Annotated in this window: 106 protein-coding genes and 1 pseudogene (2 of these 107 cut by a window edge); 53 read left to right on the top strand and 54 right to left on the bottom strand. The window is 57.3% G+C overall.

Translation table 11 applies throughout. The features are described from left to right. Window positions 1–74 carry the start of an ATP-dependent nuclease gene (locus EDC26_RS01365; protein ID WP_132579457.1) on the bottom strand. 1,603 nt of this gene lie to the left of the window's left edge, so the window shows 74 of its 1,677 coding nt (coding positions 1–74); the start codon lies at window positions 72–74; its stop codon lies off the left edge, out of view. 201 nt (window positions 75–275) lie between these two features. Between EDC26_RS01365 and EDC26_RS01370 the strand changes: the two genes are divergently transcribed. The 5 genes from EDC26_RS01370 to EDC26_RS01390 all read left to right on the top strand — a co-directional run bounded on the left by EDC26_RS01370 (window position 276) and on the right by EDC26_RS01390 (window position 11,639). Further along, complete coding sequence (locus EDC26_RS01370) at window positions 276–3,551, top strand: helicase-related protein (RefSeq protein WP_132579458.1); 3,276 nt, start codon at window positions 276–278, stop codon at window positions 3,549–3,551. Then, the gene (locus tag EDC26_RS01375) at window positions 3,548–4,249 is read left to right on the top strand and encodes a DUF4391 domain-containing protein (RefSeq protein WP_132579459.1); all 702 of its coding nucleotides are present in this window, start codon (window positions 3,548–3,550) and stop codon (window positions 4,247–4,249) included. Before EDC26_RS01370 ends, EDC26_RS01375 begins: the two co-directional genes overlap by 4 nt. Continuing rightward, a complete protein-coding gene (locus EDC26_RS01380; protein ID WP_132579654.1) occupies window positions 4,249–6,120 on the top strand; it encodes a site-specific DNA-methyltransferase in 1,872 nt (623 codons plus the stop codon). The genes EDC26_RS01375 and EDC26_RS01380 overlap by 1 nt, the downstream gene beginning before the upstream one ends. 10 nt (window positions 6,121–6,130) lie before the next feature. Next, window positions 6,131–9,307 carry a type III restriction-modification system endonuclease gene (locus EDC26_RS01385; protein ID WP_132579460.1) on the top strand — a complete coding sequence of 1,059 codons (3,177 nt, stop codon included), beginning with the start codon at window positions 6,131–6,133 and terminating at the stop codon, window positions 9,305–9,307. A 712-nt stretch (window positions 9,308–10,019) separates the two neighbouring features. Continuing rightward, a complete protein-coding gene (locus EDC26_RS01390) occupies window positions 10,020–11,639 on the top strand; it encodes a Fic family protein (protein WP_132579461.1) in 1,620 nt (539 codons plus the stop codon). Between the two features lie 223 nt (window positions 11,640–11,862). Here the strand turns inward: EDC26_RS01390 and EDC26_RS01395 are convergent, their stop codons facing one another. Next, a complete protein-coding gene (locus tag EDC26_RS01395; RefSeq protein WP_207915034.1) occupies window positions 11,863–12,870 on the bottom strand; it encodes an MBL fold metallo-hydrolase in 1,008 nt (335 codons plus the stop codon). A 181-nt stretch (window positions 12,871–13,051) separates the two neighbouring features. Then, a complete protein-coding gene (locus EDC26_RS01400; RefSeq protein WP_132579462.1) occupies window positions 13,052–13,675 on the bottom strand; it encodes a nitroreductase family protein in 624 nt (207 codons plus the stop codon). A 318-nt stretch (window positions 13,676–13,993) separates the two neighbouring features. Between EDC26_RS01400 and EDC26_RS01405 the strand changes: the two genes are divergently transcribed. Continuing rightward, entirely contained in the window at window positions 13,994–14,881 is an 888-nt protein-coding gene (locus EDC26_RS01405) for a sigma-70 family RNA polymerase sigma factor (protein WP_132579463.1), read from the top strand. Window positions 14,882–15,222: 341 nt separating this feature from the next. On the opposite strand, the gene EDC26_RS01415 is transcribed toward EDC26_RS01405, so the two are convergent. From EDC26_RS01415 to EDC26_RS01440, 6 genes and pseudogenes are all read right to left on the bottom strand, one after another. After that, window positions 15,223–16,602 (bottom strand): MmgE/PrpD family protein, encoded by a 1,380-nt coding sequence (locus EDC26_RS01415; protein ID WP_165930869.1) that lies wholly within the window; start codon window positions 16,600–16,602, stop codon window positions 15,223–15,225. Then, window positions 16,599–17,469, bottom strand: a pseudogene (locus EDC26_RS01420) (ABC transporter permease). Before EDC26_RS01420 ends, EDC26_RS01415 begins: the two are co-directional and overlap by 4 nt. Next, window positions 17,462–18,250 (bottom strand): ABC transporter ATP-binding protein, encoded by a 789-nt coding sequence (locus EDC26_RS01425; RefSeq protein WP_132579465.1) that lies wholly within the window; start codon window positions 18,248–18,250, stop codon window positions 17,462–17,464. The pseudogene EDC26_RS01420 and the gene EDC26_RS01425 overlap by 8 nt, the downstream one beginning before the upstream one ends. A gap of 70 nt (window positions 18,251–18,320) precedes the next feature. After that, window positions 18,321–19,322 carry an ABC transporter substrate-binding protein gene (locus tag EDC26_RS01430; protein ID WP_132579466.1) on the bottom strand — a complete coding sequence of 334 codons (1,002 nt, stop codon included), beginning with the start codon at window positions 19,320–19,322 and terminating at the stop codon, window positions 18,321–18,323. Between the two features lie 74 nt (window positions 19,323–19,396). Further along, window positions 19,397–20,311: an NAD(P)-dependent oxidoreductase gene (locus tag EDC26_RS01435; RefSeq protein ID WP_207915035.1), complete on the bottom strand. Its 915-nt coding sequence runs from the start codon at window positions 20,309–20,311 to the stop codon at window positions 19,397–19,399. Further along, on the bottom strand, window positions 20,311–20,724 hold the full coding sequence (locus tag EDC26_RS01440; protein WP_132579467.1) for a carboxymuconolactone decarboxylase family protein: 414 nt from the start codon (window positions 20,722–20,724) through the stop codon (window positions 20,311–20,313). The genes EDC26_RS01435 and EDC26_RS01440 overlap by 1 nt, the downstream gene beginning before the upstream one ends. A 147-nt stretch (window positions 20,725–20,871) precedes the next feature. On the opposite strand from EDC26_RS01440, the gene EDC26_RS01445 reads away from it, so the two are divergent. The 3 genes from EDC26_RS01445 (at window position 20,872) to EDC26_RS01455 (ending at window position 24,241) form a co-directional block, all read left to right on the top strand. Then, entirely contained in the window at window positions 20,872–22,245 is a 1,374-nt protein-coding gene (locus EDC26_RS01445) for an MmgE/PrpD family protein (protein ID WP_132579468.1), read from the top strand. A gap of 383 nt (window positions 22,246–22,628) precedes the next feature. After that, window positions 22,629–23,309, top strand: a complete 681-nt coding sequence (locus EDC26_RS01450; RefSeq protein ID WP_132579469.1) for a GntR family transcriptional regulator — start codon at window positions 22,629–22,631, stop codon at window positions 23,307–23,309. A gap of 110 nt (window positions 23,310–23,419) precedes the next feature. After that, window positions 23,420–24,241: an N-acyl homoserine lactonase family protein gene (locus tag EDC26_RS01455; protein WP_132579470.1), complete on the top strand. Its 822-nt coding sequence runs from the start codon at window positions 23,420–23,422 to the stop codon at window positions 24,239–24,241. A gap of 72 nt (window positions 24,242–24,313) precedes the next feature. On the opposite strand, the gene EDC26_RS01460 is transcribed toward EDC26_RS01455, so the two are convergent. Together EDC26_RS01460 and EDC26_RS01465 are read right to left on the bottom strand one after the other, a co-directional pair. Next, a complete protein-coding gene (locus EDC26_RS01460; protein WP_132579471.1) occupies window positions 24,314–25,228 on the bottom strand; it encodes an aldose epimerase family protein in 915 nt (304 codons plus the stop codon). Window positions 25,229–25,650: 422 nt separating this feature from the next. Further along, window positions 25,651–26,280: a hypothetical protein gene (locus EDC26_RS01465; protein ID WP_132579472.1), complete on the bottom strand. Its 630-nt coding sequence runs from the start codon at window positions 26,278–26,280 to the stop codon at window positions 25,651–25,653. A gap of 154 nt (window positions 26,281–26,434) precedes the next feature. Between EDC26_RS01465 and EDC26_RS01470 the strand changes: the two genes are divergently transcribed. The 3 genes from EDC26_RS01470 (at window position 26,435) to EDC26_RS20435 (ending at window position 28,401) form a co-directional block, all read left to right on the top strand. Continuing rightward, window positions 26,435–27,067, top strand: a complete 633-nt coding sequence (locus tag EDC26_RS01470) for a nucleotidyltransferase domain-containing protein (protein WP_132579473.1) — start codon at window positions 26,435–26,437, stop codon at window positions 27,065–27,067. Next, complete coding sequence (locus EDC26_RS01475; RefSeq protein WP_132579474.1) at window positions 27,051–27,473, top strand: hypothetical protein; 423 nt, start codon at window positions 27,051–27,053, stop codon at window positions 27,471–27,473. The genes EDC26_RS01470 and EDC26_RS01475 overlap by 17 nt, the downstream gene beginning before the upstream one ends. A gap of 805 nt (window positions 27,474–28,278) precedes the next feature. After that, window positions 28,279–28,401: a hypothetical protein gene (locus EDC26_RS20435; RefSeq protein WP_279432670.1), complete on the top strand. Its 123-nt coding sequence runs from the start codon at window positions 28,279–28,281 to the stop codon at window positions 28,399–28,401. 43 nt (window positions 28,402–28,444) lie between these two features. Here EDC26_RS20435 and EDC26_RS01490 read toward each other — a convergent pair whose 3' ends face one another. Continuing rightward, complete coding sequence (locus EDC26_RS01490; protein ID WP_132579476.1) at window positions 28,445–29,329, bottom strand: LysR family transcriptional regulator; 885 nt, start codon at window positions 29,327–29,329, stop codon at window positions 28,445–28,447. 119 nt (window positions 29,330–29,448) lie between these two features. Between EDC26_RS01490 and leuC the strand changes: the two genes are divergently transcribed. The 4 genes from leuC to EDC26_RS01510 all read left to right on the top strand — a co-directional run bounded on the left by leuC (window position 29,449) and on the right by EDC26_RS01510 (window position 34,780). Next, window positions 29,449–30,852, top strand: coding sequence for a 3-isopropylmalate dehydratase large subunit (gene leuC, locus EDC26_RS01495; protein WP_132579477.1), 1,404 nt, complete (start codon window positions 29,449–29,451; stop codon window positions 30,850–30,852). After that, window positions 30,853–31,497 carry a 3-isopropylmalate dehydratase small subunit gene (leuD, locus tag EDC26_RS01500; RefSeq protein WP_132579478.1) on the top strand — a complete coding sequence of 215 codons (645 nt, stop codon included), beginning with the start codon at window positions 30,853–30,855 and terminating at the stop codon, window positions 31,495–31,497. Between the two features lie 58 nt (window positions 31,498–31,555). Further along, window positions 31,556–32,875 (top strand): MFS transporter, encoded by a 1,320-nt coding sequence (locus EDC26_RS01505; RefSeq protein ID WP_132579479.1) that lies wholly within the window; start codon window positions 31,556–31,558, stop codon window positions 32,873–32,875. A gap of 339 nt (window positions 32,876–33,214) precedes the next feature. Then, on the top strand, window positions 33,215–34,780 hold the full coding sequence (locus EDC26_RS01510) for an ABC transporter substrate-binding protein (protein WP_132579480.1): 1,566 nt from the start codon (window positions 33,215–33,217) through the stop codon (window positions 34,778–34,780). 11 nt (window positions 34,781–34,791) lie between these two features. Here the strand turns inward: EDC26_RS01510 and EDC26_RS01515 are convergent, their stop codons facing one another. After that, entirely contained in the window at window positions 34,792–35,709 is a 918-nt protein-coding gene (locus EDC26_RS01515; protein WP_132579481.1) for a LysR substrate-binding domain-containing protein, read from the bottom strand. 22 nt (window positions 35,710–35,731) lie between these two features. Here EDC26_RS01515 and EDC26_RS01520 point away from each other — a divergent pair, with 22 nt between their 5' ends. From EDC26_RS01520 to EDC26_RS01570, 11 genes are all read left to right on the top strand, one after another. Then, window positions 35,732–36,865 (top strand): NAD(P)/FAD-dependent oxidoreductase, encoded by a 1,134-nt coding sequence (locus EDC26_RS01520; RefSeq protein WP_207915036.1) that lies wholly within the window; start codon window positions 35,732–35,734, stop codon window positions 36,863–36,865. After that, window positions 36,834–37,139, top strand: coding sequence for a (2Fe-2S)-binding protein (locus EDC26_RS01525; protein ID WP_243700739.1), 306 nt, complete (start codon window positions 36,834–36,836; stop codon window positions 37,137–37,139). Before EDC26_RS01520 ends, EDC26_RS01525 begins: the two co-directional genes overlap by 32 nt. Next, window positions 37,136–38,536 carry an NAD(P)/FAD-dependent oxidoreductase gene (locus EDC26_RS01530; RefSeq protein ID WP_132579482.1) on the top strand — a complete coding sequence of 467 codons (1,401 nt, stop codon included), beginning with the start codon at window positions 37,136–37,138 and terminating at the stop codon, window positions 38,534–38,536. Before EDC26_RS01525 ends, EDC26_RS01530 begins: the two co-directional genes overlap by 4 nt. Continuing rightward, the gene (locus tag EDC26_RS01535) at window positions 38,533–39,675 is read left to right on the top strand and encodes an NAD(P)/FAD-dependent oxidoreductase (RefSeq protein WP_132579483.1); all 1,143 of its coding nucleotides are present in this window, start codon (window positions 38,533–38,535) and stop codon (window positions 39,673–39,675) included. Before EDC26_RS01530 ends, EDC26_RS01535 begins: the two co-directional genes overlap by 4 nt. After that, a complete protein-coding gene (locus EDC26_RS01540) occupies window positions 39,672–40,613 on the top strand; it encodes an ABC transporter permease (protein ID WP_132579484.1) in 942 nt (313 codons plus the stop codon). The genes EDC26_RS01535 and EDC26_RS01540 overlap by 4 nt, the downstream gene beginning before the upstream one ends. Beyond that, window positions 40,610–41,485, top strand: a complete 876-nt coding sequence (locus EDC26_RS01545; RefSeq protein ID WP_132579485.1) for an ABC transporter permease — start codon at window positions 40,610–40,612, stop codon at window positions 41,483–41,485. Before EDC26_RS01540 ends, EDC26_RS01545 begins: the two co-directional genes overlap by 4 nt. 2 nt (window positions 41,486–41,487) lie before the next feature. Continuing rightward, complete coding sequence (locus EDC26_RS01550) at window positions 41,488–42,486, top strand: ABC transporter ATP-binding protein (protein WP_132579486.1); 999 nt, start codon at window positions 41,488–41,490, stop codon at window positions 42,484–42,486. Next, complete coding sequence (locus EDC26_RS01555) at window positions 42,483–43,472, top strand: ABC transporter ATP-binding protein (RefSeq protein WP_132579487.1); 990 nt, start codon at window positions 42,483–42,485, stop codon at window positions 43,470–43,472. Before EDC26_RS01550 ends, EDC26_RS01555 begins: the two co-directional genes overlap by 4 nt. Next, the gene (locus EDC26_RS01560) at window positions 43,430–44,851 is read left to right on the top strand and encodes an MmgE/PrpD family protein (RefSeq protein WP_132579488.1); all 1,422 of its coding nucleotides are present in this window, start codon (window positions 43,430–43,432) and stop codon (window positions 44,849–44,851) included. The genes EDC26_RS01555 and EDC26_RS01560 overlap by 43 nt, the downstream gene beginning before the upstream one ends. Window positions 44,852–44,961: 110 nt before the next feature. Continuing rightward, the gene (locus EDC26_RS01565; protein ID WP_132579489.1) at window positions 44,962–45,411 is read left to right on the top strand and encodes an antitoxin Xre/MbcA/ParS toxin-binding domain-containing protein; all 450 of its coding nucleotides are present in this window, start codon (window positions 44,962–44,964) and stop codon (window positions 45,409–45,411) included. After that, window positions 45,408–45,854, top strand: a complete 447-nt coding sequence (locus tag EDC26_RS01570; protein ID WP_132579490.1) for an RES family NAD+ phosphorylase — start codon at window positions 45,408–45,410, stop codon at window positions 45,852–45,854. The genes EDC26_RS01565 and EDC26_RS01570 overlap by 4 nt, the downstream gene beginning before the upstream one ends. Here EDC26_RS01570 and EDC26_RS01575 read toward each other — a convergent pair. Beyond that, window positions 45,841–46,263, bottom strand: coding sequence for a winged helix-turn-helix transcriptional regulator (locus tag EDC26_RS01575; RefSeq protein WP_132579491.1), 423 nt, complete (start codon window positions 46,261–46,263; stop codon window positions 45,841–45,843). The genes EDC26_RS01570 and EDC26_RS01575 overlap by 14 nt on opposite strands. A 115-nt stretch (window positions 46,264–46,378) precedes the next feature. On the opposite strand from EDC26_RS01575, the gene EDC26_RS01580 reads away from it, so the two are divergent. The 3 genes from EDC26_RS01580 (at window position 46,379) to EDC26_RS01590 (ending at window position 48,640) form a co-directional block, all read left to right on the top strand. Continuing rightward, the gene (locus EDC26_RS01580; RefSeq protein ID WP_132579492.1) at window positions 46,379–47,155 is read left to right on the top strand and encodes an SDR family oxidoreductase; all 777 of its coding nucleotides are present in this window, start codon (window positions 46,379–46,381) and stop codon (window positions 47,153–47,155) included. Window positions 47,156–47,394: 239 nt separating this feature from the next. Then, window positions 47,395–48,021 carry an isochorismatase family protein gene (locus tag EDC26_RS01585; RefSeq protein WP_132579493.1) on the top strand — a complete coding sequence of 209 codons (627 nt, stop codon included), beginning with the start codon at window positions 47,395–47,397 and terminating at the stop codon, window positions 48,019–48,021. Between the two features lie 10 nt (window positions 48,022–48,031). Next, window positions 48,032–48,640 (top strand): LuxR C-terminal-related transcriptional regulator, encoded by a 609-nt coding sequence (locus EDC26_RS01590; protein ID WP_165930870.1) that lies wholly within the window; start codon window positions 48,032–48,034, stop codon window positions 48,638–48,640. A gap of 42 nt (window positions 48,641–48,682) precedes the next feature. Here the strand turns inward: EDC26_RS01590 and EDC26_RS01595 are convergent, their stop codons facing one another. From EDC26_RS01595 to EDC26_RS01620, 6 genes are all read right to left on the bottom strand, one after another. Beyond that, window positions 48,683–49,396, bottom strand: coding sequence for an ABC transporter ATP-binding protein (locus tag EDC26_RS01595; protein ID WP_132579495.1), 714 nt, complete (start codon window positions 49,394–49,396; stop codon window positions 48,683–48,685). Next, window positions 49,389–50,153 (bottom strand): ABC transporter ATP-binding protein, encoded by a 765-nt coding sequence (locus EDC26_RS01600; protein ID WP_132579496.1) that lies wholly within the window; start codon window positions 50,151–50,153, stop codon window positions 49,389–49,391. Before EDC26_RS01600 ends, EDC26_RS01595 begins: the two co-directional genes overlap by 8 nt. A 2-nt stretch (window positions 50,154–50,155) precedes the next feature. Beyond that, window positions 50,156–51,178, bottom strand: a complete 1,023-nt coding sequence (locus tag EDC26_RS01605; RefSeq protein ID WP_165930871.1) for a branched-chain amino acid ABC transporter permease — start codon at window positions 51,176–51,178, stop codon at window positions 50,156–50,158. Then, the gene (locus EDC26_RS01610) at window positions 51,171–52,040 is read right to left on the bottom strand and encodes a branched-chain amino acid ABC transporter permease (protein ID WP_132579498.1); all 870 of its coding nucleotides are present in this window, start codon (window positions 52,038–52,040) and stop codon (window positions 51,171–51,173) included. Before EDC26_RS01610 ends, EDC26_RS01605 begins: the two co-directional genes overlap by 8 nt. An 83-nt stretch (window positions 52,041–52,123) precedes the next feature. Beyond that, window positions 52,124–53,317, bottom strand: a complete 1,194-nt coding sequence (locus EDC26_RS01615; protein ID WP_132579499.1) for an ABC transporter substrate-binding protein — start codon at window positions 53,315–53,317, stop codon at window positions 52,124–52,126. Between the two features lie 189 nt (window positions 53,318–53,506). After that, on the bottom strand, window positions 53,507–54,223 hold the full coding sequence (locus tag EDC26_RS01620; RefSeq protein ID WP_132579500.1) for an isochorismatase family protein: 717 nt from the start codon (window positions 54,221–54,223) through the stop codon (window positions 53,507–53,509). 104 nt (window positions 54,224–54,327) lie between these two features. On the opposite strand from EDC26_RS01620, the gene EDC26_RS01625 reads away from it, so the two are divergent. Further along, on the top strand, window positions 54,328–55,323 hold the full coding sequence (locus EDC26_RS01625; RefSeq protein WP_165930872.1) for a LysR family transcriptional regulator: 996 nt from the start codon (window positions 54,328–54,330) through the stop codon (window positions 55,321–55,323). Window positions 55,324–55,466: 143 nt separating this feature from the next. Here EDC26_RS01625 and EDC26_RS01630 read toward each other — a convergent pair whose 3' ends face one another. Further along, complete coding sequence (locus EDC26_RS01630; protein ID WP_132579502.1) at window positions 55,467–56,279, bottom strand: HpcH/HpaI aldolase/citrate lyase family protein; 813 nt, start codon at window positions 56,277–56,279, stop codon at window positions 55,467–55,469. A gap of 409 nt (window positions 56,280–56,688) precedes the next feature. Here EDC26_RS01630 and alkB point away from each other — a divergent pair, with 409 nt between their 5' ends. The 3 genes from alkB to EDC26_RS01645 all read left to right on the top strand — a co-directional run bounded on the left by alkB (window position 56,689) and on the right by EDC26_RS01645 (window position 59,015). Beyond that, window positions 56,689–57,336, top strand: coding sequence for a DNA oxidative demethylase AlkB (gene alkB / locus EDC26_RS01635; protein WP_132579503.1), 648 nt, complete (start codon window positions 56,689–56,691; stop codon window positions 57,334–57,336). Between the two features lie 174 nt (window positions 57,337–57,510). Beyond that, complete coding sequence (locus tag EDC26_RS01640; protein ID WP_132579504.1) at window positions 57,511–57,960, top strand: ester cyclase; 450 nt, start codon at window positions 57,511–57,513, stop codon at window positions 57,958–57,960. A gap of 101 nt (window positions 57,961–58,061) precedes the next feature. Continuing rightward, window positions 58,062–59,015 carry an aldo/keto reductase gene (locus tag EDC26_RS01645; RefSeq protein ID WP_132579505.1) on the top strand — a complete coding sequence of 318 codons (954 nt, stop codon included), beginning with the start codon at window positions 58,062–58,064 and terminating at the stop codon, window positions 59,013–59,015. Window positions 59,016–59,053: 38 nt separating this feature from the next. On the opposite strand, the gene EDC26_RS01650 is transcribed toward EDC26_RS01645, so the two are convergent. Continuing rightward, window positions 59,054–60,025 carry a LysR substrate-binding domain-containing protein gene (locus EDC26_RS01650; protein ID WP_132579506.1) on the bottom strand — a complete coding sequence of 324 codons (972 nt, stop codon included), beginning with the start codon at window positions 60,023–60,025 and terminating at the stop codon, window positions 59,054–59,056. 103 nt (window positions 60,026–60,128) lie between these two features. Here EDC26_RS01650 and EDC26_RS01655 point away from each other — a divergent pair, with 103 nt between their 5' ends. The 7 genes from EDC26_RS01655 (at window position 60,129) to EDC26_RS01685 (ending at window position 67,805) form a co-directional block, all read left to right on the top strand. Further along, complete coding sequence (locus EDC26_RS01655) at window positions 60,129–61,205, top strand: ABC transporter ATP-binding protein (protein ID WP_132579507.1); 1,077 nt, start codon at window positions 60,129–60,131, stop codon at window positions 61,203–61,205. Between the two features lie 66 nt (window positions 61,206–61,271). Further along, complete coding sequence (locus EDC26_RS01660; RefSeq protein ID WP_132579508.1) at window positions 61,272–61,994, top strand: HAD-IA family hydrolase; 723 nt, start codon at window positions 61,272–61,274, stop codon at window positions 61,992–61,994. A gap of 17 nt (window positions 61,995–62,011) precedes the next feature. Continuing rightward, window positions 62,012–63,325, top strand: coding sequence for an NAD(P)/FAD-dependent oxidoreductase (locus tag EDC26_RS01665; protein WP_132579509.1), 1,314 nt, complete (start codon window positions 62,012–62,014; stop codon window positions 63,323–63,325). A gap of 32 nt (window positions 63,326–63,357) precedes the next feature. Continuing rightward, on the top strand, window positions 63,358–64,410 hold the full coding sequence (locus EDC26_RS01670; protein WP_132579510.1) for an ABC transporter substrate-binding protein: 1,053 nt from the start codon (window positions 63,358–63,360) through the stop codon (window positions 64,408–64,410). 97 nt (window positions 64,411–64,507) lie between these two features. Then, entirely contained in the window at window positions 64,508–65,374 is an 867-nt protein-coding gene (locus EDC26_RS01675; protein ID WP_165930873.1) for an ABC transporter permease, read from the top strand. After that, window positions 65,371–66,171: an ABC transporter permease gene (locus tag EDC26_RS01680; RefSeq protein ID WP_132579661.1), complete on the top strand. Its 801-nt coding sequence runs from the start codon at window positions 65,371–65,373 to the stop codon at window positions 66,169–66,171. Before EDC26_RS01675 ends, EDC26_RS01680 begins: the two co-directional genes overlap by 4 nt. A gap of 20 nt (window positions 66,172–66,191) precedes the next feature. Next, complete coding sequence (locus EDC26_RS01685; protein WP_132579511.1) at window positions 66,192–67,805, top strand: GMC family oxidoreductase; 1,614 nt, start codon at window positions 66,192–66,194, stop codon at window positions 67,803–67,805. Between the two features lie 28 nt (window positions 67,806–67,833). Here EDC26_RS01685 and EDC26_RS01690 read toward each other — a convergent pair whose 3' ends face one another. The 11 genes from EDC26_RS01690 to EDC26_RS01740 form a co-directional block, all read right to left on the bottom strand. Further along, window positions 67,834–68,211 carry a helix-turn-helix domain-containing protein gene (locus tag EDC26_RS01690; protein ID WP_132579512.1) on the bottom strand — a complete coding sequence of 126 codons (378 nt, stop codon included), beginning with the start codon at window positions 68,209–68,211 and terminating at the stop codon, window positions 67,834–67,836. Between the two features lie 11 nt (window positions 68,212–68,222). Next, window positions 68,223–69,353, bottom strand: coding sequence for an NAD(P)/FAD-dependent oxidoreductase (locus EDC26_RS01695; RefSeq protein ID WP_132579513.1), 1,131 nt, complete (start codon window positions 69,351–69,353; stop codon window positions 68,223–68,225). Further along, entirely contained in the window at window positions 69,350–70,726 is a 1,377-nt protein-coding gene (locus EDC26_RS01700) for an FAD/NAD(P)-dependent oxidoreductase (protein ID WP_132579514.1), read from the bottom strand. Before EDC26_RS01700 ends, EDC26_RS01695 begins: the two co-directional genes overlap by 4 nt. Window positions 70,727–70,737: 11 nt before the next feature. Then, complete coding sequence (locus tag EDC26_RS01705; RefSeq protein ID WP_132579515.1) at window positions 70,738–71,040, bottom strand: (2Fe-2S)-binding protein; 303 nt, start codon at window positions 71,038–71,040, stop codon at window positions 70,738–70,740. After that, window positions 71,037–72,893 carry an ABC transporter ATP-binding protein gene (locus EDC26_RS01710; RefSeq protein WP_243700740.1) on the bottom strand — a complete coding sequence of 619 codons (1,857 nt, stop codon included), beginning with the start codon at window positions 72,891–72,893 and terminating at the stop codon, window positions 71,037–71,039. Before EDC26_RS01710 ends, EDC26_RS01705 begins: the two co-directional genes overlap by 4 nt. Before the next feature lie 4 nt (window positions 72,894–72,897). Next, the gene (locus tag EDC26_RS01715) at window positions 72,898–73,857 is read right to left on the bottom strand and encodes an ABC transporter permease (protein WP_425012157.1); all 960 of its coding nucleotides are present in this window, start codon (window positions 73,855–73,857) and stop codon (window positions 72,898–72,900) included. Then, window positions 73,854–74,810 carry an ABC transporter permease gene (locus tag EDC26_RS01720; RefSeq protein ID WP_132579517.1) on the bottom strand — a complete coding sequence of 319 codons (957 nt, stop codon included), beginning with the start codon at window positions 74,808–74,810 and terminating at the stop codon, window positions 73,854–73,856. Before EDC26_RS01720 ends, EDC26_RS01715 begins: the two co-directional genes overlap by 4 nt. 30 nt (window positions 74,811–74,840) lie before the next feature. After that, window positions 74,841–76,394 (bottom strand): ABC transporter substrate-binding protein, encoded by a 1,554-nt coding sequence (locus EDC26_RS01725; RefSeq protein ID WP_243700747.1) that lies wholly within the window; start codon window positions 76,392–76,394, stop codon window positions 74,841–74,843. 116 nt (window positions 76,395–76,510) lie between these two features. Then, window positions 76,511–77,788 (bottom strand): NAD(P)/FAD-dependent oxidoreductase, encoded by a 1,278-nt coding sequence (locus EDC26_RS01730; protein WP_132579519.1) that lies wholly within the window; start codon window positions 77,786–77,788, stop codon window positions 76,511–76,513. Window positions 77,789–77,805: 17 nt separating this feature from the next. Beyond that, on the bottom strand, window positions 77,806–78,474 hold the full coding sequence (locus EDC26_RS01735; protein WP_132579520.1) for a haloacid dehalogenase type II: 669 nt from the start codon (window positions 78,472–78,474) through the stop codon (window positions 77,806–77,808). Window positions 78,475–78,748: 274 nt separating this feature from the next. Beyond that, a complete protein-coding gene (locus EDC26_RS01740; protein WP_132579521.1) occupies window positions 78,749–80,227 on the bottom strand; it encodes an aldehyde dehydrogenase family protein in 1,479 nt (492 codons plus the stop codon). A 319-nt stretch (window positions 80,228–80,546) separates the two neighbouring features. Between EDC26_RS01740 and EDC26_RS01745 the strand changes: the two genes are divergently transcribed. The 5 genes from EDC26_RS01745 (at window position 80,547) to EDC26_RS01765 (ending at window position 85,837) form a co-directional block, all read left to right on the top strand. Further along, on the top strand, window positions 80,547–81,419 hold the full coding sequence (locus tag EDC26_RS01745) for a GNAT family N-acetyltransferase (RefSeq protein WP_243700741.1): 873 nt from the start codon (window positions 80,547–80,549) through the stop codon (window positions 81,417–81,419). 13 nt (window positions 81,420–81,432) lie between these two features. Next, entirely contained in the window at window positions 81,433–82,359 is a 927-nt protein-coding gene (locus tag EDC26_RS01750) for a 2-hydroxyacid dehydrogenase (protein WP_132579522.1), read from the top strand. 252 nt (window positions 82,360–82,611) lie between these two features. Next, the gene (locus tag EDC26_RS01755) at window positions 82,612–83,988 is read left to right on the top strand and encodes an aspartate aminotransferase family protein (RefSeq protein WP_132579523.1); all 1,377 of its coding nucleotides are present in this window, start codon (window positions 82,612–82,614) and stop codon (window positions 83,986–83,988) included. 190 nt (window positions 83,989–84,178) lie between these two features. Then, window positions 84,179–84,679: an Lrp/AsnC family transcriptional regulator gene (locus tag EDC26_RS01760; protein WP_132579524.1), complete on the top strand. Its 501-nt coding sequence runs from the start codon at window positions 84,179–84,181 to the stop codon at window positions 84,677–84,679. A gap of 66 nt (window positions 84,680–84,745) precedes the next feature. Continuing rightward, window positions 84,746–85,837 (top strand): tartrate dehydrogenase, encoded by a 1,092-nt coding sequence (locus EDC26_RS01765; RefSeq protein ID WP_132579525.1) that lies wholly within the window; start codon window positions 84,746–84,748, stop codon window positions 85,835–85,837. 132 nt (window positions 85,838–85,969) lie between these two features. On the opposite strand, the gene EDC26_RS01770 is transcribed toward EDC26_RS01765, so the two are convergent. Then, entirely contained in the window at window positions 85,970–87,265 is a 1,296-nt protein-coding gene (locus EDC26_RS01770) for a TIGR03862 family flavoprotein (protein WP_132579526.1), read from the bottom strand. 53 nt (window positions 87,266–87,318) lie between these two features. Between EDC26_RS01770 and EDC26_RS01775 the strand changes: the two genes are divergently transcribed. Then, a complete protein-coding gene (locus EDC26_RS01775) occupies window positions 87,319–89,073 on the top strand; it encodes an ABC transporter permease (protein WP_132579527.1) in 1,755 nt (584 codons plus the stop codon). A gap of 59 nt (window positions 89,074–89,132) precedes the next feature. After that, window positions 89,133–90,437 carry an ABC transporter ATP-binding protein gene (locus EDC26_RS01780; RefSeq protein ID WP_132579528.1) on the top strand — a complete coding sequence of 435 codons (1,305 nt, stop codon included), beginning with the start codon at window positions 89,133–89,135 and terminating at the stop codon, window positions 90,435–90,437. Between the two features lie 184 nt (window positions 90,438–90,621). Here the strand turns inward: EDC26_RS01780 and EDC26_RS01785 are convergent, their stop codons facing one another. Together EDC26_RS01785 and EDC26_RS01790 are read right to left on the bottom strand one after the other, a co-directional pair. After that, window positions 90,622–90,948 (bottom strand): hypothetical protein, encoded by a 327-nt coding sequence (locus tag EDC26_RS01785; RefSeq protein WP_132579529.1) that lies wholly within the window; start codon window positions 90,946–90,948, stop codon window positions 90,622–90,624. A gap of 67 nt (window positions 90,949–91,015) precedes the next feature. Then, the gene (locus tag EDC26_RS01790) at window positions 91,016–92,260 is read right to left on the bottom strand and encodes an MFS transporter (RefSeq protein ID WP_425012161.1); all 1,245 of its coding nucleotides are present in this window, start codon (window positions 92,258–92,260) and stop codon (window positions 91,016–91,018) included. Window positions 92,261–92,472: 212 nt separating this feature from the next. Here EDC26_RS01790 and ltnD point away from each other — a divergent pair, with 212 nt between their 5' ends. Next, complete coding sequence (gene ltnD, locus EDC26_RS01795) at window positions 92,473–93,363, top strand: L-threonate dehydrogenase (protein WP_132579530.1); 891 nt, start codon at window positions 92,473–92,475, stop codon at window positions 93,361–93,363. Between the two features lie 189 nt (window positions 93,364–93,552). After that, window positions 93,553–93,825, top strand: coding sequence for a hypothetical protein (locus tag EDC26_RS01800; protein ID WP_132579531.1), 273 nt, complete (start codon window positions 93,553–93,555; stop codon window positions 93,823–93,825). A gap of 161 nt (window positions 93,826–93,986) precedes the next feature. Here EDC26_RS01800 and EDC26_RS01805 read toward each other — a convergent pair whose 3' ends face one another. The 10 genes from EDC26_RS01805 to EDC26_RS01850 form a co-directional block, all read right to left on the bottom strand. Beyond that, a complete protein-coding gene (locus tag EDC26_RS01805) occupies window positions 93,987–94,694 on the bottom strand; it encodes an ABC transporter ATP-binding protein (protein ID WP_132579665.1) in 708 nt (235 codons plus the stop codon). Window positions 94,695–94,698: 4 nt separating this feature from the next. Further along, window positions 94,699–95,421 carry an ABC transporter ATP-binding protein gene (locus EDC26_RS01810; RefSeq protein WP_132579532.1) on the bottom strand — a complete coding sequence of 241 codons (723 nt, stop codon included), beginning with the start codon at window positions 95,419–95,421 and terminating at the stop codon, window positions 94,699–94,701. Next, window positions 95,402–96,367 (bottom strand): branched-chain amino acid ABC transporter permease, encoded by a 966-nt coding sequence (locus EDC26_RS01815; RefSeq protein ID WP_132579533.1) that lies wholly within the window; start codon window positions 96,365–96,367, stop codon window positions 95,402–95,404. Before EDC26_RS01815 ends, EDC26_RS01810 begins: the two co-directional genes overlap by 20 nt. Before the next feature lies 1 nt (window position 96,368). Next, entirely contained in the window at window positions 96,369–97,220 is an 852-nt protein-coding gene (locus tag EDC26_RS01820; RefSeq protein WP_132579534.1) for a branched-chain amino acid ABC transporter permease, read from the bottom strand. 48 nt (window positions 97,221–97,268) lie between these two features. Then, entirely contained in the window at window positions 97,269–98,519 is a 1,251-nt protein-coding gene (locus tag EDC26_RS01825) for an ABC transporter substrate-binding protein (RefSeq protein WP_132579535.1), read from the bottom strand. Between the two features lie 102 nt (window positions 98,520–98,621). After that, window positions 98,622–99,431, bottom strand: coding sequence for a putative hydro-lyase (locus tag EDC26_RS01830; RefSeq protein ID WP_132579536.1), 810 nt, complete (start codon window positions 99,429–99,431; stop codon window positions 98,622–98,624). A 254-nt stretch (window positions 99,432–99,685) separates the two neighbouring features. Beyond that, the gene (locus EDC26_RS01835; protein ID WP_132579537.1) at window positions 99,686–100,453 is read right to left on the bottom strand and encodes an ABC transporter ATP-binding protein; all 768 of its coding nucleotides are present in this window, start codon (window positions 100,451–100,453) and stop codon (window positions 99,686–99,688) included. Window positions 100,454–100,466: 13 nt separating this feature from the next. After that, complete coding sequence (gene hisM / locus EDC26_RS01840; protein WP_132579538.1) at window positions 100,467–101,186, bottom strand: histidine ABC transporter permease HisM; 720 nt, start codon at window positions 101,184–101,186, stop codon at window positions 100,467–100,469. Beyond that, a complete protein-coding gene (locus EDC26_RS01845) occupies window positions 101,183–101,869 on the bottom strand; it encodes an ABC transporter permease (RefSeq protein WP_132579539.1) in 687 nt (228 codons plus the stop codon). The genes hisM and EDC26_RS01845 overlap by 4 nt, the downstream gene beginning before the upstream one ends. Before the next feature lie 46 nt (window positions 101,870–101,915). Then, window positions 101,916–102,692: a transporter substrate-binding domain-containing protein gene (locus EDC26_RS01850; protein WP_132579540.1), complete on the bottom strand. Its 777-nt coding sequence runs from the start codon at window positions 102,690–102,692 to the stop codon at window positions 101,916–101,918. Between the two features lie 158 nt (window positions 102,693–102,850). Here EDC26_RS01850 and EDC26_RS01855 point away from each other — a divergent pair, with 158 nt between their 5' ends. Beyond that, window positions 102,851–103,960: a DUF2817 domain-containing protein gene (locus EDC26_RS01855; protein WP_132579541.1), complete on the top strand. Its 1,110-nt coding sequence runs from the start codon at window positions 102,851–102,853 to the stop codon at window positions 103,958–103,960. Window positions 103,961–104,209: 249 nt separating this feature from the next. On the opposite strand, the gene EDC26_RS01860 is transcribed toward EDC26_RS01855, so the two are convergent. Genes EDC26_RS01860 through EDC26_RS01890 form a run of 7 tightly spaced genes read right to left on the bottom strand, consistent with a single transcriptional unit; the run spans window position 104,210 to window position 110,636 of the window. Then, entirely contained in the window at window positions 104,210–104,935 is a 726-nt protein-coding gene (locus tag EDC26_RS01860) for an amino acid ABC transporter ATP-binding protein (protein ID WP_132579542.1), read from the bottom strand. A gap of 21 nt (window positions 104,936–104,956) precedes the next feature. Continuing rightward, complete coding sequence (locus tag EDC26_RS01865) at window positions 104,957–105,649, bottom strand: amino acid ABC transporter permease (RefSeq protein WP_132579543.1); 693 nt, start codon at window positions 105,647–105,649, stop codon at window positions 104,957–104,959. Window positions 105,650–105,651: 2 nt separating this feature from the next. After that, window positions 105,652–106,347, bottom strand: coding sequence for an amino acid ABC transporter permease (locus tag EDC26_RS01870; protein ID WP_132579544.1), 696 nt, complete (start codon window positions 106,345–106,347; stop codon window positions 105,652–105,654). A 39-nt stretch (window positions 106,348–106,386) separates the two neighbouring features. Continuing rightward, the gene (locus EDC26_RS01875) at window positions 106,387–107,223 is read right to left on the bottom strand and encodes a transporter substrate-binding domain-containing protein (protein ID WP_132579545.1); all 837 of its coding nucleotides are present in this window, start codon (window positions 107,221–107,223) and stop codon (window positions 106,387–106,389) included. A 21-nt stretch (window positions 107,224–107,244) separates the two neighbouring features. After that, complete coding sequence (locus EDC26_RS01880) at window positions 107,245–108,852, bottom strand: rhodanese-like domain-containing protein (RefSeq protein ID WP_132579546.1); 1,608 nt, start codon at window positions 108,850–108,852, stop codon at window positions 107,245–107,247. A gap of 20 nt (window positions 108,853–108,872) precedes the next feature. Next, on the bottom strand, window positions 108,873–110,042 hold the full coding sequence (metC, locus tag EDC26_RS01885) for a cystathionine beta-lyase (RefSeq protein ID WP_132579547.1): 1,170 nt from the start codon (window positions 110,040–110,042) through the stop codon (window positions 108,873–108,875). Next, the gene (locus EDC26_RS01890; protein WP_132579548.1) at window positions 110,043–110,636 is read right to left on the bottom strand and encodes a cysteine dioxygenase family protein; all 594 of its coding nucleotides are present in this window, start codon (window positions 110,634–110,636) and stop codon (window positions 110,043–110,045) included. Window positions 110,637–110,777: 141 nt separating this feature from the next. Between EDC26_RS01890 and EDC26_RS01895 the strand changes: the two genes are divergently transcribed. Continuing rightward, window positions 110,778–111,647: a LysR substrate-binding domain-containing protein gene (locus tag EDC26_RS01895; protein ID WP_132579549.1), complete on the top strand. Its 870-nt coding sequence runs from the start codon at window positions 110,778–110,780 to the stop codon at window positions 111,645–111,647. 224 nt (window positions 111,648–111,871) lie between these two features. Here the strand turns inward: EDC26_RS01895 and ilvD are convergent, their stop codons facing one another. Further along, the gene (ilvD, locus tag EDC26_RS01900) at window positions 111,872–113,557 is read right to left on the bottom strand and encodes a dihydroxy-acid dehydratase (RefSeq protein ID WP_132579550.1); all 1,686 of its coding nucleotides are present in this window, start codon (window positions 113,555–113,557) and stop codon (window positions 111,872–111,874) included. Between the two features lie 273 nt (window positions 113,558–113,830). Between ilvD and ppc the strand changes: the two genes are divergently transcribed. Beyond that, on the top strand, window positions 113,831–115,343 hold the 5' portion of the coding sequence (ppc, locus tag EDC26_RS01905; protein WP_165930878.1) for a phosphoenolpyruvate carboxylase. Its footprint extends 1,343 nt past the window's final position; 1,513 of the gene's 2,856 nt are visible here — the first part of the coding sequence; its start codon is at window positions 113,831–113,833; its stop codon lies beyond the right edge, outside the window.

Consider the following 115,343-nt stretch of genomic DNA (forward strand, 5'->3'; position numbering starts at 1 on the left):
GGCGAGAGCAGCAAAGCAATCGCTTCCAGGATCGTCGTCTTTCCAACGTCTCCTCCACCCAGAATCACATTCATGCCACCCGCCGGAAGCCATGTTAGGGACTGGATACCCCTGAAGTGCTGAATCGTTAACTTGCGGATCCATGCTATTGAAGCCACTATTGCCCCCTCCTTGTTACAAGCCGCCTAGCTAGCTAAGCACGCTCCATAGGCCAATTACATCCTACCCATGTATCATATTGCAACGCCCAAGAAAACAATAGGCAACGCATATCCATGCAAATCATCGACAACATCAACCACTTACTGGGCGATGACCTGAAGCAGACGCTGAAACCCGGCGCAAAACTCAAGATCGCCGCGTCCTGCTTCTCGATGTATGCCTACGAGGCCCTGCGCTCCGAACTCGAAAAAATCGACTCCCTACAGTTCATCTTCACGGCACCCACCTTTCTAGCCAGTGAGGTTACCGATAAGGTCCGACGCGAGCGCCGGGAATTCTTCATCCCCAAGCTGGACCGCGAACGCAGCCTGTACGGCAGTGAATTCGAGATCCAGCTACGCAACAAGCTCACGCAAAAGGCCATTGCACGGGAATGTGCCGACTGGCTGCGCCGCAAGGCGACATTCAAAAGCAACCGCAACAAGGCTCCCATGCAGCAATTTGCCTGTATACAGTCCACACAAGCGGATGCGGCCTACCTACCGCTGCAGGGTTTCACGGCTGTGGACCTGGGCTACCAGCAGGGCGATGCAGTGTCGAACCTGGTCAACAAGCTCGACGATGCTCCACTAACCACCACGTATCTGACCCTGTTCGACCAAATCTGGAACGCCCCGGAGAAGCTGGAGGACGTGACAGAGCGCATCTGCGACCACATTGCCTCGGTCTATCAGGAAAATTCCCCCGAAAGCCTCTATTTTTTGATGCTCTATCATATCTTCAACGAGTTTCTGGATGACATCAGCGAAGACGTACTGCCCAACGAGCACACGGGCTATCTGGATACCTTGGTCTGGAACAAGCTCTTCAACTACCAACGTGATGCGGCAACTGGCATCATCAACAAGCTGGAAACCTACAACGGCTGCATCTTGGCCGACAGCGTCGGCCTGGGCAAGACCTTCACGGCGCTGGCCGTCGTCAAATACTACGAGCTGCGCAATAAGTCCGTACTCGTGCTCTGCCCCAAAAAGCTGGCCGACAATTGGCTGACCTACTGCCGCAACCTCACCACCAACATCTTCGCCCGTGACCGCTTCAGCTATGACGTGCTCTGCCACACCGACCTAGGACGCAGCAAGGGCGAATCCTTCGGCATGCCGCTGAACCGCGTGAACTGGGGCAATTACGATCTGGTCGTCATCGACGAGTCACACAATTTCCGCAACAACGACGCATTCAAGGATAGGGAAACCCGCTACCAGCGCCTGATGCGCCAGGTGATTCAGGAAGGCGTGAAAACCAAGGTGCTGATGCTCTCGGCCACGCCGGTCAACAATCGCTTCACTGACCTGCGAAATCAGCTGGCACTGGCCTACGAGGGCCAGTCAGAAAATCTTAGCCAGAAACTGCACACCGAAAAAAGCATCGACGACATTTTTCGCAGTGCTCAGGCCGCCTTCAATACCTGGGCCAAGCTGCCACCGGAACAGCGCACCGCACAGGCGATCCTGGACGCTTTGGATTTCGATTTTTTCGAACTGCTGGACAGTGTCACCATCGCCCGCTCACGCAAGCATATCCAGAACTTTTACGACACTAAGGATATCGGCCCCTTCCCGGACCGACGCAAACCGCTGTCATTTCGCTGCCCCTTGACCCAACTCACAGATGCTCCCGACTTCAACGAAATCTTCAAACAGCTCTCACAACTGACGCTGGCCGTTTATGCCCCCATCAGCTATATCCTGCCCAGCCGTCTGAAACACTACGAAGACCTGTATGACACCAAAGTTGGCCAGGCTGGCACCCTGCGCCAGTCCGACCGGGAAAAGAGCCTGCAACGGCTAATGACCACCAACCTGCTCAAGCGCCTGGAAAGCTCGGTAGCGTCCTTTCGCCTGACGCTGCAATCCCTACAGAACAACCACCTGGATACGCTCACCAAGATTACCGCGCATCAACAAAGCGGCACGGCCCTCACAGTGGGCGACCGCACAGCGGCCCTGGAAGACCTGGACCCCGACGAAGACGAGCTTTCCGATCTGGATGATGAATCCTCGGAGATCGGCAGCAAGGTACGCATCAACTTGGCCGACATGGACCTGCCCTCGTGGGAGTTCGACCTGAAGGCCGACCTGGACGTCATCCAGAACCTGCTGGACGCCATGACCCAGATCACGCCCCAGGACGACGCCAAGCTACAGCACCTTATTGCCCATGTCTTGAACAAGATTACCCAACCGATCAACCCGGCCAACCGCAAGATACTAATCTTCACGGCCTTTGCCGACACGGCTGACTACCTGTTCAAGCAACTGGCCCCTATGCTGCAGGCTGAACATCATCTCCATAGTGCCAAAATCACCGGCAAAAGTGCCCCCAGGTCCACCCTGAAGAAAACCTACGACTTCCAGGAACTGCTGACCCTGTTTTCCCCAAAATCCAAGGAAAAGGCGGCCGTCCTACCGCAGGAGCCTGCCGAGATCGAACTGCTGATCGCCACGGATTGCATTTCTGAAGGCCAAAATCTGCAGGATTGCGACTATCTGATCAATTACGATATCCACTGGAACCCGGTACGTATCATCCAGCGCTTTGGCCGCATCGACCGCATCGGGTCCTTCAACCAGAGCATCCAGTTGGTGAATTACTGGCCGGATATTTCGCTGGATGAGTACATCAATCTGAAGGAACGTGTCGAAAGCCGCATGATGATTGCCGATGTCACAGCCACGGGCGACGACAATGTACTGTCGGCCAAGGCGAACGACATCGCCTATCGCAAGGAACAGCTACAACGCCTGCAGGAAGAGGTGATCGAGCTGGAGGATCTGAAGACCGGGGTGTCCATCACCGACCTGGGTCTGAACGAGTTTCGCATGGATCTGCTGAACTTCATCGACATCTACGGTGAGCCTCACAATACCCCCAACGGCCTGCATGCTGTCGTAGCCGCTCAGCTGGAGCTCGGCCTGGTGCCGGGCGTCATCTTTACCTTGCGCAACCGTAACTCGGGCGTCAATATCCGTCAGCAGAACCGGCTGCATCCGTATTATCTGATTTACATGCGGCAAGACGGCACCGTGGTGCACAACCATACCGAAGTCAAGCGCCTCCTGGACTTGGCCCGCAGCGCCTGCAAAGGCCAGGCAGTACCCGTGGCAGACGTTTGCCGTACGTTCAATGAGGTCACGCAAGATGGGCGCCAAATGCAGGCCTATTCCAGCCTGCTGGGCGAGGCGATCCAATCTATGATCACGGTCAAGGAAGAAAGCGATCTGGACAGCCTCTTTTCCGGCGGCCCCACTACGGCTCTGAAGGACACCATTACCGGCCTGGACGATTTTGAATTGATCAGCTTCCTGGTGATCCAGGAGGCGGCATGAGCGCCCAGGCACTACTCACTCCCCACCCTATCTTCATCCGCTACCCGGAACAGGCCGCCGTCAACCGGTCCTTGCCAAAAAACAAGGTCTATCAGCACAGTGGCGCCGGCGCCCGCATCAAAGACCTGTTCGTGGAGCAGGTAGACCAGATTGTCTGGGCATACAAACTGGCGCCCGACACCATCAACCTGCCCGCCCAGTCTGAGGTGCAGGAAATCCAGATCTTCCACCTAGCCTTGAAAACCCCAGCACTGCATCACGACGTGCTGCACTGCCTGGATGACGCCATTCCGCTGCCCATTATTTTCGAGCTGTATCACCAAGGCCGCACACAAGCCATTGCTGCCTACAAGCGCCCTGCTCTGTCCGGCGGCAAATCGGATCCTGAACACTGGGTACACTCTAGCTACTTCAGCACTGCATGGCTGCCATCTGATACCCCCAGAACAGCACTGCCTAGCACACTCGACCTGAGCGGGCTCTATGAGACCTTGCTACGGCAGTTGATTCCCCTGGCTGCACGATCCAAGGAAACCCTGACGGAACAGGTAGAGCGTGTCGCCCAGGTAACAATCATGCAGCGCGAAATCGACCAAATGGCCAGCCGATTGGCCAAAGAGAAACAATTCAATCGCAAGGTAGACATTAACCATGCCTTGCGAAAACTGAAGAATGAACTGCAAGAGATTATGACGTGATGGATAAACTGAAAATGCATAGCCCCGACCTAACCCAGGAAAATATCGCCCATATCAGGAAGCGATTCCCCGGCTGCGTCACGGAAACCCGGGATACACGCGGTGCTATTCGATTGGCGGTAGATTTCGATCTGCTACGCCAAGAATTGGCTGACGTCATCATCGAAGGCCCGCAAGAACGCTACCAACTCACTTGGCCCGGAAAACGTGAAGCCCTGCTCACGGCCAATGCCCCCATTTCAAAAACCCTGCGGCCCTGCCGGGAAGAAAGCGTGGATTTCGACACGACGAAAAATTTGTTCATCGAGGGCGATAATCTCGATGCGTTGAAGCTGCTTCAGGAAACGTATCTCGGGAAAGTGAAGGTCATCTATATTGATCCGCCCTATAACACCGGGCGCGACTTTATCTATGATGATGATTACAGCGCCGAAACGGATGAATACCTGACCGATTCCGGTCAGAAGGACGATCAAGGCGGCAGACTGGTCGCAAACACAGAGTCCAATGGACGGTTTCACTCGGACTGGCTGAGCATGATGGCCCCAAGGCTCCGTCTAGCCAGAACACTCCTAAAAGAGGATGGCAGTATCTTCATCAGCATAGATGACGGCGAGGTCCAAAACCTCAGATCCCTTTGCGACGAAATATTTGGTGCTGAAAATTTCATCGCCACAATCATATGGCACAAAATGGATAGCCCAAAAAACTCTGCTAAGTATTTGAGTGAAGATCACGATTACATTTTGTTGTATGCGAAGAACTCCAACATTTGGCGACCGAAACTTCTTCCACGCAGCGATAAAATGGTAGAGCGCTACAAAAACCCAGACAATGACTCGAGAGGGCCGTGGCTCCTCGGAGATCTTGCTGCCCGTAATTTTTACAGTAAAGGGACCTATCCAATCACCACACCAGCCGGTAGAACCATTAGCGGACCACCGGCAGGAAGCTATTGGCGTGTATCAAAAGAAAAATTTAATGAACTTTTGACGGACAACAGAATTTGGTGGGGTGAGTCCAGTGATAACAGACCAGGTATTAAGAAATTTCTTTCAGAAGTAAGGGACGGTGTAATCCCGCAGACCTATTGGCCATGGAAAGAGGTTGGCAGCACGCGAAACGCAAAGCAGGAATTAAGCAAGCTTCTTCAAGCATCTAGCGGCGATGACATATTCATTACACCCAAGCCCGTTAAGCTAATTCAGCGAATACTGGAAATATCGACTGACTCATATGAGCAGGAGATTGTGTTGGACTTTTTTGCCGGTTCTGGCACGACAGCACATGCTGCATTCTCAAGCAATTCATTAGATGGCGGCAATAGACGCTGGATCATGATTCAGCTACCAGAAGCCATGTCTTCTGAATCGACCATATCAGAAATGTGTATCACCCGTATCAAGCGAGCAGGCACACAACTGTCCGGGCATACAAAGGGGATGATGCCAAACGTCGATACCGGCTTCCGCGTCCTAAAAGTTGACTCCACCAATATGGATGACGTATTGAGCACTCCAGACGTCCTATCCCAGGCCGACCTGCTTAATAGCCTTGACAACATCAAGCCAGACCGCACAGCCGAAGACCTGCTGTTTCAGGTCATGCTGGACTGGGGTGTGGACCTGGCCCTGTCCATCGAGAAGAGAACAATCCAGGGCAAGGACATCTACTTCGTCGATGGCAACGCGCTGGCCGCCTGCTTCGATGCCCATGGCGGTGTTGACGAGGCCCTCGTCAAGGAACTGGCTACCTATCAACCTTTGCGCGTGGTCTTCCGCGATGCCGGATTCCGTGACAGCGCGGCCAAAATCAACGTAGAGCAGATTTTCAGAACGGCATCCCCAGCCACTGACGTCAAGTGCATTTGAGGCCCCTGTCATGAAGCTTAAATTCAAGACCCAGGCCTACCAGACTGCGGCGGTAGAGGCGGTGGTGGACTGCTTCAACGGCCAGCTAGCGGCTCACGGCGGCATCCGCTACCGCTTGGACCCCGGTATTCAGCCAGTAAAACCTGCGAATCCCCAGGCCGTGTTGGATATGGAAGCTCCCGTCACCGCCGATCTGGATGCGGCTTTTCGCAACGCTGATATCGGTTTGCTGGATGATGATCTTTTGCAAAATATCCAGGCCATTCAGAGACAGCAAAATCTGCCTGTCTCGGCCTCCCTGACTGATTTTCATGCCTTGGATGCCAAAGGCCAGCGCACGGCGGCAAAGAAGGCCTATAAGGATCTGGCCCAACAGATCGCCCCTGTACATCTCGATATCGAGATGGAAACCGGCACCGGCAAGACCTACTGCTATATCAAGACGATCTTCGAGTTGAACCGCCAATATGGCTGGAGCAAGTTCATCATCGTTGTGCCCAGCATAGCCATCCGCGAGGGCGTGGCCAAGTCCATCAGTATCACGGCGGATCACTTTCTGGAAACGTACGAAAAGAAAGCTCGCTTCTTCATCTACGATTCCAGGCAGTTGCATCACCTGGAAAGCTTTTCATCGGATGCCGGCATCAACCTTATGATTATCAATGTCCAGGCCTTCAATGCTACGGGCAAGGACAATCGCCGCATCTACGAAGAACTGGACGATTTTCAGTCGCGCAGGCCGATCGACGTCATCAGCGCCAACCGTCCTATTCTGATTCTGGACGAACCCCAGAAAATGGAAGGCACGAAGACCTTGGAATCGCTCACACACTTCAAAGCCTTGATGGTGTTGCGCTACTCGGCCACACACAAGACCACCCACAACCGGATCCACCGCCTGGATGCGCTGGACGCCTACAATCAGAGGCTGGTGAAGAAGATTGCCGTGCGCGGTATCGCCGTCAAGGGCCTGGATGGCACCAACAGCTATCTGTATCTGCAATCCATCGAAATTTCCACTAAACGGCCACCCGTGGCAACAGTAGAACTGGAGCAGAAACGGGCCAGCGGCGCTATTCGTCGTGTCACCCGCAAACTGTCCAGGGGCGACAACTTGTTTGACCTGTCCAATGGACTGGATCAGTATCGCCAGGGTTATGTCGTCAGCGACATCAATGCCAATACGGATACTTTAAGCTTCACTAACGGGGTCGAACTGGTTGTTGGCGACGCTCTGGGCGATGTCAATGAAACCACCCTACGACGCATCCAGATCCGCGAAGCAATCAAGGCACACTTCGATAAGGAACAGGCTCTCTTTTCCCAGGGGGTAAAGGTGCTGACCCTGTTCTTCATCGACGAGGTCGTCAAATACCGCGATTACAGCGCAGCCGATGAAAAAGGGGAATACGCGCGCATCTTCGAAGAGGAATACGTCCAAGCGCTGAATGAAGTCCTGGACCTGGACGAAACCCCGTACATCCAGTATGTAAAGCACATTAGCGCCGCCGAGACCCACTGCGGCTACTTTGCCATCGACAAGAAAAGCAGCCGGCTCGTCGACCCCAAGGCCGCCGCACGTGGCGAAAACGCGGGCCTTTCAGACGATGTGGACGCCTATGATCTGATCTTGAAAGACAAGGAAACCTTGCTGTCGCTGCCCACGCCTCACGATAATGCGCAGGCACGAGCTAGGAAAAATGTACGCTTCATCTTTTCGCATTCAGCACTGCGAGAAGGTTGGGACAACCCGAATGTGTTCGTGATCTGCGCTCTAAAACACAGCGACAACACGATTTCCCGCCGCCAGGAAGTCGGCCGGGGCCTGCGCCTGGCGGTCAACCAACAGGGCGAACGCATGGACAACCCGGCCACGGTACACGACATTAATGTGCTCACGGTCGTAGCCAGCGAAAGCTACAAGCATTTTGTCGCGGCCCTGCAGCAGGACATCAGCGAATCACTTTCGGAACGCCCACGCATTGCGGATCAAGCCTACTTTACCGGCAAGATGCTGCAAACCGAAGTTGGCCAAATTGCCGTAACCGAGGCCATGGCGGGCGATATCGAGTTCTACCTGATCCAGAACGGGTATGTGGATCGACAACGCCATATCACGGACAAATACTACCAGGAACGCCAGGCAGGTGTCCTGGCCGAGCTGCCAGATGCCTTGCAGATTCACGCCGAACTGGTCTTGCAACTAATCGACAGCGTCTTCAGCCAGGCGCAGGTGCCCGCCATTGAAGACGACCGCCGCCCAAAGAAGAACCCAGTCAACGATAATTTTGAAAAGCAGGAATTCAAGGCCCTGTGGCAACGAATCAACCACAAGGCCGCCTACAGCGTGGCCTTTGACAATAAGGAACTAATCCGCAAGGCAACCGAGACCCTGGATGCCAGCCTGCGGGTTACGCCTCTGACCTACACCATTCAGCATGGCGAGCAAGCCACTCGCGCCACCTTCGACGATATCAAAGGCGGCACTAGCTTTGCCCTGACCATGACGGACACCAAATCTGAGCGGCATTCGGTACATTCCGCAGTGCGCTACGATCTGATCGGCAAACTGGCCGAAGGCACGCAATTGACCCGCCGTACTATTGCTGCCATTTTGCAGGGCGTCAATGTAGCCGTGTTCGCCCAGTTCAAACAGAACCCCGAGCATTTCATCGCAGAGGGCAGGCGGCTTATCAATGAACAAAAGGCCACCTGCGTCATTGAGCACCTGGCTTACGACGCCATCGAAGACCGTTACGACATGACGATCTTCACCGATGGTCAGACCAAGCAGGACTTCAGCAAGGCCGGCAACAGGCTGCAACACCATATCTACGACTATGTGCTGACGGACTCCAAGATTGAACGACAGTTCGTACAAGAACTGGACACGTCCAATGACGTGGTGGTCTATGCCAAGCTGCCCCGAGGCTTTCTGATCCCGACCCCCGTGGGCGACTACAACCCCGACTGGGCTATCGCCTTTCGAGAAGGCAGCGTGAAGCACATCTATTTCGTGGCTGAGACCAAGGGCTCCATGTCATCCCTTGAATTACGAGAGATCGAGCGTACAAAGATCGAGTGCGCCCGCAAGTTCTTTGCCGAAATGAACAAACGCTTCGCCCCGGAAAACGTCCGCTACGATGTCGTGGACAGCTTTGGAAAGCTCATGGAAGTTGTGCAGTAGACGTGCTCATGAGTGGAATTTTGAATGCCCAGAATGGGGGGCTTTGTGCAAGCGAAGGCCTTTCCTAGCCCTCCCCTGAACTCCGGCTAGCTCTGCCACCAGCCATACGGACGCAACTGCCTCCAGGTACATGCGAGCGACGTCGCCGACCTCATCGACACCACGTAGGATTTATTTCAGTTCGCATAACACTGCGTCGTGGTCTTCAACGCATGCGATGATGGAGGTGATAGGGTCAAGGATACGACCCGACAGAATGATTGAATTTCGTTCCATTTTTCAATTATGGATAGAAATTTTCGACTTACTCTAATCGAACGGCCGCAATCCGGTCTTCCGCGCGATGCGCCGTTTAACTCGACTACCTTGGCCACTCTTAGGGGGATTACCGGGGTGCCGCCTACGGTTCGCCTGCTGCTCGCGGCTAGAGTCACGGCTGGAATCAAGAATTTATTGCAACTGTGATAAGCCCATCAAATAATCGAATTTGTGCAGAATTACTAATTTTTAATCGTTTCCGAGTAGGCGTAATCGATTTTGTGCAACAACCAGAGTGAAAAACCCAGTTTGCTGCCGAGCAGATATAAAAATCAAATTTTCACTGGAAAAGACTTTTCTAACTGATTTTATGCAGGCATAATCGAATTAACGCGTTGCCAGCATAAATTCATCATTTTTGCGCATCCTGCGGCAACAGCACCAGGAACATTCCATGAGTGAGCTTCCCAACAACCCTATTGGCGCGGCGTGGCTAGCCCGGGCGTATCAGCTTCTCCCGACCGGGCGTATACCAGTACAAAGCCAGATCGGCGGGCGACGGGCCACACAGATCAGTAACGGCGGCAGACTGGAAACCTACCCGGAGACCATGCGCCCTTCACGTGAGCCCGCAGCACACCTTCAATTCCACCTGCGCCACGAAGTGCCGCACCTCGAATTCCTGTCTCGCCTGTTCGCCAAGACCGGTCCCTCCTTTGTTCAGGCCTGGGTCGATGCCGAACCGACCGGGCAGTATGCCCGCCGGGCTGGCTTTCTGTACGAGTGGTTGACCGAAGATACCTTACAGATACCGGAACGCATCGGCGGCAATTATGTCGATGTCATCGACAACACCAAACTTGTAGCGGCTTCAGCAGATCGCATGGTGAAAGTGCCGCGCTGGCGCATCAACGACAATTTGCCGGGTACACGATACTTTTGCCCGACCATCGTCAAGACTGACGCAACGATCCTGGCCATGGCCTTGGATGTACCGCAGCTCTTCCAGAACCTGACGGACGAATTCGGCGAAGACCTGCTGCAACGCGCCGCCGTGTGGATGACCCTACGTGAAAGCAAGGCCAGTTTTGCCATTGAGGGTGAAGCAGACCGCGCCAGCCGCATCGAACGGTTCGCCGAGGTCATGGCCCGAAGAACAGGCCACGGCGACAGCCCGTTGAGCGACACCGCGCTTGCTCAACTACAAAGCGAGATACTGGGCGAGCGCACTACGCTCACCCATTTCGGCTTACGCCAATCGCCCGTCTTCGTAGGAGAAACTGTACGCTATCAGGATGTTGTGCATTATGTGGCGCCACCAGCAGATGACGTCGCGGCCATGCTGGAAGGCCTTCGCGTTTTCCTTGAGCGCACACAAGGACAATCGCCTGTCATGCGCAGTGCCGTAGCCGCTTTCGGCTTCGTCTACATTCATCCGCTGGCTGACGGCAATGGTCGCGTGCACCGTTTTCTGATCAACGACACATTGCGGCGCGATGGTGCGGTGCCCGAGCCGGTGATTCTCCCCGTATCAGCAGTCATCACCGACGATTCTGGAGAGCGTCGCAATTATGATCGCGTGCTGGATGAGGTATCCAAACCCCTGATGCAAGAGGCGCGTGAACATATAACGTTCACATCCAGGCATACCAGTTATCCGGATGGCGTCGTTTCCAACTTCGAGTTCAACGGAAATGAACAGGTTCGCCCTGTGTGGCGCTATCTTGATTTGGGGCCGCATGTGGTCTACCTGTCCAACATCGTCACACGTACTCTGACAGAACAGATGCGCGAGCAATCACGCTACCTGCGCAACCACGGGCGCGCTCGCCAGGCGCTCAAAGAGGTTGTCGAAATGCCTGACCACCAGGCAGACCGCATCCTTAGATCGATTGAGCAAAACAACGGTGAATTGAGCAATGCACTGGCCAAGCAAATGCCAATACTGAGTGAGCCCGGCGTATGGACGGAGATCATCGAGACCGTATCCCTGGCTTTCCAAAAGGACCCTCCCGCCGATAGTCATATCCTCGACCGCTACCATCCTTCACGGCCCGCTGGCAGGGAATCATGAACGCACAGCAATGAGGAAATTTATAGTAGATCATTACAAGCGCTGATCTCAGCTGTACCGAACTGTACCGCCACACCTTATTTCGGTACAGTACAGGTACAGTCACCACTTCTGACTGATTTCGCTAAAATACGTTAACTCATTGATTAATAACTTATTTTACCTATTTCAATCTACACTCACAGCCTTCTCCGATTCGTTGGATGCCTAATAACGTCAGGAATTACCGACGCTCATCCACTCGGCGAGCAGGCTGGAAACGAAAGCCATCGTCGGCCGGCTCGATCCAGCCTACCCCTGGGAAGGGGAAATGCGGCGCAAACATGAGCTCATGTGTGCTGGCCAACCGCTGCAGTTCATGGCGGCGCGTCTTGACGGCTTCGTTCTTGTCGGAATCCCACGCGAGCGTCCACTCGGGCTCCGCCAATGAGATGATCGAACTGTGGACGATGTCACCCGTATCGATCAGCTTGTCGCTCCGCGAAACGATCTCGTAACCCACCTGTCCGGGCGTATGGCCGGGCAACGCCATAGACGTGATCCTCGGCAGGACCTGGTGGCCGGGTTCGAATGTTTTGACCTGCGCTTCAATTACTGGAACCTCGGCGCGGGCGTCGGCTTCGTGATGCATGAATGCCCACTCCTTGGCGGACATCCAGATCGTGGCCTTCGGGAAGGCGGGGTGGCCCTGCGCATCAACGAGGCCGCCGATGTGGTCGGGATGGGCATGGGTAATCAGAATGTCGGTGATCTCGCCCGGTGAGACCCCAACCAAGGCCAGACTCTGCTGTACAACGCTGCGGCCAGCCACGCCGTACCCAGCGTCGATCAGCACGAGATGTTTCGGCGTCCGCACCAGCAGGGTGTCGACGTCGAGCCGGATCGTGTCCGTTCGCGCCCCGGCTTTGCGGAGTACCTCGGCCACGGCCGCAGGGCCCACATTGAAGCCGAAAATAGTGCCATCGTTGGGAAAGACCAGGGCACTGTCGCGCAACACCGAGATCTTGAGTGCGCCGAGCTCGAAGGTCCTTGCTTCTGGTGGGGTCCGCACGACTTGGGCGAATACGTTCGGCGCGACACCCGTAATCAAGAGCGCCAGTGCCGCTGTCACCATGAATCGCCGAAGCAGGTGTTGACGCCCTGTCCGGCGCGCTATATGTCGGCTCCTTTCACCTTCCGCATCACGCGCGGCAGTGGGCACCAGGTCGGCCGAATAGTTAGGGGCCAGCATGAGTAATACCTGACTTGTCATCCTTCGGGTTTCCCTCTGAATCACGGATGTGTACACGCACATCAATTAGTATACGACCAGAAAATGTGAATTGCTCAGCAATGTACATTGCTACTGGCCAAACCACCTGGAAAAGAAACATCCGTATAGCCGTGACCGTTGATGATGCAACCATCGACAATTACGCGCTTTCACCTCGTGTAAATAGTTTTGCGGATCTGCCAAACGTTCCCTCAAATACGAAGTCTTTAAAATCTGCGCGGATACGCTGCTGTATTTCTCGCTCATGAAATTCCGCGGGCAGGCGAAGCAATTCACCCGGATAGCCCACGGCGCAGCCGATGACCGGTTCAAAATCCTCAGGCACAAGATAGAGCTCGGTCACCCGTCGCAGGTGAATCCCCTGTAGTTGGCATACGAACAAGTCCATGGCCGTCGCCTGAATCAAAAAATTGCCCATGGACAGTCCGATGTCGTGAGTGTGCACGCGGTTTGGCTTACCGTTGTAGGTAAACGTCTTCTTCGATAGCCCAATCATGAGAAATGGTACGCCGCTGCTCCTGATCCATCTTTGGTTCTTATCCATCAGGCACGAGAGCATTTTGTCGAATTCACCCCGTTGGTCCCGTGTGGCGATGATGAACCGCCAGGGTTGTTCGTTAAATGAGGAAGGAGCCCACCGGGCTGCCTCGAACAAGCACCGAAGCTTTTCCACTTCGATCGCGCGATCCGAAAAGGCGCGCTGTGTCCAACGCTGCCTAAGCAAGTCGTGAATGGGGTATGTCGTTTGAGCTGGCTTATTCATGATTTCGAATGAATCCAATGCGTTGCGGGCTGCTACTTGGGATTTTCCGGATTTTGAGAATTCACTGTTTTTGCCTCTGACGATGAATCACTTCTCTCGGTCATGTTGTGCAGGCAGTGCGTCCCGGCAGCTTCTTCGCACCACAGACACACCTTCCCTTGCGTTGACTTTGGGTTTCCATGGTCTCCACAGTCCGTTCTCCCTCGGGGAGATGGCTGCGCAGTAGCGTCCAAAGAACTTGTCACCAAAACTCCATGTCACATTTAAGGGGCCAGAAGCGTCATACTCATGACACGTGTACCACTCCGGATGTGACCGATGACCTCGACGCAATTGCTAACAGATCGCCTGCAGACCAGCCGACCACGGCTTAAATCGCTCGCTTATCGCATGCTGGGCAGCGCTGCGGATGCCGAAGACGTATTACAGGACGTCTGGATCCGAATCAGACTATTCGATCTGGAAAAGCAGGAAGAAGTTGAAAACGCCGAGGGATGGCTGACCACTGTCGTTGCCCGGACTTGCATGAACAAATTACGTGCGCGAAAGACGCGGCACGAAGACGCTGCAAACCCGACTGTTTCGGACTTACTTGTCAGCGTGACAGATAACTCGAGTCCAGAACAGGACGTGCAGCTAGCAGAGGAGGTAGGGCTCGCTCTTCAAGTTGTACTCGAAACGCTGTCCCCTTCTGAACGAGTTGCCTTCGTGTTGCACGACCTTTTCGATCGTTCCTATTCCGAAATCGCGGCGCTACTGGATTGCAGTGTCGACGCAGCGCGGCAACTTGCCAGCCGCGGACGCCGCCGCACCCGAAGCGGCAGACGGAGCTCCAACGATTGCGATCCCGTCGCCGAGCGGCGGATCGTCGACGCGTTCTTCGCAGCGTCGCAGAATGGCGACCTTGCCGAGCTTCTGAAGATCCTACATCCGGATGTCGTGTTCCGTGCGGACGGCGGCGTAACCCGCCCGGCAGCCACGGCGGTCATTCACGGCGCACGGGAAGTCGCAAACCGGGCGAAAACGTTCGCCGTTGCTGGCGCGGCGCTTCAGCCGGTACAGGTCAACGGATCGACTGGGGTCATCGTGCGAGTTGGGAAACTCCCGGTCGCGATCATGGCTTTCAGCATCTCTGCCGGTCAGATCAGCGAGATTTACTGCTTGCTTGATACAAACCACATCCCTCAATTGCTTCCGCCCACATAAACCCCTCAAGCGAACAGGCCTCTGCGGGGAATACTCATTGCAGCCTAGGCATCGCCCAACGCCTCAAACACCTAAGAACAAATGCATACTCAATCATTTCTTCCCACCACTGCGGTTGCTTTCCAGCTTCTAGCCAAAGCGTGATTTCCGAGATTCTGGCGGGCCGCAGGATGCCCAACACACGCCAGATCGCAGCCCTGGTCGAACGCTTCCATGTTAGCGCTGATGCTTTCATAGAACGTCGCGGCGCACACGCGGCGGCGTGATGCGCATTTATGCCATCTCCGCCCAGCGGTGTTGCCCGCCCGTTTAGACCGACCGAACGTTAACGGCAGAATTTTCTAATCGCTGCCGCGCGTCAACAGACGCGTCAACGCACCAACATCCGCCTGCTGGTCGAATTCGTGCAGCAAAGACAGACTGTCCTCCACCTGCGCGGGCCCTACTCCGCCCAAAGGAACCAGGCGCCGGTACTTGGCGTTGATATCATCCCAGAGCACACCGCGTGGACCGGAGCCTCGCGGTGCGACGCAAGTGCTCGCGAATTCCCTACCGTCCTTTAACAGGATGGTGACGCTGCCGCCGTGGCGATGCGGGAAGCGGTCGGGCAGCGGAGCGGGCGACGGGTCGAACACGACCTTATCTTGAACGCGAGCGATAACGGAGTCCGCCATCTTGCTGATGCTCATGGCGTCCCAGCCGAACTTTCCGTCCACGATTGATGCCGCCACGAAATACACCAGGCTGTGTGCGGCATCGACGAGGTTGCGTGGATGCGGTTCGCCTTTGAAATTGGTCCATTGCACCGCCGCGGAAATGGTGACCCGCTCAATGTCATCGGGAATAACCTTGCCAATTCGAGCCGCGGCGGCCGCCGCTTCGGCCGTGGCATGAAACGGATGTGCGCCAGGCATGAGTTTGATGGCCATATCGGTGACGATATCCCAGTCGTCTCCCAGGCCCCGAGTAATGTCCTCGGTGGCCTGGCCGTTCATCGCGCTAAGAAATCCACGTGGGGTCTCAAGAATGCTCAAATCCGCCTGGAAATCCCGTAGGGCGGCCAGGGCCGCCTGCACGCCTATCATGGCTGCGTTGCCGGCATGATATTCGCGGGCACAGCTATTGTCGGCGGCCACGGCCATGCCGCCTATGGACGTGGCCGCAAGCGCGATGGTGTGAGCCATGCGGCCCGAATCCAGGCCAAGCAGGCGGCCGGCCGCAACGGCTGCGCCAAATACGGTTGACACCGATCCGTGAAAGCCGCGCTGCATGCGGCCAGGTGTTAACGATTCATCGATTCGGCCTGCCACTTCGTAGCCCAGCGCCATGGCGGCGAGAAGGTCTTGGCCTGACCTGCCCGTGTATTCGCCCAAAGCGACGGCGACGGTGGAGACTATGGTGCCGATATGGGCGATGCTGCGCAGGTCGCTGTCGTCCGATGCCGCCGCGTCGCTGGCGACGGCGTTTACCCTGACCACTCTGGACAAAGGCAGGCGGCTGCCCTCAAACCAAACGGTGGCTTGCCCTGCCCCGCCGTCTTCCAGCTCCAGCGTACGCAAAATGCGGGACGAAGCGATTTCGTACCCCATGGCTGCGCTGGCTATGGTGCTGGCCAAGCTCATTTTGGCGCGTTCGATCGCGAGCGCGGGAATGTCCTTGGATCGAATGCCGGAAACGAAGCTGGCCAGGACTTGGGCGATAGTGGTCGTGCTGTTCCTCAAGTTTGCATACCCCAGCGTCCGATAGTGCGCCGCTCCAGGACGCGGAAGATCAGGTTCTCGACCAGCAAGCCGAACAGAATTACGGTGAGCAAACCGGCGAATACATTGGGTATATCCAGCATGTTCTTGTTCTGGAATATATACCAGCCCAAGCCGCCCGACCCGGAGCTGGAACCGAATACAAGCTCTGCGGCGATCAGGGTACGCCAGGCAAAAGCCCATCCTATTTTCATGCCGGTCAAAATACTGGGGAAGGCGCCCGGAACCAATATTTTGCAGACATAGCCCATACGCGATAGCCCGTAATTGCGACCCACCATGCGCCAAGTCAGGCTGACCGAGCGGAACCCGGAATGAGTATTTAGTGCAACGGCCCACAGGACGGCGTGAACCAGGACAAAGATAATGCTGGCGTTGCCCAGCCCAAACCAAATCATCGATAGCGGCAGCAAGGCAATGGAAGGCAGGGGGTTGAACATGGATGTCAAGCAGATCTGCACCCACGCGGGTTGCACTGGCAAAAGCGGTGAACAGCGCGGCTATCAGCAGGCCCACGGCATACCCTTGCAGCAATAGCGCAATTGACGTCCAGGTTGCCAACAATAGCGTGCCCGACATAATGCCCGAGAAAAATGCCCGCATCGTGGAGGCGAAGGTAGGAAAGAGCAAGGGATTTCCAGACCATCTGGCGTAGGCCTCCCACACAATGGCCAGCATCAACAGCATGACGGCCTTGCGAAAAACGCCGTTATCCAGAATGCGCTCCCAAACGCTTAACGGCTTTTCGATGATGCCGAAATCTTCTTCTTCCAAGGTATTGATGATCTCATCGCGGTAAGCTGGCCTCGTTGATATTGCATCAGTCATGCGAAATTCCCCCTTGCGTTGCGGCCTCTTTAAAGAGCAGTTCTTCGATCCGCTCCTCGAGCCGCCTGCCATCGGGTGCCTTGGTGTCGGCACCTTCGCTGTGCAGTTCTGCTCGAACCCGGCCGGGATGGGGGCTTAGCAACAAAATACGGCTACCGATCTTGACGGCCTCGGATATGGAGTGCGTAACAAACAGCACGGTAAACCGGGTGTCGTCCCACAACTGCAGGAGCTCGTCCTGCATCTTGGCGCGCGTCAATGCATCCAGTGCGGCAAAAGGCTCGTCCATTAACAAAATGTCCGGTTCCATGGCCATGCCGCGCGCGATGGCCACGCGTTGCTTCATTCCTCCTGAAAGGATATGAGGATAACTATTGGCAAACGCCGACAAATTTACCTTGTCGATATAGTGCAAGGCTTTTTCTTCAGCGGCCTTGCCCTTGAGGCGTCCGCTGGCGGTTAACGCAAATACCACGTTTTCCTTGACGGTTTTCCAGGGCAGCAATTGATCGAACTCCTGGAACACCATGACCCTATCGGGCCCAGGTTTGACGATCTCCTGATTGTTCAGTTTTATCTGCCCTTCAACCGCGCGCAGATAGCCCCCAACGGCCTTCAATAATGTGGATTTGCCGCAGCCCGACGGCCCCACGATAACAAAACGGTCGGAGCGGTAAACATCGAAGCTGACCCGATAGGTTGCGGTGACAAGGTGATCTTTGGTGCGATAGCGCAGGGTGACCCCTTGAACCGACAGCAAAGGTGTCGCGGTTTGAGGCATGAAAGACTGTCTCCAGGCATTTTTTGGACGTCACACATCCGACCGCGACCGGATGTGTTGTTCCTGTTTGTCAGTTACCGGCAGAAATGGCAGGGCCGGGAAAGAATAGATCGGCGAGCGTCTCGGGCCGATTTTTTATTGTCTTGATATCGTTCATGAACTTTGCGTACTTCATGACTTTTTCTGGTTTGGCGGTGTACTTGGTGGACGGGTCGTTCAAGATTGCGACCATTTCAGTGACGTCGCCGCCACCGCCCATGGAGGCAATAAGCACCTTGGCTGCAGCCTGTTTGTCTGCCTTGATCATATCCTGCGCTTCTTGAAGCGCAGCTACGAACGCGGCGTAAATCTTGGGATTTTTGTCGTGAAAGGCAGTCGTTGTAGATACCATGGTAAACGTGGTTGACCCGCCCATGACGTCATCTGAATTTTGGATAGTGCGCACTCCCTTTGTTTTCATTTCGCGCTGGGCAAGCGGCGATGATGCGTAATGCGCGGCGATGTTTCCGCTACCCGATATCAGCGACACCGCGGCATCGGAGTGTTTCATGGTGACGGTATAGGGGTCGAAGCGGAACACCTGGTCCTTGCCGTACTTTTCCATGGCGTACATTTGCATCACGATAGACGGAATGGACGACTTTACAGAAGTGACTGCAATTTTGTCGCCTTGCTTCAGGTCGTCGATAGACTTCAAATGCGGTACGCGTGTATTCAGATACATGGGCATGGAACTGATGGCCGCCACGCCTTTGACGTTTGCCGTGCCTTTGGTGCGATCCCACAAAAGCAGGAAGGAAGGTGGGCCAGCCGAGATGAAGTCGGCGGAACCCGACAGCAAGGCGTCTATCATCACCGAAGGCCCACCGATATTGGCCCAGCTGATCGTCACTTTTTGCCCTGCCTTCTCGGCGTATTTCTCGATGAGCTTGTGCTCTTTCATCATGTAAAGCGGTAAAAATCCGAACCCGCCAGCCCCCAGCGGGATATTCAGCTTACTGACTTCAGCATTTGCGCCCAGGGGCATTAGCCCCGCGGCAGCCAGTAAAACCATGGTAATTTGCTTTTTCATTGTCTTCTCCTTTGGTGGTTGTACCGCGCCTCCTGCATTATTCGCCGGCCTGGAATACGCCGACAGATAAGGTGCTACGGCGATGGGGGCTTACTTATCTGGATACCGGCGAGCTGCTCGCTGAGCAACGCGACGGCGGTGTGATCGGCCTGAGGGCCCAATACGGCGCTGGCGCCGGCCCATAGGTTGCGACACAGATCCGAGAATGGCGCATTCACGTTGTTCTCATGCGCAATACCCAGAGCGATGTTCAAGTCTTTGACCATAAGGCTCATGGCGAAGCCTGAATTGAACTTACGCGAAAGCACGTACTGCTTGAACTTCTTCTGTGTGCTGTTGTTCATGCCCGTTGACACATTTAAGACATCCACCATGGTTTCCGGTTCTATACCAAAACGCGAGCCGATGATAAGCGCCTCGATACCGATCAGGTATCCCGCGGACGACACCAGGTTGTTCAGTGCCTTCATGGCATGGCCGGTACCCACTTTCCCGATGCTGATGACGCTGCCCAACGCATTCAAGATAGGCATGGCGGCGTCGATATCAGCCTTTTCTCCACCCGCCATAATGGTCAGTTCGCCCGTTCGGGCCCTGGGCACGCCGCCCGAGACCGGTGCATCGAACAAAACGACCCCTTGTCGGGCAAGTCGTTCGCTGAACTCCACCGTCTGGCTGGGAATGCCCGAGGTCATCTCGATGACGACCGTGCCGGGCCGCAAGCTGGCGGCCAGGCCTTGCGGACCGAACAGTACGTCCTGCACGATGGCGCTGTTAGGCAAAATCGTTATGATGACGTCAGACTCTTTGCCCAGTGCGGCAAGCGTGTCGGTGGGCTTGATGCCATAATCTTTGGCAAAGGCGGCTGTCCGGTCTGGGTTGTTGTCGAAGACAGCAAGCGGGTAGCCCGCCTTGAGCAGGCACCCAGCCATGGGCGCGCCCATGGCACCGACGCCCACGAAGCCAATTTTGGGTTTCGTCAAGGCCATTATTTTGCTCCAGCCGGTTTACGTTTCGCCTTTTCCTCGGCGATGACTTCTGCGGCAACCTTCATGCCGTCTAGAGCGGCGGGTACGCCGCAGTAAATCGCGACCTGAAGGAAGATCTCCTTGATGTCATCCTGGGTGAGGCCATTATTAAGCGCGCCACGCACATGCAGTCGGATTTCGTGCGGCCGATTCAGGGCCGATAACATCGACAAATTAACGATGCTGCGCGTGCGGCGGTCCAGACCCGGCCGCCCCCAGAGCTCTCCCCAACACCACTCGGTGACCAGCTTTTGCATGTCCGCCGTGAAATCGTCGGCAGCGTCGAGGGATTTTTGCACGTGCTCGGCGCCGAGTACCTCTTGGCGGTTTTTCAAGCCTTTGGCAAACAGCTCGGTGTTGAATTCTTTGCGCATGAAGTTTTGGCTCCTGAATGGGTGACGAGGAAATACGGCGAAGTATGATTATAAAAATACAATCTGTCAATCATATCGTAATACAATCTACATATAGTTTTTCAGTATTACATTGATGTCTCCCACTGACAGGAACGCAATCACCTCATGGAAACCAGAACGCCAGCAGCACCATCAAGTCCAGTCTCGGCACAACTCGCCGCTTTTATCAGCGATGCCTCATGGGAAGTGATCCCCGACCACATCCGTCACGAGGCCAAGCGGTCGGTGCTGAATTATTTTGCGGTGGCTCTAGCGGGCTGCAACGACCCCACCCTGGATCGCGCCGTAGAGACTTATGCGCGCTTCTCCGCCGGCCCCCAAGCCACACTGGTTGGCCGGCGTGAACGACTGGACATGCTTAACGCCGGGGCATTGAACGCCATGAGCGCGAACGTGTACGACTACGACGACACGCATATCCCAACCATTATTCACCCGACGTCGCCCGTCGCCTCCTCCTTGTTCGCCTTTAGCGAAACCCAGCCTCTTTCGGGAAAGGACTTCATGCTGGCCTTTGTGCTCGGCGTCGAGGCCCAATGCCGTATCGGCCTTGCCATCTCCCCCTTCCACTACAACAGAGGCTGGCACATTACCTCTACCTGTGGCGTATTCGGCTCCGCCATGGCCATCGGAAAGACGCTGAAATTGACTCCCACCGAGCTATGCTGGGCTTTGGGTTCGGCAGCCTGCCAGGCCGGAGGACTTGTGGAATCCCTGGGAACCATGTCCAAAAGCGTCAGTGTGGGCAACGCGGCCCGCAATGGCATGCTGGCGGCGCTTCTGGCCAAGGAGGGCTTCGATGGCCCGGCACAGCCGCTGGAAGGCGTAAACGGGTTTCTCCGAGTTTTTGGCGACGAGCCGAACTTCAGTGCCGTGACCCGGAGTTTGGGTGAAAGCTGGGAAATCGCCAAGGTAGCCTACAAGCCCTACCCCTGCGGAGTGGTGCTCAACCCCGTGCTGGATGCATGTCTGGCATTGTCCGCCCGCATTGATCCACGCAGGCTCGACACGATCGAATCCATTGATCTCACCGGCCACCCTTTGCTGCGCCAGCGCACCGATCGACCGGATATCAAGACGGGGCGCGAATCACAGGTCAGCGCCCAGCACGCCGTGCCAGTCTCTTTGCTTCGCGGCAGCGCAGGTTTGGACGCGTTCTCCGACCAGGCCGTCGGTGACCCGAAGCTGCGTGCGCTAGGATCGCTCCTACGCTTCCATGACGATGAAACGTACTCAATAGACAGCGCCAAAGTCATGCTGCGATTCCGTGATCAGTCGACCGAGCAAGAGCATGTGCAAATGGCGCGGGGGTCGCTGCAGCGGCCGTTGACAGACGATGAAATAGAAGCCAAACTGCGCGACCTTTGCCGCTATGGGCGCTCGGGATGCGACGCCGGCCGTTTGATCCAGGCTGTCTGGGACATGGAAGATGCTGCAGACATGGGACGCCTGGCCAGACTGGCCGAAGCGCCTAATTGAGCATGCCTATTGAACATACCTATTATTTTGCCTGCTGCGCCGGCCAAAGCACGATGCCCGCAAACACATGCAGAGTTACCAGTCGAACACACAGCAATTATTCTGTCGGCCATTGTGATTTTTTACCTAATATTGTATTATTGAATTATCGAATTAATACATATTTTGACCTTCAGCATTGTCGGAAGATCGCCCTCATGGCGCTCGCCCCAGGTCTAAACGGCTGGGCGATACTGGCCAATTCCGACAGCTTGGAAAACAACAGGGCGAAGGAAAAGGCGGCGGCTGGACTAAACTTGGCATCTATGCACGTTTCAGGTACGGAACCAAGCGCCTGAGACGTGCGCACCTTTTTTAACGCTCGCTAAATACAGAGAAATAATATGAAGCCCCAAGATGCGGATGATGATTTCAAGGTGCATCGTGTCGCAGCGGTGTTGCGCCATAGCGTTACGGAAAGCATACGCAATGCCATTCTGGCGCGCCGCTTTCTGCCAGGGGATCGCCTGCCTGAACGAGAACTGTGCGAGATGACGGGCGTGAGTCGCACTTTGGTGCGTGAAGCGCTGCGCGAACTCGAAACCGAACGATTGATCAAAGTCATCCCGCATCGCGGGCCAGTCGTCGAGACCATCACACCCGAACAGGCCGACGGCATCTATAGGGTACGGGAAGAGCTTGAAGGCTTGGCCAGCCAGCTTTTCGCCGAACGCGCCACACCGGATCACCTCAAGGCCCTGAAAAAGGCCTACACGGATCTTAAAGCTTCGCATACCAAAGTTGATCCGTTGGGTCAACTGAAAGCCAAGAATAATTTTTACCGATGCTTGCTCAATGGCGCGGGCAACGAAGCGCTGTCCAATAGCCTACGCCTGCTCAATTCGCAGATCATGCTGCTACGTTCGATGTCCATGGCGGCACCTGGACGCGCCAACAAAAGCCTTGCTGAATTGGGCGAGCTACTGAAGGCGCTTGAGGCTAAAGATGAGAAGGCCGCTCGCAAGGCGGGAAGCCGCCACGTCCGAAACGCATCGGCCATCGCGATCACGCTGTTACGCCAGTAAGAAGGAAGCAACCCGCCCAAAGGCCTAAGGCAATTTTCGGCCACCCGGAACAACAAGACTACGCGCCAGCCCGCTGGCCCATTATTAAACAGGACCCTGGAGACAAACCCATGGATACTCAAGGCATTGCGCCATTTGAACTCTACGCCATCAGATATGCGCGCCATGGCGGCCGCAAGGCGCAGGACAACTATATGGGCACCGTTGACTTCCATGATGCCGAGTCTGACCTTGATTATTATGTATGGGTGGCCAGGCGCCACAGCGAGATATATGTCATCGACACTGGCTTCGAAGAGCAGTCGGCACGGGAACGCGGGCGCGAGATCCTCATCTCGGTCAAAGATGGCCTGGCTCTTCTCGGGGTGGCCACCGAAACCGTCGAACACGTCATTCTTACTCATCTGCACTACGACCACGCGGGCACTCTGGACCAGTTCCCCAAAGCTAAGTTCCATATCCAGGATGCAGAATCAGCCTACGCAACGGGCAGATGCATGTGCCATCCAGCCTTGCGCCACCCTTTCAATGTGGAAGACACAGTCAGCTTTGTTCGCAAGCTCTATGGCGGCCAGGTGGAGTTCCATCGCGGCGATGCGGAACTGGCGCCCGGCTTGACGCTGCATCTGGTTGGAGGCCATACGATGGGCCTGCAAGTTGTCCGTGTCTGGACCCAACGCGGCTGGGTGGTTATTGCGTCCGACGCCACTCACCTTTACGGAAACATCGATCGCCAGATACCGTTTCCCATCGTCTATAACGTCGGCGACATGATGGAAGGCCACAAGCTGGTGCGACGTCTGGCCGACTCGTCCCAACACATTATTCCTGGTCACGACCCACAGGTCATGCGGCGGTACCCTGCCCTGTCGCCCGACACCGCCGGAAAAGTGGTCCGGTTGGATGCGGCCCCCAATCATTCGACCGAATAAGCGCCCTTGGCGCCCGGCGTACGGGCAGATGGCCGAACAACCGCCTGAGCCGGTTGCGGATACGTAGAAACTTCAAGACGCATCCCTCGAAAACGCCGAGACGCTGAGGCGGCACAGGGCCTCTTCGGTCTGCCCCGGCTGCAGCCAGCGCAAGCCCTGCCCGTGGTGGATGGCATCGGGCAGGCCGAGCCAGGGTTCCACGCAATAGAAATCGGAATCGGGACCTTCCGTCCAGGTCGTCACCGCATACCAGGGACACGCGGTCTCGGACAGGTCGAGCGTGACCCGTGCGTCCCGCCAGGGCATGTCCAGATGCACGAACCCGGGCTCGTGCAGCACATGGAAACGGTCGAGCAATTTCGGATCGGCCAGTGAATAAGCAGTCGCCCCCGGCACGGGCTCGGTCACCCCGCCATGGGGCCTCGCTTGCTGCACCGTATTCGCAGGCAGGTGCAACATAGTGTCGCCACGATGCCGCGCTGGCAGATCGAAATAGAAATGATGCCCGGGATAGTAGGGCATGGGCGCCGCGCCCGTGTTGGTGGTCACCAGGCGCACCTCGAGCGTGGCGCCCGACAGGCGATAATGCACGGCGAAAACAAAGCCGAAGGGATACATGGCGCGCGTGGCGGCGCTGTCCTGCAGCGTCAGCACCACGCCCAGGCCATCGTCGTCTACGCGGTGGCCAAACGGCAGGTCGCGCGCAAAGCCGTGCATGGGCATGGCGCGCACCACGCCCGCCGCATCCTTCCAGAAGCCGAGCCTGCCGTCCACATAATGCCTGGCAATGAACGGAAACAGCAGCGGATCGCCGCCGCGTATCCTGTGGGGAGGTGTCCAGTCCGGATCCCGCGGCCAGTGGATGATGTCTTTGCCGTCGACCGTCCATTGCATCAACAGGCCGCCGGCCGATGGCGCCAGCGCGATCGAAGCGCGCGCGTCGTCCAAGTGAATGATGTCGGGGGTTTCAGGGGTTGCGGAAGCCATGCACACTCGCGGTTTTACGGGGGGAATCGGCCGGCGCCCAAAAATCGGCGGCCGCAGGCAAACACTATAGTGCGACCCGGACAACGCGTCTACACGACGGGCCTGGGCTGCGCGGACGACGGCGGCGAACAAGGCATCAAATTCGAGGGTACTGGTAAGCAGATCTCCCAGCGTCGGCTGAAGCGGCCTGCATCTGTAGCGCCAGCAGTACACATATGTCAGGCATATGTCAAAATACAGCTGCTACTTGGTAGTGATCGGCTGCCCCATCCGTAGGTGAGCATTTCCTATGCCGGCACCCGTGTCAAGTGTGCCTCGCAATGCGCCAAGCACCGCAACTGACAGGAGGCGTACCATGCGTACCGTTTCATATAGCTCCAATAGTCAACATCCGTGCCATTCGTCCTACGTCAAGAATGGGCCTAACCACGCGCCTGCTCTGCGAGCCACTGCTCCTTACCATAACAATAATCCGGAAACTCGCGGTCCAGCGTAGTCTCGCCTCGGAGAAGCCTGCGTGCAAGATCGGCTACGGTTTTAAGCTCCGCCTCATTTCGCACCTCCAAAGGTGCAACAAGCGCTACCCCTGTGGCCCATGAAAGACGTTCACGACGCCAACTGGGGCTAACCTCAAAATCAATGCCGTCGTGCTGCAGTCGTTTCGTGACAGCGTCCAGCTTGTCGTAATACTGGCGCAATTCGCCCTGTGCTGGCTGCCTGGTGTAGCTGATGATTTTCTTGCGCGAGCGGCCGACACGCTTATAGTTCGGCGTGGAATCGCCAAAGAATCCGCCCTCGCGCGGCGGATCTCCAGCTTCGCTCCAGGCACGCTCGCCAATCTCGTCCGCATAGCTCTGACGTGGGTGAATCCACCAAACGATGACGCGCCGGCCTCCCAGGATGAAGCCTACGTCGTCCCACCAAGACCACGCATCGGGCGGTGTCTCCTCATACGAATGGGGCGCGTAGATACCATCTTCCATCGCCCATTTACACTGGCGATGATATGCCCGCTGTGAATCACGCATGCGTTCGAGTCTTTTAATTTTCATTACACAACCTTCGAAGGAATCACTTCAGCCTTGGCCTCCCACACGGTCAAACCCTTTTCAGCAACTCGGCCACGATATAACGATACTTATTTCGATGCGAAGCAGGCTTCGCCAACCTCATAAACAGAGCTAGCCATAAATACCCAAATTAGGTATGATAAAACCCAATATGGGCACAACGATCACCGCATCATCATCGCGCACGAGTTTTTCCGACGCGCTCTTTTCCGGCACCAAGCAACGGGTGCTGGGGATTCTATACGGCCAGCCATCGCGTAGCTTTTATGCGAACGAATTGATCAGCCTGGCAGCCAGTGGTTCAGGAGCCGTACAGCGTGAACTAGCCACACTGGCCAGCAGCGGGCTAGTCATCGTGAAGGCGATTGGCAACCAAAAACACTATCAAGCCAACCCAGATTCGCCCATCTTCACCGAGCTATGCGCAATCATACAAAAAACGACAGGACTCGCTGACCCACTACGCGAAGCGCTTGGGCCCATCGCTTCCCAAATCACTGCTGCCTTTGTCTATGGCTCCGTCGCCAAGAAAACCGATACGGCCAGCAGCGATATTGACTTGATGCTGATCAGTGATGAAATCAGCTATGGCGAACTATTCTCTGTGCTGGAAGAAGTCAGTGCCCGACTCGGTCGGTCGGTAAACCCCACGATTTTGACTATAGAAGAGTTCAAGAAACGTCTGATTAACCAAGAGTCATTTTTGACTCGAGTGATAGAGCAACCCAAAATCTGGATCATAGGGGGAAGCGGTGACCTCGGTATTTGAGAACCTATGCGGCCCCGGCAAACCCTTGCGGGCTGAGCCTCCAGATAAGAAAGAGTTCGAAGGTCTGATTCGCTCTGGCCACGCCAGATTGCGTGATGCGTTGAACGCCACTCTCTCAATTGAGAGCCGATTCGACCTCGCTTATAACGCTGCCCATGCGCTGTGCTTAGCCGCATTGCGCTGGCATGGCTACCGCTCAAGTAATCGATACGTCGTATTCCAGCTACTACCTAATACACTGAACCTAGGTCCCGAAGTCTGGCGCGTGCTGGCGAAGTGTCACCATATTCGCAATTTGGGCGAATACGAAGGCGATTTGAATGTCGATGATCGTATCGTCACCGACTTATTGGCCGCGAGTCAGATCGTCGCCGACAAAGTTGGTACCTTGCCACCGTCACAGTGAGCCCCTGAATGGAGCGCGAACGGCCACCTGTATCAAAAGTCAGCACCGCGACAAATGCACCCCACAATCCCCGCACTGGCCTAACTGGCAGTACGACCTTGCTGCCTTGGCTGAGCCCCGGGCGGCAGCCAGTCGTGCCCAAGGGCTGTTATTTGATCGCCTAGTTAGTTCGGCACGTACGATCACTCTCTTCAAAGCCTAGCGACCATTCAGCCACAGTTGCAGTAGCACGAACGACAACACAATCAGACCCGTGGTAAAAAACTTGCAGTGCTGGTGAGAGGTCGCCCAGACCTCTTCAACGTAGACACCGTTCAGATTCACACGGCAGATCTTTCCCCGTTAAACGAGGACTTAACGATTGGTTAAACCTAATACGTTATGTAGCAATGCTCGCCCGCGGTTGACCTATACTTGAAGCAGGTGATTTCCAACTACAACATAGGAATTTCCCACACCATGAAGAACGTATTTCTAGCCGCAGTACTGTTGACAGTGGCGCTCCCCGCAGGCGCACAGGTAGGCGTGTCGATCAACATTGGTGAACCGGGCTTTTACGGCCAAATCGCCATCGGAAGCGCCCCCCCACCCCAACTCATTTATCCTCAGCCGGTGATCATTGCGCCGGCGCCGCGTTATGTCGGCGTCCCGCCTATCTACTTGCGTGTCCCCCCTGGACAAGTCAAGCACTGGCGCAACTACTGTGGCCGGTACGACGCCTGCGGCCGTCCGGTCTACTTTGTGCGTGACGATTGGTACCTAAACCGCTACGTGCCGTACTACCGTGGCCGGCACGGGGACCGTCGTGAGTATCGCAGATATGATGATCGTCGAGGGTATGGTGATCATGATCGCGACCATGACCGCGGCCATGGACACGGACGCGATCGCTAGGCAACGAATCCTACAGGGCAGGCGCAGCCGATAGCCCTGTTTGGCCAGGCGGCGATCAAAACACTAGACGACCGGCGTTAGGCCCCACCCCGAAGATGCCGCAGCAGCCGCATGACGGCCGTCGACTGGGACACATTGTTGTTCCACAGGATTTTGAACTCTCGGTTGCACCAGTGATCAACGAGCCTGACGCAGGAGTATCGCGATGCGTCCGCGCCCCGAAGCGCGATTTCCGGAATGACGGCCACCCCGAGCCCCTCTGAAACCATGTTCCTCATCGCCTCGAAACTCGTCACTTGCACCGTCGCGTGAATGTGCTGGTTCGCGGCGCTGGCGGCTCGCACCGACAGCGTGTTCGTTGATGCGCCCTGTTGCATCATGACGTGATTTTCATTCAGCGTGTCCTCAAACCTGACACGCTTCCGTTTGGCCAGCGGATGATTCAGCGGTGTGATCAATACCAAAGGGTCATTTCGAAAAAAGGCTTCCGAAACGCCCACGACCGTCTTGGTGGGTGCGCATACCCCCAAATCCGCGACGCCTGACGCGACCGCGCCGGGTATGTCATCGCTGAGCTGCTCGGTCAATTCAATTTGAACGGCGGGATATTGGCTCATGAAAGGCTTGAGCGTTGCCGGAAGGTAGTAGCAAAGAGCCGTCATATTGACGCAGATGCGCACCTTCCCTTGCACGCCTTCACGATATTCGCTGATGTCGCATTCAATTTTGTGAAGCTGCGCCATGACTGTCTTGACATGCTCGTACAGTGAACGACCGGCGGGTGTGGGCTCGACTCCCCGGCTCAGTCTGCGCAGCAAGGGTACGCCGGCGCTTTCCTCGAGTTCGGCCAGCCGCCGGCTGATGGCCGATGCGACCATATTGCCGGGTTCGGATGCCGCCGAAATGCTTCCACACTCAACCACCAAGGCGAATAGCTTGAGGGTCTCAATGTCAAAATGCATGGCGCTTGCCTGTTCAGGTTTGCCGATTCGCGATAGCTGCCCTAGCCAAATAACATGTCCCGCCTATTCGCCCGCTGATATTCTTCCAGGCTTGAATCCTGAATGAATAATTTTTATAAATGCCAGCAGCCAGAACACTATTTGAAAAAATTTGGCAACGTCACATTATTGCAGAACATGAGACCTCGGTGTTGCTTTACATTGACAAGCACTTGATCAATGAGGTCACCAGCCCCCAGGCGTTCGACGGACTGCGCACGACGGGCAGGAAGCCCTGGCGCCGCCAATCGGTGCTGGCGACGGCGGACCACAATATCCCCACGCTGAACCGCCGCGCCGGCATGCACAGCGAGATCGCGCAGCGGCAACTGGCCACTCTCGAGCGCAACTGCGAGGAGTATGGCCTCCAATACTATTCATTGACGGATGCGCGGCAGGGAATCCTGCACGTCGTGGCGCCGGAGCTGGGAGAGACTCTGCCGGGGATCACGATCGCCTGCGGCGATTCGCATACGACGACCCATGGGGCGTTCGCCACGCTCGCCTTTGGGATCGGCACGTCGGATATCGAGCAGGTTCTGGCCACGCAATGCCTGCAGGTGCCCAAATTGAAGACCATGAACGTCCGGCTTCATGGCACCATGCGCGCGGGTGTCTATGCCAAGGATATTGCACTGGCTTTTCTGAGAAAGTTCGGTACCGACTGCGCGGCCGGCTGTGCGCTGGAGTTCTCGGGCAACGTCGTGTCCGGGCTAAGCATGGAAAGCAGAATGACGCTGTGCAATCTCGCGGCGGAGGCGGGCGCGCGGGTGGGCATCATCGGCGTCGACGACATCACGATCGACTATCTCAAAGGGCGCCCGTCCAGCCCACAGGGCCATGAATGGGCTCTTGCAACCGAGTACTGGTCCACCTTGCATACCGACGACGGGGCAAAATTCGACCGCAATGTGGAGTTTGATGTCAGCGACGTGGCTCCGCAGGTCACATGGGGGACGACCCCCGCAATGACGGTGAGCTTGTTCGAAAGCGTGCCCGATCCCCGGAGCGCCGGAAACCTCGACGCCCAGCGCGCGGCGGCGCGCGCACTCGATTACATGGGCCTCAGGGCGGGTACGCCAATGCGTAGCATCCGCCTGGACAAGATCTTCATTGGTTCCTGCACCAATTCGAGGATTGAGGATCTGAGGATCGTGGCCGGCATCGTAAAGCGCCGCAAGGTCGCGGCCGGCATTCGGCAGGCATTGATCGTTCCCGGATCGGGCCTGGTGAAGCGGCAAGCCGAAGAAGAGGGCTTGCATGAAATATTCCTGGATGCCGGATTCGAGTGGCGCGACGCCGGCTGCTCCATGTGCCTGGGAATGAATAACGATAGCCTCTCCGAAGGAGAGCGGTGCGCCTCGACGTCCAACCGCAATTTCGAAGGACGGCAGGGCCGGGGCGGACGTAGCCATCTGCTAAGCCCCGCCATCGCCGCGGCCACCGCCATTGCCGGGCGATTCGCGGCTCCGGAGGAAATCTAGATGGAACCGTTCGGGGAGGTTTTCTCACACGTCGTGCCCATAGACCGGACCAATGTCGATACCGACGCAATCCTGCCAAAGCAGTACATGGCCTTGACGACACGCACGGGATTCGGGGATTTTCTGTTCGACAGCTGGCGCTACGAAGAGGCCGGCGCACCCGGCATCGACAATTCCAAGCGGACCCTGAAAGCGGACTTTGCGCTTAACGACCCGCGATATAGGGGGGCAGGCATTCTCCTGGCCCGCCAGAACTTCGGCTGCGGCTCGAGCCGCGAGCACGCGGTATGGGCGTTGGCTCAATGGGGAGTTCGCGTTCTGATCGCCCCCAGCTTTGCAGATATCTTTTATGGAAATTGCTTCAAGAACGGGATCTTGCCCATCTGCCTGAGCGCGCCGGTCGTCTCGTCCCTGTTCGACGCCGTGCGGCGCGACGGACGGCTCGAATTGACCATCGACCTCCCGAACCAGAAAGTCATCGCACAGACTGTGGTCCATGAGTTTGATATCGATCCGGCACGCAAGCGCGCGTTATTGCTCGGCATCGACGAGATCAGCGAAATTCTCGGCAAGCACCAGGACGCGCTGCAAGACTTCGAGCGCCGCAGGATGCGGCTGGAACCCTGGCTCGCCACCGAGAGATAGACGAATCACCAAGTACTTCATCAATAGACAGCTTTTATACGGAGAGGAAGAGACAATTATGGAATCAGTTCAGAACATACAGCTTGGAGGCATGCCGTGGTATTCGCGGCTGACGCCCAAGCATTGGAACACGTTGAAGGGCGCGTTTCTCGGATGGATATTCGACGGCTACGAGGCCTTGGCCCTGGTGATCGTCCTATCGCCGCTGCTTCATTCTGTGTTGACGCAGCAGCAGGCGGCATCCAAGCCGTTTTATGCCGGGTTGGTGATCGGCATTACATTGCTGGGATGGGGGGTTGGCGGTCTGGTCGGCGGGGTGCTTGCGGATTACATCGGACGCAAGCGCATGATGATGTGGTCGGTCTTTTTATACGCCGTGCTGACCGGCCTCACCGCATTCGCAGACTCCATCGCGACGCTTTGCCTATTACGGTTTCTGACCGGCCTGGCCATGGGCAGCGAGTGGAGCACAGGCATTGCCCTTGTGGCCGAAACGTGGCCCAAGGAAGCGCGAGCGAAAGGCGCCGGCTTTCTTCAATCCGGCTTCGGCTGGGGCACGCTGATTGCCGCGCTCGCCTGGTATATCCTGACATTGATCGACCCCTTCGGCGCGGAGAATTGGCGCGTCATGTTTGTCTTGGGCGCGCTGCCGGCGTTCTTTGTTCTCTACATCCGCCGCAGCATGGATGAATCCGAAGAATGGATTACCGCCATCCGCAACAAAGAGTGGGGAGCAACCGAGGCGTCTAGCGAAAAAGGCGGGAAACGTCCCTTTACGCTGAAGCAGGTCTTCAGCGAACGCGAGGCCGTGCGCCGCATTCTGCTGACTTCGCTCCTTTCGGTGGTAAGTATCGCCGGGTGGTGGGCCGTATCAAGCTGGTTGCCGACCTACACTAGAGCCATTGCCGCAGCGGAGGGAAGCAGCCCTCACTGGGCTTCGTATGTGTCGTTCTTCTATACCGGCGGGGCAATCGTCGCCTATATGTTGTCGGGCTTCATAGCGGACGCCCTGGGCCGCCGGTGGTTTCTTTTCCTTACCTTCGCGGGGTCGCTCGCCGTGACAGTTCTGGTGTACGGCTATGTGTCCACCGTTGCTCAGATGCTCGTGCTTGCCCCCATAAACGGCTTCTTTACGCTGGGATGCGCGTTCGCCTGGCTGGCAATCTACCCTGTGGAACTGTTCAATACCTCGGTGCGATCCACGGCCGTCGGCTTCGTATTCAACTCCGCGCGCCTCATTGCCTGGTGCTTTCCGATCGCCGCAGGCGTGATGATCAAGGCTTTCGGTGGAATCGCGCCCACGGCTCTGGCTTTTGGATCGATCTACGCCATCGGCCTGATCGTGCCGTGGTTTTTGCCGGAGACCGTCGAGAGGTGATGCGCCGGGGAATAAACCGCAGGTCTCACCGGGTTTTGTGAGCTGCGGCCAACGCCGATCCTGATGGGTCGGCGTTTTTGTTTCCGGCGCCATCAGCTCAAAGCCCCCTCGCGACACCGACATGGGCTCCGCCCAACTAGGATTAACCCTAGATTTCCCAAAATCACCGCCCTAGTAAAAACCCGCGCATTCTCCATCGTCCCCTGCCACAAAGCCTTCAATCCACCCATCCTATAACCTTTCAGAATATGGCATTCAAATAAAAGACTTTGACGCATATCATCACCGAATCTAGCATGTGCCACTACAGCCCCGAACCACCTAGATTGAGGACCCACCATGAAACTGAATCTACTGCCAGCCCTGACCCTGGTCGCGCTCGGCCTCTGTGCCGGCCCACTGGCATCGGCCTATGCCCAGGACAATCGCCCCATGCTGCGCATGAGCTCTGGACAAGCCGATAACGGGACGCTCGATCCGGATCGCGCAACCACTACCGCCGACCTGGGCGTGGTCAGCGAGATATTCAACGCACTGGTTCGCTTCCCGCCCGGCAGCGCCGACCCCACCAAACTTGAGCCGGATCTGGCCGAAAGCTGGAACGTATCGGACAACGGCAAGGTCTGGACCTTTCATTTGCGCAAGGGCGTGCAATTTCATGGCGGCTATGGCGAACTCACTGCCGCGGACGTGGTTTACTCCCTTGAGCGCGCTGCCGACCCCAAGCGTTCAAGCTTTGCGTCAAATTTCGCTGGTGTAGACAAGACTGAGGCTCCGGACGATTACACGGTGCGTGTCACGCTGAAGTACCCCGACACACGCTTCCTGGATCGCGTATCCGACTACCACGGCGGCTATATCATCAGCAAGAAGGCCGCCGAGAAGCTGGGTACCCAATTCGGGGCCTCGCCCATAGGTACCGGCCCCTTTGCTTTCGGCGAACATATCACCCAGCAGTACGTGAAGCTGGTGGCCAACGACAAGTACTATCGCGGCAAGCCCAAAGTCGCAGGCATCATATACCGCATGATTCCCTCCGATAGCGCTCGCCAACTGGCATTCGACTCGGGCGAATTGGACCTTATTTATGGCAAACGGGAACAACGCTGGGTAGAGCAAGCACGCAAGCGTGGCTATAACGTTGATATTTTTGATCCGGCGGAATTCCGCATTCTGCACCTGAATCGCCAATTCAAACCGCTGAATAACCTCAAGGTACGCCAGGCCATTGCAGCCGCCGTCGATGTCGACCAAATCATGAAGTATGTCGGCAAGGATGTCGCGGCCAAGGGCTGCTCTGTCGTGCCCGACGGCTACCTGGGACACGACTGCAGTGCCGACGCCTATGTACACGACGTAGCCAAAGCCAAGAAGTTGCTGGCCGAGGCGGGTTACCCCAAGGGAATCGAACTCAAGTCGATAGTCTCGAATATTTCTGCCCAGCAACCCATCATGGAAATCGTGCAGGCGCAATTGGCTGAAGCAGGCATCACGCTGGATATGGAAGTGGTGGACCACGCCACCTACCAGGCGCGCAGCCGCAAGGATCAGAGCGCCATCGTCTTCTACGGCGCCGCCCGATTCCCAAATGCCGATGCCTATTTGTCCGAGTTTTTCGACTCCGCGTCGGAGATAGGCTCACCCACAGCCATGTCGAACTTCTCGCACTGCTCGGTTGGTGATGCAGACATACGCGCTGCCCGTATCGAGCCCGACCCGGTCAGGCAGCTCGCGCTTTGGAAGGACGCCCAGCGCAAGATTCATGACGATGTCTGCGGCGTTCCGCTGTTTGGTCTGAAGCAGGTGTGGGTTCACTCCAGCAAGATGCACTACGGCTACGACCTGAAGGGTTCGATGAATCTGGCGCCGCCCATTACCGAAAAGACCACACTCGACACCAAATAAGCGGGAAGCCGTCACACATTATGGAACGACTCATCCGATACCTGTTGTGCCACGCGCCGGGCCACGTCCACGAAAGCTTCGACCAGGCTTGCATTGCGGGCGGCACCCACGCGGCACAACTGAAAAGTGGACACGAGCTCCGGATCGAAACGGCGCAGAACAATGCGTTTGCCTACCCATTCCGCGAACAATGGGTGCACCAGCGACACACCCAGCCCCGCCGCAACAAACTCGCACACCGTGGACGCCGTCACGGCATTGAGCACGGGGTTCAGGCGCGCCCCCGCGGCACTGAAAGCCTCCTTCACCAGTTTGTCTGTCAGGCTGACGGATTCAAACGTTATAAAGGGAACGTTATCCAGATCCTTGGCGCGGATTACACGCTTCTGCGTCAACGAATGGTTCAAGGGCAACGCGCAGAACAAAGGCGAAGAAAGCATGGGCTCCCGATCGATATAGGGATTCTCGACAGCATTGCTCACCAAAGCCACGTCAATCTGCCTGGCTACCAGCCAGTCCGCCAGGAATTGGGAGCTGCGTGTATGGATGGACACATGGACGCCGGGATGGGCCTTGATGAAGTCCATGGTGACACGGCGCACGAACGAGCCGGACAGCGCAGGCATGACGCCTATGCACAACTGCCGCTGCTCGTCACGGCGAATCGAGTCTACAGCGTCCTCGAGCTGATGCAGGCCGACAAAGATACGGTCGATTTCTTCGTACAGGCGCATGCCGTGGGGTGTAGGCGCCAGCTTGCCTTTAACGCGCTCGAACAAGGCCAGGCCTGTGTCTTCCTCAAGTTTCATCAGCAGCTTGCTGACTGCGGGCTGGGAAACGAACAGGGCATCCGCCGCCCGATTGACCGTGCCCTGCTCGATCACGGCTTTGAAAGCTTCGACTTGGCGCAGGTTCAGTGATTTTTTCATACACCCATCCAAAAGTACGCGAATGACCAAACTGGAATCTTATGACGTAATCGTGATTGGCGCCGGCATGGTGGGCGCAGCCATTGCCTACGGCCTGGCCGGGCGGGGCCGCGACGTCCTGGTTCTGGATGGCGCCGATACCGACTACCGGGCCGCCAAGGCCAACTTCGGCCTGGTCTGGGTGCAGGGCAAGGGGTACGACGCCCCCGCCTACCAGAAACTGTCGCGCCACTCAGTACGATTGTGGCCGGAGTTTGCCCTGAACCTGGAGCATGAAACCGGCGTGGCCCTTGATTACGAAAACCGGGGCGGCCTGCACTTTTGCCTGGGTGAACAGGAATGGGCTCAACGCCGGGCCAGATTGGACGCCTGGCATGTGCAGGCCGCGGACGAACCGCCCTATACCCGCATGCTGGACCGGGAGCAATTGCAGGCCATGTTGCCCGGTGTGCGCTTGGGCCCTGATGTAAGCGGCGCAAGCCTGGGGAAGACCGATGGTCACGTCAACCCGCTCAAGCTTCTTATCGCTCTTCATAAGGGCTTGATGCGGCGCGGGGCAACAATCCTGGGGAACCGCCCTGCCACAGGCATTACGGCACTGACAGGCGGCGGCTTCTCCGTCACGGCCGGAGGCGAACGTTATGAAGGCGCGCAAGTAGTCATTGCCGCGGGCCTGGGTTCCGCGAGCTTGGGCCGCATGGTGGGCCTGGATGTCCCGCTGCGTCCCCAACGTGGCCAGCTCCTGGTTACAGAACGGCTGCGTCCGCTGCTTCCCCTGCCGGCCAGCGGCATACGTCAGACAGCGGAAGGCACCGTCATGATTGGTGTGACGCAGGAAAATGTCGGCTACGACTTGCACACGACCTCCAGTGCGGCGGCGCGCATGACCCACAACGCCTTGCGCATACTGCCCGACCTTGCGCAGGCGCGCCTGGTACGGCATTGGTCGTGCCTGCGCATCCTGACGCCGGACGGCTGCCCGGTCTATGCCGGCTCTATTTCCCATCCCGGCGCCTGGATAGCAGTTTGCCATTCCGGCGTAACCCTGGCCGCGTTTCATGCCGGCCCCCTTTCGGACTGCCTGCACGATTCGACGTTAACGGCCAACCTGGATTTCTTTCACCATGAGCGATTCGATGTTTCGACAACTGCTTGATTCCGGCGCGCAAGCGCTCACCCTCTATATCGATGGCCACGCCGTCAAGGCACAGCCCGGCGATACCGTCGCGGCCGTGATGCTGCGCCAGGATTCTCCCGTAACCCGCACAACGCCTGTGCTGGGCAATCCACGTGCACCGTATTGCATGATGGGTGTGTGCTTCGAATGCCTGGCGATCGTGGATGGCGTGGCGTCGACCCAAACCTGCATGCTGCCCGTGCGCGAGGGCATGCAGGTCGAACGTCAACATGGCAAACGGAGCATCGTATGAACGAAAAGATCGACTTGCTTATTGTTGGGGCGGGCCCGGCCGGCATGCAGGCCGCGATCCAGGCCCGAAGTCATGGCTTGAGCGTGCTGGTGGCCGACGATCAGCCGGCCCCCGGCGGGCAGATATGGCGTGCCGTAGAACGCGTTGCCGATCAGGCTACCGGTGCTATTCTGGGAGAGGACTACCGCGCGGGCGCGGCGGTGGCTCGCAACTTCCGCGGCTGCGGCGCAGACTACCGCCCGTTGACCCAAGTGTGGCAAATAGAACAGGGTTGGCATGTGTACATGACCCAAGGCGAGAAAGCGACCGTCGTGCAGGCGGACAATATTCTGCTGGCTACCGGCGCCCAGGAGCGGCCTGCCCCCTTCCCCGGCTGGACCCTGCCCGGCGTCATGACAGTCGGGGCGGCTCAAATCCTGCTCAAGACATCGAACCAGGTTCCCGCAGACCCGGTATGGATCGCAGGCAGCGGCCCACTGGTACTGTTGTACATCAAGCAACTACTCCAGGCAGGCGGCAAGGTAGCTGGTTGGCTGGATACTTCACCTAAAGACAGCACACGTCGCGGCATGCCGTATTTCCTGTCCGCGATGCGCAACTGGCGCGACCTGCGCAAAGGCTATCGCTGGCTACAGGCTATCCAAAGGGCGGGAGTTCCCGTACATCGAGGCGTAGCCCAATTCCGCGCTGAAGGCGATGACCGTGTGTCGGAGATCGTCTTTTCCGCCGGCAACGGCCCGGAACAGCGCGTGCCGGCCAAGCTATTGCTGGTCCACGAAGGTGTGGTGCCCTCCATTCATATGAGCAGTGCCATCGAGTGCCGGCACGCGTGGGTCGACAGCCAGCGCTGTTTCGCGCCGCATGTGGACGCCTGGGGCGCAACAAACCAGCCGGGTATCTACGTTGCGGGCGATGGCGCGGGTATCGCCGGAGCGCGCGCGGCCGGCTTGCGTGGCCAGCTTGCAGGCCTTGCCATTGCAGTACGCGCCGGCAAGGTGACCACGGCAAACGCCGATGCGCTGGCCGGGCCGTTACGCAAGCAGTTGGTGCGCGAGCTGGCTCTACGGCCCATGCTCGATGCCATGTACCCACCGCGCGCCAATACGGCATCGCCCTCCGACGACACCATTGTGTGCCGATGCGAGGAGCTCACGGCTGGGGACATACGCGCCGCCGCGAAGCTGGGCCAGCCGGGGCCGAACCAGATCAAATCCTTTACCCGCGCCGGCATGGGCCCCTGCCAGGGACGCCAATGCGGCTATACCATTGCCCATATTTTGGCCGAAGCTCAGCAACGCCCTGTTTCAGAGGTGGGCTTTTATCGCATCCGCCCACCGCTGAAGCCGCTGACACTGGGCGAGCTGGCTTCCCTGACCGACGAGGCAGCCTCGCGATGACAGCACCCGTCTACGATGTGGCCGTCATCGGCGGCGGCCTGCATGGCTTGTCTTCGGCGCTGCACCTGAGCCGGGCGGGCAAGCGCGTGATCGTTCTCGAACGCCACTGGGCAGGCCGCCACGCTTCGGGGGCCTCCGCAGCGGGCGTGCGCACCTTGAACCGCGATCGCGGCGAGCTGGACCTTTCCCTGGAAGCCATGGAGATGTGGCGCAGACTGAACGAGCTGGTGGGCGACGACTGTGGCTTTCATGCCAATGGACAGCTTTGCGTAGCCGAAGACGAGACCACCCTGGCACAGTTGCAAGCCCATGTCGACGCACTGCGAAGTGATGGCTACACGCACGAGGAACTGGTTGGCCCTGACGAGCTGCAACGCCTGCTGCCGGCGCTCAGCCCGCACTGCCGAGGCGCATCGATTGCACGCCGCGACGGCGCCGCGGACCCACACCGCGCGTTGCGCGCTTTCCGCCTGGCGGCACAAGCGGCCGGCGCCACTCTGCACGAGCATTGCGGCGTCAATGCCATCGAACGGCGCGGCACCGAGTGGATGCTCATCACGGACAAAGGCAATTGGACGGTACCCGCCATCGTCAACGCCGCCGGGGCCTGGTCTGCCCGCATCGCCGCAATGGTCGGGGACGACATTCCATTGCAGGCCAAATCCTCGATGATGATGGTGAGCGAGCGTTTGCAACCTTTTATCAAGCCTGTGGTGTCTATCGTTGGACGCTCGCTGTCATTCAAGCAGTCCGATCAAGGAACCCTGGTGATAGGCGGAGGCCTGCAGGGCATACCCAACCTGGACAAGGAAACATCAACGGCCCGCATGCTCGTGCTGGCCAAGGGTGCGCAAGCCGCCACGGATCTCTTCCCCGGGGTAAGGAATGTCCGGATCGTGCGCGTGTGGGCTGGCCTGGAAGCTAAAACCGAAGATCTTCTGCCCATCGTCGGCCCTTCGCCGAATGCCCCGGGCGTGTTCCACGCCTTTGGCTTTTCCGGCCACGGGTTCCAGCTTGTGCCCATCGTGGGTGCGGTGCTGACCGACCTGATCGTACGCGGCAAAACCGACCGGGCCATCGATAAGCTTGGCGCCCAACGGCTGATGGGTACGCCACCAACAAAAGAGGCCCCTCGATGATACGCTTCACCATCAAACGGCTGCTGCAGGCCATACCAACCTTGCTGGCCATGCTGACAGCCGTGTTCATTCTGGTGCGGTTGGTGCCGGGCGATCCGGCCGCGGTCATGCTGGGCGACCATGCCAGCGCCGCGGCACTGCAGGCGCTGCGATTGCAATTGGGCCTGAACCTGCCCTTGCATGAGCAATACCTGAATTTCCTGGGAAATGCACTGTCCGGCAACCTGGGTATTTCAATGTCAACGGGCAGGCCCGTGCTGCAGGAAGTGGCTTCAGTGCTGCCCTGGACGTTGCAATTGACGGCTTCGGCCATTCTTATCGGTACGCTCTTCGGCATTCCGCTGGGCGTGTGGGCGGCACTGCGGCGCAACGCGTGGCCCGATTATCTGGGCCGCCTGTTGTCACTGACCGGTCTCTCCTTCCCGGCCTTTGTGTCGGCCATACTCATGCTGCTGGTCTTTGCCATTCAACTGAGATGGTTTCCCGTCATCAGCCATGTCACGACAAGCAGCTGGAAGGATCTGCTGCTCAACCTCGCGTTGCCGGCGTTCAACTTAGGCCTGATCATGATGGCCTACGTCATGCGCGTAACGCGCTCGTCCATGCTCGGCGTGATGAGCGAGGATTACATCCGCACCGCACGCGCCAAGGGGATACGCCCCCTGCGCCTGACCGTCCGCCACGGTTTGCGCAATGCGCTGATTCCCATCGTGACCGTGATTGGCCTGTATTTCGGGACGCTGATCGGTAATTCAGTTCTAACCGAGATCGTGTTCAACCGCCCGGGCTTGGGCAAGTTGATCCTGGGCGCTCTGAACGTACGCGACTACACCCTGCTGCAGGGTCTGATGATCGTGTTTGCCTCCTGCGTGATTCTCGTCAATCTTGTGACCGACCTGATCTACGGGCTCGTTGACCCAAGGGTAAAGTACCAATGACTTCAATCGCTACCGCCGCCGCGCCGGCCGCGCCGCGCTCCAACGCTCTGTGGGCTGCATTGGGCCGCAACCGTCTTTCATGGATCGGGTTAGGCCTGCTGCTTGCCATCGTCCTGATGGCCATCTTCGCACCATGGCTCGCTCCGCACGACCCGCTGAAGCAGAATATTGTTTCCCGCCTCGAACCCCCTTCTTTCGAGTTCTGGCTCGGCACCGACAGCTACGGGCGGGATGTGCTCTCGCGTCTGATCTATGGCTCGCGCGTTTCGCTCATGGTGGGCTTTGTTGCCATCCTCATCGCCATGACCATAGGCTCTTCCCTGGGCGTTCTGGCCGGATATCTGGGCGGCGTATTCGATCGCCTGGTCATGGGCCTGGTGGACGTGCTTCTGTCCTTTCCCACCCTGGTGTTGGGCCTGATGATAGCGGCCATGCTCGGCGCAAGCCTGGAAAACCTGATCATTGCAATTGCCATCACCGAGATAGCGCCATTCGTGCGAGTGGCGCGCGCGCCTACCATTGCCCTCAAGAACCGCGACTTCATCGAAGCCGGGCGCGCCCTGGGCTACAGCCCGCTGCGCCTCATGGGAGTACATATCGTACCCAACATGATTTCAGACGTTATCGTTCTAGGTTCGCTGTGGATGGCATCGGCCATACGCACTGAAGCGTCGTTGAGCTTCATCGGTTTGGGCGTTCCGCCCCCCACAGCTACCTGGGGCAGCATGATACGGGAAGGCTTCGAGCACATTCTGGATGCATGGTGGCTGACGGTATTCCCCAGCCTGGCGATCCTGCTCACTGTACTCGCACTGAACCTTCTGGGCGATGCCTTGCGCGACGCCATCGACCCCAAGCTGCGTTCGGAGTGAGCATGGCCACAGAAACCCCATCCCTGGAGCTGCGCGATCTGCGCACCGAGTTTCGCATCGACGGAACATGGTATGCCGCCGTGCGCGGCGTATCGCTGTCGGTTGCCAAGAATGAAACCTTGGCCATCGTGGGTGAATCGGGCAGCGGCAAGAGCGTGACGGCCTTGTCCATACTGCGCTTGATGCCCAGCTCGGGAGCGCGGCACGGCGGCGGCCAGGTATTGCTGGAAGGCAAGGACTTGACCGGGCTTTCAGAAAGCCAGATGGCAGCCGTGCGCGGCAACGACATCGCCATGATCTTTCAGGAGCCCATGACCTCGCTCAACCCCACCATGACCATCGGTGACCAGATTGCCGAGGCTGTGCGCCAGCATAGAAAACTGGGCTGGAAAGAGGCTCGCAAGATTGCCCTGGACGTTCTGGAGGAAGTCAAGATTCCCGCGGCGACCCAGCGCTTTAATGATTATCCACATCAATTCTCGGGTGGCATGCGCCAGCGCGTCATGATTGCGATGGCGCTCGCCTGCCGCCCAAAAGTATTGCTGGCGGACGAGCCGACCACGGCGCTCGATGTCACCATACAAGCGCAGATTCTGACCTTGCTGGATGATTTGAAACAGGCCTATGGCATGTCGGTTGTCTTTATCACACACAACCTCGGGGTGGTGGCGCAAATTGCCGACCGGGTTGCCGTCATGTACGGCGGAGAGATTGTGGAACTGGCCGATGCCGACACCCTGTTCGCTCGCCCCACCCACCCTTACACCGAAGCGCTTCTGCATGCCATGCCGCGCGTGGATACCGACACGATCTCGTTAAAGCCCATACCCGGCAGCGTGCCGGCAATTACCGCCATGCCCAAAGGCTGTACCTTTGCGGCGCGCTGTCCTCTGCGTGAAAGCATCTGCGAGACGGAGCATCCATCGCTGAGCACACTGGCAGACGGACGACATCAAGTGCGCTGCTTTGTGCGTGCACGCCAATCAGGAGAACCGGCATGAGCGCCCTCTTGCAAGTCAAGAATCTGGTCAAGCGCTTCGAAAGCGGCGGTGGCCCGCTGGGCGGCCCGAAGCAGATCGTCCGGGCCGTCAACGATGTGTCGTTCGATGTGGAGCGAGGTCAATCCGTGGGCCTGGTGGGAGAATCCGGCTGCGGTAAATCCACGGTGGCACGCACCCTGTTGCGCCTGGTTGAACCTGACGAAGGTTCCATCATCTTCGATGGCATCGAGCTGCGAAATGCAAATTCGGCGCAGATGCGCAAATTGCGCCAACGCATCCAAATTGTGTTCCAGGACCCTTTCGCCTCCTTGAACCCCAGGCTTACGGTGCGCCAGACGCTCTCAGAGCCGTTGCGCGTACATAAATTGGGAACTTCGCGCGAAATCGACGCACGCATTCGCCGGACACTGGATGAAGTGGGCTTGCCGCACACGGCGCTGGATCGCTACCCCCATGAGTTCTCCGGCGGCCAACGCCAGCGTATAGGCATAGCGCGAGCCCTGGTGCTCGATCCCGAGCTGATTGTGGCCGATGAGCCGGTGTCGGCCCTCGACGTATCCGTGCAGGCACAGATACTGCAACTCATGGAGCGCCTAAAGCAGGAGCGGCGTCTGTCTTTCGTGTTTGTATCGCACGACCTGGGCGTAGTCAGGCATTTCTGCGACAAAGTCTGCGTCATGTACCTTGGCCGCATCGTCGAGCGAGGCAATACCGCGGAAGTTCTGGACTCTCCTTTGCATCCGTATAGCAGGGTCCTGCGAGATTGCTCACCCGTACCCGACCCGGCTGCGCGCATTACTCTGAGCAGGATCACCGGCGAGATACCCGCACCCACGAACCTGCCCCCAGGTTGCACCTATCACCCGCGTTGCGCGGTCGCCCAAACCGACTGCAGGGCACAGGTACCTGTGCTGGCCGAAGTTTCTCCGGGGCGCGATGCCGCATGCTTTCATCCGCTGGTGAAGGCATTGGAGCAACGACCTTGACCCGTCCCGACTCACACGAACAAACCGGCATAGTGCGGCTCATCGCCGCCTATGTCGAGACGGCCCGTGGACAGCGTGCCCTCGAGCCGGCGCGGGACGCGGCTTTCAGATGCATGCTCGACCTGCTTGGGGCAACGGCGGCAGGCATCAATGAGCCCGGCGTAGTTGCCATTCGCGGCATGGCTCTTAAAGCCATGGGCGCAGGTAGCGTCCCCGTCTGGTTCGCGGGCCTATCCAGTTCCGTCATTGGAGCCGCGTGGGCCAACAGCGCGGCCGCCTCAGCGCTGGACCTCGATGATGGCCACCGTCTCGCTCGCGGCCATCCGGGAGCAGCGGTTATTCCAACCGCCTTCGCTGTCGCCCACGAGACCGGCGCCACGCTTGAAGAGCTCATCAGCGCCATCGTCATCGGCTATGAAGTCAGCGTTGCGATCGGCGCCGCGCGAGTCGTTTATGGAAACACCGGAACGTGGTCCTCCTACGCAGTGGTTGCCACCGCCGCCGCCCTTCGCCGAACGCCAAGCGCCATAGTGGCTCACGCCTTGGCGATCGCCGGAGAGAGCGCACCCAACCAGTTATTTTCAAGCGCCTCGGCACCTCGAGCCCCCGCCCCGGAAGGCAGCGCCATTAAAGAAGGCATCCCCTGGTCGGTCGTCACAGGTCTGGTCGCACTGGGTTTGGCCGAGGGCGGTCATACCGGGCCACGCAACATCCTCGACAACTCCCTCCACTACCGCTTCCCCGACGACCTCTCGCTAGGATCGTCCCTGCACATCCGCAATACCTACTTCAAGCTCTACGCTTGTTGCCGCCACGTGCATGCGCCCGTCGACGCCATGCTCAACGTAATCCGCCAGCACCACATTAATGCCAACGAAATCGACGCGATCGAAGTCGAAACCACTAGCGGCGCAATGCGCATCTCAAACAGGGCGCAGCCTGAAAATCTCATCGACGTCCAATATAGTATTCCCTACTGCCTTGCCCTCGCCGCCTTCCATGGCCCTCAGGCCCTGCTGCCGCTCACGACGAAATCTCTGGCGCATGATGATGAGTTGACGGGGCTGGCGAGGAAGGTGACGTTATCGCTCAGTCCCGAATTCGATGCGGTTTTCCCAGCCCAGACATTGGCTCGTGTCACGGTTGCCTGTGGAGGTCAGCGCTTTGTGTCGGATATTACGGCGCCTAAAGGCGAGGCGACCAATCCGCTATCGTGGGCAGAGCTTGAGGCGAAGTTCAGCGCAGCAACCCGAATGGTTGCTACCCATACTCAACAGAACCAGGTGCTCGGCGCCATGAACGATGCCCGGGCGGGCAACCTGGCTGCACTGACGGCCTGCTTTGAGGGGCTGACTTTAAATTCCATTCTTCGTGGCTAATGCGCTCATAGACTGAACTCTGCTTCGAGCTGACAATTATTGGTTATTCGGTAAATACCGATTAGAATACGGTAAACGCCGATTTCTGTGGCGCAACACAGGAGGCAACCATGTTTGCTGAAGTTATGCGAGATGCGGGATATGCCGCGTACCGATCTCGACTTTACGCCTTGCTCGGGATTCCCGAAAATGCCACCGATAATCAGATCCACCAACAAATCATGGCAGGTTTCCCGGCGTCACGCCTCGTAGAGCTTTGTGAAAAAGGCGACGTATCGCCCATCGAGCGTGATCAAATTATCCCTTTGCGAACGCTGAAAACGCGCCTGAGCAAAGAGCAACCGCTGACCGTTGACGAGAGCGACCGCTTATACCGAGCCGCGCACATTGCGTCTATGGCCGAAACCATTTTTGGTAATCGGGAGAAGGCCAAACGCTGGCTGAGCAAGCCCAAAGAACGGTTCAATGGCGAACCGCCTATGGCCATGCTGCTCACGTTGCAGGGAACTCGCCAAGTCGAAGAAATGCTGCTGCAAATGACTGAAGGGTACGCGTTTTGATTCTATGGCGTGTCAGCGCATTTGCCGACCTCAGCGGCCTTGGTGGGCTGCTGGCCAGTGGCCGTTGGCATCGATCCGGACGCCCTATTGTTTATTTGGCTGAAACCCCGTCCGGTGCCATGTTGGAGGTCTTGGTTCACTTGGAAATTGACCCCGAAGACATTCCAGATAATTTGCGGCTGCTGCGTGTGGATATCCCCGATCACGCCAGCGTGCAAACACTTGATGCCCTTCCTGCTGGATGGGAAGAAAACGCTCACGGCACACGCGATATGGGGGACTCATGGTTAAGAAAAAGCAATACCCTGCTGCTTCGGGTACCCAGTGCGATCATGCCGCACACCCATAATGTTCTGCTTAATCCGGCACACCCACAGGCTTCTTTGGTTAAAGTCACGGTAGAAACACTGCAATTAGACAAACGGCTGCTCAAAGGGTTGTAGTGGTATAGCGGTCCCGCGCTTCCCTCAACGCCTTGAGTTCAACCTGATGGGTCTCGGCCCAGGTCCACACGCTACAAAATGCGGCACACAGGCTCTCGCCAAGCTCCGTCAATTGGTATTCCACCCGGGGCGGCACTTCGGGGTACACGGTTCGGGTAACGAATCCATCCTGCTCCATCTGGCGCAGGGTTTTCGTCAACATCCGCTGGCTGATATTGCCCACGAGCTGCCCGATGCGCGTAAAGCGTTGGACGCCATGCTGGGCCAATACCTCCAGCACCAACATGGTCCATTTGTCGGCCACCCGTCCGATTACGTCCAGGACGATTCCGTCAATCTCGGGTGTGGACGCCTCCCCCGTGGGAGACACGAAGGTAAGCACCTGGGACGGTTGTTTCAGCGTGGCCATTTTTTTCCCCAATAGTTATTATTAGGTAAGTACCGCACAAAAATGTGTCTACTTCCTGGATGAGAGTAATGCGTATATTCTCGCACGATACGTGATTCAACTACTGGAGAAATTCATGCAAACCTCAAACAATACGATCCTGATTACAGGCGGCGGCTCGGGAATTGGGCGCGCACTGGCCGAAGCGTTTCATCGCCTGGGCAACGAGGTCATCATTGCGGGACGGCGCAGGAAGGCGCTGGATGCGGTAGCAGCGGCCAACCCGGGCATGAAGACTGCGGTGGTCGACGTGCAGAATCCAGACGATATTCGGCGCTTTGCGGATCGCGCATCGCGCGATTTCCCATCGTTGAATACTCTCATCAACAACGCAGGCATCATGAAAGGAGAGGACTTGCGCACGAACCCCATAGACGTCTCGGTTGCAGAGGCCACGGTGATCACGAACCTGCTTGGCCCCATCCGCCTGACGGCGGCGCTGCTTCCCCTGTTAAGGAAACAGGCGCAGTCCACTGTCATGAATGTGTCTTCAGGGCTGGCGTTCCTGACGCTGGCGCATACCCCGACCTATAGCGCGACCAAGGCGGCCATACATGCCTACAGCGATGCGTTGCGCTACCAATTGCGGGACACTCGTGTGGGCGTTGTGGAACTGGTGCCGCCTTATGTACAGACCGGGCTGACGGGTGAACGCCAGGCCAGCGACCCCCGTGCCATGCCATTGGCCGAGTTTATCGACGAGGTGATGAATATCTTGCTGACCCAACCCGATGTGCAAGAGGTCCTGGTCCAGCGCGTGCTGCCGCTGCGCCTGGCGGCCGAACAAGGGCGGGAAAAGTACCAGGAGCAGTTTCGCAGCTTCAATGACGCGCTTGCGGCGGGTGTGAATTAACGACTCAGTCCGAATAAACGGCCTGGCCGCGCAATGCCCCGTCTGCCAGGCTATCCCCACCTCTGTTATTGAAGTCTCCCACTGAAGGAAAACGTCCTCGTCCTGTTACGTAAGGGAAAATACTTACGTGTTCACTACTTATTGATATACGTATAGAGTCACATTAAGCTGGCCTCAAGAACGCCACCAATATTCCAATGTGCGCTCGATCACTGATCTTTTTTAAAGGAGACGTAATCATGGACGATTACAAACGGCGCACTTACGGAGACGTCAGCGTTGGCATGAAAGGCAAGGTGGGCATTGTTGTTGTCGACTTCCAGCTAGCCTTCACTCAGGAGCAATATCCGTTGGGAGGTGCACCGCTCGTTATGCGGGCTCTCAAGAACACATCGCGCCTGCTGAAAGTGGCACGCGAACACCGTGTACCCACGGCGTGCTGCTTCACGGCCTACAAATCCAAACGCGACGCTCCGCACTGGAAAATTTCTGCAGTGCTTGAACAATTCAGGATCGATCACCCCAGTTCCGCGCTTGATCCAAAAATCTTTGACGACAGCTACGACCTCTTGGTGCGCAAGACCGGGCCGTCCATATTTTTTCAGACGCCTGTAGTGCCTTACTTCATCAAAGAAGGGGTGGAAACAGTCATTATTACCGGCTGCAATACCAGCGGCTGCATACGCGCCTCCACCATCGACAGCTTCCAGTGGGGGTTTCGCACGATTGTGCCCGAAGACTGCGTGGGCGACATTGAAGAAGGCCCCCACAAGGATAACCTGCGCGATGTAGGTCGGCGCTATGCCGACATCATCTCCGCAGATGAAGCTATCGCCTACATCGAGAGCAGCAAAGCCAATTCATAGCCCATTAAAAATGAGTAAACAGACTGTACGGCATAGTGACCATGTGGATTACAAATCCATATTCGTAACCATGCCGATTGCGCAGATGGTAACCCAGGATCGCATCATCAAGGACTGCAGCGACGCATTTGCGGCTATGTTCAGCACCACTCGGGCGAACACGGTCAACCAGTCGACCCGCATCCTTTACCCAACGCAGGGGGATTTCGAGCGCGCGGGCGACTCGGTAATGTCTGTGCTAGCCCGAAAGGGCAGCTACTCCGACTGCCGTATCATGCGAAAAATGAGCGATGAACTCTTCTGGGTGACGATCCGAGGCTTCACTGCCCACCGCAAGGCCCCGTATCAAGAGGCGCTTTGGGTGTTTACCGAAGTCAAGGCAAGAAATACGGCAGTGGACGAAGTGGCGGCGATTCAGCCAAAGTACCCACCCCCGCGTCGCTCACTGACGCCGCGCGAGCGAGACATTGCCACGCTACTCATTCAGAACCTGACGGCCAAGGAAATTGGACGCGCGCTGAGCATCAGCCACCGTACGGTGGAGTTGCACAAAAGCCGGCTGCTACGCAAGTTCGAGGCAGTGGACACACGTGCACTGGTCGACAGCCTGCTACGCTGATATGACCGACTCGTGCAATTCCCCGGCGCCACTCATTTCTTCTTAGAGATATATCTTTCGAACAATCTCTTCCTTCGTATCTGTGCTGCCTTTGATGGTCGTATCCTCGTGAATCGTGCCACTGCGCAGAATAATGAAACGGTCCGCCACGGCAAGCGCAAGATTGATATCCTGTTCCACCATCAGCATCGTCACCCCATCAACCTTCAGGCGCCTGAAGATGGCCGCAATTTCATTCACGAACTGGGGGGAAAGCCCCCCCGAAGGTTCATCCAGCAACAGCAGCTTCGGTCGGCTTACCAGAGCGCGTCCGATGGCCACCATCTGCTGTTCACCCCCGGAGAGCATGCGCGTACGTTGCCGTTTGCGCTCGGCGAGACGCGGAAAGTAGTTGTAGACTTGCGCAAGGCTGTCTTCGATAAACTCACGTCCGCGATTTCTGCCACCCAACCGCAGGTTGTCTTCAACCGTCAGATCAGGGAACAAATCCCGCTTCTGCGAGACCTGAACCACTCCGGTGCGAAACACAACATGCGGCGCGAGATGCCCGATTTCCGAACCATCGAGCATGATCGACCCTGCGCTCAGCGACACGAAGCCGCTTATGGTATTTAAGCAGGTTGATTTCCCGCTTCCATTGGCACCGAGCAGTACCACGAGCTCTCCCAAAGAAACATCAAAATCAACGCCAAGCAATATGGGATGGTTGCGATAGCCCGACTTTACATTGTGGACGCTCAAGAGCAATTTAGGCATGGCCGAGGTATGCCTCCAACACTTCACGATTCTGGCGGATATCCTCCGGCGTACCATCGGCAATTTTCTCGCCATAATTGAGAACGACAATCCGGTCGGACACGCCCATCACCATCTCCATCGCATGCTCAATAAGAAGAATGCCCAAGCCATGCTCACGTGCCAGCCTGTGTATCGTTTCCCTGAGCTGAATACGCACCGGAGGCGCAAGTCCCACTGCCGGCTCATCAAGTAATAGCAGTGGCGGGTCGGACGCGATGGCGCGCAGGATTTCCACCATTCTTTGTTGCCCACCAGACAACCCGCCTGCAGGGTGGTCCGCTATGTGTCCGATAGCCATGGTTTCGAGCAACTGACGGGCTTTCACCACCGCATCGTGCTCGTGAGCCCTCGATTTCGAGCTGCCCAATAACGAACCAAGCACGGTAGATGGCGTCTTGGTGTGCAAACCGGTAAGCACATTCTCTAAAACCGAGAGATCCCCAAAAAGTCCGCCATTCTGAAAGGTCCGCCGAATACCCTTTTTCGCGATGACATGCGCCGATAGCCCATTGATGCGTTCCCCACAAAAGCTGATTTCACCGGAAGTGATACCTATATAGCCAGTAATCGCGTTAAATAACGATGTCTTGCCCGCGCCGTTGGGGCCAATAACGGCAACGACCTCACCTTGCTTCATTGAGAAACTGACGCCCGAGAGCACCGCCAACCCGCCGAACTGCACATGGACATCAGATAGATTGAGAAAATCGGCCATGGTCAATCCCCGCCGTGATACTGATCACGCAGAATCGGCACAAATCGATACACCAGGCTAATGAGCCCTCTGGGCACAAATAGCAAGACAATAACAATTGCGCCCCCCAGGAATAGTTCGGCCACCCCCGGCCATTGCTGGGCCACCTCTGGAATTGCCGAGAGTACTGCCGCCCCCAGCACCGAGCCGGCCAGGCTGCCAATGCCGCCCACGATCACCATGGAAAAATGCAGGATCAGTTCGGTAACGCTAAACGCCTCGGGCGATACCAGTTGAACGTGGCCAGCATAGAGCGAACCCGCAATGCCAATCACAAAGCCGCCCCAGCCAAACCCCAAAATCACGTATTGCGCCGTTGGCATGCCCATCGCCGCTGCTGCAAGTTCATTGTCGCGCACAGCCATGAAGGCCCGCCCAATGCGTGAACGCAATAAATTGGACGTTGCCTTCACTAATATCACCACCACAATCAGAAAAAATATGAATTTCTTTAATTCGGTATTGAGAGTGAAGCCGAAAAGCGTTGGGGCCGAAAGGCTTATCCCGCCCGACCCCAATGTGAGCGATTCGGCATTCACATAGACCCAGCGCATAAGTTCCACAAAGGCCAACGTAAGCATGGCCAGATAGAACGACCGCACACCGCGTAGCGCAGGGGCGCTCATCGCCACAGCAAACAGGCAACTCACCAGGCCTGCGGGAATAATGGTTACCCAGAAGGGCCACCCCAAGTGATGAATCAGAATCGAGGTGGTGTATGCCCCAACCCCAAAGAACACCACGCTTGCAAATGCCAACTGCCCTGTATTTCCAAGGATCACGTTGAAGCCAACCGTGATCAAAACATAGATCAGTACCAGATTCAGTACATACTGGATGTACGGGTTGACCAAGCAGGCAACCAACAGAGCGATCAGTGGCAAAACATACAACGCCAGCCGCCTCACGCGTTTTTTTCGACGCTCTGACGGTGCAATATCGGCTGCTGCCCAACTCTTTTCCAACGTACCGGTGCCATTAGACACGAACCATCTCCCTTTGCCCAAACAACCCCGTCGGCCTTACCAGAAGCACCACGATTATGACCAGATAGGCAGTAATTTCGATGAAATTCGTGGAAACGTAAGTTCCAAGCAGCAGCTCGGCAATCCCCAGGAGCAATCCACCTACCACCGCACCGAGCAACGATCCGAATCCACCCAACGCCATAGCCGCAAAGCCACGGATGAGCACCCACGCCGACATATCAGGGTACAGAAGTGTGTTCGGCGCGAGCAGAATCCCACCGATGGCCGCCAATGCCCCGCCCAAACCCCACATGACTGCGTAAAAGCGGTTCACATTAATGCCAATTAACGCCGCGCCACGGGCCGACTGAAATACGGCCTGCGCAAGCTTGCCCAACGGCGTGGCGAAAAATGCCACAGCCAGGACAACCAGCAGCAGCGCAACCACAACAGTGACGACAATGTCGCCACTGGAGAGCACCACGCCCTTGACCGTGTACACATCGTTCGGATAGATGGCGGGATACGTTAGTATCTGCGTGCCCGAGAACAGGCGCGCCACCCCACGCAGCGCATAACCCACCGCAATCGCCATCATCGCAATGGACAAATGCGGCCCCGACAATATGGGCTGGATGAACCCGCGTTGAATCACATACCCCAATACGGCAAGCAAGGCGACGCCTAATAGAATCGCCAACGGCAACGGGATGCCAAACGAGACAGAGAAAACATACGTGGCATATGCGCCGGCCATGACCAAATCCCCATGGCCGAAGTTCACCACGGTTGTCGCCTTGAAGATAACGGTCATTCCGAGCGCTACCAGGGCATATAGTGCGCCGTGGGCAATACCACTAACGATAAGCTGCGCAAGCATAAAAAACAATTCCCGACACGTACCTGACCGCTAACTCCGCGCAGCTCCACCAGCAACGGCAAAGCCTGCGCATCAGTCCATTGTCAATCCAGGTTTGCCTTCTTATCCCACGATTCGAACACCGCACGCTGGCCGGCCTTGTCGTAACCAACGACATACACAGTGTGCACACCCTGGTGGTCTTGGGGACTGAAGCTCATCTTGCCGGCAAGAATGCCAGTGTTGAAGTCCTTGAGTTTTTCCATCGCATTATTGAATTTTTCGCGCGTCGGGTTGGGGCCAATTTCCTGTAGAACGTGTGCCACCGCCACCGCGCTACCCGGGCCATAGAAGGTGAAGTCGGTAATCTTCTGACCTTTCTGTATATATTTCGCGACGATGCCCTGAAACTTGGCGAGATCAGGGGTGTTAAGCAGGCCACGGTATTGATGCACCATGTAAAAATTCTTCATGCCGGCCGGGCCACCCACCCGCTGCTGGGTTTCCATATAATCCGCTCCCAGCGCCCCGATCATGGGCACATTCAGCCCGAACTTATTGGCGGCCTTGATGAATACCGCCGATTCCGGCCCATACAGGACGGAAACGATGAAATCGGGTTTGAGCTCCTTAAGGCGCAGAACCTGTGCCGTGGCATCCGTGGCCCCGCGTTCCATGCGAATGTCAGCTATGGGTTCGAGCCCCTGTTTTTTCAGTACGTCAACGACCGTATCCGAGTACCCCTTGGCCCATTCATTAGAATGCTCGACAATGGCGATACGCTTGGCACCTGGCTTGCTGAGCGCGAAATTGCCCATTTCCGCGCCGAAATCGTGGGCGGTTTGAACCGCCTGGAAGATATTGTGAACCACTGGCGCCGAAATATTCTGATTAGAGGCGGTGCCAATCACAAAGGGAACATCGGTGGCGGCAATCACGGGACGCAGTGCCAGGCCAACTGCGCTGCACGACACACCATTGATGAGGAAAACGCCTTCCTGATAAATCAGCCGCTTGGTAACGGCAACGCCACGCGCGGGATCGCACGCCGCATCACCAAAAACAACCTGTATCTTGCGGCCGTGGATACCTCCCTGTGCATTAATGTAATTGTAGTAGGCCTCTATGCCGTATCCGGCTGCGCCAAATGTGGATAAGGGCCCGCTGAAGGGTTCGGGAACACCTATCCGGATGGTATCTTTCGTAACTCCGGGGACAGAAGAACTGTCGGCTGCGGCAGCAATGCCTGTTGTTATTAGCCCGAGTGCCGCAAAAATCAGCGGTAACATGCGTCTCATGGTACTCCTCCTTAGACTGTGTTTATTTAATGTGTATGCTGCACGTCCCACCAATTCAATTCAGTTCAAGAAACCCCAATATGAGTGAGGCGCCCATCCGGCACGGCTAACAACGGGCTCTGCCATACTCAATCATAAACAGCGAAATATCCCGCTAACCATTGGGATATTCACTGCCATCGGCCGCGGCTACGCTACCGCCGCCTGCCTGGTTTGCTGCGCTCGCCCTACGCGATCAAGATACGCAAGGCAGGTTTCAACCGTTTCTACATCCGCAAACTTGGCATCAATGTCAAACAGATTCCATAGCACGGCACCGGGAACTCGGTCGCCAATTGCTTCCTTTACCGCAATAGTGCGAAAACCATCGGCGAGACCGTCGCAGATGGTTTCACGCACACAAGCCGACGCGGTAACACCCGTAACCAGAATCGTATCAACGCCGGCCGAGCGCAAATAGCCTGCCAGATAAGTGCCATGAAATGCGCTGGCCCGTTTCTTGATGAGCGTAAGCTCTCCTTCAATTGGCGCGATGCGCGAGTCAATCGCCCAAATATCGGGATTCCCCTGGTTGACCGTCTCGATCGGAATCTTGTTATGCCACAGCCCCATATCCGTGTTGGGGTTGTCCCTGTCTGTGATTTCATAGCAGGTGGTCACATGCACCACAGGCAGATGGTGCTTACGAAACCCTTTCAGCAAGGCCTGCATCGCCGGGATGATACGATCATCCATGTGTTCGCATGCGAATGCATTGCCGGCCCGTGTCCACGCGTTGGCCAAGTCAACGCTGATCAATGCCGGCCGGTTGCCGAAACCCACACGGCGCTGAAACCCGCGCTCCTGATAACGACGCGTGGCTTCGGAAAACGCCGCTTCCAAAGCCTGCTCAAGTTCATCGGACATATCGTCTGTATTCCCGAAAAATAGATACATTATTAATTGATGCCACCAGGTGGCATCCCCGACTGCTATTTGACGAAAGTATAAGGAGACGCTGGCGTCGTTTGATGCTAACCTCTTCGCCATTGATGCTTTTTACGCAACATACAGTGGACAAAGCCGGCTCCGACACCACGCAACACCTCAAGTTCAATTTGCGGCAGGTGCGCGCCTTTCTGGCCGTGGCGGGTGAACTGCATTTTCGGCGGGCAGCCGATCGCCTCTTCATCAGCCAATCCGCGTTAAGCCGCAGTATTCTGGCCCTTGAAACCGCGGTTGGCACCCCGCTGCTGGAGCGCTCCACACGCCAGGTGCAGCTTACCGATGCCGGCCTGGCCTTCGCCGAAGAATGCCGGCAGGCCCTGAGCTATCTTGAGCGCGCCAGCCGGGTGGCAAACGCTGCCGCCGAGGGACGCCGCGGCCGATTGCGTATTGGATACATGAGTTTTGCCATCAGCGGCGGCCTGCCCGCGCTGCTGCGCGAATACTGGAAACAGTTTCCTGACGTCGTTACCGACCTGGAATATGCGCCCAGCGCACAGTTGCGTTCGGCCGTTCTCGATGGCTCGATTGATATTGGCTTTGTTATCGGAAAAGTTCAAAACAGCAGAATTCGCAACACCCTGCTCGAAACCAACGATTTCGTTGCCCTGTTGCCCGACACGCATCCGCTGGCATCACGTGCGCAGCTGCGTCTTGCCGATCTTGCCTCGGAGCCGTTCATTCTGGGAACAGAGGGTTCATTCGGCACCTTTCGCAAACTATTGTTCAATGTGTGCTACGAAGCAGGCTTCTACCCCAATATCGTGCAGGAGGCGTCAAACACCTCCGGGATATTCGGGATGGTCGCAGCAGGTATAGGGGTGAGCTTATACGCGGGTTGTGCCCGCAATGATTCCCGCGCTGGAGTTGTTGTGAAGCCTGTAGCCGATGTCACCGAGGTCATTCCAACTTTCGCCATCTGGGAGGCGAGTAACTCATCGAAGGTATTGCAGCAGTTTACCGAGTTTCTGAAGAACTATACGGCCGCAGCGGGTAGCTGTGGGGCGCCAGAGGCAGCGTGAAATCATTGGCGACAACGTCATTCGAAAAGGCCGGATGGCGGATCCCCAAAATGACGATCCAGATGTGCGCGCCGTGCACGGCCAGAGATAAATTCTGCTATCGGCCGCTAAGCCACCTTTCTGCCACATTTTATACAAATACACTATGCATTATCGATTATTTTGCATTCAGCGACGATGCGCCGTGCTCGTTCCACCACCGGTTTGTCGATCATTTTTCCGTCCACGGCCGTCGCGGCACCCCCGCTGGCCTCGGACGCGGCGAGCACCCGCTGCGCCCAGGCCTGTTCACTCGGCGTAGGCTGCCAGGCCGCATTGACCATGGCAACTTGCCGTGGATGGATGCAAAGTTTCCCGCCAAAACCCAGTTGTCTGGAACGCAAAGCGTCGGTCCGCATTCCTTCCTCGTCCGTCAATTCCAGGCTTACACCGTCGATAGGTGGAGCAAGCCCCGCATGACAGGAGGCCAGCACGATCTGCGTGCGAACGGCCGTCATCGCATCACCTTCGTCTGCAATCCCGCTTTCAACCGCAAAATCCACACTGCCGAAGGCAATGCGCTCCAACCCGGCCACGCCGGCAAGCGCCATCAGCCCCATGTAGCCATGGACCGTCTCCAGCAGTGCAATCACACGGCGCCCGGGCAATATCTGTAGCGTGCGCGCAAGCGAAGCTTCGTCGGCCTTGGGCAGCACGACACCCGCGTGAGGCATCGACTGGAGCATTTTCAGGTCATCTTCGTACCAGGCCGCGTCGGCCGCGTTGATGCGAACCATCGCCCGATGACCGTGGGCAAGCCAGGCCGAGACGGCTTCCCTTGCCTGGCCCTTGGAGGCCGGCGCGACGGCATCTTCCAAATCCAGGACCACCTCGTGCGCGCCGCTGGCCGCGGCCTTCGCAAAGCGCTCTGGACGATCGCCCGGCACAAAAAGCAGACTGCGTGCAATACGATTCATATCCACCTCACTCAAAGACGGCACGCACGCCCGGATGGATCAGATCGCTCGTCCAGCACCAGATAGGTGGCATATTGCATAAAGGAATCCTTTGGTCCGTTGAATAGAATGTGTCAGTCGTGCGCAGCTCACATGATAACCTCGCGCGCCTCCAGTTTCGTAGCGCCGGACTGGCAACCAGGAGCCCGCAACAATGGCGCCCCGTTTCTTGTGCTTGGATTCTATAATTTAATTCGGGATGTCGAGAAGGTTTCAAGAGCAAGAATCGGGACACGGAAACGCACGGTGTCGGCCAAAGTAATGCCGAGAATTCACTCGGGCCAAAGCGATTTACAGGAACGAGTATCACATGGGATGTGGCTCCAATAACTGCGCGGGTTTTTCTTGGAGTAAGTGAGAGCACCAACCGATGACACTAGACCTGTTCCCCCACCAGACCTTCACCGTACCTGAAGCGATCGGGCCAGACGCCTTCGTCCTGCGCAATTTCGCAACGCCCCACATTGAAGAATTGCTATCCGCAATCAACACGTTAGAGCGGCAAGCGGCGTTTCGAAACATGGTCACCCCCGGTGGCTTCATCATGTCCGTGGCGATCACCAACTGCGGCCGGCTAGGGTGGACCACTGACCGGCAGGGCTATCGCTATAGCCCGATAGATCCAGATACCGGGCAACCCTGGCCGTCAATGCCTGCCGCGTTCAGACAGTTGGCGAAAGAAGCAGCCGCCGAGTCCGGCTTTGCCGATTTCGAACCCGATGCGTGCCTGGTGAATCGTTACCTGCCCGGCAGCCGACTTTCTTTGCATCAAGACAAGGACGAACGTGATTTCAATGCGCCGATCGTTTCAGTTTCTCTTGGCATGCCCGCCGTATTCCTTTTCGGTGGGCACAAACGCACCGACAAAGCCGCGCGCATTCCGTTGATGCACGGCGACGTAGTGGTGTGGGGAGGTGTCGACAGGCTGCGCTACCACGGCGTGCTGCCGCTCAAAGAAAACCCGCATCCCCTTTTGGGCGGCCAGCGTATCAACCTCACGTTCCGTAAAGCGGGGTGATCCTACCCTCTTCCAACGGCGCAGATACTGAATCAGCGGACCTTTCCGTTCATCGCCACACAGTTATTCACCGCAAGAAACGGAGCGCTCTTAATGGCTTGAGTTGATATTGTTCAGGCATAGAGAGGTGATCGCACTTCTCTTTTTCAACCGCAGCCATTCAAGGAATTCATCATGTCTAAAGAAGACGACAACAAGGCCATCGTAGGCCGCTGGTTCACCGAGTTCTGGGGAGACACCTACAATCCCGCCATCGTGGACAGCCTCGCCGCGCCGGACATGCTTCTGCAGTATTCACTGCACGAGCCGCGCCGCGGCCGCGAGGACATCAAGGCATTCATGGCCGACTTCCGGAAAGCGTTCCCCGATCTGTCGTTTGCCGGCACCGCAGACCTCATCGCCGAAGGCGACTATGTCGTCGGGCGATGGGTGGGCGGCGGCACGCACACGGGCCCGGCATTCAGCGATTTTCTCATCGGGTCGCTGCCGACAGCGACGGGTCGGAAAATGCGCTTCACAGGCACGACCGTGCTGCGGCTTGAAAACGGCAAGATCGTTGAAGAGCTGGGATTGGACGACGGAGTGACAGCCTTGCAGCAACTCGGACTCGTCAGCGCAGCCTGACCAAAAGCGTGGCGTTGCCGAAAGAATTCGGCAACGCCACGCTTTTGGCCTCTCCGCCATACAATAAGCGATTCCGTTATCAGACCCAAAAGGAATCGACGATGAACAAACGTCCACTGGGCCGCAGCGGCCTGCACATTGCTCCGTTGGTGCTGGGCACCAACGTGTTCGGCTGGAACACCGACGAGCGCACCTCGCATGCCTTGCTTGATCGTTTCTTCGATGCCGGATTGAACGCCATCGACACGGCGGACATGTACTCCGTCTGGGCGCCCGGCAACCAGGGCGGCGAATCGGAAGCCATTATCGGCAACTGGTTCAAGATGTCAGGCGCACGGCGCCACAAAGCGGTGCTGATCACCAAGGTCGGAGCCGAGCTTGCCCCAGACAAAAAGGGGCTTTCGGCCCGATACATCGTGGCCGCCGTCGAACGTTCGTTGAGCCGGCTGCAAACCGATTACATCGACCTGTATTTAAGCCACTACCCGGATACTGAAACACCCATAGAGGAAACCCTGCGCGCCTACGAGACGCTTATTTCGCAAGGCAAGGTCAAAGCCATTGGCGCCTCGAACTATAGCGTGCCCCAGTTGCGTGAAGCACTGACGGCGACTTCCGAACAGAATCTTCCCCGCTATGAGGTCCTGCAGTGCCTGTACAACTTGTACGATCGCGAGGGCTACGAAGACAAGGTGCGCGATCTGTGCGTACACGAGGGCCTGGGCACTATCACCTATTACGGCCTGGCATCGGGGTTTCTGTCGGGAAAGTATCGCACGCCCGCCGACGCGGCCAAGAGCAAGACGCGCGGCGGCCGGATGGGCCAATACATGAACGAGCGCGGCTTTCGCATATTGGCCGCGCTCGATACCGTGGCCGATTCCCATCAGGCAAATCCGGCCGAAGTCGCACTGGCCTGGGTGATGGCGCGCAAAGACGTAACAGCGCCCATTTCCAGTGCAACGTCGATCGAGCAAATCGACAGCCTGATACGCTCGACGCAACTGGCGCTTACAAGCGCGGACATCGCATTGCTCGATACCGCCAGCGCGTAAAACGGTGTTCAAGGAGCGGGCTTGATTGGTCAGATGGCTTAGCCCGCATTCTTCTGTATCAAGGCGGGAAGCCCCAGGGCGGGATACATGCGATCAACGGCGGCAATGTCGGATCGGGTTTCTTCAATAATCCAGTCGCAAATTGCGGCAGCCGCCGGTCGTATCGGCTTGTTGCGTGAATGGACCAGGTGACATAAACGGCCCGTTTTCAACGCTTCCAATTCAGCCGGCACCAGTGTGCCGGTTTGCAGCCAGTGGCACGCGACGTTAACCCAACCAACGGCTACGCCTTGCCCCAAAAGGGCGGCCTGAAGCACAACGGCGTAATCGGGGACCGTCAATAAATTGGCAGTGTTATTGGCTGTTTCATCGTGAAAGCTTGGGAAGTGCTCGAACCAGTCTATGTGCCCTTCGCTTAACTTGATAAGCGTATCGCCCTCGCGTGCTGATTGAGTATTTGTCCGCCGGGTTTGTTCTTCATAACCGGGGCTGCATACGGGCAGGAGAATTTCGGGCATGATCAGCACGGTGCGATGCTGCGCGTCGTCGCCGCCCATAAAGCGCATGGCAATGTCGACATCGTCGACCGGGCCACTGATCGGGCCGGGTATCAACTGGAACCTTAAGTCGATTTGAGGAAACAGCTTGTGCAGTTTATTCATGCGCGGCATAAGCCAATGCGTCGTGAATGCGGTCGACACCGAGAGCGTGACCGTTTCTTTGCCGGTGTTGCGCGCTTCGATTTCCTGCAGGGCCGCCTCAATGTTGCGAAAGCCCTCGGAAATGCGCCGGTACAGAATCCGCCCATTTTCTGTCAACGTTGTTTTGCCCTGCGCACGATCAAATAACTGGACGCCGAGATGGTCTTCCATTCGCGCCAGCATGCGGCTGACTGCGGGCTGGGTGACATAGAGCTCGGCAGCCGCCTTGGTGAAATTTTCGCAGCGCGCGGCGGCCTCGAATACAAACAGGGCATTTGCGCTGGGAAGTTTTTTTCTAAGATTAGGCATTACATGATGTTATGGTAGTTCAAACAATTCCGCAATTGACAATGGCTTGGGCGTCCTGTTTACTGCGTTGTATGAAGCATGCATTTTGTCAGAGGAAAACTGGATGGCAGAGGATGCAAATGTGGGTGTATCAATACGGTCTGCAAGCAAGCTCTATGGCGACCTGACCGTATTGAATGCCATAACCCTGGATATTGAGCCTGGTGAGTTTGTTTCTTTGCTTGGACCTTCGGGTTCCGGCAAAACAACCTTGCTGGGTATTCTGGGCGGGTTCGTGCTCCCTTCTTCGGGCTCTGTCTGGGTGGGAGGCCGCGACATTACTTATATGCCCCCTCACAAACGAGACATCGGCATCGTTTTCCAAAGTTATGCCCTGTTCCCTCACATGACCGTCAGTGAAAACGTGGCGTTTCCGCTTCGGGCCCGCCGTCGGCCAAAGTCGTCCTGGCCCAAGAAAGTGCGCGATGCGCTAGAGATGGTTGAGCTGGGTGGTTACGAAGATAGAAGGATTTCCCAATTATCGGGTGGGCAGCGTCAAAGGGTGGCCCTGGCCCGCGCCATGGTTTTCGAACCGAAACTGATCTTGATGGACGAACCCTTGTCGGCGCTGGACAAGCAGTTGCGCGAAAGCATGCAAATTGAACTGCGGCAGTTGCACAAGCGATTGGGCGCGACCATCGTGTATGTCACGCATGACCAGCGCGAGGCTCTGACCATGAGCGATCGCGTCGCCATCCTGAACAAGGGCCGCCTAGTACAAATTGGAGCGCCCGATCAACTGTATGACCATCCCGAAGATTCCTTTGTCGCCAGTTTCATAGGCGAGGCCACCTTGGTTCCGGTGGCTCGCGTCGGCGGCCACGAGGTGCGTTTGGGCGGATCCGTGTTGCGAACCATACGCGCAGTTCCGGACGGTGGGGAATTGTTGCTGGCCATACACGCCGAAAAATTGCTGATCGACGTCGGGTCGGCGCCGGAGCAGTTCAATCGCTTGCCAGGCCGAGTCACCGAAATCGTGTACCAGGGCGAAAGCCTCAAGATTTTCCTGACGCTGGAAGACGGCACAATGATCAGCCTCAGACAGGCTAGCCACCACGTGGCGAAGTCGCAGATCCCACCCGTTGGAGCTCAACTCATGGTTCTGCTTCACCCCGAAGACACGATTGTGGTTCCCAAATGATTGGATTGGCCGCCAGATGACTCCAGGCGGCTTATTTACTTACTTATCTCGTTTAAAAGGAAATATATGAGTACCCAGCAACTCGATCAATTCAAAGTTCTGACCTTTGATGTGGTTGGCACGTTAATCGATTTCGAAAAAGGGATTCTTGATTCGATCCGGCGATTGGGGGGCAGCCCAACGGAAAGCCTTAGCGACGATCAGATTTTTGAACCCTACCTGCGCGGCCGGGCCGATAACCCAGGGCGGTCGAGTCGCGCGATGGCCAAAGTTTATCGGGCATTGGCGAAAGAATTGAACTTGCCTGCTGACGATGTCATTTCACAGGCTTTCCAACTGGATGCCCTGCACTGGCCCGCATTCGACGATACGGTTGCCGCTCTCAAGCGGCTGCGCAAATATTATCGCCTTGTTGCCATGACGAATGCGGATCGCGTGGCTTTGTCCTGTTACGCCCACACTCTGGATGATCCGTTTGACGACACGGTATGTTCCGACGACACCGGTGTCGCCAAGCCCAACCCGCAGTTCTTTGCCTACAACCGCGGCCGCCAGGCGGCGCATGGCTACAAGCAGCGCGACATCCTGCATGTGGCTCAAAGCCAGTATCACGATATCGGCGTGGCGCGCGAGTTGGGCTATAGCGTCTGCTGGATCGAGCGGCGCCAAGGGATGAAGGGGTTTGGCGGCACGCCAACGCCTAAAAAACTGACCACACCCGATTTCCATTTTTCCACCTTGAAAGAGTTGGCCGATGCCGCCGACGCGGCACACGGCGTTCGCAACTAAAAGGGAAAACCGTCACCATGACCGCAGCGTTCCGTTATCGCTCAGCATTGCTGGTTCCGTCGCTTTGGAGCCATACCGCCGACAAAGCGCCGGCGCGCCCGCGTCTAGGCGGGGATCTCAATGCTGATGTCGTAATTGTGGGCGGCGGGTTTACGGGCTTGTCGGCAGCGCACGCCTTGGCAAAGCGGGGAGCCTCGGCGGTCGTTCTGGAAGGCCGAACCGTTGGGTGGGGGGCCAGCGGGCGCAACGGGGGTGTTGTATCGCCCAAATTTCGAATCGCGTTTCAGGACATCGCTGCCGCGCATGGGCTGGATACGGCCAAGCGCATGCATCATATTGCGCACCATGCCGTCGACACGGTGCAAGAACTGGTGTCCGAGCACAACTTGCATAGTGCTCATTTTGAGCGGACCGGATTTTTGCGTTGTGCACACAACGAACGCATGATGGCGCTCATGAGAACCGAAGTCGATTGGCTGCATGCGTCGTTGGGTGATTCGTCGATGAATGTTCTTGATCGCGACCAGCTCGCTCACGAAACGGGGTCTCGCGCTTTTGTAGGCGGTGTAATGACGGCGGATGCCGGAACGATACACCCCTTGAACTATGTGCGCGGGCTGGCCAGCGCACTGGCTGCGAAACAGGTCCCCATTTACGAGAACAGTCCGGTTTTGCGTTTCAAGCGTGAAGCCAACGGGGTCGTGGTGGAGACTCCGGAAGGCCGGGTCCGGGCCCGGCAATTGATTATTGCCACCAACGCCTACTCCGACGTTTCCCAGGCAACCTCTTGCGTTAAACATACCTTAATACCCTTTCGCAGCGCCATCATTGCCACAGAACCGTTGCCTGCCGAACTTGATGAAAGATTGATGGTCATGCGCCGCAGCTACGGCGAAACACGCCGGATGATGCGGTGGTTCCGTAAAGTCGATGGCCGTATTATTTTTGGAGGCCGCGGAGCCTTTGGCAAAGAAGACACCCCCAGCGCATTTGCCGCATTACAGCGCGCCATGATCGGTTTGTTTCCCGATTTGAATGGGCTTTCGATCGACTTCAAATGGTCCGGCCATGTGGCCATGACGCTGAATTATCTGCCGCATGTAGGCAGGTTGGATGATCGCACTTGCTTTGCCCTTGGCTATAACGGCACCGGGGTTGCCATGGCGAGCCTGCTTGGCCGTTATGCCGCCGAGTTTGCACTGGGAGATTCCCCCGATGTGGCTCTGCTGGATGCGACCAGGCTCAAATCTGTGCCCTTATATCCATTTAGAGAGGTAGGTGTACGTCTCGCCGCGGGTTGGTATCAATTGCTCGATGCGATAGGTGTGTAGCAAATCAAGTTTTATTACTACGGAGACAATATATGAAACCTAACATCAGAGTTCTTCTTGGCGCATCGGCCGCTGTATTCTCCATAGCCGGGGCGAGCCCAAGCTACGCTGCGGGGCAAATCACATTTGTTTCGCAAGGCGGCGCCTATCAAGAGGCACAAACCGTGGCCATTCTTGATCCGGTGGCAAAACTGCTCGGCATCACCGTCAATCAGGACAGCTCCCCCGACGCCTGGCCTGTCATCAGGACCCAGGAGGCAACAGGCAAGCCTATTTGGGATGTAGTGGATACGCCTCCGGTAAACTGTGTCCGTGGAGGGGAACAGGGGTTGATCGAAAAGCTCGATTTCAGCAAAATACCTAATGCAGCGACCATGCCGGCGGCATACAAAACACCCTATTCCGTCGCCTACGAGTTTTACTCCAGCGTGCTTGCCTATAACACGACCAAATACGGCGCGAACCCACCTAAAACCTGGGCGGATTTCTGGGATGTGAAAAAATTTCCCGGAACGCGAGCATTGCGGAACTACCCCGTCGTGACCCTGGAAGCGGCGCTAATGGCCGATGGCGTGCCCAAGGACAAGCTATATCCACTGGACGTTGATCGCGCCTTTCGGAAATTGGAGCAGATCAAACCTTATATTACCGTTTGGTGGACGTCGGGCGGCCAATCGGCACAACTGCTGCACGATGGCGAAGTAGACATGATCATGGCCTGGAACGGCCGGGTCAGCGCCGTGCAAAAAGACGGGGCCAAGGTAGCGTTTACGTATAACCAGGGTGTTTTACAGAGTACTCATTTGTGTATTCTGAAAAACGCACCCAACCTCGCCACCGCAGTAAGCTTCATTAATGCGGCATTGACCCCAACCATTCAGGCCAACCTGCCTCTGCACATTGATTATGGTCCGGGAAATCCGGCTGCCTTTTCAACCGGAAAGATCTCTGAAAAACGAGCAGCCGAACTACCCAGTTCTCCCGCCAACGCTGCCAAGCAGGCCATCATCAGTGAAACGTGGTGGGCATCGCCTGCCGGTGTGGCGGCTCAAAAACGCTGGCTACAGTTCATGCAGGAAAAATAGCCCATTTGAACCAAAGGCATCTCGTACAGATAGCCACACGGGATTGAGCGGCTAAGGTGGTCGCCGCTCCTCCCAAATCTCGGACTGGAGCGCGTCGTTGAGAGTATCTCTTGCCAACCCATCAGATTCGCACCGCCGGCGCGAGCAGGGCTTGATGCTGCTGCTGATGTCTCCGGCCCTGCTTGTCGTGTTTGTGCTTTTGCTCATCCCGCTGGCATGGCTGTTCTGGCAATCTTTCTATGGCAACGGCCTCACGCTGGAACATTACAGCCGAATCTGGCACGACGAGATTTATTGGAGGACATTTGCGCTGACTTTTAAAATCAGCGTCATCGTAACCGCCCTGACCTTGCTACTAGGTTATCCGGTGGCCTATGTAGCGGCCAAACTGCCGCGGCGATCGGCCATCGTAGTCCTTATGTTGGTGGTATTGCCATTCTGGACCAGTGTTCTGGTTAGAACCTACGCGTGGCTGATCCTGCTGCAACGCACGGGGGTCGTCAATAGCGTGCTGATGTCTTTAGGTTTAACCCACTCGCCGATTACCTTGGCAAACAACCAGCTCGGCACGGTGATCGCGATGGTCCACATTTTGCTTCCCTTCATGATCTTGCCGTTGTACGCAACGATGCAGAAAATTCCAACGGATCTGATGATGGCCGGCTCCAGCTTGGGCGGCTCGCCTCTGCACGTATTCCTGAGAGTCTTTTTTCCGATGTCTTTAAGCGGCGTTCTGGCCGGCACGACACTGGTATTCGTCTTGTGTCTGGGCTTTTACATTACCCCGGAACTGATGGGAGGCGGCCGGACCATTATGGTATCGATGGTCGTCGCCCGAAACGTCGAACTTTATAACCAATGGGGAGCAGCGAGCGCTGTAAGCGTCGTTCTATTGTTGTGTGTGTTGGCGGTGTTCTATATCGTCAGCCGGATTATTCCTTTGGATCGGATATTGGGAAAATGACTCAACACGCCACTCAACACTCTGTTAGCCGCCTGCTGCTATTTATCTATGTGGGGCTAGTGCTGTTTTTTTTGATCTTGCCAGTGCTGATTGTTTTTCCCATATCGTTTTCCTCTTCCCGCTTCCTGAGTTTTCCGCCTCCTGGATATTCCTTGCGATGGTATATCGCCTTTTTTGACAGTTCAGCGTGGATGTCCGCCGGGCGCACCAGCCTGATCGTGGCTGTTGCAACCACCTTGATTGCAACACCGCTCGGAGTGTCGGCCGCTTACGCCATGGACAACTCGAGCTCATCCATAGTGCGGTATTTGAAGGTAGTGCTGCTACTACCCATGATCATCCCGATCATCATTATCGCCATTGGCGTGTTTTTCGTATATGCCCGCACGGGATTGTTGGCATCCATTCCCGGCCTGATTCTGGCAGATGTTATGTTGGGCATCCCGTATGTCGTGACGGCTGTGACGGCGGGCCTGCAAGGATTCGATAAAGCGCAAGAGATGGCCGCTCGAAGCCTGGGAATGAACCGCTTTCGCAGCTTCCTGGCCGTGACATTGCCTCAGATATGGCCCAGCGTAATTACCGGAGCAATTTTTGCATTCATCCAATCGCTGGACGAGACGATCGTCGCTTTATTTATTTCTGGCGGCCAATATCAAACCTTGACGAAACGCATGTTCACGTCCCTAAGAGATGAAATCGATCCGACAATCGCAGCGATCAGTACGGTGCTCACTGTAACGTCTTTCGCGCTTGTTTTATTGATGCTGCTAAGCCGAAAGAAATCAGATCGATAAAAAATGGCAAGGAGTGCGTGTTGAACTCGACGTATGACTACATCGTAATTGGTGCGGGATCGGCTGGATGTGTTTTAGCAAACAGACTGACGGCGTCGGGAAAATACTCTGTATTGCTCCTCGAAGATGGTCCGGAGGATAAAAATCTGTGGATTCATGTCCCCCTGGGATATGGCAAGACAATCTACAACGAACGGTATAGCCGCCGATTCTATACCGAGCCCGAACCGGGAATGAACAACCGTAAATTGTTTTGGCCTCGAGGGCGTTGTCTGGGCGGTTCCAGTTCAATCAACGGCATGATATCCATCCGCGGCCAATCCGCCGATTATGATTCCTGGGCCGACGCCGGCAATATCGGATGGGGATGGAAAGACGTACTCCCTTACTTCATTAAATCGGAACACAATTCGCGAGGCGCCAGCAAATTCCACGGAGGCGACGGGCCACTTTGGTCGTCCGATGTGCGTGAAAGGCATGAACTCATGGAGGCGCTATTCAACGCGGGCGAAGAAATCGGCATCCCGCGCACCGATGACTTCAATGGCGAATCGCAGGAGGGCTGCGGATATTATCAGTTCTTCATCCACAACGGCTGGCGTTGCAGTGTGGCCGTGGCGTATCTGAGGCCCATACGCAAACGGGCGAACTTACACGTAGGAATCAACTCCCACGTCAACACCATACTATTCGACGGCCGCCTGGCGTCCGGCGTGCAGTACAAGCGAAAAGGGAAAACCTATACCGCCAAGGCGCACAAAGAAATCATCGTGGCGGCCGGTGCAATCCAAAGCCCCCAATTACTGCAGCTGTCTGGTGTGGGAAGCGCCTCTTTTTTGAAATCGAAAGGAATAGCGGTCGTTCATGACCTGCCCGGTGTGGGAGAAAACTTGCAAGATCACGTGCAAGTACGCCCTATGTACAAAATATCCAAACCCATCACCGTCAACGATAGCTTGCGCACCCTGGCTGGCCGCATTGGTCTCGGGCTGCAATATGCATTGTTCCGCAAAGGAGCCCTGGCATGCTCGTCGACCCCCGGCGGGATGTTCACACGCGTCTTGCCCGAATCAAAAACACCCGATATCCAATTCCATTTCGCGGCAATGTCATCATCGGCAGAAGTGGTGCACTCCGATCCCCACAAATGGTCAGGCAGTACGTTCTCCATCTGCCAACTCCGCCCCCAGTCTCGCGGTACAGTCATGGTCGTTTCCCGTAACTCATACGAAGCGCCGGCGATTACGGCCAATTACCTTTCTGCAGAAATCGATCAGCGCTGTGTTGTAGAAGGCCTGAAGCTTTCTCGCAAGCTGGTTGGCGCCCGCGCCATGAAGGACTACCTTGCTTCGGAATACTTGCCAGGGTTTCAGGTTCAGACCGACGAAGAGTTACTGAAGTTTGCACGTGGCAATGGCGACACCGTGTATCACCCCTCGGGCACCTGCAAGATGGGGGTCGACTCCATGGCGGTGGTGGACCCAAGGCTTCGAGTCTACGGGCTTGGTGGTTTACGTGTTGTGGACTGCTCCATCATGCCTAACCTGGTTTCAGGCAACACGAACGCCCCAACTGTCATGATTGCCGAAAAGGCCAGCGACATGATTCTGGATGATGCAACCGCAACGGCCTGAACCGCTTGCCGGATAGGCCCAATCCTTTTTACTCATGTGTCGAGCCGGGCCGATACTCACGATAATGAGAACCCACGTAGCGCCCAGGCGTCATGCCGCAAATATTCTTGAAGTGGCGCGACAAATGGCTTTGATCAAAAAAACCGACCTCGATCGCGACATCGGAGGGGCGCCGCCCCTGGCGCAATAATATTTGTGCGCGCTCGACCCGCAACATGCACAGATAGCGGTACGGTGCGACACCTACCTCCTTTCTGAACAGAGTCGAAAAATGGAACACGCTGAGTTGAGTAATGGCGGATAACTGCTCCAGGCTGATACGGTCGCGAAGGTGCTTGCCCATGTACGCGATGGCCCCATCTACGACGTCTCTGCGCGTATTGGTGAAAAATGTATCGTGAGCCATGTCGAATCGACTTACCTATTTGAGAAGCGTTTCATCAGAAAAGGTTCGATGGGAGTGGTCGTGCTGCCAGCATCAATCAGTTCGGCCATCACGTCACCGACCCCAGGGCCGAGTTGAAAACCTTCCCCGCAAAATCCAAAGGCATAAAACAGGCCGGAGGTGTTAGCGCTGGGCCCCATGACCGGCAAATCATCCGGTAAATAGCTTTCTATACCGCTCCACACGCGGATGATATTCAAATTGCTCAGGCCGGGCGCCAAGCGCTGCAACTGCTTGAACTGATTCAAGGTGTTTTCGGGTATGACATAAGCCCGCAGCTTGTCTGGGTAAGCGGGTCCGCGCCCTCCGCCGCCAAAAACAATATTTCCACGTTCCACCTGCCTGAAATACAGGCCCTCCTGTTCTATGCCGGACGAAACGCCTACGGCGGGCCCGATGCCGTAAGGGACGGGCTCAGTCACGCCCATTTGAGGGCCGCGCGCCACCAGCGGCACGGGCTCATTAAACTGTGCACAAAGCTTATCAGCCCAGGCGCCGGCGGTAATCAACAGGCAGGGGGCCTGGAATACGCGGCCGTCACGACTGGTGGCACGAAAATCTTCGCCTTCTTTTTCAATAACGGAAATTTCAGTGTTCTCGAAAATCTGCGCTCCATTCCTTTTTGCAGCCCGCGCAAACGCCGGAGCGGCAAGGCGTGGATTGGCGTGGCCGTCAATCGGTGCGTGCGAGGCTCCGTAAACTTCGGGCCCTAGGAACGGAAATTTGGCGCGCATGGACGAGCCGGAAAGCAGCTCAAGATCAAGGCCATAAGCGCGCGCTTCACGCTGATACGTTTCGAACATACCCATACGATCAGGGTCGTAGCACACCCGAACATGGCCCGAAACGAGGAACTCGGCATCATCGCCAATCAGTTCGGGCAACCGCCCCCAAATATCGCGCGAACGATTCGCCAGCGGCAGTTGCGGCAGGCAGCGTCCCTGACGGCGTACATTGCCAAAATTGACGCCGCTGGCCTGTTGCCCCACCAGCCCTCGCTCCAGGAGAGTCACGGACCGTTTTCGCTGACGCAAGAAAAATGCGGCCGCGCTACCCATGATGCCGCCGCCAACGATGATCACATCTGTTTTTTGGACACTCACGCTTCATCCTCGGTCGTTTTAATGGACAGGGGCTTGACCGGTGCCTGGGCACGCAGGCGGCCCACATCGGAAACCCCTATGCCTGCCGCGTCCGCGATAATTTCAGCGCCGGCGTGTCCACAGTAGCGCCCCTGGCAGCGGCCCATGCCCACCCGGCTGAAAGCCTTGGCCCGATTCGATTCAGCGGCGCCTGTCTCGCTCACGACGCGGCGCAATTCACCGACGCTCACGCTTTCGCAGCGGCATACAAATGCATCATCCGGGATGCACGCCGTCTGTTGCGCGGGCCATGGAAAAGCTCGCGCCAATCCCCGGCGAAAGCGGTCCATACGTTCCTGCTGCTTGCGTAGGGCGTTTAACTGGCCAGGCTCTATGTCGCGACCCAGATCTTTCAGCAACGCCAATGCGGCCAGGCGCCCCGCAATTTCTGCCGCGTCCGCGCCCAGAATGCGCACGCCATCACCGGCCAGATACACGCCCGCCACGGAGCTGCGCCCATCGACGTCGATCTTGGGCAGCCATTGGCGCGACGCAGGCTCAAAGACAAACTCGCAACGGGCCAGATCGGCCAGTTGGGTCTCGGCGCGCAAGTGGTAGCCGACCGCGACCGCATCGCAATCCAGCTCAAGAGCTTCACCATTATGTTGGCGATAGCGCACGCCCCGCACTCCCGCTTGGGCCTGGCCTAGAATTTCAACCGGTTCGATGTGTTTCAGTACCGGCACTCCCGCGCGCTTTATAGCATTGACCAACGCGATGCCTTTCTTGAGCAGCATTGGTCTGGCCATTAGATTAGGCAAAGCCTTGAGCTGATCCAGGGTGCTCGCGGTATCCAGCACGGCGGCCACCTGCGCACCCGCCTTGATATATTGACTAGCGACCAAATACAGCAAGGGGCCAGTGCCCATGAAGACGACCTTGCGCCCGATCGAGCACGCCTGCGATTTAAGGGCAATCTGCGCGGCGCCCAGACTGTAGGCCCCCGCCAGATGCCAGCCTTTGACGGGCATTAACCTGTCGGTTGCACCCGTGCACAGGATCAGGCGGTCGTAAGCCAGGCTGGAGGTGCGATTGTTTACGGACAGATGCAGACGGCCCTCGCTGATATTCCACGCAAGCGTTTCGGGCCTATAGTCGATTTTCCCGCGCAAGGCGTCGAACGTGCGATGCAGTGATTCGGCGCGCCCCGCCTCGGTGCCGTAAAGCGTTTTATATGAACGGGTAAAGTTTTCAGGCTGGCGTCGATAAACCTGACCGCCGTCGCGTTGCCCCTCATCAATGACAAGGGGCCGCAGCCCGGCCTTGACCAGTGTTTCGGCGCAACGCACCCCTGCCGGGCCGGCGCCTACAATGACTACGCGAGTTTGAACCATGTCGCCTCCGGCTAGCGCGTAAATATCTGCAAGCCGCTACTCACAGCCGTTCCGCAGGCTCGCAATCGAGAGCCGGTTTCGGTCCACACCCAACAATCCTGGCACGCCCCCATCATGCAGAAACCCGAACGGTGCCCATCGCCAAATTCGGATTCCCGCAAGTGGCCGCTGTTATTGAGTATGGCCACCATCAAGGTGTCGCCTTCCAAAGCGTGGGCGGAAAATCCATCGATATAGAAGTCGATGCGAGCCCGATCGGTTTCGGCCAGGCGGATGAAACGTGGAGCGGTGGAGTTCATCAAAGGTGCGTTCATGCGGCAACCCCTTCGAGCAAGGTCAACGGAGCCTGCAGGCTCTTGAGTTCGGCTTCAGTGCGATGGCACAGGATTCGACTGCTATTGCTTAATTCACGGGTAGGCGGCGGCGTCTTGTTGCATACCCCGTCGACACGCAAAGCGCAGCGACCCAGAAACGGACAAACACCAGGAAACGCGGCCGAGGCCTGGAGGACAGGCAACTGTTCAACGGGGCGGCTGCAAACCCGGTCGAGCCAGCCTGTGCGCAGTTCGGGCACCGATGACATCAGCAGATGCGAGTAAGGATGATAAGGGGGTTCGGCCAGTGCCTCACGAGGGCGCACGGCAACCATCCGGCCGGCATACAGCACAATGATTTCGTCGCAAATGGCCCGCACGGTGCTGATATCGTGGCTAATGAACATATACGAGACATTCAGCTCGCGCCGCAGATCGGCCAGAAGATCGAGAATCGCCGCGCCGACAACCGTATCCAGCGCTGAAGTGACCTCGTCGCACAGGATCAAGTCGGGCTTGGCGGCCAGCGCCCGCGCCAAATTCGCACGCTGCTTCTGTCCTCCCGACAACTCCCCCGGAAGGCGATCGAAAACGCTGGCGGGCAATTGCACCAGATCCAGCAGTTCGAGTATGCGCCGGCGCTGCGCCTTGCCACTCATATCGTGATAGAAGGCAAGCGGACGCGCCAGAATGCGCCCGATCGAGTGGGAGGGATTGAGCGCCGTATCAGCGTTCTGGAAAACAATCTGAATGCGGCGGAACTGTTCGCGAGTACGGCCCGACAGTGCCGGTGACAGCGATACGCCATCCAAGGCAATGTTGCCGCCAAACGGGGCAATCATGCCTGCGACCACTCGCGCCAGGGTTGTCTTGCCGGAACCGGACTCCCCGATAATTCCTACGGTGGTCCCCCGCCGTATCGATAGATTGATGTCATCGAGAACGCAAATGGATGGGATCCCCTTCGAATCGGGCTTGCCATAGCCGGCAAGCAGCCCGGTTATTTGCAACAAAGGCACGCCCTGAACCCGCTCTTCGGGCAGAGGCGGGAGCATGCGGGGTTCGGGAGCGGCGGCGGCAAGCAGGCTTTGGGTATAGGCGTTTTCGGGGGCCGCCAGAATGCGTTCGGTGGTCCCCGCTTCACGCATCTGCCCGTCTTTCAACACGACGATGCGATCGGCCATTTGCGCGACGACAGCCAAATCGTGCGAAACATAGACGGCCGTTGTACCCAGCTCCTTGACCACCCTCTTGAATGCGCGCAGCACTTCAATTTGGGTGGTGACATCGAGCGCCGTGGTGGGCTCGTCCATAATGACCAGATCGGGGTCGGTAATGAGCGCCATGGCGGCCATGACGCGTTGCAATTGCCCGCCCGAGACTTGATGAGGATAGCGTTGGCCGATATGTTCCGGATCGGGCAAAGCCAGCGCGCGAAAGAGCTCCACCGCTTTTTTCTGCGCGGCTTCGCGTGGGATCGTTTTATGAATCAAGGCGCTTTCAATGACCTGATTCATGAGTGTCTTGGCCGGATTGAATGCCGCCGCGGCGCTTTGCGCAATGTACGAGACCGTGTGGCCCCGAATACCGGCCAGCTGCCCGGCATCCAACGACAAGACGTCGTGCTTGCCGATACGTATGCGGCCGCCCACAATGCGGCAGCCTGACCGGGCATAGCCCATTAGCGACAAGGCTATCGTGGTCTTTCCGGAACCCGATTCGCCTATCAGCGCAAGGACTTCACCGCGATCGATCGAAAAGGAAATATCCCTGACAATGGCAATCGTTTCGCCTGTTTCTCCGTGCGCCACGACACGCAAACCCGATACATCGACGATTCTCGTGGGGTCCATGACCTTATCCATTTCCGCTTTCCCCTTCGCCGCTTCGGGTTTTTCGACGCAGATTGTCTATCAGCAAATTGACCCCGATGGTTAAGGTGGCAATAGCGAGCGCCGGCGTGATGACGGCCAGAGCTCCCTGGCCCAGGCCTGAAATATTTTCGCGAACCAGCGACCCCCAGTCCGCTTCAGGCGGTTGTATGCCCAGGCTGAGGAAGCTCAGGCCGCTTAACAACAAAACGACAAAAACGAAACGAAGCCCAAAATCGGCCAGAACCGGACGGATCATATTGGGCAGCATTTCGATGCACATGATATATAGCGCGCCCTCGCCGCGAGCGCGCGCCGCCTGAACATATTCCATGGTTTGCACGTTTACGGCAAGCGCACGGGCTATGCGATAAGACCCCGGCATATAAATGATCGCCGCGGTAATGATCAACAATTCGGCTGAAGAACCGAACGAAGCGACCATGAGTAGCGCAAACATCATGCTGGGAAGCGAAATCAACGCGTCAATGGCCCGGCTCAGGGCCGAATCGATCCAGCCGCCGCTAATCGCGGCGCACAGCGCCAGAATGGTGCCGGCGGTGCTGGCCAGCACAGTGGCCGTCAACGCCAGGCCGACGGTGTATCGGGTGCCGTAAAGAATGCGGCTTAGCATATCGCGGCCCAGATAATCGGTTCCCAGCCAGAACGCGCTGCTCATTCCGCTAAACACATCGGTATCGACAATCTTGCTTGCATCGTAAGGCGCAATCAATGGGCCAATCAATGCCATAAGCAGCCAGAAAAATACGATGAGCAAGCCCAACAGGCTGAGTTTGGACACGGGAAAACGCCACCGCGACGGCGCGCGCTTTGACCCGGCAGGAGGCGGCGACGGCATGGCGGCGCGGGCTTCGAGCCCGGAGCCGTCCAAAGACTCTACGGACATGACGGCCGTGTCTGGAGGAGAGGTTGGCGTGCGGCTCATCGATTCCTCAGCTTGGGGTTGGAGACAATGGCGCATATATCGGCGACCATAACCAATAGCAGATACGCCAGGCAGAAAATCATCGCACAGGCTTGAATCAAAGGCATATCGCGGGTGGATACCGCATCGATCATCAGGGTGGCGATGCCGGGATAATTGAATATGGACTCAACGATGATGACCCCGCCCAGCAGGTAAGAAAGACTCAGGGCAATGGCATTGGCAATGGGCCCGATGGCATTGGGCAAGGCATGCAGAAGCACAATACGGGTTGGACTGCCGCCTTTGAGCGCGGCCATTTCCACATAAGACGAACTCAATTGGTCGATGATGGCGGCGCGCGTCATGCGCGCCATCTGCGCCACAATGACACAGCACAGCGTCATCACGGGCATGGCATATATCTTCAGGAATTCACCTACGGAGTGAATATCGGCGGTATGGGATAACGCCGACAGCCAACCCAGCTTGACCGCAAAGATCAGCACGGCAATGGTAGCCACCAGGAATTCCGGCACCGACACCAGGGAAATGGTGCCCACATTGATTATGCGGTCATAGGCCGAGCCTTTGTACATGGCGGTGGTAATGCCAAGCACCAACGCAATAGGCACCGACACCGCCGTCGTAATCCCGGCCAGCAACAACGAGCTGGGCAGCCTGCCCGCGATCAGGCTGGCCACGGGCAGGCTGTTGACCAGTGAAAACCCCGGGTTTCCCGACAGCAAGCCGATCAACCAATGCATATAACGCAATGGAGCGGGCTGATCCAGCCCAAACTGCAAGCGCAACGCTGCGACCGTGGCTGGCGTAGCCGCCTGGCCCAAGGCGGTTTGCGCCGCATCGCCAGGCAACAGGTTCGTAATGACGAAAACGCCCAGCGACACCAGGAACAGCGTTAAGACTCCGAGCCCGATCCGGTTGAGCACCAGCCGACTGATTGTGCCATTCATCTCTTTTTTCCTTTCCGATCAAGGAGATGATCAGGCCTCTAGCCAGATATACTCCGCACAGGTGTAGTTCATGAATGCCCCCAACGGGATGCGTTGAATTCCCTTGATCTTGCGGCTGATCCCTTCCAGATTGGTAATAAAGACAGGGATCCCAATTCCTCCCTTGTCATGGACCAGCGTTTGCATATCAACGTACATTTTTGCCCGCTTGGCGGTATCGGTTTCCCCTCGAGCCGCAAGCAGCAGCTGATCGAACTGCGCGTTCTTCCAGCCGGATTCATTCCAGGTCGCATCAGACTTGAAAAACTGAGTGAACAGGATGTCGGCGCTGGGGCGCGGATTGATGTTTCCGAAGCCCACCGGCGACTTCATCCAGTAATTGGACCAGTAACCGTCGGCCGGCATACGCTTCACATCGAGCTTGAGGCCTATTTTTTGCGCCGATTGTTGCATCAGCAAAGCGATATCCACCGACCCGGTGGCCGCCACCGACGCCACCAGCGGAATTGTCGTGCCCAGAACCCCGGCCTTCTTCAAATGGAATTTGGCTTTCTCGGGATCGTACGGACGTTGCGGCAGGCCGGCAAAATAGAAACGGTTCGTGGGGTCGATAGGCTGATCGTTACCCAGGACGGCAAAGCCGCGAAACGCCGCCGACTTGATTTCCTCCCGATCCATCAGGTACTTCATGCCCATCGTGAAATCGGCGCTATTGCCGGGCGCCACATCCTGGCGGATGACCAAGTCAGTGTACAGGCCCGATTTCGTTTCCAGCACGTTATAGCCGGCCGCCGAGTCGATGCGCTTCGTCGAACGCGGATTGACTTCATTGATCCACTGCACGTCGCCCGACAGCAAGGCATTGACACGAGCGGCTTCGTCCGGGATGCCAAACAGAGTCACTTCGTCGAGGTAGGGTCTGCCGGATTTCCAATAATGTTCGTTGCGTACGCCCACTGTGCGAACACCGGGCACGAATTCCTGGCATTTAAACGCGCCCGTTCCGTTGGCCGTGGTGAACGTGGTGGTGCCGTTCTTGATGATCAGGAACTGAGCCGTGGCAAGCACGACAGGCAGGTCGGCATCGGGACTTTTGAGCTGGATCTGCACTTCATTGGGGCCCGTGGCCTTGATGGACTCGAACTGATCGGCAATGACCTTGACCTTGGAGGCCGTGGCCGGGTCTTTGTGACGAAGCAGGGAAAACACCACGTCAGCCGGTGTCAGCGGCTGACCGTCATGGAAGAGAACGCCTTTGCGCAGCGTGATCGTCCACAGCGTTGCATCGCTGGAGCTCATCGCCTCGGCAAGAACCATTTGCGGAGCGAGCTTTTCATCAAGCGTCGTCAGCCCGTTGTAGAACATGTTGACGCGAGTGTAGTCGGTCGAATGTGCGCTCTTGGCCGGATCGAGCGTATCGGCCGTCGAACTCGATTGCGTCGCAATCTTGATCTTGCCGCCACGGCGCGGCGTTTGCGCGAAAGCCGTGCCTGTGGCGGTCAGCAACCCACCCGCAGACATCACTATGCTGCCGGCCAGCAGAGTACGCATCATGTCGCGGCGCGTAACACCACCGCCTGCCATAGGGGTGTTGTCGTCCTCGGTTGCGTGGGCCAGCTGATCCTGCTTGTATGTTTTGTTAGTCATGGAACACCCTCTTCGTGTAGAAAACAAAGTTATTGAAATCTATAGCCTGCCTATCAACTCAATTTATCCTTAAGCTTGTAATACGCCCCTACCAACGGCAAAAACCAGGGCTTCCCAAAATGGCCGAATATCGGCGGCCAATTCATTGCGCGCCACGGATTACGTGCGTCTTGTCCCTCCATGACTTCGGCCATGATCTGGCCCATATGCACCGACATCTGGACTCCGTGGCCGCTATAACCCAGCGAGTAAAACAAATCATTGTGTACACCAGCACGCGGCAGGCGATCGGCAGACATATCGACCGACCCACCCCAGCAATAGTCAATACGTGTACCGGCCAGATCCGGAAATATTTCCAGCATGGCCTTGTGCAGCAAGTGGCCGCTTTTTTCATCCGAACGCGGGTTGGACGTTGCAAACCGCGCGCGGCCTCCGAACAACAAGCGATGATCGGGCGTTATCCTGAAATAGTTACCGATATTTTTTGTCGTGACGTAATTTCTGCGCCCCGGCATAATCTGCTCGAGCAGTTCCTCGGACAATGGCTCGGTGGCGATAATGAAACTGCCTACCGGCACCAAACGACGCCTGAAATACGAAAACGGCCCTACCCCGCAACCGCCCGTGGCCAATAGCACCTGCTTGGCCTTGATGGTGCCCTTGCTGCAAGACACCTGGTAAGACTGTCCGGAAATCGGCTTCAGTTTGGTAACGCGAGCGGATTCAAAAATAGTCGCACCGCGACGTACCGCCGCATTGGCCAAACCGCTGCCAAACTTCCCGACATGCAATTGCGCACTGGTTTTTTGCAGCAAGGCACCGTGGAAACCATGGGAGCCTATTTCTGCGTGCAGCTCTTGCGGAGAAACCAGCGCCAGATCCGGGTCGACATCGGGATGCAAAACCTCGTATTGCTGTTGCAGTTTCGAGTAGTGCTCGGGCTTGGCGGCAAGCTTGAGCTTGCCGCAGCGATGAAAATCGCAGTCCAGTCCCTCGTCGCCGACGACCTTTTCCACTGTATCCACCGCCGCGGTAAACGACTGGTAAAGCTCTTTGGCTTTTTCGGCCCCCAGCCGATTGGCCAGTGTCGAAAAATCGTGGGCCAGACCGCCGTTGCACTGGCCGCCATTACGGCCGGAAGCCTCGCCGGCAATCCGACCGGCCTCGAGCAACACAACGGAGCGGCCTTTTCGGCTCAGCGAGACAGCCGCCGACAGGCCGGTGAAACCGCCGCCGATGACCACCACATCGGTTTGCATCGGAACCGACCCCTGCGCCCCACCCGAAAATCGGGGCGCCGTATCGAGCCAGTAGGATTCGAGCTTCATGTCGCTCTTCTCGGCAACTAGAGGCCAACCACCGCGGGAAGGCCGCTTATATCGCGGATTTCCGTATAGCCGTAATAAGGCGTCGAGGGTTCATGGCCGCGGGCCACGAAAACCTTGTTCTTGATGCCGATGTCGTGCGCGGACATCAGGTCGTAGCGCAAGCTGGATGAAACGTGCAGCACGTCCTCCGGGCCGCAGTTCAAATGGTCCAGCATATATTCGAAGGCCGTCAAACGCGGTTTGTAGGCTTGTGCCTGCTGTGCCGTAAAGACCTTGTGAAAAGGCGCACCGAGCTTGTCGACGTTATGCTGGATTTGCTCGTCGGCGGCATTCGAAAAAATGACGAGAGGGAACTCTTTGGCCACTCGCGCCAACGGCGCAGACACATCGGGGTGAGGCCCCCATGTCGGGACGGCTTCGTAGAACTTCGCAGCCTCGGCATCGGTCGTTGCAATGCCCCAGCGGCGGCAAGTGCGCTTCACCGCATTGGTTACGACGTCTTTGTACGGTTTCCAGGCGCCCAGCACCTCGTCCAGGCGGTAGGCGGCAAATTGCTGAACGAATACCGGCATGTCTTGCGCAGAGACGCGATCGGCGAACAGGCTTCTGGCCAGGTCCGACATTTGAAACTGCGTAAGGGTGCCGTAACAATCGAAAGTAATGAATTTAGGCCTGAAAGTAGCCATCGTCGCCGTCCTCTGGTTATGTCGTTTTGTCTGCCGGAGACATTCCCCGGCCAACGTTGATTAATAAGAAGCTTGCGCTGTGTGCATCAAGAATTTCACAACAGCTCATGCCAAGAATTACACCATGCGCTCAAATCAAGAACGCTCCTTTTTTACCCTGCCGCAAAACAGAAATAGCCGTTTTAAGCCGCTCAGTCAGCATAGTTTGCCGGGCCGTATTTTGGAGCTGAAAATCGCGGGTTTTCGAGCCTGCGCCATAGGTAGGAACCCTACTTCACTTGGTTAAGTCGATCAGCACGCTTTTGCTACGCCGGCTGGCTTCGAACGCCTGCATTCCGAGATCCTTTCCTATGCCGGAGCGCTTGTACCCTCCCGTCGGGATGACGAAGTCTGCCGACCGGCCATAACGATTGATCCATACGTTGCCTGCCTCCAGGCCGCGCGCAAGCCGCATTGCCCGCCCCAGGTCGGCGGTGTATAGGCCCGCCGCCAGCCCATAATCGGGATGATCGGCCAGCGCCAATGCTTCGCTTTCGTCGTCAAATACTTGCACGGTCAGTACCGGCCCGAATATTTCCTGGGTCAACGCGTCCATGCCATCGCACAGGCCCGTAAGAATGGTGGGCAGATAATAGGCACCATTTCCGGCCACCGAAGCACGCTGCCCGCCACTCACGACTTGCGCGCCGGCCTGGACAGAGCGGCCGACAATGCTCTCTATCCGGTCGGCCTGGGTATTGGAAATAATCGGCGACAGCGTCGTGTCGCAAGCCCAGGTATGCCCCGCCTTCAGGGTGGAGAAGAAAGTTGAAATATCGCCGACGATTCGCTCCGCAATAGAGCGCTGCACGATCAATCGCGACCCCGCGTTGCATACCTGCCCGGCATTACCCGATATGGCGCGCGCGATCACGCGGGCCGCATTGGCCAGGTCGGGTGCGTCGGCAAAGACGATCTGCGGGCTTTTTCCGCCCAGTTCGAGTGTGACCGGCTTGGTGCCCGTCTCGGCGCACGCACGCATAATGGCCGCGCCGGTTCGCGTAGACCCGGTAAAGGTCACTTTGGATATCCCGGGATGACGGCACAAGCTGTCCCCCGTGACCTGGCCGTTGCCTTGTATGACATTGAAAATGCCCGCCGGCATCCCCGCGGCAATGGCCAGCTCGGCTAAACGCAGCGCCGTGAAAGGCGTCATTTCAGAGGGCTTGAGGACAACGGCATTGCCTGCGGCCAGCGCGGGGCCCACTTTCCACGACGCCATGACCAAGGGAAAGTTCCAGGGGGCAATCGCGCCGATGACCCCATAGGGCTCGGAAATGACCATGCCCAGTTGATCGCTGCCGGTCGCGGCGACGTCGCCCCCATGCTTATCGGCGCATTCGGCAAAAAAACGAATCCCTTCGGCGGTAAAAGGCACATCCCACGTTCTGGCGTCACGCAGCGGGCGAGTCGAGCCCACGGCCTCCATGGCCGCCAGCGTATCCACGTCGGCGTCGATCAGATCGGCCCACCGCCGCAGAATCCGCGCGCGGTCACGCGGCGGCTGCGTCGCCCAACAACTGGTTTTCCAGGCGTGTAAAGCGTTCTCGACAGCGCGGTTGACCATGTCCGCATCGGCCACAGGCAAACCGGCATAGGCATGTCCGTCCGAGGGTCGCAGCACCTCAAATAAATCGGGCTGAGTCTCTATATATTCGCCCCCGATAAAATGGGCGCTTCTAACCGATACCTGATCCGGGGAAAAGTTTTTCATCAATCATCCTGTAATAATCGAAGCCGCACATACACGCATCGGTGCGTGTAGCGCAGCAAGCATTTTGATTTTTTAAATACTAAGCCCAGGCGCCACGCATTTCTTGCCGTAAAGCCGGAAAGCAACATCACAAAATTGCGTTGTTTTGGGCGCAACGGCGGATCCTGCGCGCAAGGCCGCAATCGTTCGAGCCGGCATGCCTATAGACACAATCCAGCCGCTGATAACCCTCTGGCGGGGGAATAACGAAGCCCAACAAGATCGTCCTATCAATTCCAGTTTTGCCATGCCAAAGTGGCTTATCCATAAGGAGTGTTTTGTGAACGACCAAACTGTGACTCCCCAAATTACCTTGCGCCCATTCGACAGCAAAGATCTTGTTCCGGCTCAACAGCTTTCTCTGGCCTTACTGTGGCCGCACCGGCTCGAAGACTGGCAGTTTGTCTACGAGCAGGGTCACGGATTCGTGCTCGAAGGCGAAGGAGACCCTGTGCCGGAATTGCTCGGTACGGCTCTATTCTGGCGTTATGGGAAAAGTCATGCGTCGCTGGGCATGGTCATTGTCAGCAGCGCCATGCAAGGACAAGGCCTTGGCCGTCGGCTCATGAGCCGGGTGCTGGAAGAAATTGGCGACCGCAGCGTTCAATTGAACGCGACTATTGCGGGCGAACCGCTATATCGGAAGCTGGGTTTTACACCGACCGGAAAAGTGCACCAACACCAAAGCGCAGCGTTAAAGCCTGCTTTTATTCCGCTGGCGCCGGGAGAGCGCATCCGCCCAATCGGGGCCAACGACAAGCCCAAGCTGGCGGCTCTGGACGCACTGGCATTCGGCGCAGATCGGTCGCCCATGATCGAGAGCCTGCTTGCCGCCTCCGATGGGGTTGCCATTGATCATGGCGGCGAAATTATCGGGTTTGCCCTAGTGCGCCGTTTCGGCCATGGCCGCGTTATTGGTCCAGTCGTTGCACCCGATATCGAACGAGCAAAGGCAATGATTAGCCACTGGGCCGGCATGTACACCGGCTCATTTATCCGTATCGACGTTCCAGCCGATACCGAATTGAGCCCATGGCTTAGCGAAATCGGGCTGATTCAGGTCGATACCGTGGTTTCCATGGTCAAGGGAACCGCGCCGCGCCCGGCACCCAAGGCCCGTATCTTCGGACTGGTCAATCAGGCGCTGGGCTAAACGCCGCCGGCCCATGAGCTTCCTGTATAAATCGGACCCGGTGCGCGGAGCCATATGGGCCCGCCTTTTTACCGAAAACGCGCCGGATATCCCGTTTTTCTCGTGGCCCGATTTCGGCGACCCGGCGAAAATTCGCTATCTGGCCGCCTGGCAGCCTCCCGATAAGCTGGCGACCTTATTCCCCAATCTCGAGATCGTGTTTTCAATTGGCGCCGGTATCGATCAATTCGATTTCTCGACCATACCGAAGCATGTCCACATCGTACGCATGATCGAGCCGGGTATTGCCGCGGGCATGGTGGAATACGTTATGCACGCGGTGCTGTCCGTGCATCTTCAGTCGTCTCTTTATGCACAGCAACAGGGCAAGAAGATTTGGCAGGCCCACGAAACCCGGCGCGCGTCATCGAGCCGGGTCGGGGTGATGGGGCTGGGTGTTTTAGGGCAATCGGTGCTGCGACGACTCGGTTCATTTGGTTTTCAGTGTGCGGGCTGGAGCCGTTCGGCGCATTCCATCGAGGGCGTGGCCTGTTATGCCGGCGACCAGGAGCGCCGGCCTTTTCTGGAGAACGTCGATATACTGATTTGTCTATTGCCTTTGACAGACAGCACACGCGGTATCCTAAACAAGGAACTCTTTGACGCCCTGCCCAAAGGGGCCGCTATTATCAATGTCGGCCGTGGCGGGCATTTGCGTAACGCCGATTTGCTCGCGGCGCTCGATAGCGGCCATTTGTCGGCCGCCATTCTGGATGTGTGCGAGCCCGAGCCCCTGCCGCCGCAACACCCGTTCTGGGGCCATCCCAAGATTATCCTGACCCCCCACATCGCCAGCCTGACCCAACCGGAGACGGCTGCGATGGTGACGCTGGATAATATTCGCCGCCATCAACGCGGCGAGCCTTTAAAGGGCGTGATCGATCGCGCCCTGGGCTATTGATTCCGTTTCCAAATCAATCGCGAAAGCGAAGCGCAGGCAGTACAACCAGGTACGACAAGCGAAGCTGACAAAGTGCACGGTTGATTTAGAAAGGGAATGACTCGACTCAAATCTGCCTTGCACAATGCAAACGGCAAATTATGTCGAATTCGCCTGAAATACCCAATTCTTCTCGATTTTGACCCTGCATCTTGCCAGCTATTACTGTAGGACCCAGCTTAAGATGAGTACAGGATAACCTCAGGAAGAATCATGCAAAACACCGCTCTTGTTGCACTCGATCGCAGCCACCTCATTCACCCGGTCGTCAATTTTCGCGCGCACGAAAAGCGCGGCGTAACCATTCTGGAGTCGGGGCATGGCGCCTACTTGCGCGACAAGCAGGGCAACGAGTTGCTGGACGCTTTTTCAGGGTTGTGGTGCGTCAATACCGGCTACGGGCAAGAAAGCATTATTCGGGCGGCCACCGAACAAATGACACGCCTTCCTTACGCGACGGGCTATTTTCACTTTGGCAGCGAGCCCGCCATCAGGCTTGCTGCGCAGATGATTGAACTGACCCCCGCCTCGCTGCAGCATATTTACTTCACACTCGGTGGATCCGACGCCATTGATACGGCCATCCGCTACATCATCCACCATTCCAATTCTTTAGGTTTACCGCAAAAGAAACACTTCATTTCGCTGGAGCGCGGCTACCACGGATCGTCGTTGATGGGATCAGGCCTGACCGCCATACCGAGTTTTCATCTGAATTTCGACGTCCCCACGGCGAATCAGCACTATATTGCGTCGCCCTATCCCTACCGCAATCCGGTGGGCCATGACGCGGGCGCCGTGATCCAGGGTTCTACCGACGCACTGCGGGCCAAAGTACAACAGCTCGGTGCTGATAACGTAGCGGCTTTTTTCTGCGAACCCATACAAGGATCGGGCGGCGTTATCGTGCCGCCCGCCGGCTGGCTCAAAGCCATGTCTCGGACCTGCCGTGAACTTGGGATTTTATTTGTCGTGGACGAAGTGATTACCGGCTTTGGCCGCACCGGCCCTCTCTTTGCCTGCGAGGCCGAAGGCGTCGAACCCGACCTGATGACCGTGGCTAAAGGCCTGACCGCAGGCTATGCCCCTATGGGAGCCGTGTTGATGTCCGACGCGGTTTATAACGTTATTGCCGATAGCTCTCCAGACTCGCCCGTTGGTCACGGGCAAACCTATTCGGCGCACCCTGTCAGCGCAGCGATTGGCCTTGAAGCATTGCGGCTCTATCACGAAGGCGGCTTGCTGGCCAACGGCCAGGCGGTGGCGCCGCATTTTGAGCAAGGGCTGCGCGATCTTATGCAGCACCCGCTGGTGGGCGATGCACGCAGCAAAGGCCTTTTGGGCGCGCTCGAACTGGTCGCCGACAAGGCCAGCAAACGCCGCTTCGATCCCTCATTGAAACTGAGCGAACGGATTGCCGAGATCGCCTACCGCCACAAGCTGATCTTCCGCGCATTTGGCGACAACGCCTTGGGCTTTGCGCCCGCGCTTTGTTACACCGACGCGGAACTCAACCTGCTTTTCGAGCGCCTGAAAGCCATTCTGGATGAAGTACTTGGCCTGCCCGATGTGCGGCGCTCGCTCGCCTAGCCTCACCTTTTCAGGTGAGTGTAAATATCGTTTGGCCGTTTGCAAAGGCCCGCACATAATCGTTATATTGGCGAATGCCGCTGGCACGAGCTCTCATTTTTCCAAGGCCCGGTGCACGTCGCCGGGCACGTCTACACATGATAGGATGAGGGCGGGAATAGAAAGTTGTAAATCTGATTTCGGAGTCACTATGATAGCCAGCGGGGCCCTAAAGCTCGACCGAATAGATATACGCATACTTTCCCATCTCCAGAAAAACAGCCGCATCACCAACGTCATGCTTGCCGATGCAGTAGGTTTGTCGCAAAGCCCTTGCCTGATCCGCGTCAAGCGCCTTGAGAAGGCCGGCTACATCACCGGTTACGGCGCGCATATCCCGCTGGAGAAACTGGGCAACGTCCAAATTGTCTTTACCGAGGTGACGCTTGCCGACCACCGTAGCGAAGATTTCGCCCGATTCGAGCGGGGCATACGCAATATCGATGAGATAGTGGAATGCCATTTGGTCAGTGGCGGCTACGATTACCTGTTGAAATTTGTGACCCACGGGGTCTCCCATTACCAAAGCGTTATCGAAGGCCTGCTTGAACAGCATCTGTGCATTGACAAGTATTTCAGTTATATCGTCATCAAATCACCTTTCGTCAAAAGCAACCCATCGCTGGAAAAATTCCTGCCGCCTGTGGGATGAACGTCTTTGTACGGTACCCGCTGACGGATTTTGATTCAACTCCAAACCTTTCAAATACCCCACACAATGAAAACACACTACAAGATTGCAGTCCTCCCAGGAGATGGTATTGGCAAGGAGGTCATTCCCGAGGGTTTACGCGTGGTTAAAGCCGCCGCGCAGCGTTTTGGCATTGCGCTGGAACTCGTCGAGTTCGACTGGGCCAGTTGCGACTATTACGCACAGACCGGCAGCATGATGCCCGACAACTGGAAAGAGCTGCTTCTTCCCATGGATGCGATTTATTTCGGCGCCGTGGGCTGGCCCGCCATCGTCGCTGACCACATTTCGCTCTGGGGCTCACTGCTGAAATTTCGCAGGGAATTCGACCAGTATATTAATCTGCGGCCGGCGCAAACCTTTGCCGGGGTGCGCAGCCCGCTGGCCGGCCGCACCGCGGGCGATATCGATATGCTGATCGTGCGCGAAAACACCGAAGGCGAGTACTCGTCGGTTGGCGGCATCATGTATGAAGGCACGGAAAACGAAGTGGTCATGCAGCAGTCGATCTTTTCGCGCCGCGGCACAGAACGGGTGATGAAGTTTGCTTTCGAGCTGGCAAAAACGCGGGCTCGCAAACACGTCACCGTGGCCACCAAAAGCAACGGTATTTCCATCTCGATGCCCTGGTGGGATGCGAGGGCCAGCGAAGTGGCCAGCGCGTACCCCGACATCAGTTGGGACAAGCAGCACATCGACATTCTATGCGCCCGCTTTGTGTTAAGCCCGGAGCGCTTTGACGTGGTCGTGGCCTCCAACCTTTTCGGCGACATCTTGTCCGATCTTGGGCCCGCCTGCACCGGCACGATCGGCCTGGCTCCCTCGGCCAACCTGAATCCGGAACGCCGTTTTCCGTCGTTGTTCGAGCCCGTGCACGGCTCGGCGCCCGATATCTATGGCAAGAACATCGCCAATCCGGTCGCGGCCATCTGGTCGGGCGCCATGATGCTCGACTTCCTGACCAACAGCAAGGGGGCAGGGCACGAGGCTCACGATGCTATTCTTGCCGCGATCAAGGCGGTGCTGATATCGGGTCCGCATACCCCCGATTTAGGCGGCAAGGCCTCGACAACCGACGTGGGCAAGGCCATTGCCGAACGGCTGCTGGCTTCGAACTAGGCAGTTGGCACCCACGAGGGGTGCCACTACAAATACATATCTCTGGATTCTGTAGTGCCACCCCTTGTGGGTGGCAAAACCCCGACCAGCAAAACTGGTATCTTGCATCGATGACAGGCACAAGGCCTGTCGCTACAGGCCAAGCCATCGCATCACCCCGTTGCCGGCCACGCGGCCGCTGGCCAGGCATGCGGTCAGCAGGTAGCCGCCGGTCGGAGCTTCCCAATCCAGCATTTCGCCCGCGCAAAACACGCCCGGCAAAGCCCGCAGCATTAAATCGTCATTCAAACCATCGAACTGCACGCCACCCGCCGTACTGATGGCCTCATCCAGCGGCCGCATGCCCACAAGGCGCACAGGCAGGCATTTGATGGCTCGCGCCAAAATTTCAGGATGCTCAAAGGCTGTTCTTGGCAGGCATTCGCGCAATAAACCGACCTTGACGCCATGCAGGCCCAGCCGGCTGCCCAAGTGACTGGACCAGGAACGGGCGCCGCGCGGCCTGGCGACCTCGGCCAGCACATACGCGGCGTCGCGCCCCGGCTGCAAATCGATATTCAAAACCGCAGCCCCTTCGGCCAGCGGCGTATCGCGCAAGTTTGCCGAATGTTCATGCCCAGTACCGCATTGACCACGGGCTTTGCCAAGCAGCGCATCGCGCAGGCACGCCGACCACGCATAGATCAGCCCGCCTTCCAGGCCATCGGCGGTTACCATGCATTCGCCACGACGCATTTCAAAGCCTTCCGGCGCCATGGCGATCGATTTCAACGGCTGGCCCGCAAAGCGCTCGGCAAAATAGGGGCTCCAATCCGCCACGAAACCACCATTGGCAGGCAGCAAAGGCGCCACACCCACCCCTTTTTGTTCCAGCAGCGTCTTCCATGCGCCATTTGAACCCAGCCGCGCCCAGCTGCCCCCGCCCAAAGCCAGGACCACGGCATCTGCGCGCCGGACAACAGCGCCGCCGGGCGCGTCCAGCAACAAAGCGCCATCGCCCGCCCAGCCGCGCCACACATGACGCGTATGGACATTCACGCCGGCCGCGCGCAGCCTTTGCAGCCAGGCCCGCAGCAAGGGCGCCGCCTTCATCTCGGTGGGAAACACCCGGCCCGACGATCCGATAAAGGTTTCTATCCCCAGTTCGTCGGCCCACCGCCGCAGAGCCTGGGCGTCGAACTGCGCCAGCCATGGGGACACCTGCGCTGCGCGCGCGCCAAATCGCGATCTGAAGGCCGCAGCCAGTTCGCTATGCGTCAGATTCAAGCCTCCGCGGCCAGCCAGCAAGAATTTGCGGCCCACCGACGGCATGGCATCGTAAACATCGACACGCGCGCCGCCCGCGGCAAGCGTTTCGGCTGCCATCAGGCCGGCCGGGCCGCCGCCTATTACGGCGACGGAGTAGGGAGATTTGGACATGGATGACATATTATTATGGTAGTGTCATGCCTGCAAAAGAAAATCAGTGCCGGAGCCGCTACATGCGTGTGAATATCCTTAGTGCGTCATTTAACGCGTCGGCGTGGCGGCTTCTGCCCAATCGCTGGGATTTCATCGCTTTTCCGCTCATTCTCTGCCTGATCGCCATGGGGGTGGTGGGGTACCACCAGACCATGGCGCCGATCTCGGTGCTCAAAACCCAGGCGATATCGCTCGATCCCTCAATGCTGCCCGGGTATGCGCTGCGCACCACTTTGCGCATGCTCGCGGCCATGGTCGCCTCATTGCTGTTTACGCTGATCTACGGGACGCTGGCCGCCAAGAGCCGGCGCGCCGAGAAAGTGCTGGTGCCCATTCTGGATATCCTGCAGTCGGTGCCTGTGCTGGGCTACATCTCCTTTACCGTCACGTTTTTCATCGCCCTCTTCCCCGGCCGGGTCGTCGGCGCCGAATGCGCAGCCATCTTCGCCATTTTCACCAGCCAGGCATGGAACATGACGTTCAGCTTCTATCAGTCGCTGCGCACGGTGCCGCGCGATCTGCTGGAGATGTCGCGCAGTTTTCATTTGACGCCCTGGCAGCGATTCTGGAAGCTTGAAGTGCCGTTTTCACTGCCCGGGCTAATCTGGAACATGATGATGTCCATGTCGGGCGGTTGGTTTTTCGTCGTCGCCTCGGAAGCCATCACGGTGGGCAACAACACGATTACGCTGCCCGGGATCGGCTCTTACCTGGCCGCCGCCATCGATCAGCGCAATCTCGAGTGCGTGGGCTACGTCATCCTTGTCATGGCGCTGGTTATTCTGGCTTACGACCAATTGCTGTTCCGCCCGCTGGTGGCGTGGGCCGACAAGTTCCGCATGGAAAACACCATGTCGGCCACCGAGCCCCAATCCTGGCTGCTCGACCTGATTCGGCGCACTCGCCTGATTACCCAATTGCTCAAGCCCGTGGGCTGGATACTGGCAACACTGGCCCGTATCCCCGCACGCTTGCCCGCCCTTTCGATGGGCCCTATAACAGCCTCCAGGCAGATGGACCGCAAGCCGTCAAAATGGGTCGACGCCATCTGGGCGCTGCTCGTTCTGCTGCTGACCGCCTATGTCATGTTCCGCGTGATCGCGTATGTGCGCACCGGCGTGGGTCTGTCCGAAGTGGGACAGGTTTTCCTGCTGGGCCTGCTGACCCTGGCGCGCGTATTGGTGCTGATCGCCATCGCGTCCGTTATCTGGGTGCCGCTGGGCGTAATGATAGGCCTGCGCCCCGCGCTGGCCGCAAAAGTCCAGCCCCTGGCGCAATTTCTGGCGGCCTTCCCGGCCAACCTGCTGTTCCCGGCGTTTGTGGTCGTCATCGTAAAATTCAATCTGAACGCCGATATTTGGCTGTCGCCGCTCATCATTCTCGGCACCCAGTGGTATATCCTGTTCAACGTCATCGCCGGCGCCACCGCATTTCCCAACGATTTCAAGGAAGCGGCGGCCAACTTCCGGATTCGCGGCTGGCAATGGTGGAAGAAAATCATCCTGCCCGGGATATTTCCGTATTACATAACGGGCGCCATTACGGCCTCGGGCGGAGCATGGAACGCGAGTATCGTTTCAGAATACGTGTCATGGGGCAGCGACAAGGTGGCCGCCCACGGCCTGGGCTCCTACATCGCCCAAAATACGGCGGCTGGCGATTTCCCCAAAATCATACTGGGCGTGGCCGTAATGTCGCTCTTTGTGACCCTGTTCAACCGCCTGTTGTGGCGCCCTCTGTATGCCTATGCCGATACCAAACTGCGCATGGATTAAGCCGATGACCCCGGCCCGGCGCAATCTCTTTATCTCGAACGCTTACTGAAGACCCTGCCATGCAAAATCCGGAAAACGCCGCAGCCAATGAAATACTGTGTGTCAAGCATGTTCGGCGCGGCTTTAACAAGTCGCAGGATGAGCTGTTGGTGCTCGACGATGTGAACCTGACTCTTAGCGAAAACGAAATCGTGGGGCTGCTGGGGCGTTCGGGCTCGGGGAAATCGACCCTGCTGCGCATCATCGCCGGCCTCATCAAACCCACCGGCGGCACGGTGACATATAGAGGCGAATCGTTGCAAGGCCCGGCCGAAGGCGTCGCGATGGTCTTCCAGACCTTCGCGCTGTTTCCGTGGTTAACGGTGCTGCAAAACGTGGAGGCCGGCCTGGAAGCGCTGGGCGTCAATCCGCAAGAGCGCCGCAAACGCGCGCTGGCGGCGATCGACTTGATCGGCCTGGACGGGTTCGAAAACGCCTACCCGCGCGAGCTGTCGGGCGGAATGCGCCAGCGCGTGGGCTTCGCGCGGGCTCTGGTGGTCGACCCGACCCTGCTGCTCATGGACGAGCCGTTTTCCGCCCTGGATGTGCTGACCGCCGAAACCCTGCGCACCGATCTGCTCGATCTTTGGAACGAGGGGCAACTGAAAATCAAATCGGTGCTGATCGTTACCCATAACATTGAAGAAGCCGTATTCATGTGCGATCGGATACTGGTGCTGTCGTCCAACCCGGGGCGCGTCGTCGCCGAAATCAAGGTGCCCTTCGCGCATCCCCGCAACCGCCTCGACCCGGCGTTTCGCCGGCTGGTCGACGACATCTACGCCCAGATGACGGCCCGCGCAACAACGGGCGGCATCCACAAGGAGCTGGAACTGGGCGCCTGGCTGCCGCAGGTTTCAACCAATCTGATGGCCGGGTTGGTCGAAACGCTGGCCATGGCTCCCTACAACGGCAAGGCCGATCTGCCTGAAATCGCCCGTACGTTGCATCTTGAAGTGGATGACCTGTTTCCTGTCTCCGAGATGCTGCAGCACTTGGGGTTTGCCGACATGCGCGAAGGCGACATTTTGCTGACCCAGGCGGGCAAGCTGTTTGCCGACGGCGATACCCAGGAGCGCAAGCTGATGTTTGCCGAGCATCTGGTGCGCTCGGTGCCCATGGCGGCGCGGATCCGCCAGGTACTTAATGAGCGGCCCGGGCATCGTGCACCGCGGGTACGTTTTGAGCAGGAGCTTGAAGATTTTTTATCCGACAGCGCAGCCGAAGAAACACTCGATGCCGTCATCAATTGGGGACGATATGCAGAGATTTTCTCTTACGACGACCAGGCGGAAACCTTCAGCCTGGAGGATATCGAATCCTGATCGGTTTTACTCTATTTCCAAATCGCTTCTGTACACAAAAGCGCAGTTGAAAATGTAGCGGCAGCCCTTGTGGCTGCCATGTTCGATGGATGGGTTATCCGTTATTGCGCAGATGGCACCCACAAGGGGTGCCGCTACAACTCAGTCGGTGCCGCTGCAACCCAGTCCTGATTAAGACCCAGTCTTAAAACGCATCCACCTTCCATTCATAATCGACAGCCACCTCGCCCAGCACGCGCAGGCGCGCGTCGGGTTCCAAAGTCAATGCGCCAAGCAGGCGCTGGTTGAAGCCTTCAAGCGTAGCCTTGGCGCGATCGGCAAAGGCCGGGTCGACGGCCTGATCCTCATATTTGATGACATAGGTTTGAGCGGCCACGCCCACCACAAAATACAGGCCGGCGTTCTCCGGATCGATTTTCATCAAGTCGAAGGCGTCTTTGAAAAAGGTCTTGAACGAATCACTGCCCGACTCCGAGCGCTCGAAACGTTGCGCAATTTCTTTAAATGTCATTTTGATGATTACTCCCAAAGTCTTTCCGACAGGATTTCAATTTCATTTCCAAATCAACGGCACGCCATCACTCCAGCTCCACGCCTTTAAGTTCGGGAATCAGGAAAACCGTGGCAAACATATCCAGCACGTAGATGGCGGCCAGCAACGCGATAGCAACCTGGAACGAATACGCCGTAGCCAGCGCGCCCACCACAATCGGGCCGAACCCCCCAATGGCGCGCCCGATATTGAAGAGCAAGTTCTGTGCGGTAGCGCGCGCCTCGGTCGGATAAGCTTCGGACATCAGCGCGCCATAGCCGCCCAGCATGCCATTGACGAACATGCCCATTACGGCGCCCGCCCAGAGCATGGAATCAGGATCGTTAAGCTGCGAATAGACCAGCACCATCACGACCGCGCCGGCCTGGAACAACAGGAAACTGGGCTTGCGGCCGATGCGGTCGGCCAATTGGCCAAACAGGTAAATGCCCGCCATCATTCCCAGAATAGTCACCGAGGTCCAGAGGGCCGATTTGGTCAGACCAAAGCCCAAGTGGTTGGCCAGAAAGCTGGGCATCCAGATCATGATTCCGTAATAGCCAAAATTCTGCACGCCGCACAGGACAACGATGCCAAGGCTGGTACGGGTGGTACGGCCATCTTTCACAAGCAGCTTGAAAGCCCTTGTTCTTGGGCCCTTTTTCGCCGCGTGGCGCACGAACAGCTCGGGCTCATGCAGCCTGCGGCGTATGACCCAGGCAACAATGGCAGGGATTACACCGACCATGAACATGCCGCGCCACCCTATGTGGGGCAGCAATAGGGGCGTGAGCAGTGCGGCGCACAGCACGCCTACCTGCCAACCCAGCGCCACGTAAGACGACACGCGTGCACGATGTTTGGCCGGCCAGGCCTCAGCCGCCAGTGCCATCCCGATCCCGAATTCGCCGCCCAGGCCTATGCCTGCGATAGTGCGGTAGGCCAGCAGATCCCAGTAGCCCTGCGCAAATGCGCATAGCCCGGTAAAGACGCCAAAGAGCACGATAGTCCATGTCAATACGCGAACACGACCGTAATAATCGCTTAGCCAGCCAAAAACAATCCCGCCGAACACGGCGCCGACCAGCGTCCAGGTCACCAGGGCGCCCGCCTGCCCTCGAGTCAGATGAAGGTCGGCCGAGATGGCCGTCAGCATAAAGCCCAGGATCAGTAAATCAAAACCATCCATAGCGTAGCCGATGGCCGAGCCCGCCAGCGCTTTCCAGCCATAACCGCTCACCGTGCTTTTGCCGACAGCGACATCCGCCGCCGAGATTGCCTGCGCTTCCACCTTGCGACACTCCTTTAACCGTTATTCAAAAGAGGGCGTGGAATCGATTCGATGGCAGCCTCATGGTTTAGCTTTATATACTGATATGGCTTTCGAGATTTTAGTAGCGGCTTTGGCTAGGTGTAAACACTGATTGGCGCCGCGTTGTGTAACAACATTTCTACCCTATTATTCACGATGAGCCACACAACAGGCTCTGGAGAGGTTCCCTGATGAATCAGAATATTGGCCTGATAGGCTTGGGCGCAATGGGCATGGGCATGGCCGGCTCGCTGCGGCGTGCCGGCTATCGCGTGCATGTGTGCGACGTGCGCACCGAAGTGGCGCAAGCGTTTGCGGCTGACGGCGGGGTGGCTTGCGCGACCCCTTCGGACGTGGCACAGGCCTGCGAGGTGCTGATCAGCGTCGTAGTGAACGCGGCGCAAACCGAAGCTGTGCTGTTTGGCGAGGGCGGAGCGGCCGCGGCGCTGAAACCAGGCAGCGTGTTCGTGATGTGCTCCACCGTTGCTCCCAACTGGTCGATCGAGCTTGAACAACGTTTGGCCGAGCGTAATCTGCTGTATCTGGATGCGCCCATTTCGGGCGGTGCCGCCAGAGCCGCGTCGGGTGAAATGACCATGATGACGGCGGGCCGCCCAGATGCCTACGCCAAGGCAGGCCAGGTGCTCGATGCCATGGCGGGCAAGGTCTACCGGCTGGGCGACCGCGCGGGCAACGGCAGCAAGATAAAAATAATCAACCAATTATTGGCAGGCGTACACATCGCCGCAGCCGCCGAAGCCATGGCGTTGGGGCTGCGCGAAGGGGTCGACGCGGCCGCTCTTTACGAGGTCATTACCCACAGCGCCGGCAACAGCTGGATGTTCGAGAATCGCATGGAGCACGTACTGGCCGGCGACTACACCTCACGTTCAGCCGTGGACATCTTCGTCAAGGACTTGGGGCTGGTGCTCGATACCGCGCGCGCCAGCAAATTCCCCCTGCCCCTGTCGGCCACGGCGCACCAAATGTTCATGCAGGCCTCCACCGCAGGCCACGCGCACGAGGACGACTCGGCCGTGATCAAAATCTTTCCCGGGATCTCGCTGCCGGCAAAGGGCTGAGTGTTATTGGCTCGCGGGGATGGCAGCCACAAGGGCTGCCGCTACACGAGCAACGGGCTGGTATTGGTAGCGGCACCCCTTGTGGGTGCCATCGTCCCTACACGAGCAATCGATACACTTCTGTAGCGGCACCCCTCGTGGCTGCCATCCCCGCTACAATACCCACCCATTGCGCCACCGAGAATTTGAATGAAAAAAACCGATCTGGAAAAGAACAAAGCCCTAAAGATTGTGGGAAAGATGAAGCAAAGCGCAATACCGGGCCGCTTCGCGGCGGACTCCAGCGTGGCGGCCATTGATCGCCGCGAGCAACGCAAGCTGGACCAGGCGCAAGGCCTGGTTTCGTTTCCAGTCAAGCTTAAACAAACCCTGATTGAAGAAATCCGCGCCCGCGCTACAGCACAAAACCTGAGCGTTAGTCAGGTTGTTGGCGAGTTGCTGGAAAAAGGGTTGAAGGGCTGATGACACGCGTGGATATGGCACCCACAAGGGGTGCCGCTACGAAAGCGTACCGGTCGCTCATGTAGCGGCAGCCCTTGTGGCTACCATGGTGGCATGGATAGAAAATCGCGGTTCTATTTACGATTATTTATTAGATACGATGGCAGCCACAAGGGCTGCCGCTACATGCCTAGGTAAGCCTTGCGAACTTCGTCGGACGCGGCCAGTTCGGCGGCGGTTCCCTCGATGGCGATGCGCCCGCTTTGCATGACATACGCGCGCGCCGCCACTTCCAGGGCCTGCGCCATGTTCTGCTCGACCAGCAAAACCGACAGGCCGTGCTGCCGATTCAGCTCGGCCAGCGCATCGAAGACCTGCTCGACCAATAAAGGCGACAAACCCAGGCTGGGCTCATCGATCAGCAAGAGACGCGGCCCGCTCATCAGCGCCCGGCCTATGGCCAGCATCTGGCGTTCACCGCCGGACATCGTGCCGGCCAGCTGTTCGCGCCGTTCCTGCAAGCGTGGAAAAAGCGCATAGACCTGCTGCAGACGTTGCCGGTAGACGGCCTGGTCGCGCACGATATATGCGCCCAGATGCAGATTCTGCTCCACCGACTGACGTGCGAATACGCGCGCGCCCTCCGGGATCATGGCTATGCCTTTCTTGATCAGAGCCTCGGGGGGCTGTGCCGTAATATCCTGCCCCTCGAACGTCACCCGCCCGCTTCCCGGCTTGACCGACCCCACAATAGCCAGCAGGGTGCTGGATTTGCCCGCGCCGTTGGCACCCAGCAAAGCCGTTATTTCGCCGGCACGCACTTCCAGCGATATGCCCCGCACCGCCTGCACGCCGCCGTAGGCCACATTCAAATCCTTTACCGTCAGCATCGCTTCAGACACGGTACTTCCTTCCCAAATAGGCTTCGATCACAGCCGGATTGCGTACGATCTCCTGCGGCGGGCCTTCGGCAATCATCTGCCCGAAATTGAGCACCAGCACGCGATGCGCCAGGCGCATCACGACCTCGAGCACATGTTCGACAATGATCAGCGTAACCCCGGCGGCGTGAATACCGCGCAGAATTTCGGTCAAGGCAATCACCTCATTGGGATTCAAGCCGCCCGCCACCTCGTCAAGCAACAGCATCCGCGGCTCGGTGGCCAAGGCACGAGCCAGTTCCACCCGTTTCTGGCCCGCCACGTTCAATTCCGCCGCTCGCACGTCCATCCGGTCAGGCAAGCCTACCAGCTCCAGCACACGCTCGGACGCCTCGCGGGCATCCGCCAGCCTGGGATGGCGCAACAAGGCACCCACCATGGTGTTTTCCAGCACAGTCATCTGGCCGAAGCTGCGCGGTATCTGATAGGTATGCACCAGGCCCATCGCCGCGATCTGTTCGGGCGCCAATCCCACCGTGGATTTGCCGTTGAACGTTATGGAGCCGGAACTCGGCTCATGATGCCCCACCAGGCCATTGAAGAGCGTGCTTTTCCCGGCGCCGTTGGGGCCAATGATGGCCAGGATTTCACCCGCCTCGACCGTCAGGCTGATGTCCTTGTTGGCCACCAACCCGCCAAAGCGTTTGGTCAGGTCCTTAACGTCCAGTAGCGCCACGCCGCCTCCTCAGTGTTACCAGGCCGCCCGGCAAAAACAGCGTCACCAGCAAAATGGTCAAACCAAAAATCAGCAAACCCAGGCCCAGGCCTGAACTGCCCCACAACACGCGCGTGCCTTCGGACAAAGGGATCAGCAGCGCCGCGCCCAGCCACGGGCCGAACAGCGAGCCGATGCCGCCCAGAGTCGCCACCAGTACGATCTGCACGGAAAGCGTCAGGTTGAACATGGAATCGGGATCGATAAAGCCCACATACATGGCGAAAAAGCCGCCCCATACGCCCGTGATGACCCCGGACCAGACGAAAGCCAGCATCTTGTAGCGCTCGGCCGGCACGCCCAGGCTGCGGGCCGCCCCTTCATCGCCATTGATGGCGCGCCAGTAAAAGCCGATTTTCGAATGCACCAGAAAATAGGTGCTTAGAAAGGTCAGCAGGCCCAACGCAATGGCCATCCAGTAATACGGCACCTTGGTGCGAAACAGCAGCATCCAGGGCGCGCTGGCAATAGGCGCCTCCAGGCCCACCGCGCCACCGGCCCACGACCAGTTGGTGACCAGGATCAGGCCAATCTGCAGCAGCCCTATGGTGGCCATGGCAAAGTAATGGCCGGATAACCGCAAGGTGGGCCGCCCCACCACATAGGCGATGACACCTGCGATCAGGCCGCCGACGGGAATCCCGATCAGCGGCGTCAGTTGCAGATGACGCAACAACAGCAGCGTGGTGTAGCCGCCTATGCCGATAAATACACAATGCCCGAACGACACGCGGCCAAGGAACCCTCCCACCAGATTCCACGCGGCGCCCAGCGCGCCAAACATGACCACCAGCAGCAGCACCTGAATCGTGAACGTATCCGCGACCGCGAACGGCACCAGCGCCAACACTACCGCTACGATAATTGCGGCCAGCAAAGGCAGCCGCGAAACCGACGATTTGCTCATGTCACCACCGCCCGAACAGGCCGTGCGGCCGATACCAGAGCACCAGCACAAACACAATGTAGACGCTGACGGTCTTCAGTGCGGGCTCGACGAAATAACCGGTCATGGCCTCGATCAGGCCTATCAGTATCCCAGCGATAAAGGCCCCCGGGAGCGAACCAAAGCCCCCCATGCAAACGGCGACAAACGCCATTAGGCCAAACACAGTGCCTACCGACGGGAACACATAGAAAAAAGTAGTAAGCAGCGCGCCGGCCAGGCCGACCACGGCGCTACCCAGCACCCAGACCTGCGCATTGACACGATCGGGCGAGATGCCCACCAGCGCGGCAACCTGGCGATCTTCGGCCACCGCTTGCAGCGCATGGCCCCAGCGGGTGCGATAGACCAGGAAAAACAAGGCGACAATCACCACCAGCGCCACGATTCCCGTGACGACTTGCGGGCGCCCGATAGAGATCCCCCCCAGGCTGATGCTGCCCGAGATCAGCGTATCGGGCAGGCTGCGATAATCGGGGGTAAAGAAGATGAAGGCCAGCTGCTGCAACACGACGGCAAGCCCGAAGGTAGCCAGAATAATGGCCATGGGCGGCCCTTTCTGCAAACGGCGTATCACCAGAGAGTACGTCATGAAACCGACGAATCCCAGCAAACAGGCCACCAGCGGCGCGGACATGGTCGGATCGACGTGGCCCAGGGTAAACATCCAGTACGCGGCATACATGCCCAGCATCAGGAACTCGCCATGGGCAAAGTTCAGGACATCGGTAATGCCCCATATCAACGCCAGGCCGACGGCCACGGCGGCATAGATCAAGCCATTGAAAAGGCCTGCCGAAAGCGCTTCAAACATGCAAAACTCCAATGGGCGGGCCTGGCGGCCCACCCTGCGCTATCTTGCTTACTTCCAGCTAAAGGGCAAAGTTGGCATGGTGCTGTCCAGCTTGTATTTTTCGGGCCAGACGGTGTGGTACTGGCTACCCTTGAGTTCAAGGATCAGGCCAGAGCCTTTGTCGTTCTGACCCTTGGCATCAAACTTGACGCCTGCCCACGGCATGATCAACTGCGCATCATCCATATTGGTGGCGACCAATGCCTTGCGGATAGCCTCCGGATCGGTCGAGCCCGCGCGGTTGATGGCTTCGGCCAGCACCAGCACGCCTTGCATCGAACGCGCATTGTTGCCGTTCATGTCCTTGCCGGTCTTGGCCTTGTACATGTCGTTGATGGTCTTGATGATGGGCTTGGCGGTCGTCAGATCGTTACCCCAGACATCGCGCGTCAACACGCCCTGCACTTGCGGGCCCACTTCCTTCACAAAGCGCGAATCGATGAAGCCCGCATCATTGGCCAGGAAAACCGGCGGCGCATATTTCATTTCACGCATGGTCCGCACGAACAGCATGGCGTCGGACGTATAGCTGGCGAAAATAGCCACATCGGGCTTGGCGGCAGCCAGTTTTTGCACTTCGGCCGAAACCGATGCCGAGCCCGCCGCGTAGGCGATATTGGCGACGATGGTGCGATGGTATTTCTTGGCGAATTTCTCGACCGCCTTGTAGGTATTCACGCCGAAGTCGGTATTCTCGTACACCACGGCAATCGTCTTGGTCGGCACTTTTTTCACGCCATCCAGAAACTGCATCATGTTGTCGACGAAGGTGTCGTCATTGGGCGTGGTGCGAAAGAACCACTTGTAGCCGCGCTCGGTCAGGTCGGGGCTGCTGGATTCCCCATTCAGAAAGGGGATGCCCATCTGTTCGGCGACCCGGCTGGCCGTCTTGGTGACTGCCGACTGATACGCCCCCGTGAGTGCCACCACTTTTTCTTGCCCCAGCAGGCGCTGCGCGTCGGCCAGCCCCACTTCGGGCTTGCCTTGGGAATCGGCAAACACCACCTCGATCTTGGCGCCGCCCAAATTGGGCAGGCCAGAGCCCGCCGCCAGCGGAATGCCCTTGAGTTCAGGGTGCGGATTATTGACGATATCCACCGCCAGCTCGATGGCGGCCTTGATCTCGGCGCCTGTCGAGGCCAGCGCGCCGCTCAACGGATAAATGGCCCCGATGCGCACCGTTTTCGTCTGCGCCACGGCGGGTTGCCCAAACGCCAGTGCAACGCAGGTTGCGATACCGGCTATCAGTTGCTTATTCATTTCTTCTTCTCCTTAATAATTCAAAATCGAAAACCGGACGAACGGGTCAAGCCTACGATGGGCCAAACCCACAAGCGCCGGCCACCAACACGCCGCTGGCGCTTAAAACGAGGCCAGTTTGCTATTTAACAGATCGGTCACCAACATATGTCCCGGCGCATGTGTAATACAGAATTCCGGCTTGATTGCCGCAACGACCGACTGGGGCGTTACGCCGCAAGCCCAGAATACCGGCACTTCGCCGGCGCGAATCTCGACCGGATCGCCATAGTCGGGGCGGCCAATATCGGCGATGCCAATCAGCGCCGGGTCGCCGAAATGAACCGGGGCGCCGTGCACGGAGGGAAAACGCGACGTTACCTGAATGGCGCGAATAGCCTCGGCCGCCTTCATCGGGCGCATCGACACGACCAGAGGCCCCGAAAACACCCCTGCCGCCTGAGTAGCCACGGCAGTGCGATACATAGGCACATTGCAACCCTGCTCGATGTGGCGCACCGGCAAGCCGTTGTCCAGCATGGCCTCTTCAAACGAGAATGAGCAACCGATCAGAAAGGACACGAGATCGTCGCGCCAGACCGATTTCACGTCGGTGGGCTCGTCGGCCAGAACGCCTTCGCGCCAGACCCGATAACGAGGGATGTCCGAACGTATGTCGATATCATGGCCCAGCGCGGCCAGGGACGGATCGCCCGGATCGGACATCGCCAGCAGGGGACAAGGCTTGGGATTGCGTTGACAAAACAGCAGGAAGTCGGCCGCCAGCGCACGGGGCAAAATGGCCAGGTTGGCCTGCACGTGCCCAGGAGCGAGGTTTGCGGTAGAGGTCGTCAGTTTCCCCGAGCGCGCATCCAGGCGCACCCGGTACGACGGCGATGACTGGCTACCCTTTTCGGCTTGCACCGACAGCATGTTTGTCTCCGGTTATTTTCGTGTGGAATCCCACGCCCAACCCTTTGCGGAGGATCGGTTATGGGGAATGAAATTAGGCTATAAGGCGGCCAATGTCAAGACAAACTACGGGTCGGTTTTTGTAGCGGCACCCCTTGTGGGTGCCATAATCGGCGTCAATCAAGACAGTATCCTGCATAGATGGCACCCACAAGGGGTGCCACTACAAAAATGGCCGCCACAAGGGCTGTCGCTACATGCCTGTCGCTACGGGCCTACTTTAAATTGCCCGATAAAAACTGGGCCAGGCGGCTGCTTTTCGGGGAACTCAGCACCTGGGCCGGATCCCCCTCTTCTTCGACAACGCCCTGATGAATGAACATGACGTGGTTGGACACATTGCGTGCGAAGCCCATTTCATGGGTCACGACTATCATGGTTCGGCCTTCTTCAGCCAAGGCTTGCATCACCTTCAGGACTTCGCCCACCAACTCCGGGTCAAGGGCGGACGTTGGCTCGTCAAACAGCATGACCTCGGGCTCGAGCGCCAGGGCTCGAGCGATGGCCACGCGCTGCTGCTGGCCGCCCGACAAATGCACCGGATACTTGTTGGCCACGTCCAGCGACAGGCCGACCTTGCGCAAATACGCTTCAGCCTTCGCAATTGCAGCCTTTTTGTCCAGACCCTGCACACTAATGGGAGCAGCCGTAATGTTTTCCATGGCCGTCATGTGCGACCACAAATTGAAGTGCTGGAAAACCATGGACACCTTGGTACGCAAACGCTGCAGCTGCACCTTGTCGGCCACGGCAAGCTGATTGTGCTTGTCGCGCACCGTTTTAAGTTCTTCATTAAGAATGAAAACCCTGCCCGAATTGGGAGACTCCAGGAAATTTATACAACGCAAAAAGGTGCTTTTCCCCGACCCGCTCGAACCGACGATACTGATGACATCGCCCCGATTCGCGGCAAGCGATACCCCTTTGAGCACCTCCTGGTCGCCGTAGCTTTTGTAAATACTTTCAACCCGCAATTGTTCCATAAACCTGTCGACTCTAATGGGTTGGAAGTGGTTTTAAAAAGACCAGACATCGCCGTTCCAGCACGCGAAACGCAGCCACCAGCACGATCGCCACAACGGCGTAGAAAATCGCCGCAATGCCAAAGGCCGAGAATGACGCGTAAGTGGCGCTGTTCACATCGCGCGCCACTTTCAGCAGCTCTGGAACCGTAGCGGTAAAGGCGATCGAGGTGCAGTGCAAAAGGATGATCACCTCGTTGCTGTAATACGGCAATGCGCGCTTTAGCGCAGAGGGCAGGATAAGCTTGGTGTAGATTTTGACCCTGGAAAACCCGAACGCCCGCGCCGCCTCGATTTCGCCGGCCGGAATGGAACGGATGGAACCGGCCAGGACTTCGGTCAGATAAGCACAGCAGTTGAAGCTGAATGCCACAATGACGCAGTTCAGCCCGCTGCGGAAAAATTCGGATAGCGCGACGGTATGGCGAACAAACTCCAGACTGAAAAAGCCTGTGTAGACAATCAGAAGCTGCACATAGAGCGGCGTACCGCGGATAACAAAGGTATACAGTTGCACCGGCCGGCTCAGGCGCTTGTTCGACGACGCCCGCAGTATCGCAAGCGGTATCGAAGCCAGGAAAGCGATCACCAAAGTCAGAACCAGTATCCAAAGCGTCATGGCCAAGCCGGAGATATCCCAGCCATTCCCGACTCCCAGATACTGAGGCCAGTACTCCTTCAATATCTCGATCAAAGCTGCACCTCTTTGACACCGACACCGAAGCGCTTGCCAATACGCGACAGCGCGAGCAAGGTTGCACAGGTAAAGGCAAGATAAATCAGGGCTGCCAGGATGTTGAAGAAAAACAGATGCTGGGTTGATCTTCCCGCTTGCTGGCTGATGCTGATGACATCGACCAGGCCGATGATCGACACCAGCGCGGTCGACTTGATGATGACCTGAATATTATTGCTGAACCCCGGCAAGGCAAAGCGCACCATTTGAGGCAGGGTTATTTTCCTGAAAACCAGGCCATCGCCCATCCCGGTGGACAGTGCCGCCTCGATCTGCCCGCGCGGCACAGACTCCAGCGCCCCGCGAAACGTTTCCGTCATGTAGGCGCCATATATGACCGCCAATGTGACGACCCCGGCGGTGAACGCGTTGATTTCAACCAAGCCGATGCCCAGCATGACACACACCCAATTCAGGAAAATCTGCAGGTTATAGAAAACCAGCAGCATGATCACCAGATCGGGGATACTGCGAATCACGGTCGTGTAGGCGGTCGCCATATAGCGCAGCCCGATGTTGCCGGATGTCTTGCACAAGGCACCCGCAATGCCCATCACTGTCGAAAAGAAAACGGATAGCAGGGTAAGCGCCAGGGTCATGAGCGTACCTTGCAGAATCAACGGCCCGTACCCGTACAACATGTGCTTTACCTTGCTATCCGCTTGAGGCGATTGGACAAATGCCCTATTACTGCTTGGGATCCACCAAGCCATATTTGGCGTACTTGTCGAGAATCTTTTTATAGGTGCCGTCGGCTTTCATGCCGGCAATCGCACCATTGACTGTGTCCCTCAAGGCCGCATCGTCAAGCCTGAAGCCGGCACTCGCGCCGTACCCAAAGACCTGAGGATCCTCAACCGGCGTTCCGGTCAGGTGAAACCCCTTGCCACTGGGGCTCTCGAAAAAGAACTGGGCCGCCGCCGCATTCTGCAAGGTACCGTCGATCCGGCCCAACGCGAGATCCTGTTTTGCCAAGTCGTCATTCTGGTATGAAACCAGATTGACTCCCTTGCCCTTCCAGTGCTTGTTCGCATAGGCGGCCTGGGTGGTCCCTTGCACGATGCCGATTGTTTTGCCCTTGAGCGATTCAACGGTCGTATCCAGAGTCTTGCTCTCGGGCACCATCATGCGCGACACGCTGGCATAGAGCGGCGTACTGAACAGAACCTGTTGCTTCCGCTTTTCGGTGATCGTCAGCCCCGACAAAATGGCGTCAATCTTTTTGGCATTAAGGGCGGGAATAACGCCATCGAAATTCATTTTGACCCATTCGCATTTGGCATGCAGGTGTTCGCAGATTGCGTTGCCGGCCTCAATATCGAAGCCCACCAGGTTCCCTTTCGCATCGACAGACTCGAATGGAGCAAAGGTGGGGTCCACGCCAAATCGAATCTTGTCTACTGCCTGGGCCTGCGCAGCGAACGCACAGGCGGCAAATAATGCGGCAAATAGTGTCTTGTTCATGTTGTTTCCGAAAAAGTGCAGGTGAATAAAAGGCATAGTAATTTAAAGTTATGTATATACAAGTGGGATAATCCCTAGTACTATTGAAGCGAAGGCTCAAAAGCTTCGCAGCCGTCTTTTATAACTCCTTTTTTATAACTCCAGCCAGGAATAGTTCAATGAGTCCATATCCGATGGATGCCAAACCCACGTATAGCAGGCTAAGAGCCGGGTTTCTGGAAAACGCAAAGAAACACAAGGCGCAGGTTCGGCACTTCAAGCATCCCCTGAAAGGAATGGACGGCGAAGAGTTATACACGGATATCGCGGTATGGGCCAAGCCGGAGACTAAAAAATGGCTGGTCGTCATCTCGGGCACGCATGGCGTCGAAGGCTATTACGGCTCCATGTGCCAAACCCAATACATGGACAGCCTGGCCGCACTGGCGCAGGACGGCCGGGTCGGCGTTCTGATGGTTCACCTCATCAACCCTTGGGGCACATCCTGGAAGCGCCGGGTCAATGAAGACAACATCGATTTGAACCGGAATTATCTGGACTTCGCCCAGCCGCTGCCGCAAAACCGTTATTACGAAGCCCTGCACCCCCTGTTTGTAAAAGAAGCCGCGACAGGGGCTGCCCGCCAGAAGTCCAACGAACAATGGGCGGAAAAGAGTAAGGAAATCGGCCACACGGCACTGATGAACCAATTGGGTGCAGGCCAATACCTGCATCAGGACGGCCTGTATTTCGGTGGCTTCAAACCGTCATGGTCCAACGCGACCCTGCGCGCCATCATGGGCGAGTTCCTGGCCGACTGCACCGACGCCATTTGCCTGGACCTGCATACAGGGGCGGGCGCATACGGCCACCCCATGCTCATGGCCATCGCCGAACGCGAATATCCGGGCATACGCGATGCGCAACGGATCTACGGCGCATGGCTGTACACGGTTTTAACGGGCGCGAGCCAAACCACCGACACCGGGATTTCCGCCGCGGCCACCGGCTATACCTCGCAGGCGATGGTGGATCTGATGACCGGAAAACGCTTCTGCCAGCTGGTGATAGAGTGCGGCACCTACGACGGCGAAAAGGTCGGCCACGATGCGCTTTTGAACGACCATTTCCTGCATCTTTGCGGCAATCTGCAAGGCAAGGAATTCGAGCAAACCAAGGACAAGCTGCTGGAATTTTTCTTCCCCAGTGATCAGGACTGGCGGGAATTGGTATGGGTCAGGACGCGGCAGATATTCGACCGGGCCTTGGCGGATTTATTTGAGAGATAGGGTTGATCGTCGGATGTTTGGCACCCACAAGGGGTGCCTCTACAAAACGTACCCGTTAATCATGTAGCGCCACCCCTTGTGGGTGGCAAAATTTTTGCAATGAGGTGGTCTATATTTTGGGGACAATGGCAGCCACAAGGGCTGCCGCTACGTATATGTAGCGTTAGGATATTCGGCTGCGGCTAATGCCACCCACAAGGGGTGGCGCTACATGATTAACGGGTACGTTTTCGATCCGTTCCCACCGTCTCAATGAATAATATCGGACAGGAACTTGCGGGCCCGGTCGTGGCGCGGGGCGGAGAAGAAATCGGCCGGCCTGGAGTCTTCCAGAATCTGGCCCTCGTCCATGAACCAGATACGGTCGGCGACTTCCCTGGCAAAATTCATCTCATGCGTGACGCACACCATGGTCATGCCATCGGCCGCCAGGGCCTTCATCACCGCCAGAACCTCACCCACCATCTCGGGGTCGAGCGCGCTGGTGGGCTCATCGAACAGGATGACGGTGGGCTTTTGCGCCAAGGCCCTCGCGATGGCCACACGCTGCTGCTGCCCGCCCGATAGATTGGCGGGCATTTCGTTGATTTTTGCGCTCAAACCCACTTTGGCAAGCAACTCTTCGGCCAACTCATAGGCCTGAGCCCTAGAGCAGCCGCCCACCTTGATGGGCGAGAGCGCGATATTGTCTTTGACGGACAAGTGCGGGAACAGATTGAACTGCTGAAACACAAAACCGATCTTTGCCCGCAGATGATTGATGTTCAGCGTGCGGTCGGTAATGTCCAGGCCTTCGACCCGAATAGTGCCTTTTTGAATTTCTTCCAGCTTGTTGATAGTGCGTATCATGGTCGATTTGCCCGAGCCGGACGGCCCGCACACCACCAACACCTCGCCAGTCTTTATCTCGCCGCAAATATTATTGAGCGCGTGATATTTTTTATACCACTTGTTGACATTTTCGAATTGAATCAATGGAGTCTCCCGGAATGGAAATCAGGCGATGCCCAGCCGTTTGTTGTTCAGATACGCCTCGAGCACCTTCGCCGATTTTGAAAGCAAGGCACACAGGAGGAAATAAAACAGGGCCAGTATCAGGTAGGTGCGCAGGGTGCCCGTCAGCTCGATGCTATTGATCTGCTGCGCCGAAAAAGTGGCTTCCTGCACGCCGATGATATAGGCGATAGAGGTCGCTTTGATGGTCGACACAAACTGATTGAGCAGCGACGGAATCATATTGGCCAGCGCCTGCGGCAGCTGGATATTGAACAAGGTCTTGAAATACCCCAGGCCCAATGCCCGCGACGCTTCGATCTGCCCCGGCGGCAAGGCCTGGAGACCCGCGCGAATGATCTCGGCCAGGAAAGCCGATTCATACACAATGATGGCGCACAGGGCGGTGGAGAACGCGGGCACCTCCGTGCCGATCAGCACCGGCAGCAGGAAGTACGCCCAGAAAATAATCATGATGAGCGGAATGGACCGGAACGTATATACCCACACCATGGAGCATATCTTTACCAGCCTGATGTCGCTGGTGCGGGCTACGCCGACACACAGGGCAATCGGAAATGCGCCCAGCAGCCCCAGGCTAGCCAGCAGCAGAGTCCCTGCAAAACCTCCCACCGGGCCATGGGGCCAGGAGCCCACCAGGAACATCAAGCCATAAGTACTTAGAAAATGAGTCATGGCTAGCCTTTGAAATTGGCGGGGTACTTCCGGGACATCTGGGCTCCCAGCACCGCAATCAACAGCGAAATGACCAGATAGATCAAGGTCGAGATCAGGAAGATCTGAAATGTCTGGAAAGTCGTGTTTTCAATTTTCTTGACCTGATACGTGAGCTCCGTAACCCCGATCACCATGGCCAGGCTGGTGTCCTTGAACAGAATGAGCGAGCGATTGATGATGGGGGGAATACTGATCCGCACCGCCTGGGGCAAAACCACATAGGCCAGCGCCTGCATGGCCCCCAGGCCGATGGAGCGCGCCGCTTCTACTTGAGTAGCCGCAATCGCCTTGATGCCCGAGCGTATATCTTCATAATAGTAGGCGCTGACATTCAAGGACAGGGCAATCAGCGCAAAGGAAAATTCGGTATTGCCCTGGTTGATCCACAATCGGATCGGCTCGGGCAGCACTTCGGGCATGCCGAAGTACCACACCATGATTTGCACGACCGTGGGCACGTTCCGATGATATTCGACATATAAGGCAATCAGACCGCGCGACACTCGAAAGGGAATCAGATACAGGCACGACAACAACAAAGCGATCGCAAATCCGCCGACTAGGGCTCCCGCAAACAGGCGCAGAGTAAGCAGCACGCCGGATATCAGCATGTGCACCGCTTCCGGGTTTTCAAGCAGGGAAAAAGAAAAATTCATGTGTCTGACGGGGTTGCCGGGCAACCCCAATCCCATTGCCTATTGTGTGCCGTCTACCGGCTCCACCTTGAAGGTGCGCGTCAGTTTGTAGATGGAATGTTTGCCCATCCACTTATCGTAGATCTGCGTCAATTCGCCCGACTCGTCGATTTTCTTAATCGCGGCGTTGATCGCATTCTTCAGATCCGGCTCGCCTTTGTTGACCACCACACCGATATGTTCGGTGTAGGTCGGCTCCGAAAGCAATACAGTCGGAGTAGCCGTCTTTTCCGAATCGGTTTCAAAACGGATCAGCACCAGCTCGCCGGCCGTCATGCCCGCCACCTTGTCGCTTTGCAGGCCCAGATAACACTGCGAGATATTCTGGAAGGTCAGCACATCGGACTTGGTCAGCACTTTGGACGCAATCGCCGCCGAGCTGGAGCCCGATGACGCACATACCTTTTTCCCCGCCAGATCGGCCAGCGTTTTAATGCCGGAATTCTTCTTGACCAGTACCCGGATATTGCCCTCCAGATATTGAAGGCTGTAATCGACCTCCTTCGCGCGGGTGGGCAGATACGCCATCGCACCCGCCACCATATCTACCCGCCCCATTTTCAGCTCGGGGATACGCGCCTCGGTCGACACGCCTTTGTGCACCAGTTTCAGGCCCATCTGCTTGGCGATGGCGTTGCAGATATCCACGTCATAGCCCACGTACTCCCGAGTCTTGGGGTCTTGAAACCCATAAGGAGAGCTGGCGTTTTGGGTGCCGCAGGTGATGCTGCCGCGTGCCTTGATGTCGGCCAGCTTATTGGCCAGTACGGGACTCGAGGCGAATACCGCCGCGGTGGTCAGGCCCAGGATTGCGGCCGATTTGTTGAGATTGTACATATTGTCTCCGGTATCAATCACTTAATGGTGAGGGTGAAGTAAAAATGTGTTTCGTTCCTGCTCATCGATTTGGGAGACCAGATTGGTTTCCCACTCCAGGTATTTCCGGGCGGCCGCCTTATTGCCGTCGTGACGGTCATGCACAAAAAACAAGTAATCGATGCAGTCTTCGTCGGGCGGGATCGTGTCGGTTTGCTCCATGGGCAAACCGGTCTGCGCCATGGCTTGGGCGCTGCTCGCGCAGATAGTGATCTGCTTGTAGCCCTGCAATTCGAGATCGCAGGCCAGCAGTTGCAATTTGTCGAGGGACGATCCCAGCATCAGTATCCTTGCCCCTGGGTTTTTCTGAACCTGCGCCAACAGCGTCGAGCGTATGGCCCAGACGGCACCCTGCAAATGGCCTTTGCGATACTCCATGCTTGAACGCAAATCGAGAATGGTCGCCGCTGCGCGGCCGCGAACAAAAGAGCCCAGCCCCGATGGCTCCAGCACAACCGTGTGCTGCAAAGCCGGCCTGAACTGGGCCGGTACCGGTAAATCCGCCAGATCGGCCGGGTCCGTCAACAAATAGACATCCCAGCCCAATTGCTTGAGCCAACTGGCCACCACCGGCGCACGAATCCCGTCGAAATCGCAAATGACCACCCGGGACTTGCGAACGCCAATATACTGGTCTGTCGCCTGTATCAGCTGGCCGCCCGGCGTGTGCTGTACAAACGTCGGCGTATCGCGCGCATATTCTTCCTGGGTGCGTACATCGCACAGGAAAGTATTGCGGCCGCCGTCACGCAACCAGGCCGTCGCGGTCTGCGCATTGATGGACGGCAGTCCGAATTTTTCCGTCAGCTTGGCCGCGCGTGCACGTAATACAGGCTTGTCGGCTTCTTGTATCGCCTCTGGATAGAGCCGATCGGCCTTGTGTTCAAGCGGAAAATCGGCCAGAAACCAGCCTTGCGTGCCGTTTTCCAGCGCATAGACCTTATTGGGCACATTGAGATTGATCAGGGTTTGCGCGCCGATGATGCTGCGGGTGCGGCCGGCGCAATTGATGACTATGGTCGTCTCGGGATCGGGGGCGAGCGCGTGAACCCGCAAGGCCAGCTCGCCGTTGGGACAACAAGTCGAACCGGGAATACTCATTTTTCTATATTCCTCGATAGGCCGCCCATCCAGGACAATCACGTCCGCTTGCTTGTCCTGCAGCATTTCATGCAGCTTGGCCGCCGACACGCTGGGCGTGCCATAGGCGTGTTCGGCAATCTCGCCAAACGTTTTGCTGGGCAGGTTGACCCCCGCAAAGATCGCATAGCCGCTATTTTTCCAGGCTGAAATCCCCCCCCGCAGGGCGAAGACATGGGTATAGCCCAACCGAGCCAGCGCACCGGCTGCGGCCAATACCGTGTCGTCGCCGCGCTCATCGGCATAGATCACCACGCGGGTAGCCGTATTGGGCACCAGGCGATAGATATTCAGTTCCAGGGTGCTGTAGGGCAACGGCACGGCAAAGAAAAGATGACCCTCGCCGTATTGCCCGTGCTCGCGAATATCGAGCAAGGCCAGTTCATTCTTGTCGTGTATCCATTCTTTTAATTGTGCAGCGTCGATAAATTGCAAAGATGATTCAGTCATGGTGTCGCGTAAAGTAGGTGTTAGCGGGTTTCAAGTGACGAGAGCAACCTGTTCAAGTCGGCCTTTAACTCTTCGGGTTCTTCCAGGCCTATATGCAGCCGCAATAAATAGCCGGTTTCATTCGCGGCCGGGCTCAGACGCGTTTTCTTGACATCTATGGGCAACACCAGGCTTTCAAAACCACCCCACGAGGAACCAATACCAAAGAGCTCAAGCCGGTCAATGGCATCCTCAATGCGGGCGGTCGATATGCCAGGCGCGAACTCCACCGACAACAAGCCATTGCTGCCGGTGCAATCCCGCCGCCACAAGGCGTGACCGGGATCTCCGGGCAAGGCAGGATGGAAAACGGTGCGCACCGCCGCTTGTTGGGCAAGCCACCCGGCCAGGCTCAATGCGCTTTGCGCATGGCGCTGCAAGCGCAGATCAAGCGTGCGCAAACCCCGTAAAACCAAAAATGCGTCTTCGGCGGATACGACCTGCCCAAAATTGACGCTGGCCGCTTCAATCGACGCGAAAACGGCCTCGCGCGTCGTCACGACCCCCATCATTACGTCGGAATGGCCGCCCAGATATTTGGTGGCCGCCACAATCGACACATCGGCGCCCAGTTTCAGCGGCTGATAGCTCAAGCATGAGCCCCAGGTATTGTCGGCGCACAGGATGATGTCGCGCTGTTTGCATACGGCGGCCATGGCCGGCAGGTCTTGCATGTCGTAGAGCAGCGACCCCGGAGACTCGACATACAGCATCCGGGTATTGGGCCTCATGCACGCCGCCCAGTCATCGGCCGCCGTGCTGAAGTAGCTGAATTCAATGCCGTAATGGGCCAACTGGCTGACGCAGAACTGTTTCACCGGCCCGTAGGCGGCATCGGCAATCAGAACGTGATCGCCCGCCTTCAGATAAGCCATCAACGTGACGGCGATGGCCGCCAGTCCGGTCGGAAACAGCTTGGATCGGTACCCGCCTTCCAGGGCCGATACGGCATCCTCCAGAGCGTAAGTCGTTTCATTGCCACGCGCCCCGTAGGACAGCATGCGTTCGTGCTCGCGCTTTACGCGTGTCTCGCGCCAATGCCCCAGACTCTCGAACAAGTAGGTGCTGCCTTTAACGATAGGGGTGTTGGCCCATCCTGTTGCGGGCCTGCCGACCCGGGTCAGTGCGGTAGAGCCGGAGCGCTTGGACATTCAGGCAGGGCTCCGTACTGTCTTGACCCCTATCGACATCAATTTATAGGTGTCGTTTTCCGTATCGAAGGCCACGCGCTCCTTCAACATTTCAAGCGCAACGCCATACATGTGAAGATGACGAATGCCGGACTCGTCTTCGATCCTGACCGCATGGATATCGTCGGCCATCAAGGCAATGCCGCCGCCTGGCGACACGGGCTGCTCTTTTACCAAAGACAGCCTGGCCACACCGGGTTTTGATTTATCGTCGACGCGGTCGTACACATAATTCGTTTCGGTGCCGCGGACTGCGGCAATACAGGCCCAGGTCGTGTGGTTGTGCGGAACAATCGCCTTGCCCGGCTTCATCACATTCAGGTACAGGGCATACGTGTTGTCAGGCTCTTCGTGAACCAAATAGCGCGACTGCAGTTCGCCGTCGACAGGCTCCGGATAATCGTCGTTCGACCACCACTCCTTGTGCGCCGCCACATCAATCAGCGCCTTCAAAATCACGTCCAGTTTCTCGCGCGTCATCGGGCTGGCGCCGGCGCGTTTGGCGGTATCGATAAGGTGGGAAACAGCAGTCGTTCTTTCAATGGCGTGATTCATGTCAATCTCCTGTATTGATGAAAATATAGGGGGTAAAGACCCGCTTAACAAATTAATAATTGTTAGAAACACATAAGTATTGCTAATGATTTATCTATGAGATACAGTGTGGATTTAGCTTGTTTATAAGGGATTTCCCCTATGCGAAACCTGGATATGGATCTGCTGCGAACCCTGGTAACTATAGAAAAAGCTAATACATTTTCCGGCGCAGCCAATGAACTGTTCAAAACCCAGTCGGCCATCACGCAGCAGATGCAGCGGCTGGAGTCGCTGCTTGGATTCCCCTTGTTCGAAAAAAAAGGCCGCCGCCGGGTGTTGACGGTGCAAGGCAGCAAACTTGCCGCCTACGGCCGCCGCCTGCTGGCCATCAACGATGAAGCCATACGCACTATTGGTCAACAACCGATGGAAGGCGATATCCGATTGGGCGCGCCCCTGGATGTCGCCGATACGATTCTGCCACCGGTGCTCACTCACATTGCCCGTTATGCGCCGAAAGTGCGACTGGAAATCCGCGTAGACAGAAGCCCCTACCTGATGGAGGCACTGGAGTCGGGCGACATCGATCTGACGATTTCAACCCGGCACAAAAAGGAACTGAATGGAATCGTTTTACGCACCTCGCCTACGGCGTGGATATGCGCCGCCGATTATGTCCACAACAAACGGGTTCCGTTGCCGCTGATCCTGGCTGACGAGCCCAGCATATTCCGCAAAATTGCTTTAACCGCGCTGGAGCAGACCAAGCTGGAATGGCGCATCAATTATCTGGCGCCAACATTGGTGGGCATCAAGGCCGCCATCCGGGCAGGCCTGGGCATAACCGCCCGCAGCGTCGAGTTGTTAGGTACGGACATGCGCGTATTGGGCGAAGCAGAGGGCCTGCCTCCACTGCCCTCGGTGACCTACTACTTATGGACCCGCCAGGATACGGTCAGCCCCCTGACCTTGTATATATACGAAATGCTGAAAAGCAAATTCGAATATAAAGAAGGGGAATTGTCTTAACGAGTGAAGGGGGCGATAAGCCGGGCAAACAGGGCGTGGCAAACGCGCGTGCTGGAATCGGTGACACCACAACGGTATTCGCAAGGTTGAAGATGGCACCCACAAGGGGTGCCGCTACATACATGCCCGCGAATCATGTAGCGCCACCCCTTGTGGGTGGCAAAATTTCTGCAATAAGATGATCTACCTTTTGGAAAACGGCAGCCACAAGGGCTGCTGCTACCTTAAAAATTATCCAGCACTGCCCCAGTACTGGCGTTTGAACAATTGAACGCAAACTTCGCCTGCACACCGCGGGTATAGCGCGGAGCGGGCGCCCGCCAGGCAGCGCGACGGCGCGCAAGCTCTTCATCAGGTACATTCAACTGCAGCAAATGATGACGCGAGTCGATGGTGATGGAGTCGCCTTCCTGCACCAGGGCAATGCAACCGCCCACCGCCGCTTCGGGCGATACGTGACCCACGACCATGCCCCAGGTGCCCCCCGAGAACCGGCCATCGGTAATCAAGCCCACCGAGTCGCCCAGCCCCGCCCCCACCAGGGCGCCAGTAGGCGCCAGCATTTCCGGCATGCCCGGACCGCCTTTGGGACCCAGATAGCGCAACACCATCACATCGCCGGCCTTGACCTTGCCATCCAGGATGGCTTTAAGGCCGGACTGTTCATCTTCAAAGACCTTGGCAGGTCCGGTCATGACGGGGTTCTTCAGGCCGGTGATCTTGGCCACCGCCCCCTCCGGAGCAAGATTGCCTTTGAGTATGGCCAGATGACCCTGCGGATAAAGCGCGTGGTCTATGGTGCGTATCACGTCCTGGCCAGCCGGCGGGGCATCGGGAATATCTTTCAACGTTTCCGCAATGGTCTTGCCCGTGATGGTGATGCAATCGCCATTGAGCAGGCCGGCATTGAGCAGCAGCTTCATGACCTGGGGCACGCCGCCGGCCTTGTGGAAATCGACCACCAGATAATGGCCGCTGGGCTTCAGGTCGCAGATGACAGGCACGCGCTGACGCACACGCTCGAAATCGTCAATCGTCCACTCCACATCGGCGGCGTGCGCGATGGCCAGAATGTGCAGCACCGCATTGGTAGAGCCGCCGGTGGCCATCACGACACTGACTGCGTTTTCGATGGAAGCACGGGTCACCACATCGCGCGGCTTGATGTCCTGCTTGATCGCCTGGACCAGGACACGCGCCGACTCGGCCGCGGAATCCAGCTTTTCTTTATGCACATTGGCCATGGTGGACGAATACGGCAGGCTCATACCCAGGGCTTCGAAAGCCGAGCTCATGGTGTTGGCCGTATACATGCCGCCACACGAACCACTGCATGGAATGGCATGCAATTCGATTTGCTTCAGGTCATGGTCCGACATGCGGCCGGCCGAGTTTTCACCCACGGCTTCAAACACGCTGACGATATTCAAATCCTGATTGTTGTAGTGACCCGCCAGGATCGTTCCGCCATAGACATAAATGGACGGTACGTTGGCGCGCAGCATGCCCATCATGCCGCCGGGCATATTCTTGTCGCAGCCGCCAATAACCAGCACGCCGTCCATCCACTGGCCCTGTACACAGGTTTCCACGCAATCGGCGATGACCTCGCGCGAGATGAGCGAATACTTCATGCCCTCGGTGCCCATGGCCATGCCGTCGGAAATCGTCGGCGTGCCGAACATCTGCGGATTGCCGCCAGCCTCTTTAATGGCCACCGCCGCTGCGTCGGCCAACGGCTGCAAGCCGCTGTTGCAAGGCGTAATAGTGCTTTGACCGTTCGCAATGCCCACCATGGGTTTATCGAAGTCTTCTTCCTTGTAACCCAAGGCGTAATACATGGAACGGTTCGGCGCCCGCGCCTTGCCCTGCGTGATGTTTGCCGAACGCAGGCGTTTACTTGTACTCATTACTTTCCTCTCTAGATGAATTCAGGCTCGTGCACGGTATTTCAGGCGGCTATACGCCGCATTGCAGTTTACCGCCGATTTGACAGCCACAAGGGCCGCCACTACATGATTCACGGGCACGTATTTGTAGCGGCACCCCTTGTGGGTGCCATATACGCAATAACCTGCACTCCGTTTATCGAAATTGGCACCCACAAGGGGTGCCGCTACAAAAACCTATTGGTATCGTATAGTGAGCGCTGTGCCTATTTTCGCCAAGGAACCCCCGTGAACGTGCCCGCCCCTCGTCCCGCCGAACTATCCTCCCATTTGCGCAACGATATCCGCTTGCTGGGGAAAACACTGGGCGAAGTCATCAGGGAATGCGAAGGCAAAGCGATATACAACACCATCGAGCGGCTGCGCCGCGCAGCCGTAGCCTTCAGGCGCGAAGGCAAGATCAAAGACAGCGAACTGCTCGAGAAACAGATCAAGGGCCTGGACGATCAGGAAGCCACCTCGGTCATCCGCGCATTCACCTATTTTTTGCATCTCTCCAATATTGCCGAAGATCGCGACCAGAACCGGCGCCAGAGGCGCTATGCCCTGACCGAAACAAAGCCGCAGCGCGGCAGCCTGCAGCACGCCATCGAGTTCCTGAAAGACAAAGGCGTGGGCAGCCGGAAGATCCGGCGCTATCTGGAGGACGCCTGCATTGTGGCGGTGCTGACCGCGCACCCCACGGAAGTGCAGCGTAAAAGCACACTGGACGTGCATCGTGAAATCGCCACTCAACTAAGCCATCGCGATACCACGCTGACATCGGCCGAGGAAGAATGGCTGCAGCAGCGGCTTACCGGCCTGGTCGAAACGCTCTGGCAAACCCGCTTATTGCGCCGGCAAAAACTGACCGTGCACGATGAAATCGATAATGCCCTGGGCTTTTATCAAAGCACGTTTTTCAAGGCCATCCCACGGCTGTACCAGGATCTCGCCCAATGGCTGCAACGCCCCGGGCACTCGATCTTCCAGGTCGGTGCAACGCCCCTGCCCCCTTTTCTGCGCATGGGCAGCTGGATAGGCGGGGACCGCGACGGCAACCCCAACGTCAATGCGGCTACGCTGGAACAAGCGTTGTTGCGCCAGGCAGGCGCCGTGCTGCAGCACTACCTGCAAGAAGTCAAAGATCTTGGCACCGAGCTTTCGATTTCCCAAACACTTGGCACCGTCAGCCCGGAGATGCTTGCTCTTGCCGCCGCCAGCCAGGATTCTTCACCGCACCGTGCCGACGAGCCTTATCGCCGCGCCTGCATTCACCTGTACGCGCGGCTTGCCGCCACGGCCCAAGCACTGACAGACCGCCCGCTGGCCTTGCACCCCACCTACCCGGCGCCCGCCTACCGCGTCGCAGCCGAGTTCCAGGCCGACCTGCAAACCATCGCCGACTCGCTCGCCGGCCACCATAGCGGCCTGGTCGGCCTGCTGCACCTCAATAGCCTGATCCAGGCTGTCAGCGTGTTCGGCTTTCATTTGGCCACCATCGACCTGCGTCAAAGTTCCGACGTGCACGAGCGCGTGCTGACCGAGCTGTTCAAAGCGGCCGGTGCGTGCGTAAACGGCCAGGCGGTGGATTACGCAACGCTTTCGGAAGAAGATCGCATCGCGCTGCTGCGCCGCGAAATCCTGGAAACCCGGCCGCTCGTCTCGCCATGGATCAACTATTCCGCCGAAACCGAAAAAGAACTTGCGATACTTCGCGCAGCGGCCGCAGGGCGCCAACGCTATGGCCAGCAAGCCATACAACAAG

This window comes from Paralcaligenes ureilyticus (genome assembly GCF_004346225.1).
In the GTDB taxonomy this organism is placed as follows: domain Bacteria; phylum Pseudomonadota; class Gammaproteobacteria; order Burkholderiales; family Burkholderiaceae_B; genus Paralcaligenes; species Paralcaligenes ureilyticus.

Bases quoted from the DNA above. Each gene is read 5' to 3' on its own strand.
- EDC26_RS01370 (WP_132579458.1), top strand. From the start codon at position 276: ATGCAAATCATCGACAACATCAACCACTTACTGGGCGATGACCTGAAG.
- EDC26_RS01375 (WP_132579459.1), top strand. From the start codon at position 3,548: ATGAGCGCCCAGGCACTACTCACTCCCCACCCTATCTTCATCCGCTAC.
- EDC26_RS01380 (WP_132579654.1), top strand. From the start codon at position 4,249: ATGGATAAACTGAAAATGCATAGCCCCGACCTAACCCAGGAAAATATC.
- EDC26_RS01385 (WP_132579460.1), top strand. From the start codon at position 6,131: ATGAAGCTTAAATTCAAGACCCAGGCCTACCAGACTGCGGCGGTAGAG.
- EDC26_RS01390 (WP_132579461.1), top strand. From the start codon at position 10,020: ATGAGTGAGCTTCCCAACAACCCTATTGGCGCGGCGTGGCTAGCCCGG.
- EDC26_RS01395 (WP_207915034.1), bottom strand. From the start codon at position 12,870: ATGCTGGCCCCTAACTATTCGGCCGACCTGGTGCCCACTGCCGCGCGT.
- EDC26_RS01400 (WP_132579462.1), bottom strand. From the start codon at position 13,675: ATGAATAAGCCAGCTCAAACGACATACCCCATTCACGACTTGCTTAGG.
- EDC26_RS01405 (WP_132579463.1), top strand. From the start codon at position 13,994: ATGACCTCGACGCAATTGCTAACAGATCGCCTGCAGACCAGCCGACCA.
- EDC26_RS01425 (WP_132579465.1), bottom strand. From the start codon at position 18,250: ATGCCTCAAACCGCGACACCTTTGCTGTCGGTTCAAGGGGTCACCCTG.
- EDC26_RS01430 (WP_132579466.1), bottom strand. From the start codon at position 19,322: ATGAAAAAGCAAATTACCATGGTTTTACTGGCTGCCGCGGGGCTAATG.
- EDC26_RS01435 (WP_207915035.1), bottom strand. From the start codon at position 20,311: ATGGCCTTGACGAAACCCAAAATTGGCTTCGTGGGCGTCGGTGCCATG.
- EDC26_RS01440 (WP_132579467.1), bottom strand. From the start codon at position 20,724: ATGCGCAAAGAATTCAACACCGAGCTGTTTGCCAAAGGCTTGAAAAAC.
- EDC26_RS01445 (WP_132579468.1), top strand. From the start codon at position 20,872: ATGGAAACCAGAACGCCAGCAGCACCATCAAGTCCAGTCTCGGCACAA.
- EDC26_RS01450 (WP_132579469.1), top strand. From the start codon at position 22,629: ATGAAGCCCCAAGATGCGGATGATGATTTCAAGGTGCATCGTGTCGCA.
- EDC26_RS01455 (WP_132579470.1), top strand. From the start codon at position 23,420: ATGGATACTCAAGGCATTGCGCCATTTGAACTCTACGCCATCAGATAT.
- EDC26_RS01460 (WP_132579471.1), bottom strand. From the start codon at position 25,228: ATGGCTTCCGCAACCCCTGAAACCCCCGACATCATTCACTTGGACGAC.
- EDC26_RS01465 (WP_132579472.1), bottom strand. From the start codon at position 26,280: ATGAAAATTAAAAGACTCGAACGCATGCGTGATTCACAGCGGGCATAT.
- EDC26_RS01470 (WP_132579473.1), top strand. From the start codon at position 26,435: ATGATAAAACCCAATATGGGCACAACGATCACCGCATCATCATCGCGC.
- EDC26_RS01490 (WP_132579476.1), bottom strand. From the start codon at position 29,329: ATGCATTTTGACATTGAGACCCTCAAGCTATTCGCCTTGGTGGTTGAG.
- leuC (WP_132579477.1), top strand. From the start codon at position 29,449: ATGCCAGCAGCCAGAACACTATTTGAAAAAATTTGGCAACGTCACATT.
- leuD (WP_132579478.1), top strand. From the start codon at position 30,853: ATGGAACCGTTCGGGGAGGTTTTCTCACACGTCGTGCCCATAGACCGG.
- EDC26_RS01505 (WP_132579479.1), top strand. From the start codon at position 31,556: ATGGAATCAGTTCAGAACATACAGCTTGGAGGCATGCCGTGGTATTCG.
- EDC26_RS01510 (WP_132579480.1), top strand. From the start codon at position 33,215: ATGAAACTGAATCTACTGCCAGCCCTGACCCTGGTCGCGCTCGGCCTC.
- EDC26_RS01515 (WP_132579481.1), bottom strand. From the start codon at position 35,709: ATGAAAAAATCACTGAACCTGCGCCAAGTCGAAGCTTTCAAAGCCGTG.
- EDC26_RS01520 (WP_207915036.1), top strand. From the start codon at position 35,732: ATGACCAAACTGGAATCTTATGACGTAATCGTGATTGGCGCCGGCATG.
- EDC26_RS01525 (WP_243700739.1), top strand. From the start codon at position 36,834: ATGAGCGATTCGATGTTTCGACAACTGCTTGATTCCGGCGCGCAAGCG.
- EDC26_RS01530 (WP_132579482.1), top strand. From the start codon at position 37,136: ATGAACGAAAAGATCGACTTGCTTATTGTTGGGGCGGGCCCGGCCGGC.
- EDC26_RS01535 (WP_132579483.1), top strand. From the start codon at position 38,533: ATGACAGCACCCGTCTACGATGTGGCCGTCATCGGCGGCGGCCTGCAT.
- EDC26_RS01540 (WP_132579484.1), top strand. From the start codon at position 39,672: ATGATACGCTTCACCATCAAACGGCTGCTGCAGGCCATACCAACCTTG.
- EDC26_RS01545 (WP_132579485.1), top strand. From the start codon at position 40,610: ATGACTTCAATCGCTACCGCCGCCGCGCCGGCCGCGCCGCGCTCCAAC.
- EDC26_RS01550 (WP_132579486.1), top strand. From the start codon at position 41,488: ATGGCCACAGAAACCCCATCCCTGGAGCTGCGCGATCTGCGCACCGAG.
- EDC26_RS01555 (WP_132579487.1), top strand. From the start codon at position 42,483: ATGAGCGCCCTCTTGCAAGTCAAGAATCTGGTCAAGCGCTTCGAAAGC.
- EDC26_RS01560 (WP_132579488.1), top strand. From the start codon at position 43,430: ATGCTTTCATCCGCTGGTGAAGGCATTGGAGCAACGACCTTGACCCGT.
- EDC26_RS01565 (WP_132579489.1), top strand. From the start codon at position 44,962: ATGTTTGCTGAAGTTATGCGAGATGCGGGATATGCCGCGTACCGATCT.
- EDC26_RS01575 (WP_132579491.1), bottom strand. From the start codon at position 46,263: ATGGCCACGCTGAAACAACCGTCCCAGGTGCTTACCTTCGTGTCTCCC.
- EDC26_RS01580 (WP_132579492.1), top strand. From the start codon at position 46,379: ATGCAAACCTCAAACAATACGATCCTGATTACAGGCGGCGGCTCGGGA.
- EDC26_RS01585 (WP_132579493.1), top strand. From the start codon at position 47,395: ATGGACGATTACAAACGGCGCACTTACGGAGACGTCAGCGTTGGCATG.
- EDC26_RS01590 (WP_165930870.1), top strand. From the start codon at position 48,032: ATGAGTAAACAGACTGTACGGCATAGTGACCATGTGGATTACAAATCC.
- EDC26_RS01595 (WP_132579495.1), bottom strand. From the start codon at position 49,396: ATGCCTAAATTGCTCTTGAGCGTCCACAATGTAAAGTCGGGCTATCGC.
- EDC26_RS01600 (WP_132579496.1), bottom strand. From the start codon at position 50,153: ATGGCCGATTTTCTCAATCTATCTGATGTCCATGTGCAGTTCGGCGGG.
- EDC26_RS01610 (WP_132579498.1), bottom strand. From the start codon at position 52,040: ATGCTTGCGCAGCTTATCGTTAGTGGTATTGCCCACGGCGCACTATAT.
- EDC26_RS01615 (WP_132579499.1), bottom strand. From the start codon at position 53,317: ATGAGACGCATGTTACCGCTGATTTTTGCGGCACTCGGGCTAATAACA.
- EDC26_RS01620 (WP_132579500.1), bottom strand. From the start codon at position 54,223: ATGTCCGATGAACTTGAGCAGGCTTTGGAAGCGGCGTTTTCCGAAGCC.
- EDC26_RS01625 (WP_165930872.1), top strand. From the start codon at position 54,328: ATGCTAACCTCTTCGCCATTGATGCTTTTTACGCAACATACAGTGGAC.
- EDC26_RS01630 (WP_132579502.1), bottom strand. From the start codon at position 56,279: ATGAATCGTATTGCACGCAGTCTGCTTTTTGTGCCGGGCGATCGTCCA.
- alkB (WP_132579503.1), top strand. From the start codon at position 56,689: ATGACACTAGACCTGTTCCCCCACCAGACCTTCACCGTACCTGAAGCG.
- EDC26_RS01640 (WP_132579504.1), top strand. From the start codon at position 57,511: ATGTCTAAAGAAGACGACAACAAGGCCATCGTAGGCCGCTGGTTCACC.
- EDC26_RS01645 (WP_132579505.1), top strand. From the start codon at position 58,062: ATGAACAAACGTCCACTGGGCCGCAGCGGCCTGCACATTGCTCCGTTG.
- EDC26_RS01650 (WP_132579506.1), bottom strand. From the start codon at position 60,025: ATGCCTAATCTTAGAAAAAAACTTCCCAGCGCAAATGCCCTGTTTGTA.
- EDC26_RS01655 (WP_132579507.1), top strand. From the start codon at position 60,129: ATGGCAGAGGATGCAAATGTGGGTGTATCAATACGGTCTGCAAGCAAG.
- EDC26_RS01660 (WP_132579508.1), top strand. From the start codon at position 61,272: ATGAGTACCCAGCAACTCGATCAATTCAAAGTTCTGACCTTTGATGTG.
- EDC26_RS01665 (WP_132579509.1), top strand. From the start codon at position 62,012: ATGACCGCAGCGTTCCGTTATCGCTCAGCATTGCTGGTTCCGTCGCTT.
- EDC26_RS01670 (WP_132579510.1), top strand. From the start codon at position 63,358: ATGAAACCTAACATCAGAGTTCTTCTTGGCGCATCGGCCGCTGTATTC.
- EDC26_RS01680 (WP_132579661.1), top strand. From the start codon at position 65,371: ATGACTCAACACGCCACTCAACACTCTGTTAGCCGCCTGCTGCTATTT.
- EDC26_RS01690 (WP_132579512.1), bottom strand. From the start codon at position 68,211: ATGGCTCACGATACATTTTTCACCAATACGCGCAGAGACGTCGTAGAT.
- EDC26_RS01700 (WP_132579514.1), bottom strand. From the start codon at position 70,726: ATGGTTCAAACTCGCGTAGTCATTGTAGGCGCCGGCCCGGCAGGGGTG.
- EDC26_RS01705 (WP_132579515.1), bottom strand. From the start codon at position 71,040: ATGAACGCACCTTTGATGAACTCCACCGCTCCACGTTTCATCCGCCTG.
- EDC26_RS01710 (WP_243700740.1), bottom strand. From the start codon at position 72,893: ATGGACCCCACGAGAATCGTCGATGTATCGGGTTTGCGTGTCGTGGCG.
- EDC26_RS01715 (WP_425012157.1), bottom strand. From the start codon at position 73,857: ATGAGCCGCACGCCAACCTCTCCTCCAGACACGGCCGTCATGTCCGTA.
- EDC26_RS01720 (WP_132579517.1), bottom strand. From the start codon at position 74,810: ATGAATGGCACAATCAGTCGGCTGGTGCTCAACCGGATCGGGCTCGGA.
- EDC26_RS01725 (WP_243700747.1), bottom strand. From the start codon at position 76,394: ATGGCAGGCGGTGGTGTTACGCGCCGCGACATGATGCGTACTCTGCTG.
- EDC26_RS01730 (WP_132579519.1), bottom strand. From the start codon at position 77,788: ATGAAGCTCGAATCCTACTGGCTCGATACGGCGCCCCGATTTTCGGGT.
- EDC26_RS01735 (WP_132579520.1), bottom strand. From the start codon at position 78,474: ATGGCTACTTTCAGGCCTAAATTCATTACTTTCGATTGTTACGGCACC.
- EDC26_RS01740 (WP_132579521.1), bottom strand. From the start codon at position 80,227: ATGAAAAACTTTTCCCCGGATCAGGTATCGGTTAGAAGCGCCCATTTT.
- EDC26_RS01750 (WP_132579522.1), top strand. From the start codon at position 81,433: ATGAGCTTCCTGTATAAATCGGACCCGGTGCGCGGAGCCATATGGGCC.
- EDC26_RS01755 (WP_132579523.1), top strand. From the start codon at position 82,612: ATGCAAAACACCGCTCTTGTTGCACTCGATCGCAGCCACCTCATTCAC.
- EDC26_RS01760 (WP_132579524.1), top strand. From the start codon at position 84,179: ATGATAGCCAGCGGGGCCCTAAAGCTCGACCGAATAGATATACGCATA.
- EDC26_RS01765 (WP_132579525.1), top strand. From the start codon at position 84,746: ATGAAAACACACTACAAGATTGCAGTCCTCCCAGGAGATGGTATTGGC.
- EDC26_RS01770 (WP_132579526.1), bottom strand. From the start codon at position 87,265: ATGTCATCCATGTCCAAATCTCCCTACTCCGTCGCCGTAATAGGCGGC.
- EDC26_RS01775 (WP_132579527.1), top strand. From the start codon at position 87,319: ATGCGTGTGAATATCCTTAGTGCGTCATTTAACGCGTCGGCGTGGCGG.
- EDC26_RS01780 (WP_132579528.1), top strand. From the start codon at position 89,133: ATGCAAAATCCGGAAAACGCCGCAGCCAATGAAATACTGTGTGTCAAG.
- EDC26_RS01785 (WP_132579529.1), bottom strand. From the start codon at position 90,948: ATGACATTTAAAGAAATTGCGCAACGTTTCGAGCGCTCGGAGTCGGGC.
- ltnD (WP_132579530.1), top strand. From the start codon at position 92,473: ATGAATCAGAATATTGGCCTGATAGGCTTGGGCGCAATGGGCATGGGC.
- EDC26_RS01800 (WP_132579531.1), top strand. From the start codon at position 93,553: ATGAAAAAAACCGATCTGGAAAAGAACAAAGCCCTAAAGATTGTGGGA.
- EDC26_RS01805 (WP_132579665.1), bottom strand. From the start codon at position 94,694: ATGCTGACGGTAAAGGATTTGAATGTGGCCTACGGCGGCGTGCAGGCG.
- EDC26_RS01815 (WP_132579533.1), bottom strand. From the start codon at position 96,367: ATGAGCAAATCGTCGGTTTCGCGGCTGCCTTTGCTGGCCGCAATTATC.
- EDC26_RS01820 (WP_132579534.1), bottom strand. From the start codon at position 97,220: ATGTTTGAAGCGCTTTCGGCAGGCCTTTTCAATGGCTTGATCTATGCC.
- EDC26_RS01825 (WP_132579535.1), bottom strand. From the start codon at position 98,519: ATGAATAAGCAACTGATAGCCGGTATCGCAACCTGCGTTGCACTGGCG.
- EDC26_RS01830 (WP_132579536.1), bottom strand. From the start codon at position 99,431: ATGCTGTCGGTGCAAGCCGAAAAGGGTAGCCAGTCATCGCCGTCGTAC.
- EDC26_RS01835 (WP_132579537.1), bottom strand. From the start codon at position 100,453: ATGGAACAATTGCGGGTTGAAAGTATTTACAAAAGCTACGGCGACCAG.
- EDC26_RS01845 (WP_132579539.1), bottom strand. From the start codon at position 101,869: ATGTTGTACGGGTACGGGCCGTTGATTCTGCAAGGTACGCTCATGACC.
- EDC26_RS01850 (WP_132579540.1), bottom strand. From the start codon at position 102,692: ATGAACAAGACACTATTTGCCGCATTATTTGCCGCCTGTGCGTTCGCT.
- EDC26_RS01855 (WP_132579541.1), top strand. From the start codon at position 102,851: ATGAGTCCATATCCGATGGATGCCAAACCCACGTATAGCAGGCTAAGA.
- EDC26_RS01865 (WP_132579543.1), bottom strand. From the start codon at position 105,649: ATGACTCATTTTCTAAGTACTTATGGCTTGATGTTCCTGGTGGGCTCC.
- EDC26_RS01870 (WP_132579544.1), bottom strand. From the start codon at position 106,347: ATGAATTTTTCTTTTTCCCTGCTTGAAAACCCGGAAGCGGTGCACATG.
- EDC26_RS01875 (WP_132579545.1), bottom strand. From the start codon at position 107,223: ATGTACAATCTCAACAAATCGGCCGCAATCCTGGGCCTGACCACCGCG.
- EDC26_RS01880 (WP_132579546.1), bottom strand. From the start codon at position 108,852: ATGACTGAATCATCTTTGCAATTTATCGACGCTGCACAATTAAAAGAA.
- metC (WP_132579547.1), bottom strand. From the start codon at position 110,042: ATGTCCAAGCGCTCCGGCTCTACCGCACTGACCCGGGTCGGCAGGCCC.
- EDC26_RS01890 (WP_132579548.1), bottom strand. From the start codon at position 110,636: ATGAATCACGCCATTGAAAGAACGACTGCTGTTTCCCACCTTATCGAT.
- EDC26_RS01895 (WP_132579549.1), top strand. From the start codon at position 110,778: ATGCGAAACCTGGATATGGATCTGCTGCGAACCCTGGTAACTATAGAA.
- ilvD (WP_132579550.1), bottom strand. From the start codon at position 113,557: ATGAGTACAAGTAAACGCCTGCGTTCGGCAAACATCACGCAGGGCAAG.